Source organism: Acidiphilium iwatense, from assembly GCF_021556475.1.
Classification (GTDB): domain Bacteria; phylum Pseudomonadota; class Alphaproteobacteria; order Acetobacterales; family Acetobacteraceae; genus Acidiphilium; species Acidiphilium iwatense.
Genome location: NZ_JAKGBZ010000006.1, coordinates 1 through 114887, shown reverse-complemented (window position 1 = coordinate 114887; position 114887 = coordinate 1). Strand labels below are relative to the sequence as shown.

Genomic DNA, 114887 nt, shown 5'->3' with positions numbered 1-114887 from the left:
CGCGCGCCCTCGGAAAGTCTGCCGCTGACGATCTGTTCAAGAATCTGGCCGTAGAGCTGATCGCTGAGGCGCAGCCGCCGGGCAAGCACCAGCGGCGCCGACCTGCGCGCGACAACGTCATCGCCAGTGTCGTCGCGCCCCGATTGGCCGGTCGTTTTCACCATGTATCGAGACATAACGTGAAGCCGCCTTGCGGCAAGCCGATCTTTGCGTGCCGGACGGTGCCGCGCATCGCGAGACTCAGGCGGCCAGCGCCAGCGCGCGATCGGCCGCAAGTAGCTCCCGCGCCGCCGCCCCGATCGCCTGGTGATGTGCCGTCTCGATGTTGGACAGCATCGGCAGCAGCGGTCCGGTTTCGGCAATTCCGGCAAGGCGCACCGCCTCGTGCAAAACGCGGATCGGGTTGAGCGCGTTGCGCAATTCTTCCAGCGGGAGGAACAAGGCACGCAGCCGCGCGGCTTTGGTAAAATCGCCGCCCCGGCAGGCAGCAAGCGTGGCCATGGACAGGTTTGGCGCCACGCATACCGAGCCGGAGGTGAATGCCGTAAGCCCGGCATCGCGCAGATGGGCAAGCGCGGGCAGTTCGCCCATGCCGCTGACCATGGTGTCCGATCCCGCCGCCTCGCATAGCGCGGCGAGATACGCGTCGGGCAACGGATCGGGCCGTTCCACCGCATATTTCACCGCAGTCACCATACCGGCCTGAACCAACCGAGCGAGTGCTGCCGGCTCCAGATAATTCTCCGCCCGGAGATAGAGGATAACCGGCCGCCCGAACGCCTCGGCGATCCGCGCAAGCCCCGTTTCGACACCGGCAGGTGTCGCTTGCCCGTTCATCGGCAGTACCATGGCGGTCGGAAAATCCCGGCCGCGCAACCATCGCGCTTGATCCATCGCGAGGCCGAAGGACGGCCCGATCGAAGGGATCAACCAGGTGTCCGGTGCCGCCACCCCTTCCAGCATGTCGAGCAGGGACGCGTAATCGCCCGATCCTATATTATAAAAATTGGCATTTCCGCCATAGAGCAGCGTGGTCACTCCGCCGGCTTCGAGATGCCGCACGATCGCGCGATTTTGCACCGTGTCTGGCGAGAAATCGGCGCTCCGTGCCAAAGGCGGCACCGCCAACACCGAGCGGGTGAGGTCGTCTTTGGTTACAGGCGTGGTTTTCATGGTGGTGCCGCCCCGTTAGAATTTGTTATTATTTAATACATATTTGGCATAATCTGTCTATTCCTCTGTCCGCCTACCCGACGACCGGCGAACCAGACGCCGCACAGACACGGAGGTTTGGCTTGAAGTCCTGGGACCGCATGCCAACCGTAAACGGGCCAAGCTTCAAGCGGCATCCGGCTCGCAACCGAGTCATGGCGCGCCCGCGAGGGTTGCCGCGTCCGGCGCCGCACCTTAAGACCTGTTCAACGAGGAGAATCGCACATGGCCAGCAGCAGCGACCACGCCAGCAACGAAATTGCGCTGGAGCGCCAGAAGGCAATCCTGTCGCGCAAGCCGACCGAAGCCGGGCTGATGGCGAACGCAATCCGCGCGCTGGCCATCGACGGCGTGGAAAAGGCGAAATCCGGCCATCCCGGAATGCCGATGGGCATGGCGGATGTTGCGACCGCGCTCTGGACCAAATTCATGAAATACGACGCGGCCGATCCGCACTGGCCGGACCGCGACCGCTTCATCCTGTCGGCCGGCCATGGCTCGATGCTGCTCTACTCGCTGCTGCACCTCACTGGCTACGAGCACATGACCATCGAGGACCTCAAGCAGTTCCGCCAGCTTGGCTCGCATACCGCCGGCCATCCCGAACGCGGCGAGCATCCGGCGATCGAAATGACCACCGGCCCACTCGGCCAGGGCATATCCGCCGCCACCGGCTTCGCGCTCGCCGAACGAATGATGGCCGCGCGCTTCGGCAAATCCCTGGTCGATCACCGCACCTGGGTGATCGCCTCGGACGGCGACATGATGGAAGGCGTCAGCCACGAATCCTGCGCCATCGCCGGCCATCTGGCGCTGAACAAGCTCACCGTCCTGTACGACGACAACTCCATCTCGATCGACGGCAGCACCGCGCTCGCGATGACCGACGATGTGCTAAAACGCTACGCCGGCTATGGCTGGGCCACCAAACGGATCGACGGGCACGATCCTGCACAGATCGAGGCCGCAATTCAGTTCGCCATGCGCAGCCGCAAGCCGACCATCATCGCCTGCCGAACCATCATCGGCTTCGGCGCTCCGCACAAGGCCGGCACGTCCAGCACCCACGGCTCGCCGCTCGGCCCGGAAGAAGCAGCCGCCGCCAAGGCGATGCTTGGCTGGACCGCGCCGCCGTTCAGCGTGCCGCCCGAAATCCTGAAACCCTGGCGTGAAGCCGGTGCCCGCGGCGAAGGTGCGCGCCGCGCCTGGCTGAAACGCCACGCCTCGAACAAGCAGAAAGCCGAGTTCGACCGGGTTCTCAACGGCGACCTGCCGACCGGCTATGCCGAGGCGATGACCGCCCTGCGCGAAAAGATCGTCGCCGAGAAACCCAACCTCGCGACCCGTCAGGCCAGCCAGCTCGCGCTCGACGCGCTGGTGCCGGTGGTGCCGGAAATGGTCGGCGGTTCGGCCGATCTCACGCCCTCGAACAACACCTTCGTCAAATCGATGGGCACCTGCGTGCCGGGCGACTATTCCGGCCGCTATATCCATTTCGGCGTACGCGAACACGGCATGGCCGCCTGCCTTAATGGCCTCGCTCTGCATGGCGGCCTGATCCCTTACGGCGGCACGTTCTTCATTTTCAGCGATTATTGCCGCCCGGCGATCCGCCTCGCCGCGATCATGCGGGCGCGGCCGATCCTGGTGCTGACCCATGACAGCATCGGCCTCGGCGAGGACGGCCCGACCCATCAGCCGGTCGAGCATCTCGCCTCGTTCCGCGCCATGCCGAACGTCCTCGTGCTGCGCCCCGGCGACACGCTGGAGACCGCCGAATGCTGGGATATCGCGCTCCACCACAAGGACGGCCCGACCCTGATGATCCTGAGCCGGCAGGCGATGCCGGCCCTGCCGCGCCAGCACGGCTCGGAGAACTTGTCGGCGCGCGGCGGCTATGTCGTCGCCGACACCGAGGGGCCGCGCAAGGCGACGCTGATCGCCACCGGATCGGAAGTCGCGATCGCGGTCGCGGCGCGCGATGCGCTGGCCAAGGAGGGCATCGGCGTCGCGGTGGTCTCGGTCCCGAGCTTCGAGCTGTTCGGCCGCCAGGATGAAGTCTACCGCACCGACGTGCTCGGCCTCGCGCCGCGCATCGGCATCGAAGCCGCCGTCGGGTTCGGCTGGGAACGGCTGCTCGGCGAAACCGGCACCTTCATCGGGATGCACAGCTTCGGCGCCAGCGCCCCCTATCAGAAACTCTACGACCATTTCGGCATCACGCCCGCGGCCGTCGTCGCCGCGGTCAAGTCGAAGCTCTGACCATAATCTTCTTTCCGACAGGGAGTTCTCAATGGTTGTGAACGTCGCGATCAACGGTTTCGGCCGCATCGGGAGACTGCTGCTGCGCGCCATGATCGAAAGCGGGCGCACCGATATCGAGCCGGTGCTGATCAACGACCTCGGCAGCGTCGAGGACAACGCTCATCTGCTGCGCTACGATTCGGTGCATGGCCGGTTTCCCGGAACCGTCGATATCAAGGGCGACAGCATCGTCATCCACTATAACGGTCGCGCCTACGCGCCGATCCGCGTCTCCGCCGAGCGCGAGCCGTCGAAAGTGCCGCTCACCGGTGTCGATGTCGCGATGGAATGCACCGGCCTGTTCACCAACCGCGCGGCGGCGGCCCGGCTGATCGAAGCCGGCGCGCGCAAGGTGCTGGTTTCCGCTCCGGCCGACGGGGTCGACGCCACCATCGTCTACGGCGTGAACCACCACACATTGACCCGCGACATGACAATCATCTCGAACGCGTCCTGCACCACCAACTGCCTCGCGCCGATGGCGATGGTGCTGCACCAGGCGTTCGGCATCGAGCGCGGGTACATGGTCACCATCCATTCCTACACGGGCGATCAGAAAACCGTCGATACCCTACACAAGGACCGCCATCGCGCCCGCGCCGCCGCCCTGTCGATGATCCCGACCAGCACGGGCGCAGCGCGCGCCGTCGGCCTCGTTTTGCCCGAACTCAAGGGCAAGCTCGACGGCACCGCGATCCGGGTTCCCACCCCCAACGTCTCGCTGGTCTCGCTCGACGTGAACCTGAAACAGCAGCCCACCAGGGACGAGATCAACGCCGCAATGAAAACCGCGAGCGAAGGCGCGCTCGACGGCATCCTGCACTACTCGACCGACGCTCTGGTCAGCTCCGACTTCAACCACGTGCCCTATTCCTGCAGCTTCGACGCGCCGCAGACCACCGTGGTCGATGGCGCGCTGGCCCGCGTGATGGGCTGGTACGACAACGAATGGGGCTTCTCGAACCGGATGAGCGACACCGCCGCACTGTTCGGATCGCTGTAGGTGCCCATCCCCTACCGTACGCTCGACGGGCTGGACGTGCGTGGCCGGCGCGTGCTGCTACGCGCCGATCTCAACGTGCCGCTGCGCGACGGCCGGATCACCGACCTCACCCGGCTCGAACGCCTGTCGCCCACCATCGGCGAACTGGCCGGCAACGGGGCGCGGGTGATCGTGCTGTCTCATTTCGACCGGCCGAAGGGCCAACTGGTCGCAACCATGTCGCTCCGCCCGGTCGCCGAGGCGCTCGGCGCGGTGCTGCACCGCAAGGTGGCTTTCGTCGATGACTGCATCGGCCCCGAGGTCGCCCGCGCGATCGCGGCGCTGAACGACGGCGAGGTTCTGGTGCTGGAAAACACCCGCTTTTACCCCGGCGAGGAAGCCAACGACGCGGCGCACGCCGCCCGGCTCGCCGCTCATGGCGAAATCTACGTCAACGACGCGTTTTCCGCCGCCCATCGCGCCCATGCCAGCACCGAGGGCATCGCGCGCATTCTGCCTGCCTATGCCGGACGCCTGATGCAGGCGGAACTGGTGGCTCTCACCGCCGCCCTCGGCAATCCGGCACGCCCGGTCGGCGCGATCGTCGGGGGCGCAAAAGTGTCCACCAAGCTCGACCTGCTGACCAATCTGATCGCCAGGGTCGATCTCCTGGTGATCGGCGGCGCCATGGCGAACACGTTTCTCGCCGCACAGGGCGCCGAACTCGGCAAATCGCTCCAGGAGGCCGCGCTGCACGACACCGCCCGCGCCATCATGAATGCCGCCGCCGGTCATGGCTGCGACATCCTGCTCCCGGCCGATTTCGTGGTCAGCGAAACCTTCGCTCCCAACCCGTCGACGCGGATCGTTCCCGCCGACGCGGTGCCGGCGAATACCATGGCGCTCGATGTCGGTCCCGCCACGACCGATGCGATCATCACGGCTGTCAAGGGTCTGAAAACCCTGATCTGGAATGGCCCGCTCGGCGCGTTCGAAACCCCGCCCTTCGACACGGCGACACTGCGCGTCGCCAATGCGATTGCGGCGGCAACCAAATCCGGGTTGATTTCGGTCGCCGGCGGCGGCGATACCGTCGCGGCACTTCGCCAGGCCGGCATCACCGACCGGCTCAGCTATGTTTCGACCGCGGGAGGCGCGTTCCTCGAATGGATGGAAGGCAAGGTGCTGCCGGGAGTCGCGGTTCTGGCGACGGACTCGGCGTAGGTCTTCTCCTGCTCGCCTGCCTGTTCTGGGGCACCTCGCCGGTCGGGATGCGCCTTCTGGTCGGCGCGACCGAACAGGGATTGCCGGTGCTGCCGGTTCTCGCCCTCCGCTACGGCTCGGCGGCGATTCTGTTCCTGCCTTTTTTGCTCCGCCGGCGGGTGCCCTGGTCGGGCGCGGACTGGCGGCGCGCCGCCCTGGCAGGCCTGTGCGGCATCACCGGCTATAATGTGCTGGCAAGTTTTGGCCAGCGCACCGTGGGCGCCGGGCTGACCGGGCTGCTCGATGCCGCCGAACCCCTGCTGATCCTTCTGTTCGGGGCGATCGCCGCCAGGCGGATGCCCCGCCCGATCCTGATCGGCACTGCCATCGCGGGTGCATGCGGAGTGGCACTGATGTCGGTCAGCATCGGCCCCGCCGAAGGCAGTGCTGGCGGCATCATGCTAATCCTGGCCAGCGCCGCCGCCTGGGCGCTCTATTGCGTCATGGCCCCCGACCTGATCGTGCGTCGCGGCTCGCTGCCGGTCACCGCGGCGACCATGGCCTTCGGCGCCGCCCCCATGGTTCTGGCTGGGGCGCCGGACATGGCCACCGCACTGCCGGCGATGACCCGCACCGATCTGATCGTGCTGGCCGCGCTGACGCTGGGGTCATCGACCATTTCGATGCTGTTCTGGAACATCGGCAGTGCGCGTCTCGGTGCGCAGCGCGCCAGCGGATTTCTCTACATGATCCCGCTGGTCAGCGTGGCGGGCGGCGCGCTTCTGCTCGGCGAGACCATCACGCCGGGCGAAATCGCCGGAGGCGTCATCGTTCTCGTATCGGTCTTCGTGGCACAAAAACGATAACGCCGCAGACCGGCAGGCGCCTCAAAGCGAGGCTCGGTTCAAGCCCTTGACGGCGCCCGGTCCGTCCCTGGCAAATAGGGTGGTGAACCGGATTCGCCCCATTGCTCTGATTACCGCGCTTGGATTCTCGTCGGGCCTGCCGCTGGCGCTTTCGGGGTTCACGCTCCGCCTCTGGCTCGCCCGCGCGCATCTGCCGCTGGCCGCGATCGGCTTCACCGCCAATCTCGGCATCGCCTATTCGCTGAAATTCCTCTGGGCGCCGGCGCTCGACCAGATTCTGGCGCCGCCGCCGTTCCGGCGCCTCGGGCGGCGGCGCGGCTGGCTGCTGCTGATCCAGCTCGTGCTGGCCGCCGCGATCGGCGGACTGGCGCTGACTCGACCGGCGCACGCGCTGGCGGCGACGCTGGTTCTCGGCGCGCTGGTGGCGTTCCTTTCAGCGAGCCAGGACATCATGATCGACACCTGGCGCATCGAGTTCTTCCCCCAGCGACTGCAAGGCGCGGCGACGGCGGGTTATGTGTGGGGCTATCGCGCGGCGATGCTGATTTCGGGCTCCGGGGTGATCGCGCTTTCGACCGTCATCGGCTGGCACGAGGCGATTCTGCTAATGGTGCCGCTGCAACTGCTGGGTGCGGTCGCCACCCTGCTCTGCGCCGAGCCGGAACCGCCGCCGGACCACGGCAGGATATCCGTCGCGGTGCGGTTCCGTCAGGCGGTGATCGCCCCGCTGGCGGAGTTCTTCTCGCGCCGCGGGGCGGCGATCATTCTTTCGTTCGTGGTCCTGTTCTACCTCGGCGAGGCCCTCGCCGGGGTGATGCTGGCGCCCTATTACACCTATCTCGGCTTCAACCGGGCGATGATCGCCATCGCCACCGGGCCGGCCGCGCTGGTCGCCGTGCTGGCCGGCACAGCCCTCGGCGGGGTTGCCGTGGCGAAGCTGGGTGTCGGGCGCGCGCTGCTGTGCGCCGGCGTGTTCCAGACCGCCGCACTCATCCTGTATCCGCTGCTGGGGCTCTATCCCCATGCGCCGCATATATTGTTCGCTACCAGCGTGGTGGAATCCTTCGCCCAGGGCATCTCGGATGCCGCGTTCATCACCTATCTGTCGGGGCTCTGCACGAAAGACTACACCGCGACACAATACGCGCTGCTCTCCTCGGTGGCGGCGCTGGCGCTGCGCACGGTCGGCGGGATATCCGGCGTGCTGGCGAATGCGATGGGCTGGATTCCGTTCTACGAATTCACCGTGCTCTCGGCGCTGCCTTCGATGGCCGTGATGATCTTTATTCTTCGTCGTTACCCACCAGAACCCAGAGCAGCGTGAGGCTTAATCGTCGGCGGGAGCGAATTCCACGTCGCGGTGGACATGGATCGACATCAGCACGCCGAAGCCGAGCATCACGGCGGTGAGCGCGGAGCCACCATAGGACACCAGCGGCAGCGGCACGCCGCCCACCGGGATCAGGCCCATCACCATCGCGAGATTGACGAAACAGTAGAGGAACAGATTGGTCGCGATGCCCAGGGCGGCGAGCCGGCCGAACTGATGACGGCAGCGCAAGGCGGTATAGACCGCCATGGTGACCATCGCGAACAGCAGGCCGATCAGCACGATGCTCCCGGCGAAGCCGAACTCCTCGGCGATGATGGTGAACACAAAATCGGTCTGTTTCTCGGGCAGGAAATTGAGCTGGTTCTGGCTGCCGTGCAGGAATCCCTGCCCCCACATGCCGCCGGAACCCAGCGCGATTTTCGACTGGATGATGTTGTAGCCGGCCCCCAGTGGATCGCGGCCGGGATGCAGAAACGTGAGAATCCGTTCCTTCTGGTAGCCGTGCAGATGGGCATAAGCAAACGGCGCCACCACCGCGACGATCGCGATGACGATGGCGAATTTCCACCAGCGCACGCCCGCACCGAGCAGCACCACGGCACCGATGCTCATGGTGATCAGCGCGGTACCGAGATTAGGCTCCTTCAGGATGAGTGCCGCCGGCACCAGGATTGCGAGCGCCGGCGGGATCAGGAACAGCGGATTGCCCACCCGCTCGTGGCTCGCGCGCTGGAACCAGGAGGCCAGCGCCAGGGCGAGAAACAGCTTCATCAGTTCGGAGGGCTGCACATGCATCCCGCCGACATCGAGCCAGCGTTTCGCGCCAAGCCCGACATGGCCGAACTTCCACACCGCGAGCAGCAGCACGATCCCGATGGCATAGAGCGGCCATGCGAGTTTCGCGATGATGCGGATATCGATCATGGCGATCGCGATCATCATGATGAGGGCCGCGAAGAAACGCTCGATCTGCGGTGTCGCATAGGGATGGCCGTGGCCGCCCGCTGCCGAATAGAGCGCTGCATAGCCGATGCCCGCGAGCGCGCTGCAGGCCAGAACGAACAGCCAGTTCACCCGCAGCAGCTTGTTCGCGATGCCGAACGATCGCTGGTAATAGGGGCGGTATAATTTGGTGGTCAACGGAGCGTTCATGCGGGGGCGGCCTCGGGCAGAGCGGCTTGCGGCGCGCTTTGGATGATGCCCGGCGGGGCGGCGGTGAGATCGCGCGTGAGGGCGGCGGTGATCAGATCATGGGCGATGGGGGCCGAGACCGAGGCACCCTCGTTGCCGTGCTCGACCACCACGGCGACGGCGAAGCGTGGCGCGTGGACCGGCGCGAAGGCGATGAAAAACGCATTGGGCCGGAACTTCCAGGGCAACGAGGCGTCGTTGAAATTCGATTTTTCCTGCGCTGCCGTCTCGTCATGGACCTGTGCCGTGCCGGTCTTGCCCGCCATATGCACGCCCGGCAAAGTGAGGCGCGAGGCCCAGCCGGTGCCGAGCGGCGTGTTCACCACCTCGAACATGCCCTGGCGCACCGCCGCGAGATGGCGATCATCCAGCCCGAGAACCGGCCAATGCGCCGCCGTGCTCCCCGGTTGCGCCACCGTGCCGACAGCGCGCGCGATATGCGGTCCGATCGCGCGGCCGCTGGCGATGCGGGCGGTCATGGTGGCAAGGCCAAGCGGCGTGACCTGGGTGTAGCCCTGGCCGATGCCCTGGATCACCGTGTTGCCTCTGGTCCACACCAGATGCCGGCCTCGTGCCCAGGCGCGGGTCGGCAGGAAGCCTTCGGAAACTCCGGGCAGATCGAGCCCGACACGGCCGATCAGGCCGAGCCGGCGGCCCATCGCGGCGATCCGGTCGATCCCGGTAACCAGCGCGGTATGGTAGAAAAAAACGTCGCAGCTTTGTTGCAGGGCGCTGACCACATTGACGTTGCCGTGGCCGTAATGGTCCCAGCAATAGAAGGTATGGTTGCCCAGCTTGAGATAGCCGGGGCAGAAGAAGGTGGTCTCCGGCGTGATCGCGCCGCATTCCAGAGCGGCAAGCGCGACATTCGGCTTGAAGGTCGAACCGGGCGCGTAGAGGCCTGCCGTCGCACGATCGTTCAATGGCCGCTTGGGATCAGTGATCCAGGATTTCCAGACCGATTCCGGCACGCCGGAATCGAACAAGGTGGGATCGAAGCCAGGCTGGCTCGCCAGCGCCAGAACCTCGCCGTTGGTCGCATCCAGCATGACCGCTGCACCCGCCTGGCCGGCGAGCTTTTGCGCCGCCAGGCTTTGCAGCCCGGCATCCATGGTAAGTTGAACCGTCTGGCCCTGGGTGCCGTTGTCGCGATCGAGCACACGAACCACGGTGCCGTGGGCATTCACCTCGGTCTGCACCACGCCGGGCGAACCGCGCAGCACCGTGTCGCGCGCCTGCTCGACCCCGGCGCGGCCCACCCGCATTCCGGGCAGGGCCAGCACCGGGTTTGCCTGCGCCTGAACCTGTGTGGGGCGCGCGACATAGCCGATCGTGTGCGAGGTCGCATCCCCCAGCGGATAGACGCGCGAGGCACCGACATCGACGAACACGCCCGGCAATTCGATCGCATGAACCTCGATCCGTGCCATTTCCGACCAGTCGAGATAGTCCTTGAGCAAAACTGGAATATAGCGCGGCTTACCCGAGATATCCCGGCCGATCCGCCTCCGCTCGGCATCCGACAGCGAAATGAGAGCGGCAAACCGATCGATCACCGACGCCGGATCGGGCGTCTGGATCATCATGAACAGCGCCCGCCAGTGCTGCTTGTTGCCGGCCAGGATGGCGCCGTGCCGATCGGTGATCAGCCCGCGCAGGGGAGCGAGCAGCCGTTCGTTCACCGAATTCTGCTTGGCCAATGTCGCGTATTTGCCGTGCTGAAGCACCTGCATCCGGTAGAGCCGCGCGGCGAGCGCCCCGAATGCCGCGAATTCCGCCGCCCCAAGCAGCAAGGCGCGGCGAGTGAAGATCGGCCGCAAGGCACGCTCGCGTTTCATGCGGTCAGGCCTGCTCGGGTGCCGCCGCACTGCGATGGGCGCGGATCAGCGCGACCGCGAGCGGCGGATAAAGCAAAATCGCGATCAAACCCTGCGCCAGAATCGGCCCCGGCGGCAGCAGCGCAAGATCGAGAACCGCGCGGGCAAGCCATTCCAGTGCCGAAATGGCAACGGCAAAGCCTGTAAAGGCAAGCCAGACCATGAGAAAACTCTGGCGCACCAGAACCCGGCGCATCGGCGCGACCGCCGCCTGTTCCAGCAACAGCAGCACCGCCCAGAGCCCGAGCGGCGAGGCGCCGAGCAGGTCGAGCAGGACACCGAGCAAGGCAACCACCGGCGCCGGTAACGATGCCGGGCGATACAGGCTCCAGAAATAGACCGAAGCGATCACGAACGCCGTGCGGCAGGCGGGTTGCGCCGGGATCAGGCCCGGCATCGCCAGCAGAATGGTCACCGCTACAATGCTCGCCGCCGGCAGGGCGTGCCGCGCGGTCCGATCGAGTCCACGCCAGAATTCCGGCGCGTCCATCATCAATGCCGCGCGGACGCAACGGCCGAATCCGGATCATGGCCGTATTCGAAGAGCCGCAGGATGCGAAGCCGCGCCATGCCGGCGAAGGGCAGAACCACCGGATCGTTGCGTCCGCGATAGTGAACGATGCCGACCGGCAGGCCATAGGGGAACACGCCGCCATCCGCGCTGGTCAGCACGATGGCGCCCTCGCGCGGCGGATCGCCCGGCGCCCAGTAGATCAGGCGCGGCGTCGCGGTATTCTGTCCCGCCATAATCGCGCGTTCGCCGTGCTTGCCGATCGCCACCGGCACCCGGCTGTTCAGGTCGGTGATCAGCAGCACCCGCGCGCTGCGCGATCCTGCCTGCACTACGCGGCCAACCACGCCGCGCCCGTCCATGGCGATGGCGTTGACGATCCGCCACGCATTCCGCGGGATCGTGACCAGGACGGATCGTGCGTAAAGCCCGCCGAGATCGGCGATGACCCGTGCCGAGAAAAAATTCGGCGTCGGCGTGGGGACAAAATGAAGCTGCGATTTCAGCGCTTCGTTCTGCGCGGCAAGCGCCAGCGCCACCGCCCGCCAGCGCCGCAATTCACGGTTTTGCCGGGTCAGGCGCAGATTATCGGCGTGCAGGCGAAACCAAGCGCCGATCGCCCCGCGATCCTGCGCGACCGCCGAAGCCGGCGCCGCCGCGGCGCGATAGAGTGGAGCAAGCGCGTCGTCGAGCCCGGTGCGCAGAACCGCACCCAAATGTCGATCGGCTCGCCCGGCCAGGACCAGGCCAAGGGAAATCAGCAGCATGACCGGCAGGGTCAGCCGCGCGAGCGCTTGTCGAACCGGCGCCGAAGGCCGCAGCATGCGGCATTCTCCGTTGAAAAATCGAGACAGTCAGCAGAGCCGTGTCTTACGCCACTCGATCCCAAACGCCAATGCCGTGCATGCAACTATGACGATCAATTTGTTCTTATTCGCGCGTCTGGGCGCGCTTGGCGGCGGATCGTTTCTGCAGATGTTCGGTCATCGCGCCGAGGATCAAGGCCGCGATCACTGCTTTGGCGGGATCCTCGCGAATCAGCGTCTGCGCCATGGTCAGCAATTCGGTTGCCACGCCATAACGCGCACGGGCAAGCAGCGGGCGCGGCCGGCGCCGCCATTGCCGGTTCGCGATGGCAAACAACCCTAGCGCGAAAATAACGAAGATGCCCCCGCAGATCAGCGCAGCATAGAGATCGCCCACACCGAGCGCGGCCGCCTGATAGATGGCGGCGATCAGGAAACCCAGCCCGATCGATCCCATCACCAAGCCGATCAGGGTGAGGGCGGCGCGCCGTTTCAGGTAACGCAGGGTGATCCCGTCGAGCAGGTTGAAAAGCACGCGCATCATGCTTCAAGCCGCCCAGTGAGTGGAAGATAGGGCGCCGTTCACGACGAGCGGCGGCGACGCAATAGCTGCGCCGCGAAAAGGCCGACACCGAAGGCGATGGCGAGGCTGGCGAATGGCCGCTCCTGCACCCGCTTTTCGACCCGGCCTGCTGCCTCGCCGCCCTTGATGCGCAACTGCCTGCCGAGATCGCCGATCTCATCCTCGATCACCGTGAGTCGGCCTTCGATCACGTCCTTCAAGTCGGCGAATTTCTGCGGAGAATCGCTGAATTCCTTGACCGTATCACCAGCTAGCCGCACGAGCTTGGTGCGCAATTGGTCGAAATCGTCCTGGAACCGATCGAACTCGCTGGTCAAAGTACTGACCGCGTCCTTGCGCCTGCTGCTCCAGCGTCTCATGATCCGCACCCCCATCGCCTTGCTCTTATTCAGGAATGGGGCTTTTGCCGCCCGGCTTCAAGCCACGCTGCCACAACGAAAGCGGGCGTTCCCGGAACCCCGGGACGCCCGCATCTCCACTCGCCGGACTCAGGCGAGGTCGAACCGATCGAGGTTCATCACCTTGCTCCACGCCGCAACGAAGTCGCGCACGAATTTCTGTTGCGAGGCATCGCACCCATGGACTTCGGCAAGCGCGCGGAGCTGGGAGTTCGACCCGAAGACGAGGTCGACCCGGCTGCCGATCCATTTCAATTCCCCGGTCGCACGATCGCGGCCCTCGAACACATCCCCGGCTTCCGAGGCCGGCTTCCAGACCGTTCTCATGTCGAGCAGGTTCACGAAGAAGTCGGTGGTGAGAACCCCCGGCCGCCTGGTGAAGACGCCGTGCCGGGAATCGTCGGCATTCGCATCCAGCACGCGCATTCCGCCGACCAGAACCGTCATCTCAGGCGCGGTCAGCGTCAGGAGTTGCGCCCGGTCGACCAGAAGCTCCTCCGCCGACACCGCCAATCCGGGCTTCAGGTAGTTGCGGAACCCGTCCGCGGCCGGTTCGAGCACGGCGAAAGAGTCGACATCGGTCTGCTCTTGCGTCGCGTCGGTGCGGCCCGGCGTGAATGGAACCTCGATTTCCTGCCCGGCGTCCTTCGCGGCCTGTTCGACCGCGGCGCAACCGCCGAGGACGATCAGGTCGGCGAGCGACACTTTCTTGCCGCCCGGCTGAGCGGCGTCGAACGCCGTGCGGATACCGTCAAGGATGCCGAGCACCTTCGCCAGCCGGGTGGGCTGGTTGACGTCCCAGTCCTTCTGCGGCGCAAGCCGTATGCGTGCGCCGTTCGCCCCGCCACGCTTGTCGGAGCCGCGGAAGCTGGCCGCCGAGGCCCAGGCGGTCGCCACCAGTTCGGAGACCGACAGGCCCGATGCGAGAAGTTTGGTCTTGAGGCTGCGGATATCCTGCGCGTCGATCAGAGGATGATCGACCTTGGGGACGGGATCCTGCCAGATCAGATCTTCCGCCGGGACCAGCGGGCCGAGATAGCGCGAGCGCGGGCCCATGTCGCGATGCGTCAGCTTGAACCACGCCCGGGCGAAAGCATCGGCGAACTGGTCCGGGTTCTCGTAGAAGCGCCGTGAAATCTTTTCGTAGACCGGATCGACGCGCAAGGAGAGATCGGTGGTCAGCATGGTCGGCGCGCGGCGCTTCGACGGGTCGTACGGATCGGGCACCGTGCCGGCACCCGCGCCGTTCTTCGCCTGCCATTGATGGGCGCCGGCCGGGCTCCTGATCAGCTCCCATTCATAGCCGAACAGGGTCTCGAAAAAATTGTTGTCCCATGTCGTCGGCGTCCTGGTCCAGATGACTTCCAGGCCGCTGCCGATGGCGTCGCTCCCTTTGCCGGAGCCGAATCCGCTCTTCCATCCCAGGCCCTGCTCTTCGAGGCCGGCGGCCTCGGGAGCCGGTCCGACCAGTGTCGCGTCACCCGCGCCATGGGTCTTGCCGAAGGTATGGCCGCCAGCGATCAGCGCCACGGTCTCTTCGTCGTTCATCGCCATGCGCGCGAACGTCTCGCGGATGTCGCGCGCCGCCGCGAGCGGGTCCGGCGTGCCATTCGGGCCTTCGGGATTCACGTAGATCAGGCCCATCTGCACGGCGGCGAGCGGTTCTTCGAGGTTCCGGTCACCGCTGTAGCGCTTGTCGCCAAGCCAGGTGTCTTCCGCGCCCCAGTAGGTCTCGTCTCCCGGCTCCCAGACATCCGCGCGGCCACCCGCGAAACCGAAGGTCTTGAAGCCCATCGATTCCAGGGCGCAGTTGCCGGCCAGGATCATGAGGTCGGCCCAGGAAATTCGGTCGCCGTATTTCTGCTTGACCGGCCAGAGCAGCCGGCGCGCCTTGTCGAGATTGACGTTGTCGGGCCAACTGTTGATCGACGCGAAGCGCTGCATTCCGGAACCGGCGCCGCCACGGCCGTCGCCGATGCGATAGGTGCCCGCGCTATGCCATGCCATTCGGATCAGGAGCGGACCGTAATGCCCGAAATCGGCCGGCCACCAGTCCTGCGAATCCGTCATCAGCGCGAAAAGGTCCTGCTTCAGCGCCTCAAGGTCGAGTTTGCCGAACTCCCTGGCGTAGTCGAACTCCTTGTCCATGGGATTGGACAGGGAGGAATGCTGGTGAAGCATGGCGAGGTTCAGCTGGTTCGGCCACCAGTCCCGGTTCGACCGTCCCCGAAAACCGCTAAGGGTGGAAATCCCATGCACTACCGGGCACGTACCGGCGTTGGCGACATTATCTCCGTCCATCTGTCTCTCCGATCGGGGCTGGGTTGATTGCTCTGTTCGTGGAGCCGCAGTGGTTATAGTCCTCTGAAGTCATAGGGGAAGTCGATTTTCTATATTTCTCTGATTGGTAATATCGATTATAAAGCGCAATGGACAGTTTTTACCCCGCGTCGCCGCGCCTGCTCGCCGGCCTGTCGCTCCGCGATCTGGAATATGCCCAGGCGGTGGCCGAACTCCGTCATTTCGGCCGCGCGGCGGAGCGCTGCGGCGTGTCGCAGCCGGCGCTTTCGGAACAGATCCGCAAGCTCGAAGCGATTCTCGGCGTCACGCTGTTCGAGCGCACCAAACGCCGGGTCGCACCCACCGCAGCAGGCGCAGCACTTCTCGTCCAGGCCGAGCGCGTTCTCGCCGAGGCACGGCATCTGCTCGCCTTGTCGCACGGCCAGCCCACCGGGATGACCGGACAGGTCTCCCTGGGCGCGATCGAGACGCTCGGGCCGTATTATCTGCCGGGACTGCTGCGCCTGCTGCGCGCCGAGCGGCCCGAGTTGTCGCTCCGCCTCACCGAGGCACGCACCGCGCGGCTGATCGAGCGGCTGATCGAAGGCGCGCTCGATCTTTTGCTCCTCGCCATGCCGGTGTCGCGCGCCGGACTGACCGCCGCGCCGCTGTTTTTCGAGCCGTTCCTGCTGGCGACTCCGCCCGGCCACGCGCTGGCCGGGTTGCGGCGTCTCACCCTCGACGATCTGCCGGCGGATGATTTGCTGTTGCTGGAAGACGGGCATTGCCTGCGCGATCAGGCGCTGAGCCTGTGCAACGCCAAGCCGGTGACCCGTCATGCGACCAGCCTGGAGACGCTGTGGCAGATGATTGCTGCCGGGGAGGGTTATTCGCTGCTGCCCGCGCTTGCCGTGGCGGCCCGGCCGGAACTCAGCGATCTCGTGGTCTGTCAGGATCTCGGAGATGCCTCGGCCGGGCGCACCATCGCGCTGGTCTGGCGCGCATCCGACCCGCGCGATCCGCTGTTTCGCGCGCTCGCGGCGCTGCTCGCGGGGATGCGGCCCGCGCCGACCCTTGCGGCGGTCGGCGGATGACGCGCGCTTCGGCAGATGCTACCGCCGCACCGATGATCCGCGATACGCTCAAGGCGCCCCTCAAATCGGTCTGGGTCCAGCAACCCCTGGGCGATCTGGCCGGGCTCTATCTGCACGGCACCATGGCCACGACGCGCTGGACCATCGATGCGGACGCCCTGCTCGGCGCCCTGAAGGCCGGTACGCCGTGCATCATCGTGTTCTGGCACGAATGCCTGCCCTCAATGCCGATTCTGTGGCGCGAGGCGGAACGGATCGGCGCCGGACCGAAAGGGTATGTGCTGGCCAGCCGGCATCGCGACGGGCGGTTGATCGCCCGCGCGATGCGCCATTTCGGCATCGAGACCATTTCCGGCTCGACCTCGCGCGGCGGGGCCGCCGGCCTGCGCGAACTCGCGCGCCTGTTCGAAGCGGGCCATCCCGTGGGGCTGACGCCGGACGGACCGCGCGGGCCGCGCCGCCGCGCCGCTCCGGGCGTCGCACAACTCGCCGCCCTGACCGGTGCTCCGGTATTCTGCGCCGCCGCCGCGACGTCGCGTGCACTCACCCTCGAGAGCTGGGATGCGATGCGGATTCCCCTGCCCTTCGGGCGCGGCGCACTCATCGCAAGCGGCCCGATTCTGGTGCCGCGGCGGGACTGGGAGGCGTCGCTCGCAATGATCGAGGCCGGGATGACCGCCAATCTCGCGAGGGCGTCGGTCCTGTGCCGCTGAGTCTTTCGATTTATCGCGGAGTAACGGCACTTACCGCGCCGCTGCTGCCGTTCTGGCTTAGCCGCCGGGCAAAACGCGGCAAGGAAATCGCCGCCCGCCTGCCGGAACGCTACGGTATCGCAAGCATCACGCGACCGGGGGGACGGCTGATCTGGATCCATGCAGCGAGTATGGGCGAGACCATGTCCGCGCTCACACTGATCGACATACTGGCGAATCACGCGGCCGTGCTGCTCACCACCGGCACGATCACCTCGGCCGGGCTGGCTGCCCGGCGCGCCCGCGCCATCCATCAATTCGTGCCGCTCGATGCACCGCGCTATGCAGAGCGGTTTCTCGATCATTGGCGGCCGGACACGGCGGTGTTCGTCGAATCCGAGATCTGGCCAAATCTATTGCGCGGCCTGGATGCGCGGCACGTGCCGCGGTTTCTGGTCAACGCTCGGCTCTCCGCCCGAAGCGCTAAGCGCTGGGCGCGGTTTCCCGCCACCGCGCGCGCGCTGTTCGATGGTTTCGGGTTCATCGCCGCGCAATCCGAGGCGGACGCGGCGGCACTGCGCGGGCTTGGCATTGATCGCGTCGAAGCGCCAGGGAACCTGAAATTTGCGGCCCCGCTCCTGCCGGACGATTCGGCTGCGCGCACGGCTTTGGAAACCGCTTGTCCGGGACCGCGAATTCTGGCGGCAAGCACCCACGCGGGCGAGGATGCGCCGATGGTCGCAGCCCATCGCGCCTTACTCGCCGGTCATGCGAACCTCACCACAATCATCGTGCCGCGCCACCCCGAACGGGCCGAAGCGATCGCCGCGCTCACCGCCGGCCTGCCGACCGCGCGGCGCAGCCGAGGCGAGATGCCGGTACCCGGCGGCATCTACCTCGCCGACACGTTGGGCGAGCTGGGGCTGTTCTACGGATTTTGCCCGATCGCCTTCATCGGCGGCTCGCTGGTGCCGGTCGGCGGCCATAACATGATCGAGGCCGCACAGCTCGGCTGCGCCGCGATCGCCGGGCCGCACCTCGCCAATTTCGCCGAAGCCGCTGCGATCCTCCGCGCGGCTGGCGGGCTGATCGATATAACGGATGGCACGGAACTGACCCAGGCATTCGACTCGTTGCTCGCCGATCCCGCTCGCGCCGCCATGATCGGCGAAGCCGGGCGCCGCGCCTGTCAGGGCTTCGCCGATCTGCCCGCACGGCTTACGGCACAAATTCTGGACGCAATCGCATGATCCGCGCCCCCGCGTTCTGGCAGCATGACGGATTCGCCGCGTGCCTGCTCGCGCCGCTCGGTGCCGTGACCGAAGCAATGACCGCCCGGCGGCTGGCACGACCGCAATATAATTGTGGCGTGCCGGTCATTTGCGTCGGTAATGCCGGCGTCGGCGGCGCAGGGAAAACCGTCCTGACACGGCATATTCTGGCCCGTTATGACGCGCGCGGTGCTGCGCCGTTCGCACTGACCCGGGGCCACGGCGGAACATTGCGCGGCCCGGTTCTGGTCGATCCGGCCCTGCATAATGCGCACGCGGTCGGCGACGAAGCGCTGCTGCTCGCCGCATCGGCACCTACCGTGGTCGCGCGGAACCGCGCCGCCGGTGCGCTTCTCGCCGTAGCTTCCGGCGCCTTGGCGATCGTGATGGACGATGGATTGCAAAACCCTGACCTTGCTAAAACCATTTCTCTCCTAACGATCGACGGCGGCACCGGATTCGGCAATGGACGGTGTTTGCCGGCCGGGCCGCTGCGCGAACCAGTCGCATTCGCCGCCGCGCGCTGCGCGTGCGCCGTACTGATCGGGCCGGATCAGACGGGTGCGCGTGCCGCTCTGCCGGCAACGCTGCCGGTACTGACCGCCGCTCTGCAAGGCTCGTGTTCGATGCCCCTGAAGGACGTCCGGGTGATCGGCTTCGCCGGCATCGGACGACCTGCCAAATTCTTCAGCACCCTGCGCGAACTCGGCGCGAAACTTGTCGAAACCGTCGGATTCCCGGATCATCATCTCTATCGGCCCGGTGATTGCGCACGACTCGCAGCCCTCGCCGAACGGCATCGTGCCGTTCTCGCCACCACCGAAAAGGACGCGGTGAAACTGCCAGCCAAAATCCTGGAGCGGTGTGCCGTCGTCACCGTGGATCTCGTTTTCGACGATCCAGCAACCCTGGAGCGCCTTCTGCCATGACGTTTTTGCACCGGATCGAATACGCCATGGTCCGCGGCTTTCTCGCGGTGTTTCGGAGGCTCGATCCACGGCGCGCCAGCGATCTGGGCGGCGCGATCGGGCGGTCGATCGGCCCGCTGATTCCGACCACGCGCGTTGCCGATGCCAACCTGCGCCGGGTCATGCCGGAACTCGACGCCGCCGCACGCCGGAAAATCATCCGCGACGTATGGGAGAATCTCGCACGCAACGCCGCCGAGTTTCCGCATCTCGCCAATTTGCGCGAAACCGCGAGCGGGCCCGGCTACGAAGTGGTCGGGGCGGAGCACGTCCGGGCCTTTGCGGCACGCGGCGGACCGGGCATCATCCTGACCGGACATTTCGGCAACTGGGAAATCATCCCGCTGGCATTCTACCGGCTCGGCGTTACCCTCGCCTTCTTCTATCGCGCCGCCGCGAACAAGGCGGTGGACGAGACGATTCTTGGTCTGCGCAAGGCAGCGATGGGCCAGAAAGTCGCCATGTTTCCCAAGGGTGCTTCGGGTGCGCGCGCGTCTTATGCACACCTGACCCATGGCGGGGTGTTGTGCATGTTGGTCGATCAGAAGCTGAACGACGGAATCGAGGCGCCGTTCTTCGGCACCCCCGCGATGACAACGCCGGCGCTTGCGGTGTTCGCGCGGAAATTTCGCTGTCCCATCCTGCCGGTCCACGTCGAACGGCTGGGCCCGGCACGGTTGCGCATCGTCTGCGAGCCCCTGGAATTTGGACAAAAGACCGAGGACAAGACCGAAGACGTCAAAGCGACGACCATCTGGATGAACCGGACGATCGAGCGCTGGGTCCGCGCCCGGCCGGGCGAATGGCTATGGCTGCACCGGCGCTGGCCGAAAGAGTTGGTTATTAAATGATGCCCTCGGACGCCGGGCGGAGTTGCGCAAGGTTCCGGCGATCCGAAGGATCGATGGAAACACAACGGAGGGGCGCGCATCCGCGCGCTTGGCTTTCGCGCCACTAGGCGCGCGCCGCATTCGCGGCGTGCAGCGGAACGAGCCAAGGCTACGTTACGCTGGTATTACCCATTGCCATGGATTAGGCTTGCGAAACAAAACAACGAGGGGGCATTCATGACTGCAATCGTTCCGCACGGAAGGCTCAAGCGCGATGCGCTCGGCCTGCCGCAGATCGTCGCATCGACGCTCGCGAATATCGCGCCGGCGATGAGCTTCTTCTTCGGCTTTGGCCTGATCGTGACCGGTGCCGGGGTTGCCGCGCCACTGACCATATTGGTCGCGATGGTGGTGATCCTGTTTCTCACCAATACCCTCGCCGAGTTCTCGAAATACCGGCCATCCACCGGCTCGTTCGTGACGTTCATCGGCATGGCGTTCGGCCCGGTCGCCGGTGCCGCCGCCTCGGTGTTCGTGGTGTTCGGCTATCTGGTCGCGGCCTCCTCGGTCGTGGTGATTTCGGGCGGCTGGGCGCACGACACGCTGAAACTGTTCCTCGGCATCGACATCCCCTGGCAATTACTCAGCCTGATCGCGACCGGCATCGTCGGGTTTCTGGTCTCGCGCGGTGTCGCACTATCCACCACCTGGGCGGCGGTGTTCTTCTATTTCGAACTTGTCCTCCTGATCGTCGGCGCGATCATCATGCTGGTAGTCAATCGCGGCAGCATCACACTGGCACCCTTCGAATGGCATAATCTGTCGGGCGGGCTGAAAGGCATCGGGCTCGGCTTTCCCATCGCGATCTATCTGTTCATCGGCTGGGAGAACTCGGCGACCCTGGCCGAGGAAACCCGCGACGCGCGGCGCAACATCCCGCGCGCGCTGATCATCGGCACGCTGTCGATCGGCATTCTGTATATGTTTCTCGCCTATGCGACGGAAATCGCCTTTCACAACAACGCGACCGCCATCGGCAAATCCGATATCCCCTTCGTCGATGCGTTCAAGGCATCCGCCGCCGGCTTGCTGATCATCGCCTATCTCGCTGGACTGACCAGCATTTTCTCCTCGCTGCTCGGCTTGACCAACAGCCAGGCGCGAATTCTGTTCAATTCGGGGCGCGAAGGGCTGCTGCCGCGCTTCTTCGGCAAGATCCATCCGCAGCACCGCACACCCTTCGTCGCGATGTGGAGCTTCGTGCTGATCGCCTTCGCGATCGTCATCGTGTTCGGCTGGAACATCAAGCCGGTCGATCTGTTCGGCGAAACCGGGTCGCTGGGGACGATTCCCGTTATCGTGACCTATCTGATCACCAACCTCGCATTGCCAGTCTATATGCTCAAATATCATCGCGTGGAGTTCAATGCGTTCAAACACGCCGTCATTCCGGTGGTCGGCACCATCCTGATGCTGTTCCCGCTCTGGGGCCTGGTGCAACCCGGCCAGCCTGCGCCTTACAATTTGTTCCCGTGGATTGCGCTTGGCGTACTCGTGCTATCGATCATCTACGGCATCGTGCTGGAACGGCGCGACCCCGACCTCGTTCAAAAGATCGGGTCGTATGTCGCGGATGAGGAGTTTTGATGGGCAAAAAATACCACATCGCGGTCATCCCCGGCGACGGGATCGGCCGCGAGGTGATCCCGGCGGCGCTGTCGGTGCTCGACCGCGCCGCCACACTTTGCGGTTTCTCGCTGGACTATGTGCAGTTCGACTGGAGCTGCGAAACCTTCAAGGCGACAGGCCGCATGATGCCGGAAGACGGCATCGTGCAATTAGCCGATTTTGATGCGATTTTTCTCGGCGCCGTGGGTTATCCTGGCGTGCCCGATCATGTTTCGCTCTGGGGATTGCTGATCCCGATCAGGCGCGAGTTCGACCAGTATGTCAATCTCCGCCCGGTCCGCTTGCTGCCCGGTGTGCGCTGCCCGCTCGCGGGCAAGAAACCCGGCGATATCGATTTCTGGGTGGTGCGTGAAAACGTCGAGGGCGAGTATTCGCAGATCGGCGGACGGATGTTCGCCGGCACCGATCGGGAGTTCGTCGAGCAGACCAGCATTTTCACCCGCACCGGGACCGACCGGATTCTTCGCTATGCGTTCGAACTGGCGCGAAGGCTCGACCGGAATCATGTGACCTCGGCGACCAAATCCAACGGCATTTTCCATACGATGCCCTATTGGGACGAGCGGTTCGCCGCCGTTGCGGCGGATTATCCCGATGTCAGGATCGATCAGTATCACATCGACATTCTCGCCGCGCGGTTCGTGATGTCGCCCGAGCGGTTCGACGTGGTTGTGGGCTCCAACCTGTTCGGCGACATCCTGTCCGATCTCGGGCCGGGCGTGACTGGGACGATTGCCGTCGCCCCCTCGGCCAATCTCAACCCGGAGCGAAAATATCCCTCAATGTTCGAGCCGGTGCATGGCTCGGCCCCTGACATCGCGGGGCAGGGAATCGCCAACCCGATCGGAGCGATCTGGGCCGCCTCGATGATGCTGGAGCATCTGGGCGAAGCCGACGGTGCCGCTCTGGTGCTGCGTGCGGTAGAGGCGGCACTTGCCGATCCTTCGGCGCCGCGCACGCCCGATCTTGGCGGGACGGGAAAAATGGCGGATCTGACAGCGGCGATTGTCAGCGCTCTTAGGTAGAGTGTGATGATGAATTTAGAGTCTTCCCTGATTGTGGTTAGGTGTTTAATCCCGGTGACGTTCTCCGACTCGCGTCATCTCCATCCCGGATGCCCCGAAGCCATGGCCTCGGCCTGCCCCTGGCAATACGAATTCGGGATCCCCTCCGGCGTTATTCCAGCGGTTACCCCGTTGGAACCTTACCGCCTTCGCCCACGCCTTGCTCATTGGCGCCGCCTGATACGAACCAGACACCGCAAGCCGCCATCCCCTTCCGCCAACGCCGCATCACGCGGCGGGAGGTCCGCTTGTCCAGAATTCGGCATAACGACGCCCGCCACGATGATCCCAAAAATCCTGGAACCCAAATTCATCAAAGCCGGAACGAAAAAGTCCGCGTGAGAAATGCGGGCTAGCTGTTATCGGTCGGTGTCAGGGCGTCTTTTTTCAGGTTTTGGGTCCAGAGCTTGATCCTCAGTGTCGAGTCGGGATTGGGCGCGCGGCGCGGCAGCACCAGAACCGCGCGCAGACCCGGCCGGTTATCGTCGAGCCGCAAGATACCGCCATGAAGATTGGCGATCGCCGATACCAGGGCAAGGCCGAGACCCGAGCCGGGCGTCGAGCGCGCGCTTTCCGCCCGATAGAACCGCTCGGTCGCGCGCGGACGATCGGTCTCGGGAATACCCGCGCCCTGGTCGGCGATGTGAATTTCGATATGGGTGGCATCCATCCGGGCCGAGATCGATACCCGGCATCCGGCCGGTGAGAATTTCAGCGCATTTTCGAGCAGGTTGGCGATCGCCTGCTGGATCATGTCCCGGTCGCCCACCATCGGCAGCTCGCGCGGCCAGGCGATGTCCAGCCCGATACCGCGCTCCTCGGCCGCGGCTTCGAAAAACTCGGCGAGATCGTCGAGCACAGGTGCGAGATCGATATCCGCGAAAGCCGAGCGCCGGGAACCCGCCTCGATCTCGGCGATCCGCAGCAAGGCCTGGAACACCTTGACGACCCCGTCGAGATCGTCGGTTGCGCGGTCGACAGCGCCGCGCAATTCCTCGGTCGTGCGGGCATGCGCTGCGGCATCTTCCAGGCGCGCCCGCGCCCGCGTGATCGGGGTGCGCAGATCGTGCGCGATCGCGTTGGAAACCTGGCGGACCCCGTCCATCAGCCGGGAGATGCGATCGAGCATATCGTTGATCGTCTCGGCGAGTTCGTCGAACTCGTCGCCGCTGCCGGACCGCCGCACGCGCTGGGTCAGATCGCCACGCGCGATCGCCCGCGTGGTCGCGGAAATATCGGCAAGCGAGCGTTTGAACAGCCCGCGAATGACCAGTGCGCCGAGAACGCCGAGCAGCAGCATCGCGGCGAGTGCCCAGAGGAGCCCGTCGCGCAAAATGTGACGCAGTTGGGACCGCGTGCTGACATCCCTTCCGACCAGCAACTGAAATCCGCCGGGCAGTTCGTAGTAGCGCAGCAACGCGTGCGAACGCAGGCCCGCCCGCTCCACCGGCATCGTGTACCAGGCATGGGGCGCATCGATACCCTGGGGCCAACGGGTCAGATTGCCGGCGATTCTATTGCCCAGCGGATCAACCAGCAGATAGATCGCGTTGTCGTTCAGGTTTTCGTCGATCCGGTTGCGCAGGGTCAGCACAAGCGCGGGCAAGCCTCCTTCGGTAAAATGCGTGGCGAGGCCCCGCGCATCGACCCGGATCGCCTCATGGGTCTGCCGGTCGAGCAAACCGACGGTCGAATACCGCAAGGAGGCCGCGAGCACGATGGTCGAAATGCCGAACACCAGCGCGTAGAGCACGGCAAAGCGAACGCCGGCCGAGCGTAGGAATCGCCTGCGCTTGCGTATCCGCACCGGCGGCTTCGGATCGGCTTCGGGTACGGCCTCGCTCACCGCGCCGCCTTCCGGGTAAGATCCCGATAGCGGCGTGATCGACGAAATCTCATTGCACGTTACGGCTCCTCGACCCTGAGCATGTATCCGGCATTGCGGACCGTATGCAGCAGCGGCGCATCGAACGGCTTGTCGATCTTCTGACGCAATCGCGAGACATGAACGTCGATCACGTTGGTTTGCGGATCGAAATGGTAGTCCCACACGCCTTCGAGCAGCATGGTGCGCGTCACCACCTGGCCGGCATGGCGCATCAGATATTCAAGAAGGCGGAATTCACGCGGCTGCAAATCCACCTTCTGACCGCCCCGTTTCACGCCGCGCGACAGCAAATCCATCTCCAGATCGCCGACCGCGAGCCGCGTCGTCGGCCCCTCGCCTTTGCCGCGCCGCGCCATGGCTTCCACCCTGGCGAGCAGTTCGGCGAAGGCGAATGGCTTGGTCAGGTAGTCATCGCCGCCCGCTTTCAGCCCCTTGACCCGGTCATCCACCTGGCCGAGTGCCGAGAGAAACAGCACGGGCGTCGCATTATCCTGGGCGCGCAGGGTTTCCAGCAGGCGCAGCCCGTCGATCCCGCCCGGCAGCATGCGATCGAGGATAATCGCGTCGAAATTCTCGGATGCCGCCATGAACAGCCCGTCACGGCCGTTATCGGCATGTTCCACCGTGTGACCGGCCTCGCGCAGTCCCTTCACCACGAAACCGGCGACATCCTTGTCGTCTTCCACAACCAGTATTCGCATCAGTCGCTCCCTAACTCCGCCGGCCTGCGGCCGACAACTACGGAAAGGCCGAAGATCCGGCCATTCCTATTTATGCGTAAATGCTCGATGCTGCCCGGCGGCACCGAAGCAACCGCACGGATCAGTGCGCTGGCATCGTTCACCGGCAGGCGGTTGATCGCGAGGATGACATCGCCCGGCTCAAGACCGGCCCGCGCGGCAGGTCCATCGGATTCGATTCCGGTCAGTTCCACCCCGGCCGCGCCGGAAGGCAGATCCGCGACCGACACGCCGAGCCAGCCGCGTGGAATGCTGCCATGGGCGATCAGGGCCGCGATGATTCGCCGCGCCATATTGGAGGGAACCGCGAAGCCAATTCCGACCGATCCGCCCGAGGGGGAAACGATGGCGGTATTCACCCCGATCACGTGGCCGTTCATGTCGAATGACGGACCGCCGGAATTGCCCGGATTGATCGGCGCGTCGAGTTGCAGGAAATGATCGAACGGGCCATCGCCGATCTCGCGGCCGCGCGCGGAGATGATACCGGCGGTGAACGATGTGCCGAGATCGAACGGATTACCGGCCGCGAGAATCCAGTCGCCCACCGCCATATGCGCGGAATTGCCCCAGCGCACGAAGGGCAGGTTCCGGCCGGCATCGATCTTGACGACGGCAAGATCGGTCAGTTGGTCGGCGCCGATGATCCGCGCCGGCAGGCGCTGCCCGTCATCCAGGGTGACGATGATGCGCGCCGCATCGCCCACCACGTGATTATTGGTCACGATGATGCCGGATGCGGTGACGATGAAGCCGGAGCCGGCTGCCTTGTTGACCGCACCACCGCCGGTAAATTCCTGCGGCTGGGCATTCCGCCGCGGTAGATGCGGCGGGGACGGTTTTCGTGCCCCGGCGACCTGAGTCACCGAAATGCCGACGATCGCCGGAGCGACGCGGCGCACCAGCGGGGCGAAGCTGGACGGCATGGCGAAGCCGCGCTGCGGCCGCAGGATCGCGGGAGCGACGACAAGAGCAGTGATGATCGCGCGGCGCCGAGCCGGCATTCTGGATTCCTGATGTTTCGATTCGTCGATGACATGGCACCCGGCCGACGCCTGCGCAAGATTCCGCTACACGGCTTTGCCTGAGCGTTGCGGCGACGTTACGAACTTGGCATGTTTCAGAGAGTTACCTACAGTTGTGGAACGAAACGAAGAATTTAGATAAAAAAATTGATGTAACTTCCTATTAATTTACAAAACTTTTAAGAATTGGATGCATTCCTGTCATCCCCCCTTTTGTTTCCGCCTGAAACTTGCCACAATCGGGATACGATGCGCCTGCACGGTTCCTGCGCGACTCTCGGTGATGATGCGGTGTTGCTGCTCGGTCCGTCCGGGATCGGCAAGTCGGATTTGTTGCTGCGGCTCATCGACCGGGGCTTCGTCCTCGTCGGCGACGATCAACTGGAACTCGAAGCGGGCCGGATCAAGGGCGTCTCCCCCCTCATCGGCATGATCGAACTGCGCGGGATCGGCCTGTTCCGCGCCGATCACCGCGATTCGGCGCGACTGAGGCTGGTCGTCAGGCTCGGCGCGGCCAAGGATCGCTTGCCCGCACCCGGCAACGACGCGGAATTCGGCGTGCCGCTCATCGCACTCGATCCGTGCGCCGCCTCGGCGACGGTCCGCATCCATTGGGCGCTCGACGCCGCCTGCGGCCGGCGCATGCAGCATTGCGGCGCATTCGCGGCATGACAGCGCAACGGTCGAGATTGGTGATCGTCAGCGGCCTTTCGGGAGCCGGCAAGAACTCGGTGCTGCGCGCGCTCGAAGATCTTGGCTACGAGGCCGTGGACAATCCCCCGCTCAGGCTGGTCGATACGCTGATCGATTCGGATAAGCCTCTGGCTATCGGAATCGACGCGAGAACTCGCGATTTTTCGGCCGATGAGGTGATCGAAACCCTGCATCGCCTGCGTCGATCCGGGCGCGCCCAACCTGAACTGGTATTCGCCATCGCGTCACCGGAGGTGCTGCAGCGCCGGTTCACCGAAACCAGGCGGCGGCATCCGCTGGCGCTGCAGGGCACGATCGGCGAGGGAATCGAGACGGAGCAGGCGCTGACCCGGCCATTGCGCGATGCCGCCGATTGGGTCGTCGATACGTCCGAACTGCCGCTGGCATCGCTGCGCCAATTGATCGGACAGCGATTCGGCGATCATGGGCCAGGCCTGTCGGTCACCTTGGTCTCGTTCGCTTTCCCCGCGGGCGTTCCGCGCGAGGCGGATCTGGTGTTCGACGCGCGCTTTCTGCGTAACCCGCATTACATACCGGATCTGCGTTCGCAAACAGGGCTCGACGCGACGGTTCGTGCTTATATCGAAAGCGATCCCGACTACCCGGAGTTTCTCAGCCGGTTGAGCGGCCTGATAGCGTTCTTGCTGCCGCGCTTCGTTCGGGAAGGCAAGAAATACGTGACGATCGCGATCGGCTGCACCGGTGGACGGCACCGCTCGGTGACGATCGCCGAGGCGCTCGCCGCGCGGTTGAGACCCCGGCATGGGGCGGTTCAGGTCGAGCATCGTGCCATCGGCGTCAAACAGGTTGAAGCGCCGCAGCAGGCGGACCGGCAGCGGGCGGATCGTTCCGGCCCGCGATCGGCGATACCCGGACCATCCGGGGGAATACGGAGTTACATGATGACCGGAGCGTTGAAATGATCGGGCTCGTCCTGGTTAGCCACGGCAATCTCAGCGTCGCGCTGCGCGATGCGATGGAACACGTGGTCGGTCCGCAGCGCAACGTCGCCACGGTATCGGTCGAGGCCGATGCCGATATCGAAACCCAGAGGCGCGAGATCGCCGCGCGCGTCGCCGACGTGGATACCGGGGACGGCGTGGTGGTGCTGACTGACATGTTCGGAGGCACGCCGTGCAATCTTGCCATGTCGATGCTCAACCGCCCGGATGTCGAGGTGATCGCCGGGGTGAACCTGCCGATGCTGATAAAACTCGCCAAGATCAGGGGCAGCCAGGGTCTGGCCGAGGCCGTGCAATGCGCGGAAGCCGCCGGCCGGAAATACATCGCCTGCGGGTCCGAGGTCCTGCAAAGCGTGCCGCCGCGTCGCGCGTGCGGATGAGCGACGAGAACCGCACCTCATCGACCCGGCTGGTCCAGCAGGCGATTATTCGCAACAAGCGTGGCCTGCATGCGCGGGCGGCGGCGAAACTGGTCACGCTGGCGGAAAAATTCAGCGCTTCAGTGGAAGTGTCGCGGGACGGCCAGTCGGTCTCCGCGCAATCGATCATGGGGCTGATGATGCTCGGCGCAGGTCCAGGCTCGGAGATCGAGATTTCGGCCGACGGCTGGGATGCGAAGGAAGCGCTCGCCGCCGTGCTGGAACTGATCGAAGCGGGTTTTCATGAAACCGGCTGACCATGAGAAGCGGTGACGCGCCACCCCGGAAATCCCGCCGGCAGACAAGGCTGGGCGGCACGCCGATCATGCCGGGGATCGGTATCGGACCGATCACCTTCGCCGAGGAGCCGGCGCTGCCGAACCCGCGGCAGAAAATCGCGGCAAGCGACATCCAGGCGGAGTTGCGCCAGTTCGACGATGCCGCCAAGCAGGCACGCAAGCAACTCGGCAAGCTGAAGGCGCGTCTCACCACCCTGCCCGAAGAGGCTCAGACCGAAATCGCGCCGCTGATCGAAGCGCATCTGCACATGCTCGGCTCGTCGAGGCTGATGCGGGCGATCCAGTCGGCGATCGAGGACCGGCTGGTCTCCGCAGCAACTGCCGTGATCGAGGTCGCCGAAGATCAGGCCCGCACGCTCCTGGCGCTGCGACGGGGCGCCGATGACGGGGCCGCCGCCGCGCGCCAGGCCGAGGAGGTACGCGACATCGGCCGGAGGCTGCTGCGCAATCTGACCCATCTTCCATTCCGCAGCTTTTCAGGCCTGCCGCAAGGCGGTATTCTGGTCGCCGAGCAGTTGCGCCCGTCCGATGCAGCCTTGATCGATCCGGCCCATTTTGCCGGCATCGCGACCGAGGAAGGCTCGGCCGATAGCCATACCGCGGTCATGCTGCGGGCGATCGGTGTGCCCGCCGCCCTCGGCATTCCCGGTCTACTCGCGGCGGCACGGCCGGGCTCGACCGCGATTCTCGATGGCGAATCGGGCGCGATCATCCTCAATCCTGGGCAGCGCGGGCTGGCGGAGGCTGCACGCCTGCGCACCTCTTTCGCGCGGGCGCAGCGGGGGCTCGTCCGGCTCCGCCGGCTGGCTTCGGAAACGCTCGATCATGTGCCGATTGAGTTGCAGGCAAATCTGGAACTTCCCTTCGAACTGCCGATGGTCGCGCAATCGGGAGCCACGGGAATCGGGTTGATGCGGACCGAATTCCTGTTCATGAATCGAGAAACCGTACCCGACGAGGACACCCAGTACACCATCTATCGCGAAGCGATCGAGGCAATGGATGGCGACCCGGTGACGATTCGCCTGCTCGACTGGGGGTCCGACAAGGAAGCCGAGGCTCTGGTCGCCAGCGATGCCATTTCCGTGGCGCGGGAGGCGAACCCCGCACTTGGTCTGCGCGGCATTCGCCTGCTCCTGCAGAATCCGAAACTGCTGGAGACCCAGATCGCGGCGGTTTTGCGCGCCGCCGCTTTCGGCCCGGTCCGCATCCTGGTCCCCATGGTCAGCCGGATTTCCGAAATCGAAACGGTCCGGCACGAAGTGGACAGGGTCTGGCGCCGGTTGCGCACGCGACAAACCCGCCTGCCCGCCTTGGCACCGCCGATCGGCATCATGGTCGAAACCCCGGCCGCGGCGCTGAATGCAACCGCCTTCGCACGGCACGTCGCATTCTTCGCGATCGGCACCAACGATCTGACTATGTATGCCATGGCCGCTGACCGAGCATTGTCGGATCGGACCGGCCTTTACGACCCGCTCAATCCGGCAGTGCTTCGCCTGATCGCGATGACCGTCGCGGCCGGCGAGAATGCCGGCGTATCAGTCTCGATCTGCGGCGAGCTGGCGAGCCGCCCGGAAGCCGTTCCGCTGCTCATCGGCCTCGGATTGCGGCAGTTTTCCATGCATGGCGGGGCGGTGCTGCGGGTCAAGCGTGCGGTGCGCGCGACCGAAGTGACCTCCTGCATCGGTCTCGCCGAAGCGGCGCTCATGGCGTCGGGTGCGAAGGTGGTGCACGCCTTGATCGCTCAGACGGCGATCGGCTCATAACGCAAACCGGCCCCGATCGCGCGATCGGGGCCGGTCATCAGTCAGCAGCGCCGGTTCAACTGCGGCGGTTGCCCATGAACTGAAGCAGGAACATGAACAGGTTGATGAAGGTCAGATAGAGTTGCAGCGCGTCATAGACGCTGCGTTTGGATGCGATATCGGCACCGAAGCGGTAGCCGTACTGGAGATAATCCGCCTTGATCTGCTGGGTCTGGTAGGCGGCAAGGCCGGTGAAGATCAGCACGCCGATCGCGCTGATGGCGAACTGGAAGGCCGAGGATTGCAGGAAGATGTTAACCACCATCGCAATCAGCAAGCCGATTACGCCCATGATCAGAAAGCTGCCAAGCTTCGCGAGGTTGGCTTTCGTCGTGTAGCCGTACAGGCTCATCGCGCCGAACGTGGCGGCGGTCACGAAAAACGTGGTGAGGATCGAGCGCCCGGTATAGACTAGGAAAATATTGGTCAGGCTCGCGCCCATCGTGGCGCAGAACGCCCAGAACAAAGCTTGCGCCTGGGTGGTCGAAAGCTTGTTCACCCCGAAACTCATCACCAGCATGAAGCCGAGCGGCGCGAAGATGGTGATATAGGCGAGGATGCCGGGCTGGCGGACCACGGCGCCGCTGGCGGTGGTCACCAGCGGGTAGAACAGATCGATCGCCTCGGTGTGCGAGATCGCATAGGAAATGATGGCGGTCAGGAGCAGGCCCGATGCCATCCAGTTATAGACCCGCAGCATGTAAGCGCGCAGGCCTTCGTCCAGAACTCCAGCGCCGGCCGCGACGCTCGCGCCACGGTAGGATCGCATGTCAGGACCAATAGCCATGATTGATCGTCACTCCTTCAAAGCGGCGGGACTGCCGCTTTCGTCCCGCTATTTTGGCCATTCCGTGGCGCCGATCAAGCAGAATCGGCGCCACAAGGGTTAGATCGGCGTAACGATCGGGAGAACTGCCAAGCAGAGCCGATCAGCGACGCAGATTGAGCCGGCCGATCAGAGCCTCGTAGCGCTTCACATCCTGCTTCTTGACGTAGTCGAGCAGGCGGCGGCGACGGCCGACCAGCATGAGCAGACCCCGGCGCGAATGAAAATCCTTCGCATGGGTCTTGAGATGCTCGGTGAGGTTGTTGATTCGCTCTGAAAGCAGGGCAACCTGAACCTCAGGGCTGCCGGTATCGGTGGGGGTGTTGGCATACTCGCCGATCAGTGTCGTGCGGCGTTCCGCGGTAATCGACATCGCATTTACTCCTGCGTGATGAAGGTTAAAGCACGCGCTCCGGCCTGAGCATTCCGTCAACGAAACGGCCCAGAACAGCGAAGCGGCGACCCGCCAGCCCGCGCACCAACCCTCCATCGGGATTGGCGGCAGCCGGAATCCGGCCCATCAGGTCGACAAGGCTCAGCGCCATGCCGTTGCGAAGGGCGGCGGCCTCGGCTTCGGTCAGGGCCAGCGCCGGGATGTCGGCCAGCGCGGTCTCGACCGGACGCACGAGGTCCGGGTTCGTCGCGGCGCTATGGCCGGAATCGGCGAGCTTGTCCAGGGTGGTGGCCGCCTGCTCGGTGAACGGCCCCACGGCAAGCCTGCGCAGTGCCGCGATATGGCCAACCGTGCCGATTGCGCGCGCGAGATCGCGGGCCAGCGAGCGCATATAGACACCTTTGCCGGACGCGACCTCGAAAATTGCATGATCGGGATCGGGACGGCCGATCAGGTCGAACCGATCGATCTGTGCCGGGCGCGGCGGCAGATCGGGTGGCGCACCGGCACGGGCAAGATCGTAGGCCCGCTCGCCTTCCACCTTGATCGCCGAGAAAGCCGGCGGCACCTGCATGATGGCGCCCCGGAACGCTGTGAGCGCCGCCAGGATCGCCGCATCGTCGGGCCGCGCGTCGCTGGTGGCGATCACCGCTCCGTCGGCGTCATCGGTATCGCGCGCCTCGCCGAAGCGCAGGGTGAAGCGGTAGAGCTTGGTGCCGTCCATGATGTAGGGAACCATTTTGGTCGCCGCCCCCAGCGCGATCGGCAGAACCCCAGTCGCCAGAGGGTCGAGCGTGCCGCCATGGCCGACCTTCGCCGCATCGAGCAGGCGCTTGATCTTGGCGACCGCGTGGGCGCTGGTAATGCCCGGCGGCTTGTCGAGAACGATCCAACCGTCGATCTTTCGGCCGCGCTTCTGCCTTGTCTGAGGCCGTGTCATTCGATGTCCTGACGATTGGGAAAGATGAGGCGCGGGTGATAGCGAAGCTTGCGCGAAACGGGAAGCGCGTTACGCCCGAAACGCGCGGTGATCGCGGCGGAGCAGAAACAGCCCCTGCTCGCCGAACAGGTTGGCAAGCATCGGCGCACGCCGCCAGGGCGCATGGCGGCCGGCATCGTCGGCGGCGAGCCAGGTTTCGACCCGATAGCCCTCCTCGTCGCACAGGCTGAAGAAGTCGCGGATGGTGCAGGGATGGATGTTCGGGGTTTCGTACCACATCCGGCCCCAGGTTTTGGTCATCGGCATCCGCCCGGTGGTGAGCAATTGCCAGCGCAGGCTCCAATGGCCGAAATTGGGGAAGCTGACGATCGCCCTGGTGCCGATCCGCAGCATTTGGCGCAGCACCTCGCGGGGCCGTCCGACCGCCTGGAGTGTGCGGGATAATACCACATAATCAAAGGCATCGTCCGGGTAGTGCGTCAGATCGGTGTCGGCATCGCCCTGCATCACCGGCAGGCCGTGTGCGACGGCGCGGGTCACTTCGGCCATGTCGATCTCGATACCGCGCGCGTCGCATTCGCGGGTGCGGAACAGATGGTCGATCAGCGCGCCGTCGCCGCAGCCGATATCGAGTACACGGGAACCGGGTGCGATCATCCCTGCGATCAGCTCGAGATCGACCCGCATGTTCTTCGCGACGAAACGGACGGGCGCCGCGTCGTTCATGCCAGCCCCGCCGCTTCGGCCGCACCGCCGAGAAACCCGGCGATGGTGCGGTGGAAATCCGGCTCGTCGAGCAGGAACGCGTCGTGCCCCTTGTCGCTCACGATCTCGACGAAGCTGACATTGGCGGCGGCCTGATTGAGCGCCCGCGCGATCGTCCGGCTTTCGGCGGTGGGGAACAGCCAGTCCGAGCTGAACGATACCAGCAGGAACCGGGTTTTCGACCCGCGAAACGCGGCACCCAGCGAGCCGCCGTGATCCGCCGCGAGATCGAAGAAATCCATCGCCCTGGTTATGCACAGATAGGAATTGGCGTCGAACCTGCGCACGAAACTCGACCCCTGGTGCTCGAGATAGCTTTCCACCGCGAAGCGTTCGCCGAACAGGATCGGGCTGAGCACATCGCCGCCTTGCAGGCGCCTGCCGAATTTGCGGGTAAGCGCCGCCTCCGAGAGATAGGTGATATGCGCGGTCATCCGGGCGACCGCGAGGCCGCGCGCTGGGATCACACCATGCGCCCAGTAGCGCCCGCCATGAAAGTCCGGGTCGGCGAAGATCGCCTGCCGCCCGACCTCGTGAAAGGCGATGTTCTGCGCCGAATGATGGGCGGCGGTCGCGACCGGCACGGCGGCGAACACGCTTTCGGGAAACAGCGAGGCCCAGGCCAGTGCCTGCATGCCGCCCATCGAGCCGCCGATCACCGCGAACAGCCGGGAAATGCCGAGCCGGTCGATCAGCTTCTTCTGCGCGCGGACCATGTCCTGGATGGTGACCGGCGGAAATAAGGTGCCCCACGGCTCGCCCACGTTCTGATCGGACCGGCTGCGCGGGCCGGTCGAGCCCATGCAGCCGCCCAGCACATTGGAGCAGATCACGAAATACCGATCGGTATCGACCGGCTTTCCCGCCCCGACCATCGCGCCCCACCACGCCGGCTTGCCGGTCAAAGGGTGGGTTTCGGCGACATACTGGTCGCCGGTCAGCGCATGACAGACCAGAACCGCGTTGCTGCGATCGGCATTCAGCGTGCCGTAGGTGCGATAGGCGATATCGATTTGCGCCAGATGCGCGCCGCAATCGAGATCGAGGCCTTCGGTGAAGGTCTCGTGAAGATGCGCGATCTCGGGAAATGGCGACTGGTCCATGGCGGTCTCGATATGCGCGCAACAGGGGCGTCCGGCAAGAACCGGGACTTGCCGTGCGCCGCGCCTCCTGTATCAGGGAAGCTCCGTTCATCACACTGGTCTCTTATGTCCGACACATCGTCCCTGTCCCCTCCGCACGACACGGCTTCGGAAGCGCTCGCATCCCTGCGCGCCGAAATCGACGCGCTCGACGATCGGCTGCACGATCTTCTGATGGAACGCGCGCTCATCATCGAGCGCGTGGCGCGCGACGGCGGCAAGACCGGCGTGCCGATCCGCCCAGGGCGGGAAGCCGCCATGCTGCGCCGGCTGCTCGCGCGGCATCGTGGCGCCCTGCCGCCGCAGACCATTCTGCGCATCTGGCGGGAGCTGTTCTCCGGCGCGCTGATGATCGAAGGCGGGCTGACCATCGCCGTGGCCGATGGCGGGCAGGCCGAATTGCCGGCGGTCGCGCGCGAGCATTTCGGGCCGCTGACCGCGCTGCGCCGGCACCGCACGCCCTCGCAGGCGCTCGCCGATCTGACCAACGGCGCCGCCCATGCGGCCGTACTGCCCCTGCCGTCCGACGAAGACGATGACCAGGCCGCATGGTGGGTCGGGCTGATGCACGGCGGCGTGCCGCGTCTCGCGATCGTGGCGAAGCTGCCGTTCTGGGCGCGGCGCACCGAAGGCGTGCCGCAGGCTGGCGCCTATGTGGTGGCATCGCTGGCACCTGATCCCAGCGGTGCCGATCGCAGCCTGATCGGCATCGAGATCGCGCCCGATATGAGCACCGCGCGCATTGCCGGCCAGTTGACGTCTGCCGGATTCGACGTGGGTTCGATCCTGCCGCGCCGGGCGGCGAAACAGGAGGTCGGCTACGCTCTCGCCGATGTCGAGGGGCTGGTCGCGCGGGACGACCCGCGATTGAGCGCCATTGCAGGCTTTATGGCGACCCCGGTGATCCTTGGCTCCTACGCCGTCCCTTTCGGCGCGACTGGACCGACGCGATGACCGGACAGTTCAAACCCCACGGTCATCCGGGCCCGCATGCGCGGGACGCCGTGTTCTCGGTGCCGCCTTACGTGGGCGGAGAATCGACACTCAAGGGCGTCAACCGGGTGATCAAGCTCTCCTCCAACGAAGGCGCGTTCGGTCCGCCGCCCGGTGCCGTCGAGGCGATCCGGGCAGCGGCATGCTCGGCGCATCGCTATCCTGATGGCGGATCGGCCGCGCTGCGCGAGGCGATCGGTGTGCGCTTCGGGCTCGATCCGGCGCGGATCGTCTGTGGCAACGGATCGGATGAACTGATCACGTTGCTGATCCAGTCTTATGGCGGATCGGGCACCGAACTGGTGATGAGCGCGCACGGGTTCCTGATCTACGAAATCGCCGCCAAGCTGGCGGGAATGACCGTGCGCAAGGCCACCGAGCGCGACCTTGTCACTGATATCGACGCGATGCTTGCGCAGGTGACGCCGGCGACGCGGCTGGTATTCCTCGCCAACCCGAACAATCCGACGGGAACCCTGGTTCCACACGCCGAAATCGCGCGGCTGCGCGCGGGATTGCCCGAGGACGTTCTGCTGGTGCTCGACGCCGCCTATGCCGAGTATGTCGAACGCCCCGACTACGACGCGGGTGCGTTGCTGGTCGATGCCGGCGGCAACGTGGTGATGACCCGCACCTTCTCGAAAATGTTCGGGCTGGGCGGCGCACGGCTCGGCTGGGCCTATGCGCCCGCGCCGGTGATCGACGTGCTCAACCGCACGCGCATGCCGTTCAATGTCAGTTCGCTCGCCGCCGCCGCCGGAATCGCCTCGCTCGGGGAACCGGGCTGGATCGAGCGGTGTCGCGACCATAACAACCGGGCACGGGCGGCGCTGACCGCACGGCTGCGCGCATGCGGCATCACGGTTCATCCCAGCGAGACCAATTTCATCCTGGCCGATCTCGGCAGCACCACGCGCGCGGCTGCGGCCGATGCGCATCTGCGAACGCGGGGCATCCTTGTGCGCAACGTCGCCGCTTATGCCCTGCCGCAATGCCTGCGCATCACCATCGGGACCGACGAGGAATGCGACGCGGTGGCCGAGGCGCTCGCCGGTTTCGTCCGCGACCATGGCTGAACCGATCTTCGACCGCCTTGCCCTGATCGGCATCGGGCTGATCGGCTCATCGGTTGCGCGCATCGCCCGCGCGCAGGGCGATATCGCGCGGTTTGTGGTGGCGAATGCCCGCACCGAAGCCACGCTGGCCCGCGTGGCCGAACTCGGCATCGCCGATCTGTGCGAGATCGACCCGGCACGCGCCGTCGAGGGTGCGGATTGCGTCATGCTCTGCGCGCCGGTCGGCGCCTATGCAGCACTCGCGGCCGCGATCGGGCCACATCTGGCGCCGGGCGCGATCGTCACCGATGTAGGCTCGACCAAGCAGTCGGTGATCCGCGATGTCGGTCCGCATCTGCCGGAAGGCGTCCATTTTGTCCCCGGCCATCCGATGGCGGGAACCGAATTCTCCGGCCCCGACGCCGGTTTCGTCGAATTGTTCCAGGGCCGCTGGTGCCTGCTGACGCCGCCGCCGGGTACCGACACGGATGCGGTCGCGCGGGTACAATCGCTCTGGGAACGCTGCGGCGCGATGGTCGGCGTGATGGACCCGGCGCATCACGACCGGGTGGTGGCGATCGTCAGCCATCTGCCGCATCTGATCGCCTTCACCATCTGCGGCACCGCCGACGACCTCGCCGACGAGACGCGGCAGGAAGTGCTGCAATTCGCCGCCTCGGGGTTTCGCGATTTCACCCGCATCGCCGCGTCCGACCCGGTGATGTGGCGCGACGTGTTTCTCAACAACCGCGAGGCGCTGCTGGAAATGCTCGCCCGCTTCACCGAGGACGCGCAGGCGATGGCGCGCGCGGTGCGCTGGGGCGATGCCGCCTATATCGAGGACAAGGTTCTGCGCGGCCGCAAGATCAGGCAGGCGCTGATCGATCTCCATCAGGCTTGACCGCCCAGCCGAGCCAGTTTTTTGCTCCGCAGACGACCACTTGGATGACCGAATCGGCAAGATGACGCGCGATCGCGGCCCGCGTCTCTTCGACTGGTACTGAACTGGGTACGATCGGGTTGATGATGATGGCGGCGATCGGAATGGCACGGGCGCGCAAGGCTTCGACCGTGCAGAGCGTGTGGCTGATCGTGCCGAGATAGGCGCCGGCAACGACGATCGCCGGGATATCGAGTTCGGCGATCCAGTCGCGCACGGTATGCCGGTCGTCGAGCGGCACCATCGCGCCGCCTACCCCCTCGATGAGCAGAGGCGCCTTCGCCTGGGCGATTTCGCGGCGGCAGAAGGCGATCAACCCGGCGAAATCGATCGCCCTTGCCTCGCGCATGGCCGCCATGTCGGGCGAGAGCGGAGCCGCGAAGCGCCAGGGGCAGATGCGCGCGACCGCCGCGTTACTGACCGGCTCGCCCATCGCGGCAAGCAGAGCAGCGGCGTCGCTCTCGTCCGGTTTCGCCGGATCGTAACCGCTGGCAACAGGCTTTACCGCACGCGCGGCGATTCCCGAGGCGCGCCAGGCACGGATCATGCTTGCGGCGATATGGGTTTTGCCGATCTCGGTGCCGGTCGCGGTGACGAAAAACACGGTCATGCCGGAACCGCGACCATCGGCCGGACCAGGCCGGCGAGGCGCGAAATATCGGCCTCCTCATGGGCGGCGGTGAAGGTGAAGCGCAGGCGCGCCGTGCCCTCGGGCACGGTCGGCGGGCGGATCGCCGCGACCAGGAAACCATGCGCTTCCAGTTGCGCCTGGGCGGCTAGTGCGGCTTCGGCCGCGCCGAGAATCAGCGGCACGATCGGGCTTTGTGCCGCGGGCAGGCCAAGCGCCTCGGTAAACAGCCGCGCCTTGCGCAACGGTTGCGCGCAATAATCGGGCTCGCTGGCGATCAGGTCGAGCGAGGCGATCGAAGCCGCGACCACGCCGGGCGGCAGGCCGGTGGTGTAGACGAAGCTGCGCGCGCGATTGCGGATCAGGTCGCACACCACGCGCGACGCGCAGAGATAGCCGCCATAGGCGCCGACCGCCTTCGACAGCGTGCCCATCTGGAGCGGCACCGCCTCGCCATAAGCCGAGCCGTGCCCGGCATTGAGCACGCCGATGCCGTGGGCATCGTCGGTCATCAGCCAGGCGCCGTGCGCGTCGGCGAGTGCGGCGAGTCCGGCGATCGGGGCGAGATCGCCATCCATCGAAAACACCCCGTCGGTCACGATCAGCGCGTGGCGCGCCTGCCCCCGTGTGGCGGCGAGCAGGGACGCCAGGTGATCGAGATCGTTGTGGCGAAAGGTGAACAGCGCCGCACCCGCGAGCTTCGCGCCGGCCCAGATGCAGGCATGGGCCAGTTCATCGACGAAGATCGCATCCGTTTTGCCGGTCAGCGCCGGAATGATGCCGGTATTGGCGAGATAGCCCGAGCCGAACACCACAGCGTCTTCGGTGTCTTTCAACGCGGCAAGGCGGGATTCAAGCGCATCGTAGAGCGGATGGTCGCCGGTGACGAGGCGCGAGGCGCCGGCACCGGCGCCGTAGCGCTGCGTCGCCGCGACGGAAGCCGCGATGATCGTGGGATGGGTCGAAAGATTGAGATAATCGTTGCAGGAGAAGGAAACCAGCCGCCGCCCCGCGCGATCGAGAACCGCGCCCGGATGCCGGGCGGTGGGCGTCAGCCGCCGGCGCAGCGCGGCGCCATCGAGAGCGGCGAGTTTTGTCTCGGCGAATCGATCGAGCGAGTGAATTTTAGTGCTCCCTTCGTCCCTTCACGTGAACGTCGCGGAGGGTTATCAACGGGATCGGTCAACGGGGCAAATCGGAGGTTTCCATGTCGCTCACGCTCGATCCATCGCCCGCCGTTCCCCATGCCGCGACGCGGCAGTCTCCGACGCGAGCCGCGATTGCGGCGACCATGGCGCTGCCGTTGCCCGAACTGATTTTTCGCGCGCAGAGTGTGCATCGCGCGCATTTCAACCCGACCGAGGTGCAGATTTCCACCCTGCTGTCGATCAAGACCGGCGGCTGCCCGGAGGATTGCGGCTATTGCCCGCAGAGTGCCAGTTACGACGCAGGGATTCCGGCCTCGAAACTGATGGATCTCGAACCCGTGCTCGACGCGGCGCGCCGGGCGCGCGATGCCGGCGCCCAGCGCTTCTGCTTGGGTGCGGCGTGGCGTTCGCCGAAGGACCACGATCTCGACCGCGTGGCCGCGATGGTGGAAGGCGTGAAGGCGCTGGGGATGGAAACCTGCGTCACGCTGGGGATGCTGCGGCCCGATCAGGCCGCGCGGCTGAAATCGGCCGGGCTCGACTATTACAACCATAATCTCGACACCTCGCCCGAGTTCTACGGCCGGGTCATCACCACCCGCATTTATCAGGACCGGCTGGATACGCTGGCCGCCGTGCGCGACGCCGGGATTTCGGTGTGTTGCGGCGGGATTATCGGCATGGGCGAAGACCTTGATGACCGGGCCGGGCTGCTCGCCACCCTCGCGGACCTCGACCCGCAACCGGAAAGCGTGCCGATCAACGCGTTGGTCGCGGTGCGCGGCACCAGACTGGGTGACAGCGCGCCGATCGACCCGATCGAGTTCGTGCGCACCATCGCGGCGGCGCGGATCGCGATGCCGAAATCCACCGTGCGGCTTTCGGCGGGGCGGGAAGCCCTGTCGGACGAGGCGCAGGCTTTGTGTTTTCTCGCCGGCGCCAATTCGATTTTCTATGGCGACACGCTGCTGACCACGAGCAACCCGGCGGTCGCGCGCGATAACGCTCTGTTTGAAAAACTCGGGATGACCAGGCGCGCGTGACCGACCCGGACTGGCTCGCGACCGGCTGGAACCATGTCTGGCTGCCCTATGCCCAGATGCACACCGCGCCGATGCCCCTGCCGGTGGTGCGCACCGAGGGCAGCCGGATATTTCTGGCCGATGGACGGGTGCTGATCGACGGCATCGCGTCCTGGTGGACCGCCTGCCACGGCTACAACCATCCGCATATCCGCGCAGCCGTCGCCGAACAGCTTGAAGCGATGCCGCATGTGATGTTCGGCGGCCTGGGGCATGAGCCGGCCTATCGTCTCGCCACGCGGCTTGCCGGACTGATGCCGGATGGGCTGGAGCGGGTGTTTTTCACCGATTCCGGCTCGGTCGCCGTCGAGGTCGCGATGAAGATCGCGGTGCAGGCGCGGCTGAACCGGGGCGAACGGGGCCGGACGAAATTTCTCGCATTTCGCGGCGGCTATCACGGCGACACTTTGGGCACCATGGCCGTGTGTGATCCCGAGGAAGGGATGCACGCGTTGTTTGCCGGGCTGCTGCCCGAGCAGGTAATCGCTCCGCTGCCGCGCGACGATGCTTCCCGAGCGGAATTCGATGCCGTGCTGGAGCGCCATGCACCCGGCCTTGCCGGCATCATCGTCGAGCCCCTTGTGCAGGGCGCGGGCGGCATGGTGTTCCACGATGCCACCGTTTTGCGCCATCTGCGCGATGCCGCCGACCGTTACGGCCTGACCTTGATTTTCGACGAGATTTTTACCGGGTTCGGCCGCACCGGCGCGATGTTCGCGCATCGAACCGCCGGCGTCGCGCCCGATATCGTAACGCTGTCGAAGGCGCTGACCGGCGGCACGTCGCCGCTCGCCGCGACCATCGCGCACCGAGATTTGTTCGACGCCTTCCGGTCCGACGATCCGGCAAAAGCCCTGATGCACGGCCCGACCTTCATGGCCAATCCGCTCGGCTGCGCCGCGGCCAATGCGTCGCTCGACCTGTTCGAGACCGAGGATCGGCTGGGGCAGGCTGGCAGAATCGAGGCGCGGCTGCGCGCCGGGCTGGAACCGTGCCGCTCCATGCCGGGCGTGGTCGATGTGCGGGTGATGGGGGCGATCGGCGTCGTCCAGCTCGATGCGATCGAAAATCCCGCCGCCTTGCGCGCGCGATTGGTCGAGCGCGGCGTCTGGATCAGGCCGTTCCGCGACATCGTCTATCTGACCCCGGCCCTGACGATCGCCGACGATGAACTCGACGCGCTGATCGGCGCGATCGGCGCGGTGCTGGCACGCGCGGCCGCGTGATCCGCCATTCGGCGGTCACGGTGGGACGGCTCGGGTTATTCTGGCTGGCCTGGCGGCGCGCGGCTGCGCCGGTTCGGGGGCGGCATCCAGCGCGTGAGGGTGACTTTCGGGCCGGGCGGCGCGAGCCAGCCGGCGCTCGGGCGAAGGAAGCGCAACGAAGGGTTGGCGGGATTGGCTGGTGTGGGCGGGCGCGGCCTGGGCGGAGTTGCGCAAGGTTCCGGCGATCCGAAGGATCGCTGGAAGCGCAACGAAGGGTTGCGGGGTCTGGGTTTGCGGGGGCGCGCGGGCAGGCGGATGCCGGGCGGTGCGGCGATGCCGAGCATGTGGCAGAGCGGACGGAGGACGCGGCCGAAGCGGGGATCGGCGGCGATCAGGGTTGCGATATCCGGCTGGGAGAGAAAATGGGCGAGGCGGCTGGCGTGGCCGCGAATTTCGTAGCCGCCGGCGGCGGCGAAGCCGAACCGGCACGGCAGGATGGCACGGAGCGCGATTTTCGGGGCGGAACGGCGCTCGCGGGTGGGACGCGGCCCGGGTTTGCGGGGTGGTTCGAGGGCGCCCGCCTCGAATTTCGCGACCAGGGCGGCGAAGCGCGCGGCGAGGCGGCCGAGGCGGGCGTGGATGGCGTGGGCGAAGCCGTTTTTCGGCGGGCCGAACGCGCCGTGATGGCCGCAAGCGGCGACGGCCCCGCGAAGGGCGGTGATGATCCAGACGAATCCGGCGAGCGCCTCCATGAACATAGGTAGAACACGGCGGGCTGGGGGTGGGCAAGCGGGAAGTGTGGCCGATTAGGTGGCGAATGGAGTATGTTCGCAAATGTAGCTACATTCTCGAAGAAGATGCGGAAAAAAGAGCATATCGTGCGCATTACGGCTGACGAGGCCGGTAAGTTGTTGGCAGCGGGCGGCGACAAGACCGACTGGCAGCGGGTAAAAGCGCTGTCGCAGGAGGACGTGGAGCGACTGGCGGATGAGGATGATGGTCCTCTGCCTGAAGGCTGGGAGGATTCGATCAGTTTTGGGTCGCCGGAGCCGAAGAAAGATGTTCATATCCGGCTCGATGCTGCAGTCATATTTCAAGAAATTCGCACCGGTCTCATTCGGCTCCAATCAGTCATTTAGGCGATATACGATCGGAGGAAGGCAATATATTTTCTTTGGCCAATGGCCGGTCATAAATACCGGCCCGCCCCGCTATGACCTCTGCTTGTTGTGAGCTATTGCGCCTAATATTTGGATCCGCCTAAAAGCTCCGAGCCAATGCGTACGTTGAAAGTGGCCAGAGATAGAGCACATGCTCGCGTAGGCGGGCAAGGAGTAATGAATTGTTCAAAAGCGAAGTCAGGGACAGCACAATTAATGCTTTGTTAGAAAAGGCAGGCTCTCGAAACTACGGTCGTTACCTTTCCAAGATTGTCTTGAAGAGGGTCCGCGGCTTCAGTAATGAACCTGTTTCATTCGACTTCCCCGTGACAGCGATAATAGGCCCCAACGGCGGAGGAAAGACTACGGTTCTCGGCGCGGCTGCGTGCGCTTACAAAATTGTCTCTCCCCGACGATTCTTCGCAAAGAGCGGCAAGTATGATGAGAGCATGCAGGATTGGTCCATCGAATATGAGTTGGTAGACCGCTCCATAAATCAGAAGGACATTTTCCGCCGTACAGCGACCTTCAAAAACCATCGTTGGAATCGGGATGCGCCGGAGCGATCAGTTCTGATTTTTGGTGTTTCACGAACGGTGCCTGCGAACGAGCGAAGCGAGTTGCTCCGATGTGCCTCAGGCACGTTTTCTGTCCCAGACAACCAGATCGCTGAATTCCCCAATGTACTTCGAGACGCAGTATCTCGAATCCTTGGAAAGGATGTAACAGGATTCCGACAACTCAAACTACACGCGAATGGCGAGGTGACGCTGCTAACAGGCGTCACAAAGACTGGGACAGGATATTCTGAGTTTCATTTCGGGGCAGGAGAATCCAGTATCATCCGCATGGTGGCAGGCATAGAGGTCGCGGACGATCAAGCTCTGGTTCTGATTGAGGAGATCGAAAACGGCCTGCACCCTGTGGCGACAATTAGGCTCGTTGAATACCTAATCGACGTTGCCGAACGAAAGAAAATGCAAGTTCTATTCACTACCCATTCGAATGAGGCCCTGCAACCTCTTCCGTCGAAGGCAATATGGGTAGCGACCCAGGACCGCATTTTTCAGGGAAAACTTGATGTTCGCTCGCTTCGAGCGATCACTGGGCAAATTGAAACCAAGGCTGTCATTTTTGTCGAAGATCGGTTTACAAAAATCTGGGTTGAGGCCCTTCTTCGGCAGGGGGCCAATTTTCCTGTCGACCATGTGCAAATCCATGCAATGGAAGGTGATGGCACTGCTGTTGCCATGAACACTTACCACAACAAAAATCCGGTCATGGACACGCCCTCTATCTGCATTATCGACGGTGACTCCAAACAAGAGAGCAACGCCGAAAAACGGATCTTCAGATTGCCTGGCGAATCGCCGGAGGCGTATATTTTCGACGCGGTAGTGGAGTCCTGGGATACTATTGGAGGAAAGCTCTCGGTCGCTCTTCTACAACGGTTTGAAAACTCAGATCATGTTAAAAAAACCTGCATAAGTGTACGTCAGCAAACGATGGATCCGCACCTCCTGTTTGCTCACGTGGGGGAGCAGCTTGGCCTGATCCCGGAAACAACTGTAAGCGCAGCATTCGCGAACCTTTGGGCTCAGGCAAACCCTGAAATTGTCGAGAGCCTAATTTCGCCCTTGAGGGACATTCTTCCCGCTGACATTGCGGTCGCCAATATATGAAGCGGTGGAGTGCCTATAGACGAGCAAAAGATGGGTTATCGCGCTTACCTGCTACTCTTTATGCATAATTCACGAATTTCGTTCCAGCTCAACCCCGTAGGCGCGGAGCAAGCTTTTCGGGTGCATATCTCCGGTACGCCGTCTGGTCACGGGTGGTATCGCATTGCCATCGATTTCTTGACGCGAGAGCGAATTCAACAAACGTTTTTTGGCCGCTTTTTTTCAAAAAGCGGTGCTTGATACCAAGCGGCATGGGGATTGGGGCGCCCGGTGGATTGCTTCGATCGCTGCGCGACCTCGCAATGACGGGAAGTATGGATTGCTTCGCTGCGCTCGCGATGGCGGTCGGGGCGCGCGACGATGGATTGCCTCGCCGGCTGACGCCGGCTCGCAATGACGGTCTCCTGTCCGGTGCTGGGTTCAGAACGCGGATTCGGCGAAAATCCGGCCGACATCTCCATTCCACGCGCCATGATAGCGGCAAAGCCAATGCTCCGCCTGGGTCGGTGCGCCGTCGGCGATCGCCTGCAAGGGGGCGAGATAGATGCGCTCGTCCTCACCCGCCGCGTTCAGCATGGCGCGCGCGCGCAACCCTTCCGCCGCGATCGCCACGACATCGCGGCCGAAATCGCGCAGCGTGCCGGCGCCGAACTTGATGTCGAGCCCGCTTTTCGGCACCGCCTCGCGCAGCGCGATCAGATCGTCATAGGCGATGTCGCGAATCAGCGCGTAAGCGGCGTTCAGCGCCGCATCGTCATAAAACAACCCGGCCCAGAGCGCGGGCTGCGCCATCAGCATCGCCGGATTTCCGGAATCGGCCCCGCGCGTCTCGATGAAGCGCTTGAGCCGAACCTCGGGAAAGGCGGTGGTGGAATGGTCGGCGAAATCGCCGATCGTCGGTACCTGGCCTTCGAAACCGGCGAGCCGGCCGGCCATGAAATCGCGGAACGAGTGGCCCGACACATCGATATAGGCGCCGTCGCGATAGACGAAATACATCGGCACATCGAGCAGGTAATCGGCGTAGCGCTCGAAGCCGAAACCGTCCTCGAACACCATGCGCGGAATGCCGGCGCGGGCATTGTCGGTGTCGAGCCAGGTATAGGCGCGGTTCGATAACAGGCCGTCAGGGTGGCCCTCGCGGAACGGGCTGTTGGCGAACAGGGCCGTCGCCAGCGGCTGCAGCGCGTAGCCGACGCGCAGCTTGCGCACCATATCGGCTTCGGAGGAAAAATCGAGATTGGCCTGCACGGTGCAGGTACGCAGCATCATGTCGAACCCGCGCGTCCCCACGCGCGGCATGTGCGCGCGCATGATCGCGTAGCGGCCCTTGGGCATCCAGTCGAAATCCTCGCGCCGGGCGGTCGGGTGAAAGCCGAGCGGCGCGAAGCCGAGACCGAGGCGCGGGCCGACCCGGCGGACGCGGGCAAGATGCGTGTCGATCTCGGCCTTGGTGTCGTGCAGGCTGGCGAGTGCTGCCCCCGACAATTCGAACTGGCCGCCCGGCTCCAGCGAAATCGAGAAGCCTGGGCCGTTCAGGCCGATCGGCTGGCCGCGATCGAGAATCGGGGTCAGCCCTTCATCGGCCGCGATCATCTCCAGAAGGTCGCGGATGCCGCCGGGATTGGCTCGGGACGCCGCATAGGGCGGCGGCGCATGGTCGGTCAGACGGAAGCCGAAGCTTTCGTGCTCGGTGCCGACGCGAAACGCTTCATGCGGCTTGCAGCCGGCCTCGAACCATGCGGCGAGCTGGCGCGGCGACGTGATCGGCGTAGCGTCAGCCTCTCCTGGATTGGACAAGTGCTGCTCCTGAACTCAGTCTGTTTCGGGTGACGCAAGCATGCGCGCGAGCCCGGCAATGGCGGCGGTTTCGGCGCGCAGGACGCGCGGCCCGAGTGAAACAATCGTAACAAAGGCACGACGGGAGAGAACGTCAAGCTCCGCCGGCGCAAACCCGCCCTCGGGGCCAACCAGGAGAGCTACGGGTTGAAATGGAGGAACCATTACCAAGGAGGGGGCTTGCGCCCGCTCGGCCGCGACGAACAAACGCCGTTCGGGCGGCCATGTCTCGATCAGGCGGAACAGATCAACCGACGAACGGATGTCCGGTACCGATAGGCGCTCCGACTGCTCGGCCGCCTCGGTCGCGATCGCCGCGAACCGTTCGAGGTTCACCCGCGCCGTCTGGCTGCGGTCGGTGAAAACCGGGTGGATCGCCGAGACGCCGAGTTCGGTGGCTTTTTCGATGATCAGATCGCTCGCATCGCGCTTGACCGGAGCAAAGCAGAGCCAGCAATCCGGCTCTCTCTCTTGCGCACGGGCCTGGCGCGTGATGGCAAGCCGGGCGCTCCGCCGGCCGATCGATTCGATCGTGGCGTCGAACTCGCCATCGGCGCCGTTGAAGACGCGCAGCGCATCGCCCGCCCGGCGCCGCATCACATGGGCGAGGTAGTGCGCTTGCGCGGCGGTTGTGGCAATCACGCAATCCCGCGCGAGCGGCACCGGAACGTAGAGACGGATGATCGAGCCCATGGCGGATGGTCTATCAGCAGATCGGCGATTCACCGATATCAGGGCGGGCGGCTGGGTCGCCCGCCTGCCGCCGCGCGCCCGGCCCTTCGCGCTGCTGGCGCGGCTGGACCGGCCGATCGGCGCGTGGCTGCTGTTCCTGCCGGGGCTATGGAGCATATTGCTCGCGCGGCAGGGATTCTGGTTCAGCCTGTACCTGATCGCGCTGTTCGGCGTGGGCGCGGTGACGATGCGCTCGGCAGGCTGCGTGGTGAACGATCTGTGGGACCGCGAACTCGACCGGCGGGTCGCGCGCACCGCCGGCCGGCCGCTCGCTTCCGGCGCGATCTCGGTGCCGGGCGCACTGATATTCCTGGTGGTTTTGCTGGCGATCGGCCTCGGTATTCTGCTGCTGCTCGATCGCCCGGCCAAAATCCTGGGCATCGTTTCGCTGCTGCTGATCGCGCTGTACCCCGCCGCGAAACGGGTGACGTTCTGGCCACAGGTGATGCTCGGCGTGACCTTCGGCTGGGGCGCGCCGCTGGGCTACGCGGCGGCGCATGGCGGGCTCGGCTGGCCGGTTCTGCCGCTCTACGCCGCCACGATTCTGTGGATTCTCGGCTACGACACGATCTATGCGCATCAGGACCGCGAGGATGACGCGATGGTCGGGATCAAATCCACCGCGTTGCTGTTCGGCGGGCAGACACGGCGGTTTCTGATGGTCTGCTATGCGGGAACGATCGTGCTCCTTCTGATCGCGTTCGCGCTCGCCGGAATCGGCACTCTGGGGATGATCGCGCTGGCGCTACCCGGCGCCCTGCTCGCCTGGCAGATCGCGACCCTCGATATCGACGATCCGGCGCGATGCCTCGCCCTGTTCAAGCTCAACCGCGAAGTCGGACTACTGGTGGCGCTTGCGATCCTGTTCGGCCGATGAAGCCGCCGGACGACCCGCACGCCTTTATTCGTGCGGCAACCCTATTTGCCGCACCCGCGCTGGTGCCTGAAATCGGGCTGTATCTCGCCAGCGAAATAACCCCGATCTGGCAGGCAACCGAAACCTTCCTGACCGAAACCGGCATCGCCCCGCCTTATTGGGCTTTCGCATGGCCGGGGTCGATCGCGCTGGCACGGCATATGCTCGATCACCCGGAACTGGTGCGCGGCAAGCGCGTGGTCGATTTCGCGTCGGGTTCCGGTCTCGCCGCGATCGCCGCCGCGCTGGCGGGCGCCGTTCATGTCACGGCGATCGACATCGACCCGCTCGCGGGGGCGGCGATCGGGCTGAACGCCGCTGAAAACCATATGGCCGTCGAGGTCGCGATCGGCGATGCGGTCGGGACGGCGCTGACCGCCGATGTCATTCTGTGCGGGGATATCTGCTATGAGGCGCCGATGACCCGGCATATCTGGCCGTGGCTCCAAGGCTGCGCCGCGCATGCCGAGGTATGGATCGCCGATCCAGGTCGCGCCTACGTGCCGCGCGAGGGCTTGATCGAGTTCGCACGCTATGCGGTGCCGACCACGGCGGAGCTGGAAAGCCGCACCTCGCGCGATGCCGTGCTCTATAGGGTGACCCGCCTGCCCTTCAATTGACCCTGGCCAAACCGGGCAGTAAGCAGACGCAGCATTTCGATAGTCTTTCCAAACAGCGACAAAGAGGTGGTGAACATCATGCAGGATGTGCGTGAAGCCTTCATGCAAGGGCGCAACTCCACCGGGGCTATGGTCCAACGGCCGCTATCCCCGCATCTGCAGATCTATCGCCCGCAGATCTCTTCGACTCTCTCGATTTTTCACCGCATTGCCGGCATCGCTCTTTCGGGCGGCGCCGTGCTGCTCTCGCTCTGGCTGGCGGCGGCGGCGGCCTCGCCCAGCGCCTTCGCCGTCGCGCAATCGCTGGCCGATTCGATTCTCGGCATGATCGTCCTGTTTGGCTTCACCCTCGCTTTGTTCTATCATTTCTGCAACGGAATTCGGCATCTGCTGTGGGATGCGGGCTATGGATACGACCTGCCCACGATGCACCGCACCGGCTATGCCGTGCTGATCTGCAGCGTGGGGCTGACGGTGATTTTCTGGTTCATCGGTCTGGTGGTCGGGTGAGCGGCATGGGCAATGCAAAATCGATCAAAATCATGCGTTCCTCGCTGGGGCGGGCGCGCGGCCTGGGCTCGGCCAAATCCGGGGTCGGGCATTGGTGGGCGCAGCGCCTGACCGCGATCGCGCTGCTGCCGCTTTCGCTCTATTTCGTTTTGTCGGTTCTGCTGCTCGACGGCGCCAACCAGGCGGCGATGCAGCGCTACATGGCCGAACCCTGGAACGGGGTTTTGTTCCTCGCCCTGATTTTCGCGCTGTTCCATCATCTGCGGCTGGGGTTGCAGGTGGTCATCGAGGACTACATCCATACCGAAGCCAAGCGGCTCGCAGCCCTGCTGGCGATGCGGGCCGCCGTGGTCTTTTTCGGCATTCTCGCCGCGCTCTCGGTCCTGAAACTGACGTTCTGACAGCAATTCCCGACAGGATATATTCGCGATGAACGTAATGTCGAAGCCGTCCCTTGGCGCCTATACCATCATCGATCATACCTACGACGTCGTTGTCGTCGGTGCCGGCGGATCGGGGTTGCGCGCGACCCTCGGCATGGGTCAGGCCGGGCTGAAAACCGCCTGCATCAGCAAGGTTTTCCCGACCCGCAGCCATACCGTCGCCGCCCAGGGCGGCATCGGCGCGGCACTCGGCAACATGGAGCCGGACGACTGGCGCTGGCACATGTACGATACGGTGAAAGGGTCGGACTGGCTCGGCGACCAGGACGCGATCGAATATATGTGCCGGGAAGCGATTCCGGCGATCTACGAGCTTGAACATTTCGGCGTGCCGTTCAGCCGCACCGAGGATGGCCGGATTTATCAGCGGCCGTTCGGCGGCCATATGAAAGACTATGGCAAGGAGCCGGTGCGCCGCGCCTGCGCCGCCGCCGACCGCACGGGGCACGCGATCCTGCACACGCTGTATCAGCAGAGCCTGAAACAGGATGTGGAGTTCTTCGTCGAATATTTCGCGACCGACCTCATCATGGACGACGAAGGCGCCTGCCGCGGCGTGATGGCGTGGTGCCTGGAGGACGGCACGATCCACCGCTTCCGCGCGCAGATGGTGGTGCTGGCGACCGGCGGTTACGGCCGCGCCTATCTCTCCTGCACCTCGGCGCATACCTGCACCGGCGATGGCGGCGGCATGGCGCTGCGGGCGGGACTGCCAATGCAGGACATGGAGTTCGTGCAGTTCCACCCGACCGGCATTTTCCCGGCGGGCTGCCTGATCACCGAAGGCGCGCGCGGCGAAGGCGGCTATCTGACCAATTCGGAAGGCGAACGCTTCATGGAGCGCTACGCACCGACCGCGAAAGACCTCGCCTCGCGCGACGTGGTGTCCCGCTCGATGACCATCGAGATCATGGAGGGTCGCGGCTGCGGCCCGAACAAGGACCATATCCTGCTGCATCTGGAGGGGCTGAAGCCCGAGCAGTTGCACGAGCGTCTGCCCGGCATTTCGGAAACGGCACGGGTGTTCGCCGGCGTGGATGTGACCAGGGCGCCGATCCCGGTGCTGCCGACCGTGCATTACAACATGGGCGGGATTCCGACGAACTACCGCGCCGAGGTGCTGCGCCCGACCAGGGACGACCCGGAAGCGATCGTCCCCGGCCTGATGGCGGTAGGCGAAGCGGCCTGCGTTTCGGTGCACGGCGCCAACCGGCTGGGCACCAATTCGCTGCTCGACCTTGTGGTCTTCGGCCGGGCGGCGGCGCATCAGGCGGCGAAAATCGTCACCTCCGGCGCATCGCAGGCCGATCTTCCGGCGCGCGCGGGGGAAGCCTCGCTCGACCGGCTGGATGCCACGCGCCATGCCAAGGGCGACACGACGGTCGCTTCCCTGCGCGACACCATGCAGCGTACCATGCAGAACCATGCGGCGGTGTTCCGCAATTCCAGGACGCTGAAGGAAGGTGCCGACAAGATGTCCGCGCTTTGGCACGGGCTAGGGGATGTCAGCGTCGCCGATCGCGGGTTGATCTGGAATTCCGACCTGATGGAGGCGCTGGAATTGCAGAATCTGATGGGCAATGCGCTGGTCACCATGGTCTCGGCCGAGGCGCGCCACGAAAGCCGGGGTGCCCATGCGCATGACGACTATCCCGAGCGCGACGATCATGAATGGATGAAGCACACGCTGGCCCATTGCACGACGGAAGGGGCGGTGTCGCTCGATTACCGCCCGGTGCGGATGCAGACCCTCACCAACGACGTTTCCGTTTTCCCGCCCAAGAAGCGCGTGTACTGACAAGAGGTTCCGAACCATGGCCGAACTGACCCTCCCGAAGAACAGCCGCGTCGGAAAAGGCAAGACCCACAAGGCGCCTGCCGGCGCCAAACGGGTCAAGGCGTTTCAGGTCTATCGCTGGAACCCGGACGATGGCGGCAATCCGCACACCGATACCTACGAGATCGATCTCGATGCGTGCGGCCCGATGGTTCTGGACGCGCTGATCAAGATCAAGAACGAGATCGATCCGACTCTCACCTTCCGCCGCTCCTGCCGCGAGGGCATCTGCGGTTCGTGCTCGATGAACATCGACGGCACCAACACCCTCGCCTGCCTCAAACCGATCGAGGAGGTGAAGGCGGACGTGAAGATCAACCCGCTGCCGCACATGCCGGTGGTGAAGGATTTGGTGCCGGACCTTACCCTGGCCTACGCGCAGTATCGCTCGATCGAGCCGTGGCTACAGGCGGAGACCGCGCCGCCCCCGGATGTCGAGCGGCGGCAGAGCGTCGAGGAACGCGCCGAGTTGGACGGCATGTGGGAGTGCATCCTGTGCTTCTGCTGCACCACCTCCTGCCCGTCCTACTGGTGGAACGGCGACCGCTATCTGGGGCCGGCCGTGCTGCTCGCCGCCTACCGCTGGATCGCCGACAGCCGCGACGAAGCCACCGGCAAGCGGCTGGATGCGCTGGAGGACCCGTTCAAGCTATACCGGTGCCACACGATCATGAACTGCACGCAGACTTGTCCGAAGGGGCTGAACCCGGCGAAGGCGATCGGGAAGATCAAGGAGTTGATGGTCGAAAGGCAGGGGTAACTGCGTTGCCCTGAGCCACTTCACCCGCGCGGCGATGGATTGCTTCGGTCGCTGCGCGACCTCGCAATGACGGGTGGGGGAGTTGTTGGCCTATCCGCGAGGCAGGCGGATCACGAATCGGGCGGCGATGGATTGCTTCGGTCGCTGCGCGACCTCGCAATGACGGGTGGGGGAGTTGTTGGCCTATCCGCGAGGCAGGCGGATCACGAATCGGGCGCCGATGATCGCGCCCGTCGCGTTGCGGCGGTTTTCGGCCATGATCCGGCCCTGATGCGCCTCGACGATCTGGCGCGAGATTGACAATCCCAGCCCGGAATGGCTGCCGAAACTCTCCGATTGCGGGCGTTCCGAATAGAACCGATCGAAGATGTGGTCGAGCTTGGCGTCGGGAATGCCCGGCCCTTCATCCTCGATCGCGAGTTCGATGGTGCTGCCGGTCTCGCGGCCACGCAGCCAGATTTTGCCTTGGGCCGGGCTGAACGAGACGGCGTTGCCGATCAGGTTGCGCAGCACCTGAACCAGCCGCCCCTCCGCGCCGCGCACCACCAAGCCGGCTTTCGGCGCATCGAGCACCATCACCGGATCGTCCGGCTTGCGCGTGGCGTCGTGGATTTCGGCGAGCGTCGCCAGGATCGGCGCGAGATCGACCGGCGCCAGGGCAGTGCGCGACATTTCCGAATCGAGGCGCGAGGCGTCGCTGATGTCGGAGATCAGCCGGTCGAGGCGCTGCACGTCCTGGGCGATGATGTCGAACATCCGCGCCGCGCGGACCGGATCGTCCATCCGCCGGATGGTTTCGATCGCCGAGCGGATCGAGGAGAGCGGATTCTTGATTTCGTGGGCGACATCGGCGGCGAACCGTTCGATCGCGTCCATCCGCGCCCATAAAGCGCGCGCCGAGGCTTCCAGCGCGCGGGCCAGCGCGCCGATTTCATCCTCGCGCGCGGCGATCGGCGCCGGCACCGGCTCGGCCAGCGCCGTCCTGCCCTCGCGCAGCCGCCCCGCCGAATCCGCGAGCCGGAGCAGCGGGGTCGCGATGGTCCGTGCCAGATAGGCCGACAGCAGAACGGTCAGCGCCAGCGCCAGAACGAACAGGCCGAGGATCGAAACCCGGATCGCGAATACCGCGCGATCGACCCCGCTCGCCTCGCGGGTCAGCAACACCACCCCGACGGAATGCTTCGAACGGACAATCGGCTCTGCCACCGTGATCAGCAGTCGCCCGTCCGGCGCGCGGCGAATATAGGGCGGTGCCTGATGCTTGTGCGGAATGCTGGTCAGGCGCAGCGCCTCGCGCACGCTGGGCTGCCAGCCAAGCCCGGCGGCGGCACCGCCCGAACCGGCGGGTACCCCGTCCGGGTTGGGCAGGAAGGCGAGAAACTGGTCGTAGACGAAACTGACCACGCGCGCGAAATCCCCGCGCGGCTGAACCGCCGGCAAGGGCTCGGTAATGATCGCGCCGCCCGGTCCCTGGCGGATGCGCGAATTCGCGATCACCTGCCCGTCCGACCCGTAGATCAGCGCCTGGGCGTTCGGCGTCGGTTCGATCAGCCGATAGAGCAGCGGCCGCGCAAGGTCCGGGTTGAGCGCGGGCTGGTTGGCCGCATTCGGCTGCACCGCCGATTCGGCCAGCGCGCCCGCATAAATGCGCGCCTGCTCGCGCAGCGCGGTGACCTCGGCGGTGAGCAATCCATGCTGGTACTGGTCGAGATAGAGCAGCGCCGCGACGATCAGGGCCAGCGGGAGGGCATTGACCAGCAGAATCCGGCGCAGCAGCGGCGACAGCCGCGCCCGCCGCCGCCGTGCCGGGGAAGTCGCTTCGCTCATGACTCCTTGTAACGATAGCCGATGCCGTAGAGCGTCTCGATCTGGTCGAATTCCTCGTCCGTCGCTCTGAACTTCCGCCGCAGGCGCTTGATGTGGCTGTCGATGGTACGGTCATCGACATAGACGTTCTCGCCATAGGCCGCATCGATGAGCTGGTCGCGGGATTTGACCATGCCCGGCCGCGCCGCCAGCGCCTTGACCAGCAGGAATTCGGTGACGGTGAGCTGGATATCCTGACTTTTCCAGAGGCATTGATGCTTCGTCTCATCCAGGGTGAGATGGCCGCGCGCGATCACCCCGGTCGGTACGACGCCCGATCCTTCGGCGCGGCTCGTTTCGTTGCGGCGCAGCAGGGTGCGAATCCGCTCCAGCAGAAGACGCTGGCTGAACGGCTTGGTGATGTAGTCGTCCGCGCCGAGACGCAGCCCCATCAGTTCGTCGAGTTCGTCGTCCTTGCTGGTCAGGAAAATCACCGGCATCGCCGAGCGGGCACGGAGGCGCTGGAGCAGTTCCATGCCGTCCATGCGGGGCATCTTGATGTCGAGCACCGCGAGATCGACCGGCCGCGCCATCAGCCCCTGCAGGGCGGATTCGCCGTCGGTATAGGTGCGGACCAGGAATCCTTCCTGCTCCAGCGTCATCTGCACGCTTTCCAGGATATTGCGGTCGTCGTCGACCAGGGCGATGGTATGTTTCATGGTTTTTGCTTCGCAGAGGCTTAATCGCAACTTTCTCGCCGTGACGTGACCGGAATATGAGGACAATGCAAGACCTCGCCGAACCGCCCGACGATATCCACCGCGAGGCGCGGCTGATTCTGCGCGCCGCGCGCGCCGGCAGTCTCGCGGTGATCGAGGATGGCGCGCCGATGATCGCGCTGGTCACCCCGGCGATCGCGCTCGACGGCACACCGCTGATCCTGCTCTCGCGGCTCTCGGCGCATACCAGGGCGCTTGATGCCGATGGCCGCTGCGCGCTGATGGTCGCGGGTGCCGCCACGGAGCGCAATCCGCAGACCAGCCCGCGCCTGTCCCTGACCTGCCGAGCCGCGCGCAGCGACGCGGCCGCGGATCGGGCACGCTATCTCGCGATCCACCCCTATGCCGCATTCTATGCCGGTTTCACCGATTTCGGGATATTCCGGCTGGAAATCCTTACCGCCCGCTATGTCGGCGGCTTCGCCCGCGCGGCGGCGCTCGACCCGGCCAGGCTTGCGCCGGGTGCCGAGGCTTTGCGCGACGGCGAGGCCAATGCGGCCGCGATCGCGTCGTTGAATCGGGATCGGGCACAGGCGCTCGATGCGATCGCCCGGCGCCATGGCGGCAGCGGAGCCGGCTGGCGGGTTGTCGCCCTCGATCCAGACGGCTTCGATCTCGCGCGGGACGATATCGTGTTCCGGGTGCCGTTTCGCCGGACATTGCGCCAATATGCCGATTCTCAACACGAAATTGCTGGATTCGGTGCCTGATAGCATAATTGAGTTTCCGGTGGCGTCATTGTGTTTTCGTTTTCCGGTTTGGAAAAACCCGAAACCCCGTCCATATAGGGAAACTTCGACACCCGAGATGCTAGTGTGGTGGTTCTGAAGTTCCTACGCATATGCGGCGGCGATTTTAGGAACTTCAGAACCAAAAACCACACTAGAATCAAATGTTTGCTAGTGTCCCGATTCGGAAGTTCGTAAGGTGCTGGTTTGAACGACAACGAACTTCCGAATCGGGACACTAGACGCCCAAGAGACACCAAAGGAAAGAGATGTTCGACGTGAACGCGAATGGCCTCGACTCCCTGAAACACGATCATGCGGCGCATCAGACAACGATCCTGACCGGAACCGGCGTACGCCGGGTCGCCGAACTTCACGCCAATCTGACACCGCCGAGCCTGGTTGCCCATGCCTTGCGCCGTGGCGAAGCCAGACTCTCGGCCGATGGCGCGCTCCTGGTGCAGACCGGCGTGCATACCGGGCGCTCGGTCGCCGACAAATTCGTGGTCGATGAGCCGGGCGTGACCCGCGATATCTGGTGGGGCAAGGTCAACCAGAAACTCTCGGCCGGGCACTTCGCCACGCTCAAGGGTCGGGTGCAGGCCTATCTGCAGAACCGGGAGGTGTTCACCCAGGATCTGTTCGCCGGAGCCGATCCGAAAAACCGGGTTCGGGTGCGTCTGATCACCACCAATGCCTGGCAGGCACTGTTCGCCCGCAACATGTTCATCCGCCCGAAAACCGAGGAACTGGCCGGATTCGAACCCGATTACGTCATTCTGCACGCGCCGGAGTTCGAGGCCGATCCCGAGATCGACGGGGTTCGATCCAGCACCGCCATCGCGCTGTCCTTCGCGGAGCGGTTGATCGTGATCGCCGGCACCAAGTATGCCGGCGAGATCAAGAAATCGATTTTTACCGTGATGAACTGGCTGCTGCCGGAGCGCGGCGTTCTGCCGATGCATTGCAGCGCCAATATCGGCAGGAACGAGGATGTGGCTCTGTTTTTCGGCCTGTCGGGCACCGGCAAGACCACGCTCTCCTCAGATCCCGAGCGACGGCTGATCGGCGATGACGAACATGGCTGGGGACCGAACGGCGTGTTCAATTTCGAGGGCGGCTGCTACGCCAAGGTGATCGACCTTTCGGCCGAGGCCGAACCCGAGATTTTCGCCGCCAGCCACCGCTTCGGCACGGTGCTGGAAAACGTGGTGGCCGATCCTTGCGGCGTGGTCGATCTTGCCGATCGCACGCTCACCGAGAATACCCGTTCCTGCTACCCGATCGAGTACATCCCGAATGTCGAACTGTCCGGGCGCGGCGGCCAGCCGAAACACGTGGTCATGCTGACCGCCGATGCATTCGGCGTGCTGCCGCCGATCGCGAAACTCACCGCCTCGCAGGCAATGTATCATTTTCTCTCCGGCTACACGGCGAAAGTCGCGGGCACCGAAAAAGGGCTCGGCAAGGAACCGCAAGCCACGTTCTCGACCTGTTTCGGCGCGCCATTCCTGCCGCGCCACCCCAAGGTATATGGCGAATTACTCGCGAAACTCATCGCCGAGCACAACGTGTCGTGCTGGCTGGTCAATACCGGCTGGACCGGCGGCGCCTATGGCACTGGCAAGCGCATGGCGATCAGGCACACAAGAGCGCTGCTCAACGCGGCCCTGTCCGGCGCGCTGGAGGGGGCAAAATTCCGGCCCGATTCGGCATTCGGGCTGATGATTCCCGAAGCGGTTGAGGGCGTGCCGGCGAGCGTGCTCGATCCGCGCACGGCCTGGACCGACAAGGCAGCCTATGACCGGCAGGCGGCCGAGCTGGTCGGGCGGTTCGAGACGAATTTCGCCAATTTCGCCGATCTGGTGGACGACGACATCCGCAACGCGGCGATCCGGTCGGCGGCATAATTCAGGCGCGCGGCCTGTCATCGAAACTTCATCGCGGCGATCTTCCGTGAGACGATCGGTTCGGTCATGGAAGATACAGATCGACAGGAGAATTCGATGACGGCTCGCCGCTTTGTCCTACCCTTGTTGCTTTCGACGGCCCTGCTGGCACCCGCGACAGTACTGGCGAACCCCGCCATCGAGGCGCCGGCGCCAAAAGCGGCATTGCCCTATTCGCTCAAGCCGTCGCGGGAACCGCGACTTTCCACCGCGCAGATAGCGAGCCTGATCCGGCATCGCATCAAATACGTGTTCGTCCTGTATCAGGAAAATCGATCCTTCGATTCCTATTTCGGCACCTATCCGGGCGCGGACGGGCTCTATTCGCAGCCGGCTTCCGATACGCCGGGCTTTACCCAGAAAATCATCGGCGTGTCCGGCAAGGTCGAGACGATCCGGCCTTTCGGGATCGGGCCGAAGCAATTCGCCGCCGATACCGACGATATCGACCATTCCCACCCGATCATGTTCGCGAAAATGCATATCGTGAACGGCCATGCGGAGATGAATCGCTTCGCGCTGATCGAGGAGAAGAAATACTGGACATCCGGCGCGACACCCTCGCTCAAGGCCAAGCAGATGGGCGAACTCGCCATGGCGCACGAGGATTGCGACACGATCCCGATCCTCTGGCGCTATGCCGATCGGTTCGTGCTGATGGATCACATGTTCCAGGACATGGTCGGCCCGTCCACCCCCGGCAATCTGTCGATCTTCGCGGCGCAGACCGGCCTGACCCAATGGGCGCTGCACCCGCACGAAGCCTGGACGAGCGTGAACCAGCCGGGCGAGCCGGTCGATGCCGATATCGACCCGCTCTGGGGCTCGCGCGAAGACCCGTTCCACCACAGGCTCGTGCCCTATAACCCGCGCGACTACGCGCATGACGGGCCGGGCAAGGTCCAGCTCAACCAGACCTATGCGACGCTGGCGCTGACCACCGCCGGCGGAGCGGTCAAGGCAAAAACCAGCCACGATCTTAACCCGAAGACCGATCTCGCCGATGTCGGCAAGGACGTGGCGTTCATCCAGCATCTCGACCGGCACAAGATCGCCTGGCGCTGGTTCGAGGAAGGCTATTCGTCGAAGCCGGTTCCCGGCGATCTCGGCCCGAAGGACGCGGAAGGGGTTCACGCCTCCTACATCACCCACCATAACGGCCCGCAATATTTCGGCTACATCGCCAACAACCCGAAAATGGCGGCGGATATGGGCGGGCTGCGCGATTTCTTCGCGGCGGTGAAGGACGGCACGCTGCCGGCGGAAGGCGGCGTATTCTATGTGAAAGGCGGCTACATCAATGGATTCGGGATGAAGCCGGCCGATCCCGATCCGGCGGTGCAGCGCAAGTTCCTCGGCGACGACGATCATCCGGGCTATTCGGATGCCGAGATCAGCGAGGCGATGCTGGCCCGCGCGATCAACGCCATCGCACGGAGCCGATACTGGGCTCATGCCGCGATCATCATCACCTGGGACGATTCCGAGGGCGATTACGATCACGTGCCGCCGCCGGAACTCGCCAAGGCGCCGGACGGTACCGTGCTCAGCGACGGGCCGCGGGTGCCGTTCCTGGTGATCTCGCCCTATGCGCGGGTACATACCGTGTCGCACGCGATCGGCAGCCAGGCCTCGGTGGTGAAATTCGTCGATGCGGTATTCCACCTGCCGCCGCTGGCCACTCTGCCGGACGAACAGAAGGGCCGGGAAATCGGCGAGAAAAGGTTTGGACAGAAATACATGGGCCCGTTCGACGCCGAAACGCCGGACGTGACCAATCTGTTTTCCGCCTTCGACCCGGCAAGGCTGGACGGCAAGGCGAAACCCCTGCCCGCTTCCTATGCGATGGTGCCGGCTGCCTGGACCACCGAATTGCCGGCGCAAACCGGCGCCGATTGCAAGATGATCGGGATCGTGCCGACCAACGTGCAGTTGCGCATTCCGAATCCGATCCCGGCCGATTTCAACCCGCGCCCGAAAACCGATCCGACCAGGAGTTGATCGCCAAAAGAGAGTTCAACCTTGACGTGCATATGGCGATCGTAGCACTCTTCGTTACCGTTCCAGCACGGATCGGCATTGCGGAGCAAAAACATGAAACTGGCCGTTGCGGGACTTGTCGCCATCGGGATGTCGCTCGCCGCCGCCCAAGGGATGGCGGCGAACGCCAAGCCAAAAAAACACGATCATGCCGATCCGGCAAAATTACGGGGCAAGGAATTCAAGACCCTTGCCGCCGCGAAATCATCTTGCGGATCGAGCCCGGTGGTCTGGGTCAACACCCACGGCGTGGTGTTTCATACCCAGAAATCGCGCTGGTTCGGCCATACCAGGTTCGGTGCCTATAGCTGCATGGACGCCGCCAAGGCCGCCGGATTTTGGCAATCCAAATATTAAAGCATGGCTTTAAGCGGAATCGCGAAGCGACCCGTAAAGCCATGAAATTGCTCGCTCAAACAAAGACCAGAGCGCGATCGACTGAAAGTCATCACGCTCTGCGTCGAATCGAATTCAACCCTTGTGCGGCGTGACCTTGTGCGGCGCCGCGGCCATGTGGGCACTCTGGCCCGGCACCTTGAACTGCGTGCCGTAAGACTGGTTGATTTCCTGAACCAGCTTGGCGTGCGGCGTGAAGAACGGCGCCGCGCTGGCGATCATTGGCGCAGCTACGCCAAGACCGGCAAGAAGAACGATTACCCGAGTGGTTTTGGTCATCGGAACGATTCCTTAGATTTACGCGATATCGCAGGGGGATTTCCTGCTCGCCCCGAGACATGGACGCTTCAGACCGGAGACAGAAGCCGCGATCGCGGCCTAAGACTTATGTTTAGCACGCATGAAATCGGCAACAAATTACGGCCTTCTACCTAAAGATTGAATACATGGCAGTCCGCGCGGAATCCAATATGGTAGCCTCATGAACATCGACCCGTTGCTGCACGAATGGACCCCGGAGCTGACCGCCTGGCGGCGCGATTTCCATGCCCATCCCGAACTCGGCTACCAAGAGCATCGCACCGCCGCACGGGTTGCCGAACATCTTGCCGAATTCGGTCTCGAGGTCGCCACCGGGATCGGCGGCACCGGCGTGGTCGGTACGCTGCGCTGCGGATCGGGCAATCGCGCGATCGCACTCCGCGCCGATATGGATGCGTTGCCAATGGACGAAGCCAATGGGTTCGACCATCGCTCGCAAGCGCCAGGCCGGATGCATGGCTGCGGGCATGACGGCCATACCACCATGCTGCTCGCCGCGGCACGCTATCTCGCCACGACGCGCCGGTTTTCCGGCACGGTGCATTTCATCTTCCAGCCCGCCGAGGAAGGCGGCGGCGGTGCTGCGCGGATGATCGAGGACAGGCTGCTCGACCGTTTTCCGTTCGACGCGATATTCGGCGCCCATAACGACCCGAACCTGCCGGTAGGCACGGTCTCGGCCTCACCGGGAACGGTGAACGCGGCCTCCGACACGCTGACGATCCGGCTGACCGGCAAGGGCGGCCACGCGGCGCGGCCGCACCAGGCGATCGACCCGATCGTCGCCGGGGCGCAGATCGTGCTCGGGCTGCAAACCATCGTCGCGCGGCGGGTCGCGCCGACCGATTCGGCGGTGATCTCGATTTGCACCTTCAACGCTGGCAGTGCCCATAACGTCATTCCCGAAACGGCAATTCTGGGCGGAACGGTGCGAACCCTGCGACCCGACATCCAGGACCAGCTCGCGCGCGAAATCCCCGATCTGGTGCGCGGCCTCGCGGCGGCGTCGGACACCGAAGCTGAGGTGAGCTATGCACGCGGCTATCCGCCGGTGGTCAACGACCAGACAATGGCGGAGGCAATGGCGATAGCCGCGGCCTCGGTGGTCGGGGCCGACAGGGTGCGGACGACCCTGCCCGCCTCCATGGGCGGCGAGGATTTCGCCTATTACGCCCTGGCCCGGCCCGCCTGTTTTTTTCGGATCGGCCAGAGCGAGCCTGAGAAAGGCAATATCCCGCTGCATCATCCGCGCTACGACTTCAACGATGCGATTCTGCCGATCGGCGGCGCCCTGTTCGCGGCGATCGCCGAACAGGAACTGCCTGCGTGAGCGTGTTCGGCGCGGCATCGGCCGCGTTTCTGCTCGCGTTTCCCGCTCTGCTCTCGATCGTCAATCCACTGGGTGGCGCGATCATCTTCAACGAAGTCACCGGCGCGCGCAGCCACGCCGACCGGCTCGTCCTGGCGCGGCGGGTGGGATTGAACAGCGCGCTGGTGATGCTGGTTTCCCTCTGGTTCGGCAGCTACATCCTGAATTTTTTCGGGATTTCCCTGAACGCGCTCCGGCTCGCCGGCGGGCTCGTGGTCGCCGCGCGCGCCTATCAGATGCTGTCGGCGCCCGAAGCGCAGGAGGAGCGCAAACAGGCGCAGGCCGCGCCCGCCGAGGAAACCGGCGAAGACATTTCCGCCATCGCGTTCTTTCCGCTCACTTTACCCTTCACGACTGGACCGGGAACGATCGCGGTGGCCATCGCTCTCGGAACCCAACGCCCGGCGGACTATGGCGCGCCGCTCGCACTGTTTTTCGCCGGCGTGTCCCTCGCCGCGATCGCCCTCGCGCTGATCATCTGGCTGGCTTATGCCACGGCCGACCGGCTGGGCGCCATACTCGGCCCCACCGGCCGCCGCGTTGTCGCCCGGCTCGCGGCGTTTCTGCTGCTCGGCATCGGCGCCCAGATCATGCTGTCCGGCGCGATCCCGGTGCTTCATCAAGCATTGCACGGGTAGCTCCGCCACGGCGGGGCCACCCTGCCGAAAACGCAGCACTGAGGCAGTAGCGCTTACTCGTATCGCACCTTATTATCTCTCCCGCGATGGATACCCCTCCCAACGAACCCGATCTGCTGCTTCTGCTGCATGATGTCGCGCGCGCGATGCGTCTCGAACTCGACCGGCGCGCGCGCCTGCACGGCATGAACCGCGCGCAATGGGCGATGCTGCTCAAACTGGCCCGCCATCCGGGCTTGTCCCAGAAGGATCTCGCCGAATTGCTCGAGGTCGAGCCGATGACCGTGGCACGTCTGACCGACAGGCTCGAAGCACGCGGCCTTGTCGAGCGGCGGGCCGATCCGAACGACCGGCGCATCTGGCGCTTGCATCTGAAGCCCGCCGCCGAACCGGTCCTGCACGAGGTGGACGCCCAGCGCGCCGCCGTGGCGGCCGTGGTCACGCACGATCTTCCCGCAGAAACGATCCGCACGATGATCAGGGGATTGATCCTCATGAAGGCAGCACTGATCTCCCCCGAATGCAGCGTGAAAATTCAGGCGGCGACCAAAGCCCAACAGGAGATGGTTTGATGTCCCAGACGAGTTCCGCCTCCAGCGCGGTTGCGCGGGAAGCCGATGAACGCGAGACTAGAGCACGCGCCGACGCTCGGGCCGGCAGGCGTTCCAAGCTTCTGCGCCCTGTCCTCATGGTGGGCGGCGTTCTGGTCATCCTGCTCGCGGTATTGCTCTATTGGCTGTTCACCGGCGGATCGGTGTCGGTCACCGATACTTACGTCAAGGCGGCGCGGGTTCAGCTTTCCACCGATGTGCCCGGCTTGGTACGAACAGTCGAGGTTCACGATCATGAAACGGTAAAGCCCGGACAGGTTCTGTTCCGGCTCGACCCGTCGCGGTTTCTCGTCGCGATCGATCAGGCCAAAGCCCGCGTCGCCCAGGTCCGGCAGCAGATCAACGGCGCGCGCAAAAGCTATGCGGCGCAGCTCGCCAAGATCGATGTCCAGAAATCGATCGTCGAAAACGACCGGATCAATTTCCGGCGCTACGCCTCGCTGGTGCATGGCGGCGGCGTAACCCAGGCCGATTACGACAATGCGAAATACAAACTGAAAGGCGCCGAAGCGACGCTCGATGCCGAAGAGGCGCAAGCCGGCGTGGATCTCGCGAAACTGTCGGGCAATGCGAAAATCCATGCCAGCGACACCCCCCAGTACAAGGCGGCGGCGGCGGCGCTGGCGACCGCCGAGCTGAATTATCGCCATTCGGTGGTGCGCGCTCCTTTCGCCGGTGTGGTGACCGAAACCGAGAAGCTGCAGCCCGGCATGTTTCTTCCCGCCGGAACCGCCGCGTTCGGCCTCGTGTCGTCGAGCGATGTCTGGGTCCGCTCGCAGCCCAAGGAAACCCAGCTCACCTGGGTCAAGCCGGGCGACAAGGTGCGCATCCATGTCGATGCCTATCCGGGCAAGCTCTGGCACGGCGTGGTCGCGAGCATTTCACCGGCAAGCGGATCGAGTTTCTCGATCCTGCCGGCGCAGAACTCGTCGGGGAACTGGGTGAAGGTGGTGCAGCGGATTCCGCTGCGGGTGAACGTGGTGAGCGGGCCGAAGGATCTCGCGCTGCGCAACGGCATGAGTGCCGAAGTCACCATCATCACCGGACATCAGCACAAACTCTCCAACCTGTTCTGATCGCGGCGCGGGATCATGGCCGGCCAGGACGCCCCAAAAGAAGAGGTCATGCGGATCGGCGGCATGCCGCGCGTGATCGTCACGGTCGGGTGCATGATCGGCACGCTGATGCAGGCGTTGGATGCGACCATCGCCAACGTGTCGCTGCCCTATATGCAGGGCTCGCTGTCGGCGTCCTATGACGAGATCACCTGGGTCCTGACCTCATACGTGATCGCGGCCGCGATCATGACGGCACCCGTCGGCTGGCTCGCCACGCGGTTCGGCCGGAAGAACATCTTCCTGATTTCCCTGATTGGTTTCACGATCACGTCGATGATGTGCGGGGTGGCGACCTCGCTCGGGGAAATGGTGGCCGACCGGCTGCTCCAGGGCGTGTTCGGCGCGGCCCTGGTGCCGCTCAGCCAGTCGACCATGCTGGATATCTACCCGGTTGAACAGCGCGGCTCGGCGATGGCGATCTGGGGCATCGGCGTGATGATCGGGCCGATCCTCGGCCCCACGCTGGGCGGCTACCTGACCTATTTCTACAACTGGCGCTACGTTTTCTTCGTCAACCTGCCGTTCGGCATCGCCGCGACCCTGGCGCTCGTCTTCTTCATGCCGAAACGCGCGAAACGGCCGGCATCCGGTCATTTCGACTGGATCGGCTTCGGTGTGCTGTCGCTGTTCCTCGCCTCGCTGCAGATCATGCTCGATCGCGGCCAGGAAAAAGACTGGTTCGGCTCGACCGAAATCATCACTTTCGCGGTGCTCGCGGTCATCGGGCTTTATCTGTTCGTCGTTCACATGTTCACGGCCGAAAACCCGTTCATTCCGCGCGGCGTGTTCCGCGACCGCAATTTGAATGCCGGGCTGATCACGATGTTCGCGGTGGGCTCGGTCTTGCTGTCATCCTCGACCCTTATGCCGCCGTTTCTGGAAAAACTCGGCAACTATCCGGTCGAGGCGGCGGGTCTGGTCATGGCGCCGCGCGGGTTCGGCACCATGGCGGCGATGATGATCGCCGGGCGGCTGTCGAACAAGATCGATCCGCGTTACATGATGTTTCTCGGCTTCATGCTGCTTCTGGTCTCGTTCTGGATGATGATGCAGTGGCTGCCGAGTTCGCCGCAATCCTATCTGCTGGAAACGATCATCGTTCAGGGCGCCGGACTCGGCTTCGTGTTCACCCCGTTGCAGGTTGTCGCCTTCTATACGCTCGATCCCGGACTGCGCACCCAGGGCACGTCACTGCTCAGCCTGACCCGCAATGTAGGCATGGCGGTCGGTATTTCGATCACCGAAGCCGTCCAGGTGCAGATGGCGCAGGTTTCCCACGCCTCGATCTCCCAGAGCATCTCTCCGTTCGACCGGATGCTTCAGGTCGGCGGTTCGGTGGGAAAAATGCTCGACCCGGCGACGAAACAGGGGGCCGCTTTGCTGAACGCGATGATCGATACCCAATCGCAAATCATTTCCTTTCTCGATGCGTTCAAATTCATGCTGATCATCAGCATTCCGGCGGTGTTCTGCCTGCTGCTGATGCGCAAACCGCCCCCGGCCGCAACGCCGGCTGCCGACAAGCACGAGATGGCCGTGATGGAATGATCGCGGACGATACCCTCCCGGTCCGGTATTTCGAGGATTTCGCGCCGGGCCAGATCGCCACGACCGGCGAGGTCGCCGTGACCGAGGCCGACATGATCCGTTTCGCGACGGAATTCGACCCGCAGCCGATGCACACCGATCCCGAAGCGGCTCAGGCGATCACCGGCGGGTTGATCGCCAGCGGCTGGCACACCGCCTCGCTCACCATGCGCCTGCTGATCACCGGACGCGGATACCGCCCGGCTCCCGGCACGCTCGGGCTTGGTTTCGAGGAGCTGCGCTGGCACCGCCCGGTTCGCCCTGGCGACCGGCTGCGGCTTCAGGTCGAACTGCTCGCCACCCGGGCCAGCGCGACCCGCCCCGACCAGGGCATCATCACCTCGCGTTTCACCACGCTCAATCAGCGCGACGAGATCGTACAGACCATGACCAGCAGCGCGATGGTACCGCGCCGGCCGGTCACGGATCAGGCGGATTTGGACACGGCGCGGAGCGTTTCGTAGCGCGGGTTCTTCCGCCCTATTTCGTGCCGAACAGCCGGTCGCCGGCATCGCCGAGACCGGGGCGGATATAGGCGTTCTCGTCAAGCGCGCGATCGATCGCCGCGGTGAAGATCGGCACATCGGGATGGGCTTCGCGCAGTACCGCGACACCTTCGGGAGCGGCAATCAGGCAGACATATTTCACCCCCCTCGCCCCGGCGCGCTTCAGCCTGGTGATCGCCGCGACCGCCGAATGGCCGGTCGCGAGCATCGGGTCGACCACGATTGTCAAGCGCTCGGCGACGTCGTCCGGCACCTTGAAATAATATTCGATCGGCAAGTGGCTGGCCGGATCGCGATAGACGCCGACATGGCCGATCCGCGCCGAGGGAACCAGGTCGATCATGCCGTCGAGAATCCCGTTGCCGGCACGCAGGATCGAGATGAAGCAGAGTTTCTTGCCGGAGACCTGACGCGCGGTCATCGGCTCCAGCGGCGTCTGGATATCGACGGGCTGCAATGGCAGGTCGCGCAGCACCTCGTAGCCCATCAGCAGGCTGATTTCCCGCGTCAGCCGCCGGAACTCGCCAGTGGGGGTGGTGGCCATGCGCAGCAGGGTCAGCTTGTGCTCGATCAAAGGGTGATCGATCACCGTGACGGATGAGGTCGTATCGGCCCCGCCGCTCATCGCACACGCACGGGCTGGGCGCTGCGCGGACGCGGCACGGTCTTTGCCACCGTCTTCGCCTTGTCCGCCTTCGGCGTCGTCCGCCGCTTGACCGGAGCGGCGGCGGCATCGCCGTTCCGTGCGGCGTGGCCAGCGGCGCGGCGCGGCGCAACCTGATCCGCGGCCACGCGTTTTCCGGTGATGCGCTCGATCTCGGCGCGGAACGCGAGAAGGTACTTCTTGAGGTCGAGTTCGCGCGCGGCATAGTCCCGCGCCCCCGCGGAAAGCCGGGCCGCGAGGGCACGATCGTCGAGCAGGCCAAGCGTGGTGCGCGCAAGCGCCGCCGGATCGAGCGTCGGGCTCACCAGCCCGGTTCTGCCATGGTCGACGAATTCGGTGACCGTTTCGGTGTCGGAGCCGATCACCGGCGCGCCGATCGCCAGCGCTTCACGCAGGCTCCAGGACGCAACGAACGGATACGAATAGTAAATATGGGCATCGGAACGCTGCAGCAGTCTGATATGATCCTCGTACGGGATGCGGCCGAGAAAATGCACCCGTGCGAGGTCGATCCGGCCGCCGACCTCCTTCATCATGATCGATCGCCAGGTTCCGCTCTCCGGCGCGGCGCCGTAGCTGACCTCGTCGCCGCCGACGATCGACACGACGGCATCCTTTCGCTTGGCCAGGATGGCCGGCAGGGCGCGCATCAAAACGTGGAATCCACGATACGGCTCGAGATTGCGCGCCACATAGGTGATCAGCTTCTGTTTCGGCGTCACGGTCAGCTTCCCGACCGACAGCGTGCGGCGCCTGATCGCCGGGTCCGGCTTGCAGATGTCGAGATCGACACCTTCGCGAATGATGGAAATGCGCGAGCGCGCCCATTCGGGATAGGTTTTCCATTGCCAGGCAGTCGGCGTCTGGCCGAACTGCTCCAGGGCGGTCGCGAGGTGATTGACGCCGTTCTTGGCCCGGACCGCGCCGAACCGCTCGGGCGACATCGGAAATTCCGGGTCGAAATTCACATCGGTGCCGTCCAGCCGGTAGTAGAACTCGAAATAGCCGAGGATCGGCACGCCCGGAAAAATATCGACGAGATTGAGCAGCTCGCCCCAGCCATGATGACCGATGATCACGTCCGGCTCGAAACCCAGCGCCTTGATCTGCTTGGCGCCGGCATAGCCGGCCTCGGCGCGCCGCATCGCGACATCGAATTCACGGGCGCTGGGATGCACGGCGGCATGAGTCGCCGGCGGCCGCGCATAGGTGACTTTTCGGACCCCGGCGATCTGGTTGCGGTTCGGCTCGGTCATGAACACGATCTCATGGCCGCCCTGGGCCAGGAGATCGCGAACGATATGCAGATACTGGCCCGGAAAATTCTGATGAACGAAAAGGAACTTCACGTGCTTGCGGGAGGTATCAGCGGCGGCCGCGCGCGGCAGCCTTGACCCGGCCGCGCGGCACCAGGCCGATCCGAACCGCCTCGAGCGCCGCGAGACTGTCGGCTTCGCAAGTTTCGTCGTTGCCGACCGGACCTGCCTTCGACCCGTCGACAAAGCTGGCCTCGCAGGCGATATCGAAGCGTTCCGCCGCCTCGCCCTGCAGGCGAACCCGCAGACCAAGCAGCGGCAGGGCCATGCCCCGGCTGCCACAATACTGGCCGGCTTCGACCCAAGGCGAGAGCCAGCCGCGGCCGAGCACCGCCTGATACGAGAAATCGACCGGCGCGATCCCTTCGGGTGCCGCGATCGCGATCCCTTCGATCCACGTTCCGGTTCCGGGCTCGCCGAGCCAGTCGCCGAATTTCGCGCCGACATCGCCCCTGGTCTGGATATGCGCGAGCACATCCATGACCTCGGGAGGCTGGGCGGGTGCCGTCGGCGCCGGAGCCGCGCCGTTGGCAAGGCGCATGACCTGAAGCCGGGGCGCGGCATCGGCCAGCCCGGCAATCTGATAGACGGTGACGAGGATCTGCGCCGGACCTTCGGAAACCCGCACCAAAGCCGCATCGCCATGGCCGGAAAGCCAGCCATCGGCGCGGAATCCGGTGATTTCGATCCCTGTCGCGCCGATCGGCGGCGGCGAGATCCGCACTCCAGGCAGCCCCTGTTCGCCGGTCGCCGCCGCGCTGGCTTCGTTGACGATGCAGAAAAGGCCGGAATCCAGGGTCATCAAATGACCGGTGACTTTCAATTCCTGTATGGAACCGGCCTGCAGGGCCGGCTTCGGCGCTTGTTCCGGTTCGGTCTTCTGGACGGCGGCTCTGGACATCAAGGCGTCTCCGTTAGGGCACTGGTCAATATTGAGCGATGGCGCGTAGGTTCGGCATCGGCGAACGATTATTGAGATCGCCCAAATCCGGCCGCCACGCAAGGAGCGCATCGTTGATCCGCTGCACGGGCATTCCGAGCGGCAAAACCAGGCCGCGACCGGTCGCCCTGATCCGCTCGGCCTGAGCGCCAAGATCGAACGTAACCGCATACAGGCCGCCGCGCCATGCCTCGCTGAGGGCGAAGCACCAGGTTTCCGGCCAGATCGACGGCAGAAAGGCGAGATGCGCCCCGGAACGCCGGATCAGATCCCCCGCCTCGCCCTCCTGATAGGGGCCGGTGATGATGATTCGGTCCGTTTCGATCAAGGGTGCGTCATCCTCGCTGGCGCCAATCACCACAAAGGACAAAGCCAGGTCGCGGGCGGCGGCATCCCGTGCGCAGTCGAGCAGGACATCGTAGCCCTTGGCCGGACCGATCCCGCCGACGACCGCGATCAGGCGGTGGCCTACCCCCACGGGTGGAGGCTTCAGCGCCACGGATACCAGATCGTCCTCCCAGCCCGTCACCGCTACCGCGATTCCGGGGAAATGCCGGCGCAGCCGCCGTGCCGCATCCTGTGACGGCGCGACCACGCGGCGCGCGGCGTGCAACTCGGCACCGGACCGGGCGACGAGATCGGCCGGGGCGATCGGGTCGGTCAATTCGCTGCCGGCCTCCTCGATACAGGCAACGCAGCCATCGACATCCGGCTCGCCGCAATACCGGCGGCGCGGTCCGATCAGATTCACTCGCTTGCAGAAAACCGAATAGTCGTGAATCACGTGTTCGGCCGGAACGGCGAGCCGCTCGGGCAGCGAGCGGATCAGCGGATGATGACCGAGCGTGTGGTGAAATTCGACGTGTTTGACGCGCTCGGCCTTCAACAATGCGACCAACCTGTCGATCTCGCGCGGCAGGCGATATGTCAGGTTGGGAAATTCATTGGAATGACCATCGGTAACGCGCGCCGCGCCGATGCCGGATTCGCGCTCCTCCGTGGTGGAAAAATCGGGCTGCACCAGGATCGGGCGCAAACCCTCCGCCCGCAATTCGGCCATCCGGGCCTCGACGACACGGGCGATACCGCCGCCATGATCGTGCGAGACCAGAGCGACGGCGCCGTTGCGGACCCGCCCGATCCGAAACCGGGCATGGTCGAGGCGGCGGCGCGAATCCCGGAGCGGGTCTGACTGATGGTGAGCTTCGATCAGGGCGTGATAGCCCGGATGCAGCCGCTCCAGCAGGGCGAGATTGCGGGCGCATAGCGCGGCACCGGCCGGCCCGAACGAGGCGCCGCCGCGATGGGCCACGAAAACCCCCGGTACGCCGACATGGCGGAAACCGAGGCCGGCTGCCCGCCTGCACCAGTCATTTTCCTCGCCATAACCCTGGGCGAAGATGTCTTCCCTGAACAGGCCGGTCGCGGCGAGAGAATCATGGCGAATCGCCATGCAGAACCCGATCGCTGTCGGGATATCGATCGCGGCATCGCGGTTCGCGCGCCACGCCAATCGATCGATCGTCGCGACCTCGGCCGGATCGGGTGCGGGATTGCCGCCGCCGCGCGATGGATAGCTCAGGATCGTCGCCTCGTTCGACAGCGGCGTGGCGCTGGCAATGTCCGGCCCCGCATAGAGCGCGGCGTGAAGCCGCGCCGGCGCGCCTGCGGGCAGCAGGATGTCGGCGTTCAGCAGCAGAATATCGCACGCGCCGAACCGGCGCCGCGCGGCACGCATCCCGGCATTCGCGGCACAAGGAAACCCGCGATTGACCCGATGACGAACCAGAATGATCCTGCCGAGACGGCGTTCCTCATCGAGGAACCGCTTGAGACCGGGCTCCGGCGAGGCATCGTCCACCACGATGACCGGGACCGGCTCATCCAATGAAGCGTGGAGCGAGTTCAGAGCCGCCTCGGTCGTCCCGGTATCGCGATAGACCGGCATGACCACGCACAGACGCGCGCGTGGCGGCAAGCTTCGCCGGACCGGCCGCGTCGCGACCGGTTCAAGCCCGGCAACCAATTGCGGATCGATCGGCGAGCCATATAGCGGGGTGCCGTGCGCCGTTTGGACCCGGAACGGCGGAGTGAGGCCCCGCAACGTCCTGGCGCCGATCCGAAACCCGTGACGGGGCAGGAACGGCGCCTGAACCGCCGGTTCGAGCATCCGGCGAGGCCGGATATTCCGCCACCGCCCAGCCGAATCGACCAGAACCAAAACGGGCGACCGGCTCGGCGCGGCCCAATTGATCGCCCAGCCGGACATGCCTGCTCCATCCGCCTCGACGATACCGTCGATCCGACGCAATGAAGCGAGATCAATCGGGCTGCCGAGCAGGCGACTGCCATCGGAAGTGACATCCAGCCGCGACGCCTCTTCGTGTACCACTGAACGAGGCGCTTCGATCCGCAACCGCTCCCCAGCGGCGATACCGCACCAGCCCTGCATCCCATTGCTCCGCGCGATTTCTCCGGCAAGGCGCCCGAACGTCGCATCCGGCGGGATCTCATAGCGTCCCAGCATGGCATCGAGAGCCCGCGCCGCCCTCGCGCGATCGCCGTCGCGCTGGCTTACCCGCGCCAGCGCGATCCATGCGGCGGAGCAGTCGTAGCCAGCGGCGATCGCCTCCAGTTCGTCGCCAGCCTTGGAATCGCCCAAGGCGGCAAGCACCAGTGCCAGATCGAAACGCGGCCTGGGGTCATCCGGTGCGATCCGGCAGGCGCGCTCCAGCCAGAAGCGCGCGCGCGGAAAATCGCCGGCATCGAGTGCAATTCTGCCGCGCGACCACGCATCGGCGGCCTCGCGATCGCGCCTTTGCCGGACCGGGTCGGCAGTCATCCCATTCAATCGCTGGCGGCACGGCTGGGAAGCGGGTCTTCCTGGGATGCCAGTTCGGCGAGATCCAGCCTGGCCTCGTCGATGCCCTGGGCCAAAGCGCGCTTGAGCCATTGGGCCGCCAGGACCGGATCGGCCGGTCCGGCAAGCCCTTTCCGCAGATAGCGCCCCAGCATCAACTGCGCGACCGGATGGTTCAGTTCGGCGGCCCTGGCGAACCAGATTTGCGCCTGCACCCGCTCGGTCGGAATGTCGTGCCCGCCGCCATAAAGCGCACCCAGGGCGAACATCGCACCGGCATGGCCGGCATCGGCCGCACGGCGGAACATGTCGCTTGCGGCGGCATGATCCTGCGCGCAGCCGCGCCCGTTGACCATCAATTCCGCAACGGTGACCATTGCCTCGACCATGCCCGAATCGGCTGCGCGGCGGATCCAGCGATAGGCTTCGGTCGGGTTTGCCGAAACCCCCTTGCCGTCGAGCAGCATCCGGCCATACCAATATTGCGCGTTGACGACGCCCTCCGCCGCCCGGCGCAACCAGGTCACGGCCCGCCCCTCATCGCGCTTCATGCCGATGCCTTCGGCGAGGCAGACGCCATAATTGAACGCACCGATCAAATCGCCCGATTCGGCGGCCCGTTCGAACCATTCATGGATCGGCAAGCCGTCCAGCGACGACTGCCGCGCCTCGCCCTTGAGCATCAGATTGCCGAGATCCGCCTGAGCCGCGGAATCGCCCTGCTCGGCGGCGCGGGCGAGCCAGCGCGCCGCTTCGTCGGGGTCGCGCGCCACGCCCGCGCCGGTCAGATAGAGCATGCCGCCCGCACGCGCGGCGGTCCGGTGCCCCGCTTCGGCGGCAACCCGGAACCAGATCGCTGCTTCGGCATAATTGGGCGGCAATTCTCCGCCGCGCGCATAGAGGTCGCCGACCAGGGCGGCCGCCTCGGGATCGCCCGCCAATGCCGCGCGACGGAGCCAGGATTCGCCCTCGATCGGATCCGGCGCGCAGCCCTGCCCGGTCAGCAGCATGGCGCCGAGCTTCGCCTGGGCATTCCGCACGCCGTGGATCGCCGCCTTGCGGTAATGGTTCAGCGCGCGCGCCGGATCGGGCAGCACGCCGACCGCCTGCTCATGGATAACGCCAAGCAGGTAATGCGCGGTCGGCAGATCGGCCTCGGCGGCTTTTTCGATCTCGCGCATCGCCGCGACGGTTTTCTCGCCGTCATCAGCGCGGCGCATCAGGATCATGCCGATTCCAAGATGTCCCTGCGGCCAGCCTTGATCGGCGGATTTGCGATACCATGATTCGGCCTGCTCCGGGTCGCGCAGATCCTCGGGACCGTTTGCCAGGATGTAACCGAGCAGCGCCTGGCCATCCGCCGCGCCGGCTTCGGCGGCACGCCGCGCCCAGACCAAGGCCGCCGGATAATCGGCATCCCTGTTTTGTGATTCCCCGATCGTGTCGCCGAACAGGGTTGCCGTTTGCCCGACCTGATGGCTCTGGAGCCCATGAAGAAACAGCCCGGCGATCCGGCACTGGCTCTCGATATGCCCGCTCTCGGCCGCACGCATGAACCATCGCGCGGCTTCGCGCGGGTTATGCCCGAGGCCGTTTCCCTCAAGATAGGCCTCGCCCACGCGAAATTGCGCTTCGACAATCCCCGCCTCGGCCGCGACGCTGAACAGCCTGGCCGCCCGGTCCCATTGTTTCTGGCCGGCAAGCTCCTCGGCGCGCTTCAATGCCCGGCGTGGCGATAATGCGGCAAAACGATCAAGAGGGTTCATGATGGCCGGTATCGTATCGGTTCACGGCTCCCGCATGCTGTCATAGGCGACAGGCATGATCTTGGTGACGAAATAGGACAGGATGGTCCGGCGCCCGACCTTGATGTTCGCCTGCAAGGGCATGCCGGGCACCAGACGGAAACCCGACGGCGTGTTATGCAGCATCAACTCGTCCAGCGATATCCGAGCCTTGTAATAAAGCGTGTGCGGACGGTTCGGCAGCGCGGAACCGCCTTCGCCCGGCTGCATCTCGGGGCTGAAACTGTCGGCGCTGACCGATTTCAGCGTGCCCTTGGCGGATCCGTAACGGAGAAAATCGAACGTGTCGAAATTGACCGTGACCGGATCGCCGACATGCACATAGCCCGATTCCGTGCCGCTGATATCCGCCTCGATCGACAAGGGCGCATCGATCGGCACCAGCGAAATGAATTTCTGGCCGGACTGCAACACCGATCCGACCGAAACATGAGCGATCGTCAGAACGATGGCATCGCGCGGCGCGCGCAGAACGACGAGTTGGCTCTGCAACCTCGCCTTTGCCAGATCCTGCTCGGCGGTAATCAATTTGCTCGTGGTTTTCGCGAGATCTTCGGAAACGCCGGCGGCCCATTTCTTTTGATAGGCATCCCGTTCGGCGCGCTGTGCCGCGAGATCGCGCTCGCCTGCCGCGGCGGTCGCGATCGCGCTCGACAGGGAACTGGACACCGTGAGCCTGTCGTTGAGCGCGATGAGCGAGTTCAGCTTGCTTCCCACCTGCAATTTCTGCAACTGGTTGCGCATGTTCTCGACATCCTGCGCCACATTGACGCGCTTCTTGTAGAACGAAGCCTCGTGCTCGCTTTTCGCCACGATCATCTGCAGCTCGGCGATTTTCTGGTTATAATTTTCGATCGTATAGGTTCTCTCGGCTCCCCGGCTCTGAAAAATCGCGGCCTGCAGCGCCTCGGCCGTATTCGGGTGCCGAGGTGCGTAAACCGTACCGTTCGCTTCGGCCTCAAGCCGCGTCTGCTCCGCCGACAGCGCGACGACCTGCGCCTTGAGCGCCTTGAGATTGGCATGAGCGAAGGTCGGGTTGAGCTGGGCGAGCAATTGACCCTTGCGGACGATCTCTCCCTCGTGAACCTTGATCGACTGCACGATCGACGTGTCGAACGGCTGCATCATGATCGTTGGCGCTGACGAGACAAGCTTGCCCTGCGCGGTGACGACCTTGCTGACCCGAACGGTCGCCGCGATCGCCAGGAGCGCGAACACCATCGCGGTGACGATCAGCGCGGTATAACGCGAGACGGCCGATACCGGCGTCGCGATCACCGCGGCGGTGGGCGACTGGAATTCGAGCAGCGCCATCGGCGTATCGCCAAGCTGGGCCGGAGTCGCCAGACTCATGCCCGAGGCGTCCTGAATGCCGGGATTGTTGTCGCCCTTCCGCCCAAGGGCCGGGAGGTTAATCTCCTTGAGCAAGCGTCGGAGTCGGCGCATGACGGCCTCCCTCGGGATTCATGTGGCGGTTCTGCTGGAGCCAGAGATGGCGGTAGATCGCGCATCGCTCGACGAGTTCGCCGTGCTTGCCGAGATCGATCACCTGCCCCGCATCCATCACCAGGATCTGGTCGCATTCGACCAGCGAGGCAAGCCGGTGCGAGATGATGACCATCGTTCGCCCGCGCGCGATTCGCAGAAGATTCGCGTTGATCAGCGCCTCGCTCTCGGGATCGAGCGCGCTGGTGGCTTCATCGAGGATCAGCAGGCGCGGATCGGCGATCAGAGCGCGCGCGATGGCGAGCCGCTGCTTCTGCCCGCCCGAAAGATTGGGCGAGCCTTCCTGCACGAAGGTTTCATAGCCTTGCGGCAGGCGTTCGATGAATTCCTCGGCGCCGGCAAGCCGGGCGGCACGGATCGCGTCCTCGAAGCTCAGCCCAGGTCTTCCGGCGACGATGTTATCGCGCACCGAGCCCCGGAACAGGAAATTATCCTGCAGCACGACCCCGAAGCTCTTGCGCAGGTGCCGCAGATTGATCTCGCGCAACTCGGTGTTATCGATCTTGACCGCGCCGGTATATTCGCGATTGATCCCTTGCAGCAGGCGGGTAATCGTCGATTTGCCCGAGCCCGACCGGCCGACGATGCCGAGCATGGTGCCTTCGGGGACCGCGAAATTCACCTTGTTCAAGGCAGGCGTCTTGGTGCCTTCATAGGTGAATGTGACGTTTTCGAATTCGACCGATCCCTCGAAGCGCGGGCGCAAACCGGTCGTCAGCGCGCGGCGCTCGGTCGGGCGGTTCAGCACCTGTCCGACGATGCCGACCGCCGCCCTCGCCTCCTGCGCATCCTGGATCAGCCGCGCGAAGGACACCAGAGGTCCGGCAACCCTGCCGCCGAGCAGCATGAAGCCGACAAGCCCGCCAAGCGCCAGCGGGTTTTGCGACGTCACCGCGAGGTAGCCGCCAAGAAGCAGCACACCGCCCTGGGCATAACGCTCGAACGGCAGCGACAGCGCGACAGGCCAGTTGGTCAATCTGCCCATCTGGATATTGAGCCGGCTGGTTTCGGCGACGCGCTCATCCCACTCGTCGGCGCGCACTTTTTCCAGCGCCAGCGCTTTGACCGTGCGAATCCCGTAGATGCTTTCCACCATCACCGCGCCCTTGAGGCTTTCGGCGGCGATGATCTTGCCGGTCAGGCGCGCGATCGCGGGCAGGAAGGAGGTGATGATAACGGCAATGATCGCGGCCGCGATCAGGATCGTCCATGCCAGGAATGCATCGAGATAGAACAGGATGGGCAGAATCAGCGCCACCATGAACATGTCGATGAAGGTCGAGAGCAGGCGTCCGGTGATGAAGTCGCGAACGCGATAGATCTGCGCGGCCTTATACGACAATTCGCCCGCCTGGTTCTTTTCGAAGAAATCGATCGGCAGCGTCATCAGACGGTCGAAAATCATCAGGTTCAATCGCGCATCGAGCCTGGTCGAGAGAATGACCAGCATCATTCGCCTTCCCCAGGTCAGGATCGCTTCCCAGATGATGGCGACGATGAACACCAGCGTCACCAGGATCAGGGTATTCATGCTGCGATAGATGATCACGGTGTTCAGCACGACCATGATCATCAGAATCGGCAGAACCTGCAGGATGGTCAGCGTGACCGAACTGATCGCGACATCCCGCAGAATGCGCTTTTCGACCCAGACCATCTTCCACAGCAGCGCGAAGTTGAATGCCGGCTCAACCTCCTGCCCGCCCCGCTCGCCCCTGATCAGCAGGACGGCACCGTCCCACACCTGGCGCAACTGGAGTTCGTCGACCGCCACGGGCGCCGAGCCCAGAGGTGCTCGGGGATCGCGCACGAAAATGATCCCGCGGTCCCGGTCATGCGCGACCATGATCGCGGCACCGCCATCCTGCAACAGCAGAACGACCGGCGTGGTGGTCTCGACCTTGAGCAATTGCCGGAAATTGAGGCGAATCCCGCGCGCCCACAGCCCGGATTCCCGCAGCCACTCCACGAGGTGCGGAGACATGGGCGCTGTTTCCGCCGGATCGGACCGGAGGGTTTCGATGTCGAGGTCGACCCCGTGAAAGCGGGCGACTGCCTTTACGGCCAGGATGCGGACATGGAGAGTTTCTGGCTGCTCGTGTCCGGTCGTATCGGAAGCGTCATTCATCGGGCGTATCGTCCTTCCGTCTGCCCAGGCGGGAATCGTCCGGCACAGAGCCATGGCGTTCGATGGCTTCGGCACGGCAGGCGGGCTCGCGCGCCGCCCGTCTTCTTGGATGTTTCTTTTGAATTCAATCGGTTAACTAAAGATATCGCCATCAAGCTCGTCAATAGCATAAGGGGCATCGGCGTTTCTATAGCATCGAATTCCGATAATCCGATTAATTTTCCACAAGCCATCTCTCGATTGGCACAAATCCGCCCCTTGATCGCGCTCTTGCATCATCCCGCTTCAGTGCGGCATCCCTGTTCGAAACAGGAATGGAGTCCGCCGCATCATGGAAATCCGCCCGGCAACCCCTGACGATCTGGCCGAATGCCAGGCGATCTACGCCCACCATGTCCTGGAAGGCACTGGAACCTTCGAGGAAACGCCTCCCTCGCTCGAGACGATGACCCGGCGCTACCATGGTATCGTGGATGCCGGGCGATCCTGGCTGGTCACAACCGACGATACCGGCGTGCTCGGTTTCGCCTATTTCGATCAATATCGCCCCCGATCGGCCTATCGGTTCGCCGCCGAAGACAGTGTCTATGTCCGCGAGGATGTGCGGGGCCAGGGAGTCGGCAAAGCGCTCGTGCGCCGCCTGCTCGCCGATGCGAGCGAGGCCGGATTTCGCCAGATGCTGGCGGTCATCGGAGATTCGCAAAATATCGGATCGATCGGGGTTCATGCCAGCCTGGGCTTCCAGCGGGTCGGCATTCTTCGCGATGTCGGGTTCAAGTTCGGCCGGTGGCTGGACGTCGTCATCATGCAGCGAAGCCTCGCCGGCGATTATCAGGCTTAGATTTCGAGGGCTTTGCGGTTCAGGCGTGTCCCGCCTCTCCCGAAAGCGCCGCCGGATCGATCCCGATCCGGGCAAGGGAGCGGCGCCATTTCGTCTCTGGCGACCGATCGAACAGAATCGCATCGTCGGCCGAACCGGCGAGCCAGAAATTCGCGCTGATTTCGCTCTCGATCTGCCCGGCACCCCAACCCGTATAGCCCAGGGCAAGGACGCAGCGGCGCGGGCCGTGTCCCTCGACGATCGCACGCAGAACGTCGAGGCTCGCGGTCATGGCATGGCCATCATCGACCTCCAGCGTCTCCCCGGTGCGCCAATCCGCGGAATGCAGCACGAAGCCGCGCCCCTGATCGACCGGGCCGCCGGAACATACCGGGATGTCCTGCGTAGGCGGGGTGTCCGCGAGATTCAGATTTTGCACCAGCTCGCCGAATTGCGGCCGGGCGAGCGGACGATTGAGGATCAGCCCCATCGCACCCTCATGCGAATGGGCGCAGACATAAATGACCGTCCGCGCGAAATCGCGCCCCACCAGCCCTGGCATGGCGATCAGCAAACGGCCGGTCAAAACGATCTCGTCCATCGGCATCAAATAGATATTAGGGCGGATATCGGCTTCGTCATCCCGCCCCTATCCTCTGCGCGCAACCGCGGCGCAAGGGTCGCTGCCTTCCGGCCGCTTCACGCGCGTGCCGGGTTCGGCTACCACACGGGCCGGCAAACCAGAGGCCAGGAGAAGACACGATGATCAAGGTGGGCGACAAATTGCCGACGATGAAGCTGATGAAGCCGACTCCGGACGGACCGCAGGAGGTCGATACCGGCGCCCTGTTCGCCGGCAAGACCGCGGTTCTGTTCGCGGTTCCCGGCGCTTTCACGCCCACTTGCAGCGCCCGTCATCTGCCCGGCTTCCTCGAGCACTACGATGCCTTGCGCGCCAGAGGCGTCGACGAGGTGGCCTGCCTCGCGGTCAACGATGTCTTCGTGATGGGTGCCTGGGCCGCGAGCCAGAGCGGCGGAGACAAAATCACCTTCCTTGCCGACGGCTCCGGCCTGTTCACCCGCGCTCTCGGGCTGGAACTCGACCTGACCGCGCGCGGCCTCGGGGTTCGCAGCCAGCGTTTCGCGCTGATCGCAAAGGATGGCGTGGTCGCTCATCTCGCCGTGGAACAGGCGGGCGGATTCGATGTGAGTCGCGCCGAAGCGATCCTCGAGGCGCTGCCACCTTCGTGACCGGATCGTCCGGGCCGACGCTTAGCGTCGTCGTCCCGTGCTTCAACGAAAGACCGAACGTCGCCCCGATGGTGAGGGCGCTCGCCGCGAGCCTTGAAGGACTCGATTGGGAAGTCATTTTCGTCGATGACGACAGCCCGGACGGCACCGCCGAGGAAGCCCGCCGTCTGGCGCGCGAGGATAACCGGGTTCGCTGCCTGAGACGCATCGGGCGGCGCGGTTTGTCCTCCGCGGTGATCGAGGGCGGTCTCGCCAGTTCGGCCGACATCATCGCGGTGATCGACGGCGACCTCCAGCACGACGAAACCAAGCTGCCGGCCATGCTCTCGGCGTTGCATGCAGGTGCCGATCTGGTTGTCGGCAGCCGCCATGTGGGCGATGGCGACGCCGCCGGTCTCGCCTCGCCGATGCGGGCCAGGCTGTCGAACGCCGGGATCAAGCTCGCGCAATCCCTGGCGCGCGTGCCGATCACCGATCCGATGAGCGGATTTTTCATGCTGCGGCGCGACCTGTTCGAAAGCCTCACGCATCGGCTGACCGGCCAGGGGTTCAAGATCCTGCTCGATCTTCTCCTTGCGGCACAGCATCCGCTGAAAATCGTCGAAATCCCCTACCGTTTCCGCCGGCGCACCGCCGGCGAGAGCAAGCTCGACATCCTGGTGCTCGTCCAGTTCGCCGGCCTGCTGATCGACAAGGCGCTCGGCGGCACGATTCCCCTGCGATTCATCGCCTTCGCCCTGGTTGGCGGCTTTGGTCTGATCGTCAATCTCGCCGTCATGGAACTGGGCCGGCATGCCGGCCTCGATTTCGGCACCGCTCAGGCGCTGGGCACGATCGTTGCGATGATCGCCAATTTCGAGATGAATAATCGCCTGACCTATCGAAGCTCCCGGCTGAGGGGCCCACGCTACTGGCGTGGTCTGATCCTGTTCATGCTGGTCTGCGGATTGGGGGCGATCGCCAATATCGGCATCGCACGCGCCCTCTATCGGGAAAGCGCGACGAGCCTGGCGGCCAGCGCCGCCGGCTCGGCGATCGGGGTGGTGTGGAACTACGCGGTTTCGGCGACGCTGGTGTGGCGCCAGCGATGACGCGGCGATATTTCCTGCTCTTTATCGCCGGCATCACCATCGTCCGATTGATCGTCGCTTCCCTGGTGCCGCTTGCCCCGGACGAGGCCTATTACTGGCTGTGGTCGCGGCATTTGCGGCCCGGCTATTACGACGACGCGCCGCTGATCGCCCTGTGGATCAAGGCCGGAACCGGCCTGATCGGCCAGTCCCCGCTCGGCATCCGGCTGCTCTCGCCGATCGGTGCGGCGATCGGGTCCCTCCTGCTCTGGCGGGCGGGGGACGATCTGTTCCCCGGCCGGAATGCCGGCATCGTCGCGGCGATCCTGCTCAATGCGACCCTGATGCTCAACGCCGGAGCGATCATCACCACGCCGGATACGCCGCTGCTGCTGTTCTGGACGGCGACGATCGCCGCCGTCGCGCGCTGGCACGCCACCGGCGACGATCGCTGGTGGATCGCGGCCGGGATAGCGGAGGGGCTTGCTTTCGAGTCCAAATATACCGGGGTTCTGCTATTCCCGATCGTCGGGCTCTGGCTGCTGATGTCACCCGCTGGCCGGGCTGCGTTGCGCCGGCCGCTGCCCTGGATCGGACTCGGCTTCGGCCTCCTGCTGTTCGCGCCGGTGATCTTCTGGAATGCCGGGCATGGCTGGGTCAGCTTCGCCAAGCAGGGCGGCCGTTCCGCGCATCTCGATCTTTCCGATACGCTCAAACACCTTGCGGGCCTGATCGGCGGCCAGCTCGGTCTGGCGACCCCGATTGTCGCCGCGCTGATGGCGGCCGGCGTCTGGCGGGCGATCCGCGACCGGAGCATCGCAAATAAACTTGTCTGGCTTTCGGTGGTGATTCCGGGCGCGATCTTTGTCGAACACACTTTGTCCGGCGCCGTGCAGGCTAATTGGCCTTCCATCCTATACCCCGGCGCCGCCTTGGCCGCTTCCGGCGCGGCCAGCGACATGACGCGAAAATGGCTGCCCGCCGCGGTCACGCTGGGCGCCGTCATCACGGCAATCGTCTATGCTCAGGCGATCGCCGCACCGATCCCCCTGCCCGTCCGGCACGACCCGACCGCCCTCGAACTCGCCGGCTGGCCGCAGTTTGCCGCAGGCGTCGCTCGTTTCGCTCAGGTCAGGCACTCGGCCTTCATCGCGGGAACCGATTACGCAACCGTCGCCGAACTGGCTTATCGCCGGCCAAAATCGATAGCGGTGATCGGCGTCGGCCCGCGCTGGCGCTATTTCGATCTGCCCAGCCTTGCGCCGAACGCCCGCCAATCCGGCCTTCTGGTCGAACCGCGATACCTGAAACCACAAACCGATGGCCGGTTTCACGATGCCACGCTGATCGGTGCGCTCGATCGGCGTCGCGACCATAAGACGATCGAGGTTTACGACCTCTATCGGGTCGAATTAGGTTCCGCCGTGCCCGATGCAATCGTGAGAGACGCGCGATGATGCAGCCCCCTACCCAAGACGACATCGTCCGCGCCCATCGGATGATCGCGCCTTTTATCGTCCGTACGCCGGCCTTGCGATCGCCGATCCTCGACGAGGAAACCGGGGCCACGGTGTTCATCAAGGCGGAACCGTTGCAACGAACCGGAAGCTTCAAGCTGCGCGGAGCCACCCACGCGCTGCTGCGCCTGCCGGAAGCAGCCCGTGCGCGGGGCGTGGTGACATATTCGTCGGGAAATCACGGTCAGGCCATCGCCTGCGCTGCCGCAACTCTCGGTATGCGCGCGACCGTGGTCATGCCGTCCGACGCCCCGGCGATCAAGCGGGACTCGACCGCGCGCTGGGGTGCGGAGATCATCACCTATGACCGGCGCAAGGAGGATCGCGCCGCGATTGGCCGGGTGATTGCCGAACGCACCGGGGCCGCGCTGATTCCACCCTACGACCATGCCGACGTGATTGCCGGTCAGGGAACGCTTGCCGTTGAACTGGTCGAGGACGCGAGGGCAGCGGGATGCGAACTCGATATGGTTCTCGTCTGCACCGGCGGCGGCGGCCTGACCGCCGGCTGCGCGCTTGCCCTGCAGCTTTTATCCCCGGAAACAAGGCTGATCGCCGTCGAGCCCGAAGGCTGGAACGATACCGGCCGCTCGCTCCACGCGGGCCGCCGCGTGGCGAATGACGGCACCGGATCGCCTCTGTGCGACGCTCTCCTTGCCATGGAGCCCGGCGAGCTGACCTTTGCGATCAACCGGCCGAGGCTGGCCGGCGCCGTCGCGGTGTCCGATCAGGCGGTCCTGGCGGCGATCGGCTTCGCCGTAAGGACATTGAAGATCGTCGTCGAGCCAGGCGGTGCGGTCGCCCTCGCCGCCTTGCATGCCGGCTTGCTTCCGGTCGCCGGCCTGACCGTCGGGATCGTCCTGTCCGGCGGCAATGTCGATCCTGCGGTCCTGGCCCGCGCGCTCGATTGCTGAACTCACCGAACCGATTCAGCTTCTGTTAATCCTGCCTCGCGATACTCCGCCGCAAAGGCGGTGGATGAACGATGGCGGTACGGAAAAATCGAGGCAGGATGGCCGGCAATCAGCCGGTCAACCTGATCATTCGCAAGGAGGAAATCGTCGAAGGCGTGCCCCATGGCGGAGCATGGAAAGTCGCTTATGCCGACTTCGTGACGGCGATGATGGCGTTCTTCCTGCTGATGTGGCTGATTAACGCGACGACGGAGGCGCAACGGATCGGCCTGGCCGATTATTTCAGCCAGGCCAATATTCTCAATCGCGGCGCATCGGGCGAAGGCAAACCGTTCGGCGGCCATACCCCGTTCGATCATGGCGCCCTGTCATCCGATCGGGGCGCCGTTCGGGTGACGATCGGCAATAACCCGGTGCCGCGAACGGTCGCCCGCACGCCCCCTGGAGCGCATCACCATCCGGTTCCGCGATCGGGAATCCATACCGCCAGATCGGGCAAAACCATCGGAGATATTCAGCCCGGAAATATCGGTCATCGCCGGTTCGCCGCCGCGACCAGGGCGATCAGACAAGCGATCGAGGCGGACCCGTCCCTGCGCAGCCTGGCGCGCCAGGTCAGCATCCACGAAACGCCGGCGGGTCTCAAAGTTCAGATCATGGATACGCACAAGCGGCCGATGTTCGCACTGGGCTCGGCGCAGCCCAACCCGATGACGCGCGCCCTGATCAGAAAAATCACGCCGATCCTTGCCCGACTTGGCAATCCGATCCGCATCTCCGGCGACACCGATGCACGGCCCTATCGGGTTCCAGGCCATAGCAACTGGGATCTCTCGGTCGATCGGGCGAATGCGACGCGTCAGCTGATGGAACATTCCGGCTTGCCGAAAAATCGGATCGTCGCCGTTTCCGGTTACGCCGACCGGCGCTTGCTCCTACCCGAACATCCGCGCGCCGCCGCCAATCGCCGCATCGCGATCCTGGTGTTGCGCCCCGCGCCTGCCACCGGCCCGAACCTGCCAAATCCCCGATGACGCCGTGACCCGCCGCAGCCGATATTTCCGCGTGATGCTTCATCTATGCTGACCCTCGGAGGTTTGGCATTCCTTCTGGTGTGCGTGTTCGGCGTGTTCGTCGCGAGCGGCGGGGCGATCGGCCCGCTCATGAAGGCATTGCCCCTGGAATTCATCACCATCGGCGGGGCTGCCTTCGGCACGCTCGTCGCCGGCAATTCCATCCATCACATCAAGCATACGCTCGGCGATTTCAAGAAAGTCCTCAAAGGCGGCTTATTTCAAAAAGCCGACTACACGAACCTGCTCTGTCTGTTGTTCTATCTGGTGCGTCTGGCGACCACCAAGGGAGCGATGGCGCTCGAAGCGCATATCGAACGACCGGAAGAAAGCCCGGTATTTCAGCATTTTCCGGCGATCCTGAAAAACCGCCACGCCACGGCGATCATTTGCGACTATCTGCGCATGGTCGGCATGAACGCCGACGATCCGCACCAGATCGAGGATGTGATGGCGCGCGAATTGCGAAAAACCCTGACCGAAGAACTGCACGGCGCGCATAATCTTCAGGTCATGGCCGATGGACTGCCCGCTCTCGGCATCGTTGCCGCCGTGCTCGGCGTCATCAAAACCATGGCTCATATCAGTCAACCTCCCGCCATTCTCGGCGAAATGATCGGCGAAGCGCTGACCGGCACTTTTCTCGGCGTGCTGCTGGCCTATGGCATCGTCGGACCTTGTGCCGTGCGGTTGCGTGGCGTGGTCGAGGAGGATTCCAAATATTTCGAGGTCATCCGGGCCGTCCTGGTCGCCCATCTCCACGGCAACGCCCCGCAGGTCAGCGTCGAAATCGGCCGAAAAATGGTGCCGAACATGCACATGCCCAGTTTTCAGGAACTGGAAGATTCGGTCAAAAGCCTGAAAATTGGCGCCTGATACCCCCGCTTCGATCTTGATAAACATCTTGAACGAACCGGGGTCGACGCTCAAAATAAGGTGCAACACACCGGATAGGACATGACAACGACTATTCCCGGCCCATATTTTTTCGAACCCGCCACGCAGTCAAGGACGCATCGCGCATGAGCGGCCTCATCGTGGAAGGCGCCGGCCAACTGACGACGTTTTCCAATGCGGTGGATGCGGTGGCCGAAATTCGCTCGATCTACGATCGCAGCCTGGCGACGATCACGCGGCAGTTCGAGCGGCGGATCAATGAACCCAGCCGTAACGGCAAGGTCGAGGCGCCGTATCCCTATGTCGCCTTCGCGGTCACCCCAGACCAGTTGAACGTGGATGCGCGCCTCTCCCACGGCGTGTTTCTCGAACCGGGTGTTTACGGCACGACCGTCACCCGTCCCGATCTGTTCGGCGCCTATTACGAAGAGCAGATCGGCCATCTGATGCGTCACCATGGCTGTGACGTTCATGTCGGCCCGAGTACCACGGCAATCCCGTTCGCCTTCGCCGTCCAGGATGCATCGGGTGCCTCGGCGGATTTCGATTTCGAGTCGCTGCTCGACCGCGTGACCGTTCCCGATCTCTGGACGATCAACGACGCGATCGCCAACAGCGCGGTTCGCCCTCTGGCCGGAACGCCCAATCCGCTCGCGCTGTTCACCGCTGAACGGGTGGATTTCTCGGTCGCACGCCTGCACCATTACACGGGCACGGCCGCGGAACATTTTCAGTCCTTCGTTCTGTTCACCAATTATCAGCGCTATGCCGACGCTTTCATTGACTACGGGTTGCGCGAACTGGCCGCTGGCGACAGGTTTACCCAACTGGTCGGGCCCGGCGATATCGCGGTCGAGCCGGGAATGGATGATGACGCGGCATCCCTGTTCGGCCGGAACCTGCCGCAAATGCCGGCCTATCACCTGAAACGGCCGGATGGCACCGGCATTTCGTTAGTGAATATCGGCATCGGCCCAAGCAACGCGAAAACGATCACCGATCACGTCGCGGTACTCCGGCCGCATTGCTGGCTCATGGTGGGGCATTGCGCCGGGCTTCGGCGCGGCCAGGTTCTGGGCGATTACGTGCTCGCCCATGGGTATGTCCGCGCCGATCACGTCCTCGACGATGAATTGCCGCTCTGGGTTCCGGTCCCCGCGATCGCGGAAGTCCAGGTCGCCCTCGCGGATGCAACCACGCGGATCACCGGCCTGCGCGATCACGAACTGAAAACCAGGCTCAGAACCGGCACGGTCGCGACCACCGACAACCGGAACTGGGAAATCCAGCTCGGCGACTATTTCAGTGCGTTCAACAAGAGCCGCGCAATCGCGGTCGACATGGAATCGGCCACGGTCGCCGCGAACGGGTTTCGCTTCCGCGTGCCCTACGGCACCCTGCTCTGCGTGTCGGACCGGCCGCTGCACGGCCAACTCAAGCTGCGCGGCATGGCGAATACGTTCTACCGCACCAGCATCGATCAGCATATCATGATCGGAATCGAGACAATGAACATCCTGCGCGAGCAGGGCGTCGAGCGCCTGCACTCGCGCAAGCTGCGCGGCTTCGTCGAACCCGGCTTTCGGTAGCCCCGCTTTCCGGTAGCTATGGAATCGCCTGCGCAACGGGTGTTTGACAACGCCCATCCATGACCCGATCATGGATCATGCGACGCTTTCTCGAAAACTGCATCGATCAGGCCCTCGGGCGGATGCCGGCCGACCTCGTGATCGGCAATGTGCGCCTGTTCAACCTGGTCACCGGCACATTGAAGCCGGTCGATATCGCCATTTGTGGCGACCGGATCGTCGGCATCGGCAGCGATTATCAGGCAGCAAACAGGGTCGATGGCGAGGGGCGCATTGCGGTTCCCGGCTTCATCGATACCCATGTCCATTGCGAATCCTCCCTGGTCACGCCGCTGGAATTCGAGGCGTGCGTGCTGCCGCGCGGCACCACAACCGCGATTTCCGATCCGCACGAAATCTGTAATGTCCTCGGCACCGCCGGCCTCGACTATATGCTCGCCTGTGCCGGGCGGATGGTCATGGATCTGCGCGTGCAGCTCTCCTCCTGCGTGCCGGCGACCCATCTCGAGACCGCCGGCGCCCGAATGGATGCCGCATCCCTTGCCCCATACCGGTCGGCACGGCAGGTCGTCGGGCTTGCCGAAATGATGAACTTTCCCGGCCTGCTCGCCAAAGACCCGGTGGTCATCGACAAGCTCGCCCTGTTCCAGGATGGTCATATCGACGGTCACGCCCCGATGCTTGGCGGACGCGCGCTCGACGCCTATCTCGCCTGCCGGGTTCGCAACTGTCACGAAACCACGAGCCTGAACGAAGCTCGTGAAAAACTCGAAAAGGGCATGCATCTGCTGATCCGCGAAGGTACCGTCTGCAAAGACCTCGCGGCACTCGCTCCGGCCCTGACGACGGAAACCTCGATTCTGTGCAGCTTCTGTACCGATGACCGCAATCCGCTCGACATTGCCGAGGAAGGCCATATCGACCACCTGATCCGCCGCGCGATCGCCCTGGGCGTGGCGCCGCTGCACGCCTACCGCGCCGCGTCGTTCTCAGCGGCGCGCGGATTCGGCCTGACCGATCGCGGCTTGCTGGCGCCGGGTCAGCGCGCGGACATCATCCTGCTTGACGATCTTCACGACTGCGCCGTCGCGCGGGTCATCGCGCGCGGTATGCCGGTCGAGCCCAATCTGTTCAAAAATCGCACCGCGCCGTCGCCGATCGGGCTGGACAGCGTGCGCCGCGCCCCGATCCGCCCGGAGGATTTGCGTGCCCCAGCCGGCGGGCCGACCGGGCCGGTGATCGGCATCCTCCAAGGCAAGATCGTGACTGAATTTCTAACGATGGATCTGCCCTGGAAGGACGGGTTGCGCCACCCCGACCCGGCGCGTGACGTTTTGAAAGTCGCGGTACTCGAGCGGCACGGCGTCAACGGCAATATCGGGCGCGGCTTCGTCAAGGGATTCGGCATCGCCGATGGAGCGCTCGCCGCCTCGGTCGGGCACGACAGCCACAATATCTGCGTCGTGGGCTCGAACGATTCCGACATGGCACTTGCCGTCAATCATCTGATCGCCCTCGACGGCGGTTTCGTCGCGGTGCAAAGCGGCGCCATTCTCGGATCGCTCGCGCTGCCGATGGCAGGACTGATCAGTCTCGAACCGTTTTCAACCGTTCGCGCCCAGCTCCTCGTCTTGCAGCGGATCGTCCGCGACATGGGCTCGCGCTTGCCCGAACCGTTCCTGCAACTGGCCTTTCTGCCTTTGCCGGTGATTCCGCACCTGAAAATCACCGATCGCGGGCTGGTCGATGTCGATCGGTTCGAACTTATTCCCGGTTAGTGCTGCGCGGCCGCGGCTTCGATCCGCACCATCACCGCTCCCCGCTTACGACTTCCAGCGATTTTCGGGTGGCATTGATCGTGAATGGCAGGATCATGGCCGTGACCAGGCCCGTCAATGCCATGAACAGAAACACCGCCAGGAAACCCACCGAACTGCCGCCCCACGAATAGATGGCAATCGCCATGATCGGGCCGATCGCACCGCCCAGATGTCCGGCTCCATCGGTCAGCGAAACGCCGGTCGCCCGTGCTCGTGTCGGAAAACTCTCCGCCGTCAGCGCATACATCAATGGCACGAAGAAGCCATTCGACACAGATAGCAGGAACACCGAGACATAAATGACCGTCGAACTGCCGGTGACGCCGATCACCACGAAACCGGCGGTCCAGACCAGCATACCAATGAGAATGCTATATTTGCGCTCGAAGGCATCACCCAGGGCGGTGGCAAGAAGCGACCCCAGCGGATAGCCGATGGAACTGGTCAGCATGAATGCGATGCTGTGGGCGAGCGTATAGCCGCGGGCGACGAAAAATGTCGGCCCCAGCCCCAGCCACGCATAAGTGCCGAGGTACCAGATGAACCAGAGCAGAAACAGCAATACCACGCGACCGACGAACGGCGCGCGGAACAGTGCCGTGGTCGGGAAGCCCAGCATATGCACTTCGGCCGCCACTTCGATGGGCGGAGGCAATTGATCGCCGATGCGCGCCTTGGCCCTGGCTTCGGCCGCATCGATGATTGCCGCGGCTTCCGCCAGCCGGCGCTTGCTCAGCAACCAGCGCGGCGATTCGGGAATCCAGGGAAACGCGAAGAGCGTGAGGCCGCCAAGCGCGCCGAGCAAGAACATGGCTCGCCAGCCCCACGGAAAATTCGGCACCAGCATCAGGGCAATCACGGGAACGATCCCCAGGCCGATCATCGCGAACATGCTCGCAAGACCCGTGTATCGGCCCCGCACCGATGCCGGAGCCATTTCACCGATGTAAGCGGAAATAACGGCGATTTCGGCGCCGATACCCATGCCGGTGATGAACCGCCCCACGACCATCGAAACGATACCGACCGCGAAAGCCGTTCCGATGCACCCGACGGTGAACAGCAGCGTCGCCGTCATGATTCCGCCTTTCCGGCCGATCATGTCGGCGAAATTGCTGTTCAGCCAGGAACCGGCAATGTAACCGATAAGACTCGCTGTGATCGGAATAGCCTGCTGTCCGGCGGTGAAGTGCAGAACCTTGCTGAACACCGGCAAGCCGAACGCGACGTTGGTTATGTCGAAAAACGCGATAAGGTAACCTATTCCAACAACCCAGAGAACCAGCTTGGAATGGGGCCATAAAGGCAGCCGGTCGAGACGGGCGATCAGCTCCCGCTCAGCATCCGCATCATAGCTATTCGATTTCATGGAGTTCCTCGTCATTATCTGACATTGCCGTTTCGGTCTGACCGGTATCGTGGCAGCATCCGTCAATAGGATTTCGGCAGGCCCAGCACCTTTTCGGCGATGAAGCAGAGAATCAGCTGCGGGCTGACCGGCGCGATCCGGGGGATCATCGCCTCGCGGAGATAGCGCTCCACGTGGTACTCCTTGGCATAACCAAAGCCGCCATGGGTCATGACCGCCTGCTGGCACGCCTTGAATCCGGCCTCCGCCGCCAGATATTTTGCCGCGTTGGCCTGCGCCCCGCAGGACAGGCCTTTGTCGTAACGCCACGCCGCGTTGAAAATCATCAGCCGGGCGGCTTCGAGCTCCATCCAGCATTCGGCGAGCGGATGCTGAATCGCCTGATTCCTGCCGATCGCCCGGCCGAACACCACGCGCTCTTTCGCGTATTGCGACGCGCGTTCCAGCGCGACGAAACCCAGCCCCACCGCCTCGGCCGCGATCAGAATGCGCTCCGGGTTGAGGCCGTGCAGGATATACTCGAAACCCTTGCCCTCTTCGCCGATCCGGTCCTCGACCGGGACTTCCAATCCGTCGAAAAACACCTCGTTGGAATCGACCGCCTTGCGGCCCATTTTCTCGATCTCGCGCACCGTGACCCGTTTGCGATCGAGCGTGGTGTAGAACAGGCTCAAGCCGTCGGTCCGGCGGCGCACCTCCTCCAGCGGCGTGGTCCGCGCCAGGATCAGCGCCTTTTCGGCGACCTGTGCTGTGGAAATCCAAACTTTCTGGCCATTGACGACATAGCGGTCGCCCCGGCGATCGGCACGTGTCTTGAGCTGCGTCGTATCGAGGCCGGTATTCGGCTCGGTCACGGCAAAGCAGGCGCGCTCCCTGCCGGCGATGAGCGGCGGCAGCATCCGGCGCTTCTGCTCTTCGGTGCCGAACACCACAACGGGATTGAGCCCGAAGATATTCATGTGCACCGAAGACGCGGCGGTCATGCCCCCGCCGGATTGGGAGATCGCTTGCATCATGATGGCGGCCTCGGTGATCCCGAGCCCGGCGCCGCCATGCGCCACCGGCATGCAGATGCCGAGCCAGCCATCCTGGGCGAGTGCTCCGTGCAGTTCGGCGGGAAACCGGCCATCGCGGTCGCGCTCCAGCCAGTAATCGTCACTGAATCGAGCGCAGATGCGCGCAACGGCGTCGCGGACCGCCTCCTGTTCCGGTGTCAGGGCAAAATCCATGATCTATGTCTCCGGGCCTGAAGGAAGCGTCATCGCTCCATCGGCGCCGAACACCGCATCCAGCGCATCGCGGGCAGCACACAGATGAAGCGCATGGCGCACGATCGACGCTTCGATCCGATTGAGCGGCCCGACGACCGAAACGGCGAACCACTCTCCGCCGACCCGGACGGGTGAGGCGATAGCCCCGAGATCGGCGATGCTTTCGCCCAAATTCGCGTACCAGCCGCGCTCGCGCGAGGCGTCGAGATCGGCCTCCAGCGCCGCCAGATCTTTCGCGGTACGCGATGTGAAGCGCTGCCAATCGATTTTCGACAGCAGTGCAAGCCGGTCCGCCCGGTCCATTGCGCCCAGAATCGCCTTGCCGAGCGAATTGGCGTGCGGCGGACGCATGTCGCCGGCCTCCGCGATATAGCGCACGCTCTGCGGCGAGGGCACGTAGTCCAGATAAAGAATCCGCGTTTCCTTCATTTTGCCGAACACGACGGATTCGGCGGTGGCGTCGCGCAGTGCTTCGAGCGTCGGGCGCACCCGTTCGAGCAGCGGGTCATGCGCGGCGATGATGCTCGCGCGGGCATAAAGGCGTCCGGTTGGATAGAAACCATTGCGCCGCTGGATTTCGTACAAATACCCTCGGCCCGCGAGGGTGCGCACCAGTCCGAGGCAGCTGGAGGCCGGAATCGCCAATGCCCTGGCAAGCTCCGTCAACGTCAGCGGGCGGCGATGCTCGGCAAATGCCTCGAAAAGGTCGATCGTTCTGGCTGCTGTTTTTACATCCATGAATTTATTTTCAATATTTAGAATTTTCTGTCAAGCAGGCTCGGAAAATTCTTGACAGGAGACGGCGACGATCGCGATGATCGGCGCGAAGGACTCGGGAGTGGCATTATCCATCCAACGCTTGACCGGCCAGATTTCTCGGCACATCCACGGACAAACTCTCTGCCCGGATGAATGCGAATGACCGAAACCTCCCCGATCGCGACTGCCCAGATCCTCCGCACGCTGCACATCGTCACCTGGGGCTGTCAGATGAACGTCTATGATAGCGCGCGCATGGCGGACGTGCTGCGTCCGCTGGGTTATCGCGCGGTCGATACGCCGGACGCCGACATGGTGATCCTGAACACCTGCCATATCCGCGAGCGCGCCTCGGAAAAGCTGTTTTCCGAACTCGGCCGGCTGCGCGCGGTCAAGGACGCGCGCGGCGGAGCGATGACGATCGCGGTCGCCGGCTGCGTCGCCCAGGCCGAAGGCGCGGAAATCCTCGCCCGCGCCCCCTACGTCGATGTCGTGGTCGGTTCGCAGGCCTATCATCGCCTGCCCGCACTGATCGCCGAGGTCGAGGCGAAGCGCCGCGCCGTGGTCGATACCGATTTTCCAGCGGAACAGAAATTCGACCATCTGCCGGCGCAACAGGCCTCGCAGGGCCCGATCGCTTTTCTCGCCATCCAGGAAGGCTGCGACAAATTCTGCACCTTCTGCGTGGTGCCCTATACACGCGGTGCCGAGCAAAGCCGTCCGGCCGCCGCCATCCTCGCCGAAGCAAAACGCCTTGTCGCCGGCGGGGCACGCGAAATCGCCCTGCTCGGCCAGAACGTCAATGCCTGGCACGGCGACGGCCTCGACGGGCGCACATGGCCGCTAGCGCGCCTGCTCGCCGAACTCGCCGACATCCCCGGCCTCGCCCGGCTGCGCTACACCACGTCCCACCCGCGCGATATGGATGCCGCCTTGATCGCCGCGCATCATGACAATCCGAAACTCATGCCGTTCCTGCATCTGCCGGTGCAGTCGGGCTCCGACGCCATCCTCCAGGCAATGAACCGGCGACACGGCGTGGATCTATTCCGCCGCATCGTGGCCGATCTGCGCGCGGCGCGGCCGGATATTGCGCTGTCGAGCGATTTCATCGTGGGCTTCCCCGGCGAAACCGACGCCGATTTCGCCGCCACCATGCACCTGGTGCGCGAGACGGGTTTCGCCCTCGCCTATAGCTTCAAATACTCGCCGCGTCCCGGCACGCCCGCCGCCGAATCGCCCGATCAGGTGTCAAAATCTTTGAAAAACAGCCGCTTGCAGGAACTTCAAGCGGTGTTGCGCGAACAGCAGCACGATTTCAATCGGGCGCAGATCGGCCGGCGCTTCGATGTTCTGTTCACCGGCCCTGGCCGCCATCCCGGCCAGATGGCCGGGCGCTCACCCTATCTGCAGCCGGTGATCGTCAACACCGCCAGTCTTGTTCCCGGAACGATCCACCCCGTGACAATCGCCTCCGCCAACCCCAATTCTCTGATGGCCACCCTCAACCAGGAGCAAATCGCCGCTTGAGCCAGATCGCCGGACCGCAAGCCTCGCTTTCCCGCACTCTTACCTTCAACGACAACAGCTTGTTGTCGGTTCTTCTAGGCGATCACGATCGCAATCTCGCCCGAATCGAGCAACGGCTTGGCGTTCGCCTCGCCTGCCGGGGCAATCGCGTGTCGATTTCCGGCGAGCCGAGTCGAGTCGAGGCGGCGGAAATCGCGCTGTCGTCACTCTACCAGCGCCTGTCGCAGGGCGAGGCGATCAGCGTCGCGGAAGTCGATGCGGCGGCACGGCTGGTCGATCCCACGATCGACCCCCGCCTGCCGCTGTCCGACCTGCCGGCAATCCGCACCCGCAAGGGCGCAGTCGGCCCGCGCAGCCCAGGGCAGGCCAGCTATATCGACCTGCTCTCCCGCTTCGAGATGGTGTTCGCGATCGGACCGGCCGGCACCGGCAAGACCTATCTCGCGGTCGCCCAGGCGGTTGCCATGCTCATCTCCGGCCGGGTCGACCGCATCGTGCTGTCGCGCCCGGCGGTCGAGGCCGGCGAGCGGCTCGGCTTCCTGCCCGGCGACATGAAGGAAAAGGTCGATCCCTATCTCCGCCCGCTTTACGACGCGCTGCAGGACCTGTTGCCCGGCGACCAGATGACGCGACGCATGGCCTCGGGCGAAATCGAAATCGCCCCGCTCGCCTTCATGCGCGGCCGCACGCTTGCCCATGCCTTCGTCATCCTGGACGAGGCGCAGAACACCACACCGGTACAGATGAAAATGTTCCTCACCCGCATGGGCGAAGGTACCCGCATGGTCATCACCGGCGATCTCTCGCAGATCGACCTGCCGACCGGCAACCGCTCCGGCCTCACCGACGCACTCGACACGCTGGAAGGGGTTTCGGGCATTGGCGTCGCCCGCTTCACCGTGAACGACGTGGTGCGTCACCCGCTGGTGGCCCGCATCGTCGAGGCCTATGATCGGCGAACGACGGCGCAGCAGGAGCGCGAACGCGAAAACTGATGGAGCCTCCACAAGAATCCTGTAGTTCGCAGGAACCCTATAGTAGGCTCCCCTTCGACGCCGCGGCGTCGCGGGGGGAGATCATCGTTGCCGAGCCGCTTTGGCGGCGCTACGTCTCGGCACCCGAACGGCTGGTCGCTCGCGCCCTGATCGCGGCGGGATGCGCGCCGTCGGTGGTTCTCACCAACGATGCGACGGTGAAGCGCCTCAACGCGCGCGACCGTGGCCGCAACAAGCCGACCAACGTGCTCACCTACGAGGCGCCGCCCGAAATCATCGTCGCCCTCGGCACCGTGCTGCGCGAGGCGCGAGCGGCGGGCAGACGCCCCGCCCATCATCTCGCGCATCTGATCGTCCATGGCGCTCTGCATCTGGCCGGCGAGGATCATCACCACGCGGGCGACGCCCGGCGTATGGAGCGACTGGAAGCCCGGCTTCTCGCTCGTCTTGGCGTGCCGAACCCGTGGAAACACCAGTCATGAGCGGGAGCTGGTTCACCAAGCTGCTGCACAAAATGCGCGAACAGCCCGATCTGCGCCAGCAGATCGGCGAGCTGATGGAAGAGACCGAAGCCGAGCTCGACACCGAAGACGGCGGCACCGGGCTCGACCGGCAGGAACGCGCGCTGATCGCCAACGTGCTGCGGCTGCGCGGCATTACCGCCGACGACGTGATGGTGCCGCGCGCCGACATCGTCGCGATGCGCGCCGACGTCACGCTCGATCAGGCGATCGACCAGATCCGCCGCGAGGGCCATTCGCGGATGCCGGTGTTCGGCGAACATCTCGACGATGTGCTCGGCATGGTCCACATCAAGGACGTGATGGGCTATATCGGCCCGTCCGATCGGTTTTCGCTGCGCGCCATTCTGCGCAAGCCACTGATGGTCGCCCCGCAAATCCCGGTGCTCGATCTTCTGCTGCAAATGCGCCAGCGGCGCACCCACCTCGCCCTGGTGATCGACGAATATGGCGGCGTCGATGGCCTCGTCACCATCGAAGACCTCGTCGAAACCATCGTCGGCGATATCGACGACGAACACGACGAAATCGAAGGCCCGATGCTGATCGAACGGGACGACGGCAGCGTCGATCTCAACGCGCGCCTGCCGATCGAGGAGTTTGAAGAGAAATTCGGTTCGGTCCTGACCGAGGAAGAACGCGAGGCCGATCTCGATACGGTCGGCGGCTTGGTATTCACCCTCGCCGGTCGTGTTCCCACCCGCGGCGAAATCATCGCCCATTCCGCCGGCATCGAATTTCTGATCCTCGACGCCGACGCGCGCCGCATCCGCCGCCTTCGGGCACGAAAACTGGGAAAGTCGGAAATTTAGAATCGTCAATGCGACGCCGAGCGCCCCACAATACGATCCCTTCGATCAAATCAGCCCCCCATTACACGAGCAATCCATTCCTTCAATGGCCGGTGTCGCGAAAAATGGATTACCTGCGCGTCGTTTCGGCGCTCCACCGCGCTGCTGACACCAATAATCATCGGGCTGAAAGGTCATTGTCAGGGGCGATTTGTAGCACCGCCGCGATCCCGCTACTCTCTCACGGATGCGTCCCGGCATGGTCATATTTCCGGCGCTTATTGTCCTCGCGCCGGTCGCGGCGCGTGCGGTTCCCTGGTTTCGCGGTCTCTGTTCGGTCACGGAGCATGGTTTCGGCCGCGTCTTTCCGGTTTTGGCGGTGCTCCGGGCGGACCGATTCTACGGTCCCGCCGGATGCTCGGCGATCCTGGCGGGAATCGTCTTTGGCCTTTATCTGCTGATCCATTGCGGGCGGATCGTGCCAAAGAACATGAAATCGCTCAACTATTCCCTGGTGCGAATGACCCTTGCGTCAAACCCGGCGCTGAGACGAAACCCGAGCACGGCATCGATCCGCCGGCATATCGCCGTGGCGTTGACCGGCGTGATTTTATTTACGATCATGTATCTTTGTTTGTTGCTCAACGATATCGACGGCTATATCCGGTGGTCAGCCGCACCAGATCCGCACTGGTATGCGATCCGGCCGAATCCCTTCCTTTTCGGCTCGATCGTTTCAGGCCAGGGCATCGTCGAAAGCCTCATCTATCGTCCCCTCGGTTCCCCCCATCGACTGTTCGATGCGGTCACGAGCGGATTCAGGGTCGCGATATTTTTGGGCTGTTTGGGTATGATCGCGAGCTTTCTGCTCGTTTTTCTGTTCAATGCCCGTACTGTCTGGCGAAATACCCGATCCGACCTCAGGCGGCTTGCGCTGGATCATTCCGCTGCGCACCATGCTCCGCGTTAGAACCAAATGGAATTGCGGGACTGATCCGCCCCTCCGAAACAACGCGGCCTACCCCCCCGTCACGCTCATGTGCCGCGCCAGGGCCGGCCGGTTGTGCTCGCGGTCGATCACGAAATCATGCCCTTTCGGCTTGCGAGCGATCGCGGCGACGATTGCGTCCCGCAGCACCGCATCGTCGTCGCTGCTGCGCAGCACCGCGCGCAGATCGGCCGCGTCATTCTGGCCGAGGCACATATAGAGCGTGCCGGTGCAGGTCAGCCGCACCCGGTTGCAGCCCTCGCAGAAATTATGGGTCAGCGGCGTGATGAAGCCGAGCCGCGTGCCGGTCTCCGCCACGTCGAAATACCGCGCCGGGCCGCCGGTCGCATAATCGGTCGGCCTCAGGGTCCAATTCCGCGCCAGCCGGGTCCGCACCACCGACAGCGGCAGATACTGCTCCAACCGGTCGCCGTCGATCTCGCCGAGCGGCATGGTCTCGATCAGGCACAGATCGAACCCGTGCTGTCCGCACCATGCGAGCATCGCATCGAATTCGCCCTCGTTCACGTCCTTGAGTGCAACGGTGTTGATCTTGACCTTGAGCCCCGCCGCCTTGGCCGCCATCACGCCGTCGAGCACCTGCGGCAGGCGTCCCCAGCGGGTGATCGCGGCGAATTTATCGGCGTCCAGCGTATCGACGCTCACGTTGATCCGCCGCACCCCGGCCGCCACCAGTTCTTCCGCGAACCGCCCCAACTGGCTGCCATTGGTGGTCAGGGTGAGCTCGTCGAGCCCGTGGCCCAGCCGCAATCCCAACCGGTTGATCAGCGCCATCACCCCGCGCCGCACCAGCGGCTCGCCCCCGGTCAGGCGCAATTTGCGCACCCCGAGCCCGACAAACACCCCCGCAAGCCGCTCCAGCTCCTCCAGCGAGAGCAGGTCGCTCTTCGGCAGGAACGTCATATCCTCCGCCATGCAATAGACGCAGCGGAAGTCGCATCGGTCGGTCACCGAAACCCGCAGATAGGTGATGGAACGCCCGAACGGATCGATCATGAGGGTAATGTTTACCTCTATGGCCATTAGCGCAAGAGGCGCGCGCGGGGGCGCCCTGCAATGATAGCGGCGCGGAATAGCTTGACCGCGACGACAACTCTGCACCATATCGGGAGGAATATATATTGTTTTCGGCTGCGCCGAGGCTTGGCCTTGGCCGTTTGCCGCTGTTCCTGAGGTATGACGATGACTTTGCCCCTGATGCCGAAAGCCACCGCCGTGTGGCTGATCGAAAAGACCGCTTTGACCTTCGAACAGATCGCCGATTTCTGCGGCATGCACCCGCTCGAGATCCAGGCGATCGCGGATGGCGAGGTGGCGCAGGGAATCGTCGGCTACGATCCGGTCGCCAACAAGCAGACGACCGCCGAGGACATCAAGCGTTGCGAGGCCGATCCCTCGGCACGGCTGAAGGTGCTGGAAACCGCCCTGCCCGGCCCGAAGCGCGGCAAGGGCTCCCGCTATACCCCCGTCGCCAAGCGGATCGACCGGCCGGACGCCATCGCCTTCATGCTGCGCAACTATCCGCTGGTTCAGGACGCTCAGATCGTCAAACTGCTGGGCACCACGAAGGAAACCATCCAGAAGGTGCGCGAGCGCAGCCACTGGAACAGCGCCAATATCAAGCCGCGCGACCCGGTGATCCTCGGCCTCTGCAAGCAATCCGATCTGAACGACGCGGTAAGCGCCGCGAATGCCCGCGCCGAGCGCGAAGGCCACCCGGTACCGCCGCCGCACCATCATCATTCCGAGGACGAAGCGGCCTGATCACTCCCCTGGGCCGGTTCGCCGGCCCAGGCATGGCATGTCGTCCGGCCTCTATGCGTTCGTTTTGAGTCGCTCCAACTCTTCCTTCAAGCGGAGTTTTTCCAATTTGAGCCGGGCAAGCTGGTCGTCATCGGGGCGGGGACGGCTATCTTCCTCGGAAATGCGGGCTTCCAGCCCGGCATGGCGAACCTTCAACGACTCGATCCTAGCTTGCAGACTCATTATCGATTCCTTTCCGATCATGGGAACCTTCGATCGAAGCATTCCGGCACCGTTCGGACGGCGCCATTGCCGAGTCTAGACCTCGCCGATGCGGGATGTCATCAAACTTTTATGCAAGCCATCCGCAACGCGGAACATGGATTGGCCGAACCGGCAAAGCAGCGCGGGACGCGCGGGCCGGAAATGTGGTAGAGAGCCGGGCATGCTGACCGACAAGGATAATCTGCTGCGGCAATTGCATGGGCTGCGCAGCGAACATCGCGATCTCGATACCGTCATCGCACGGCTCGGCGACCAGGCCGCGATCGACCAGTTACAGGTGCAACGGCTCAAGAAGCGCAAGCTGATGTTGCGCGATCAGATCCTGCGGCTGGAAAGCCGGCTGATCCCAGACAACATCGCATGAAGGCCGATACCGCGCCGTTGATCGGCGTTATCATGGGCAGCCGCTCGGACTGGCCCACGATGCGCCATGCCGCCGACATCCTCCAAACCCTCGACATTCCGTTCGAGGCCCGTGTGGTCTCCGCGCATCGCACGCCGGAGCGCATGGTGGCCTATGCGAAATCGGCGCGCGAGCACGGCCTGCGCGCGATCATCGCCGGCGCCGGCGGAGCAGCCCATCTGCCCGGCATGGTCGCCTCGCTCACCACCCTGCCCGTCCTCGGCGTGCCGGTGGAAAGTGCTGCCCTGCGCGGCGTGGACAGCCTCCATTCCATCGTCCAGATGCCCGGCGGCGTGCCGGTCGCCACTTTCGCCATCGGCAAGTCGGGAGCGATCAACGCGGCTTTGTTCGCGGCCGCCATGCTCGCCCTTACCGACCCGGCGCTCGCGGCACGGCTCGAATCCTGGCGCGCCGCGCAGACCGCGAGCGTGCCGGACGCACCCGAGGACCCGCACGAAGGCTCATGAAATTCCCGCTCCACCCCAACGCGACCATCGGCATCGTCGGCGGCGGTCAGCTCGGCCGCATGTCGGCGATGGCCGCCGCCAGCCTCGGCTATCGCTGCCATATCCTTACCCCCGAACCCGATGCGCCGGCGTCCCAGGTCGCCGCCACGACTACCCTCGCCGATTATGAAGACCGAGCCGCGCTGATCCGCTTCGCCGACGCCGTGGACGTCATCACCTTCGAGTTCGAAAACGTCTCCGCCGAAGGGCTCGACCTTCTCGCCGAACGCAAGCCGGTGCGCCCCGGTCCAGACATTTTGCGCATCAGCCAGGACCGGATCGCCGAAAAATCCTTCCTGAATCAGGCCGGCGTGCGCACCGCGCCCTGGGCCTCGGTCGAAACCCTCGCCGAACTGCGCGCCGCCATCACCCGCATCGGCCTGCCCGCCGTGCTGAAAACCACCCGCCTCGGCTATGACGGCAAGGGCCAGGCGCTGATCCAATCCGCCGCCGAAGCCGAACTCGCTTTTGCGCTGCTCGACCCCAAGCCGCTGATCCTCGAAGGCTTCATCGATTTCGCCGCCGAATGCTCGGTCATCGTCGCGCGCGGCGCGGACGGCACGATCACCGCCTTCGACACGGTGGAAAACCGCCACCGCGACCATATTCTCGACCTTACCGTCGCGCCCGCCCCGTTCGATCCCGAAATCCGCGCCGACGCCCAGGCCATGGCGCTGCGCATCGCCGGGCATATCGGCCTGGTCGGGCTGATGGCCGTCGAATTCTTCATCGGCCGCGACGGCGCCGTTCTCGCCAACGAAATCGCGCCCCGGCCGCATAATTCCGGCCACTGGACGATCGACGCCTGCCCTGCCTCTCAGTTCGATCTGCATATCCGCGCGGTCGCCGGGCTGCCTTTGCCGCAGGCGATCCGCCATTCCGACGCGGTGATGAAAAACCTGATCGGCCCGAAGGATATCGCCCTCTGGCCGAAAATCGTCGCGACCCGCGAACTGATTCCCCACCATTACGGCAAAACCACCGCCCGGGCTGGCCGCAAGCTCGGCCACGTCACCACCCTGTTCCCGCACGGCGCTCTGCCCGGCGAATTCGGCATCGCCGCCGCGCTGGGGCCGCTTGGCACATCGGTGGAGGAGTAAGGTCGGGGGTATTACCTCCTTACCTTTGCTTTTCCGCCGTTTCCCCTACCAGTCGCACCGCGGTCGCCAGCGTATCCGCCTCCGCCGCCGGTTTGTCGGGGCGCAGCCGCAAAATCCGTGGAAAACGAAGGGCAATTCCCGATTTGTGCCGGCTGGATCGCTGCGCGGAATCGAACCCCACCTCGAACACAATTTTTTGCTCCACCTCTCGCACCGGCCCATAGGTCGCAACCGTATGCGCCCGTATCCACCGGTCCAGCACTAACAGCTCCGCATCCGTATATCCTGAATATGCCTTGCCGATCGGCACCAGCGTTCCTTCCTCGGTCCAGACTCCGAACGTGTAATCCGAATAGAAGGACGAACGCTTGCCGTGGCCGCGCTGTGCATACATCAGCACGCAATCGAGGCTGAGCGGATCGCGCTTCCACTTCCACCACGGCCCCTTCGGCCGGCCCGCGAGATACGGCGAATCGCCGCGCTTGAGCATCAGCCCCTCGATGCCCGAATCCCGCGCCCCGGCGCGGAGCGCCATCAGTTCCGCCTCACCCGCGAACGCAATCTGCGGCGACAGATCCATTCGTGCCGGCCTTACTCGCGCGAACCAATCCTCCAGCCGCGCGCGCCGCGCATCGAACGGCAGCGCCCGCAAATCCTCGGGGCCGTCGAACAGAATATCGTAAAGCCGCACCGCGACCGGATAATCCGCGCGCAATTTCGCGGCCACCGACTTCCGGTTCAGCCGCTGCTGCAAATCGGCGAACGGCGCCACCACCCCGTCGCGGATCACCAGCAACTCGCCGTCGAGCACGGCATGAAAATCCGTCGCCGCGAGGATTTCAGGAAAAGCCGCCGAAATATCGTCGGCTCCGCGCGAATAGAGCCGCTTTCCGGCCGGTGTGGCGACCAGTTGCACCCTTATGCCGTCCCATTTCCACTCAGCCCGATACGCGCCCCAATCCAGCGAAGCCCGATCCGCATCCTCGATCGGGTGCGCGAGCATCGGCGGGCGGAACACCGGCTTCCGCCCCGGCTCAGGCCGTGATGCGCGACCCTCCAGCCAGTCGAATAACGGCCCATAGGGCGGCTCAAGCCCGTGCCACACCTCCTCGATCGCACCGACCTCCACACCGAACCGCTCCGCCAGCGCCAGCTTGGCAAGCCGCAGCGACGCCCCGACCCGCAATCCGCCGGTCATCAGCTTGATCAGCGCGATCCGGGTCGAAACATCGCTGGCATCCAGCCACCCGGCTATGATTCCTGGAATCTCCCCTTTCGGCACCCCGCGCAGCACCGCGACCACCTCCGGCAATTCAGGCGGTGCCAAAACCTGTGCGCGCGGCCAGATCAGCGCGATCGTTTCCGCCAGATCCCCGACATAATCATAGGACATCACGAACAATTCTGGATCGGATCGCGCCTCCGCCAATCCGCGCAGCACCGCCGGCTTGGCTCCCGGAAAATCGAGCTTGCCGGCGATCGCCGCAAGCGCGAAACCGCGCTCGGGGTCAGGCCGATGCGCGAAATAATCGGCCAGGAGCAGAATCTTCGCGTTGCGCCCCTGGGTATAGATCAGCCGCTCCAGCAAATCGGCGAACGGCTTCAAGATTCTTCCTCATCGTCGTAACCGATCAGGCTGAGCGCCCGGCCGCGCCGCCCCATCAGGCCAAGCTGGCGGATCAGCGCGCTCTCCGCGCCATGCGTCACCCAGATTTCCGGCGCCTGCACATCCTCGACCGTCGCCAGCAACTCGTCCCAATCCGCATGGTCGGAAATGATCAGCGGCAATTCCACCCCGCTCGCCTTGGCGCGCTGGCGCACCCGCATCCAACCCGAGGCGAACGCCACCACCGGGTCATCCAGCCGCCGCGCCCAGCGATCCGCCACTGCGGAGGGCGGCGCCAGCACGATCGCTCCCGTCAGCGCATCCTTGTCCGCCATCGTCGCCGGCTGCAAATCTCCAAGCCGCACGCCGAGCGCCTCATAAAGCTCGCAAAGTTTTACCAATGCCCCGTGCAGATAAATCGGCGCGCCATACCCAGCCTCCCGCAGCAGCGCGATCAGCCGCTGGCACTTGCCCAGCCCGTAGCAGCCGACCAGATGTGGCCGGTCCGGGAAAATCTCCTTCGAATGCAGCAACTTGCTGATCTCTTTCGAGGTTTCGGGATGACGGAACACCGGCAGTCCGAACGTTGCCTCGGTCACGAACACATCGCAAATCACCGGCACGAACGGCGCACAGGTCGGGTCCGCCCGGCGCTTGTAGTCGCCCGAAACCACTGCGCGGCTGCCCCGATACTCCATCACCACCTGGCAGGACCCCAGCACATGCCCCGCCGGCACCAGCTTCACGCCGACCTCGCCGATCCGCAAAACCTCCCCGATCGCCGCCGCTTGCTGGGTCGCCCCCGCTCTGTCATCGCCCATCCGGGCGCGCATGATCGCGAGCGTTTCGGCACTGGCCAGCACATGGGCGTGCCCCGGCCTCGCGTGATCCGAATGGCCATGGGTGATCACCGCTCGCTCGACGGCACGCACCGGGTCGATGAAAAAATCGCCCGGAATGCAATAGAGCCCTTCGGGGCGCGGCTGCAGCCAGGTTTCAGGGTGCGGCGTCATCGCCGAAACATGGCTTCCGATTGCGCAAACCGCCAGCCCCCCTCATTCTGCCCGCGTGCCCGACAGCTCGAACGCCCTGCCTCCAGCCTTCGCCGCCTGGTTCGGTGCGAAGAACTGGTCGCCCCGCGCCCACCAGCTTGCCGTCCTGAATGCCGTCCGCGCCGGCGACGACGTTCTGCTGATCGCCCCCACCGGCGGCGGCAAGACGCTGGCCGGATTTCTGCCCAGCCTGATCGCCCTGGGCAACGACCCCACGCCCCGGCTGCACACGCTCTATGTCAGCCCACTGAAGGCACTGGCGACCGATATCGCGCGCAACTTGACCGCCCCGATCACCGAGATGGGCCTGCCGGTCCGCGTCGAGACCCGCACCGGCGACACCCCGGCCAATCGCCGCGCCCGGCAACGCATCGACCCGCCGCATCTGCTGCTCACCACGCCCGAAAGTCTCGCGTTGCTTCTCTCCCTGCCGGACGCGAAGAAAAATTTTGCCGAGCTTCGGATGATCGTTCTCGACGAAATCCACGCCCTCGCCGGTACCAAACGGGGTGACCAACTCGCCCTCGGCCTCGCGCGCCTCACCAGACTCGCCCCTGACGCCCGCCGCATCGGCCTGTCCGCCACGATCGCCCATCCCGAAGCGATGCGCGCGTGGCTCTCACCCGGCGGCCATGATCGCGCGACCCGCATGATCACCGGCGAACCCGGCACCGCTCCCGAGGTGGCCATGCTGATCGCCCCCGGCGATCTACCCTGGTCCGGCCATATGGGGCTGATGGCGGCGGAAGCGATCCTGCGCCGCATCGCCAGTGCCGGCATGACCATCGTTTTCGTCAACACCCGCGCCCAGGCCGAGTTGATGTTCGAGGCGCTGTGGCGGCACAACGCCGAAACCCTACCGATTGCCCTGCATCACGGCAGCCTCGACATCGCGCAGCGCCGCAAGGTCGAGGCCGCGATGGCGTCCGGCCGGCTGCGCGCCGTGGTCGCGACCTCCTCGCTCGATCTCGGCATCGACTGGGCCGGGGTCGATCAGGTGATCCAGGTCGGTGCGCCGAAAGGCATTTCCCGCCTGATGCAGCGGCTCGGCCGCGCCAATCACCGGATGGACGAAGCCTCGCGCGCTTTGCTGGTTCCCGCCAACCGCTTCGAGGTGCTGGAATGCGAAGCCGCGATCGAGGGCGTCGCCGCCGGCGCGCTGGACGGCGATCCACCCCGTCCCGGCGCGCTCGACGTTCTGGCCCAGCACATTCTCGGCTGCGCCTGCGCCGCCCCGTTCAAACCCGATGATCTGTTCGCCGAAATCCGCGCCGCGGCACCCTACGCCGATCTCCCCCGCAAGGATTTCGACGACGTGCTGCGCTTTGTCGAGGACGGCGGCTACGCGCTTTCGGTGTATGAGCGCTACCGCAAACTGTTCCGCGACGCCGACGGCAACATCCATGTCCGCAACGCCCGCATCCAGCGGCAATTCCGCATGAATATCGGCACCATCGTCGAGGCGCCGACGCTGAAGGTCCGCCTCGGCGGCCGGCGCGGCTTCGGCGGCATCACGCTCGGCGAGATCGAGGAATATTTCGTCTCGATGCTCTCCCCAGGCGACACCTTCCTGTTCGCCGGGCGACGCCTGCGCTTCCTCGGCATCCGCGAAACCACCGTCATGGCGGCCGACGGCGGCGAGGGCGACCCGAAAATCCCCGCCTATGAAGGTGGGCGGATGCCGTTGACGACCAACCTCGCCGATCGCGTCCGCGCGATCCTGCACAGCCCCGAAACCTGGCATCGCTTCCCCGAGCCGGTGCGCGAATGGCTCGAACTCCAGGCCACACGCTCCAGCCTGCCCGCGCCCGACGACCTCCTGGTCGAAACCTTCCCGCGCGGCGGGCGGTGGTATCTGGTCGCCTATTGCTTCGAGGGGCGGCAGGCGCATCAGGCGCTCGGCATGTTGCTCACCCGCCGGCTGGAGCGGTTCGGCGACCAGCCACTCGGCTTCGTCGCCACCGATTACGTGCTCGGCTGTTGGTGCGCCCGTGAGCCCCGGAACATCCCCCGCCTGTTCGAGGAGGACATGCTTGGCGACGACCTGGAAGCCTGGATGGCCGAGAGTTCCATGCTCAAGCGCAGTTTTCGGAATGTCGCGGTGATCGCCGGGCTGATCGAACGGATGCATCCGGGCGGCGAGCGCAGCCGTAGACAGGTCACGGTCAACACCGATCTGATCTACGATGTCCTGCGCAAACACGAACCCGACCATATTCTGCTGCGAGCGACCCGCGCCGACGCCGCGCATGGCCTGGTCGATCTCGCGCGCATCGCCGGAATGCTCGCCCGCGCGCGGGGGCGCATCCACCATCGCAGGCTTGGCCGCGTCTCGCCACTGGCCGTTCCCGTCCTGCTGGAGGTCGGCCGCGAGCAGGTGCACGGCGGCGGCGGCGAAGACGCGTTGCTGGAAGAAGCCGAAGCCCTCATCGCCGAGGCCATGGGCGATGCCGGCGCCATGGCGTGAACCCGCCCGATATGGAATTGACGGCTGCATGATCGCCGCCCCAATCCATCGCGCAAGCGAGCGCTTCCTGCTCGATCCTTCCGGCGCCGTGGTCTGGCCGGCAAGCCGAACCATCATCGTCGCCGACCTGCATCTTGAAAAAGCCTCGTCCCTCGCCACGCGCGGATCGTTGCTGCCGCCCTATGACAGCCGGACGACGCTCGACCGGCTTACCCTTCTGCTGAGCCGCTACGCACCCGAACGGGTGATTGCGCTCGGGGATTCATTTCACGACCCGCTCGGCCTGGCGCGCATGGCCCCGGACGACGCCGGCCGCCTCGCGCGCCTTGAATCGGAACAAAAATTCATCTGGATCGCGGGCAATCACGACCCTGCCGAGTCCGCCATGATCGAGCTGCGCGAGAAAAATTTCACCTTCCGCCACGAAGCATCGCGACTCGCACCCGGCGAAATCGAATTTTCAGGACATTTCCACCCGAAGGCACGAATCGCGACGCGGGGTGCCGCAATTGCGCGGCCCTGTTTCGTGGCGGATGCGCATCGCATCCTGCTGCCTGCCTTCGGCGCCTATGCCGGCGGGCTCGATGTGACCTCGCCTCCTATCCGCGCACTGTTTCCGCGTGGCGGCCAAGTCTTCCTGCTAAGCCGGGACCGGATCTACACCTTTCCGCTCGCCCATGCGGCGAAGGCGAGCTGATGGCGAAGGCGCTGCTCTGGCTTCGGAACGATCTCCGCCTCGCCGACAATCCCGCCCTCGCGGCCGCGCTCGACGAAGGGGAGGTGGTGCCGCTTTACGTACTCGATCCGGTGGCGAAATTGGGCGGCGCCTCGCTCTGGTGGCTGCATCATTCGCTGGCGTCGCTGCGGGACGATATCGCCGGGCGTGGCGGCCATCTAGTAGTGCGGCGGGGCGATGCGACGAAGATCGTCCCAGCGCTGGCACGGAAGATCGGGGCGGTTTCGGTGCATGCCGGCCAGGCGCATGAGCCCTGGCTGCGCGAAAGCGACCGCGCGGCAGCGGAAGCGCTGGCGCGCCTCGATATCCCGTTTCACCGTCAGCGTTCGGCCCTGTTGCTGTCGCCGGAGCATATCGCGAGCCGGTCCGGCGACCCGTACCGTGTCTATACCCCGTTCTCCCGCGCCGCCTTCGATGCCGTCCATCCGCGCTCGCCGATCGCCCCGCCGGATCGCCTGGCGGGGGGTGGGCGCGTCGAGAGCGAGCGGCTGGAGGATTGGGGGCTGCTGCCAACCCAGCCCGACTGGGCCGACGGCTTGCGCGGGGCCTGGACACCCGGCGAAGCCGGCGCTTGGGCGCGGCTGGGTGATTTCCTGGAGGACGATCTCGCCGCCTATGCGCGCGAGCGCGACCGGCCGGACCGCTCCGGCACCTCGCGCCTATCACCGCATCTGCATTGGGGTGAGATTTCGATCGACGCGGTCTGGCGCGAGGCGTCGGCGGCGAAACCCGATGGCAGCGGCAAACAGACTTATCTGAAGGAACTGCTCTGGCGGGAATTCGCCGGCTACCTGCTCTGGCACAACCCGAAGCTGGCGGTCGAGCCGCTGCGGGCGGAATACGCTTCATTCCCCTGGCGCCGCGCGCCGGCGGAATTGCGCGCCTGGCAGCACGGGCGAACCGGCATCCCGATCGTCGATGCCGGAATGCGCCAGCTCTGGCAGACCGGCTGGATGCACAACCGGATGCGGATGGTCACCGCCTCCTTCCTGGTCAAGCACCTGCTGATCCCCTGGCAGGAGGGCGCTGCCTGGTTCTGGGATTGCCTGGTCGATGCCGATGCCGCCAACAACGCCGCCTCCTGGCAATGGGTGGCCGGATGCGGCACCGACGCGGCACCGTATTTCCGTGTGTTCAACCCGGTGCTGCAAGGCTGGAAATTCGACCCGGACGGCGCCTATGTCCGCGAATTCATGCCCGAACTCGCGCAACTGCCGGACAAGTTCATCCAGAACCCCTGGGAAGCGCCGGAAGACGTTCTGCGCGAGGCCGGGGTGACGCTCGGCAAGACCTATCCGCGCCCGATCGTCGACCTTAAGAGCGGCCGCAACCGCGCGCTGGCTGCATTCAAGGAAATCGGGGGCAAGGGATGATCCCGCACGGCGTTCCGCTCCGCATCGTCGGCGACGTTCATGGCGATTCGCACGGTTTTGCCGCCGCCGTCGCAACCGACCGATTCATCGTCCAGCTCGGCGATCTGGTCGATGACGGGATGGACACGCCGGGCGTTTTGCACATCATGTTTCGTCTGATCGATGAAGGCCGCGGGATTTTTCTCCTCGGCAATCACGATTTCAAGCTGGCGCGCGCGTTGCGAGGCGATGCGGTGCAGCGCGGACCGGCGCTCGCGACAACCTTGACGTCACTTGATACGGCAACGGCAAGCCGCGCCCTTCACGAAATTACCCGCGCCCCGGCCTGGATCGCGACGGCGAAAGCGATGTTCGTCCATGGCGGCTTCCATCCGGCGATGCTGACGAGCCAGCCGCCGCCCTTCCCCGCCGGGCGGCCCGGCAAACTGCTCGCCCGCGCGCTCTACGGCCAGACGACCGGACGCACGACCGGCGCCGGCAAACCCGAGCGTCTGCTCGCTTGGATCGAGACCATCCCTTCAGGAATGACCGTCTATTGCGGCCACGACCAGCGCAGCACCAACGGCAGGCCGTTCACCCTCAACAATCCAGCAGGCGGGAGCGCGATCTTTCTCGACACCGGCGCCGGCAAGGGTGGTCATCTGTCGTGGATCGATATCAGTCTTCGGTCGCCGGTCGTTAGTCTTCGGGACGCAAGATCAGATTCTTCCGACGACTAACGATTAGATATGAATCGCGCGGCCCTCCACCGCGAGCGCCGCTTCCTTCACCGCCTCGTTCAGGCTCGGATGCGCGTGGCTGGTGCGCGCCACATCCTCGGCCGAAGCGCCGAATTCGATCGCCAATACCAGTTCGGCGATGATCGTGCCGGCATCCGGCCCGATGATATGGGCGCCAAGCAGTTTGTCAGTCTTCTTGTCCGAGAGCAGTTTCACGAATCCGTCGGTGTCGCCCATCGCACGGGCGCGGCCGTTGGCGGTGAACGGGAATTTGCCAACCTTGTATTCCACGCGTTCGGCTTTCAAATCTTCCTCGGTCTTGCCGACCGACGCGACCTCGGGCCACGTATAGACCACGCCGGGGATCGCGCCGTAATTCACATGACCCGCCTGCCCGGCAAGGATTTCGGCGAGAGCGACGCCTTCTTCCTCGGCCTTGTGCGCAAGCATCGGCCCGTCGATCACGTCGCCGATCGCGTAGATGCCTTTGACGTTGGTTGAGAAATGACCATCGGTCTTGACCCTGCCGCGCTCATCCATCGCCACACCGACCACGTCGAGACCAAGCCCTTCGGTAAGGGCGCGTCGCCCGATCGCGACCAGCACGGCATCGGCTTCCAGCGTTTCCGCCGCACCACCCTTGGCCGGTTCCAGCGTCAGCGAAACGCCGGACTTGGTCTTCTTCGCTTCGGTCACCTTGGTGCCGAGTTTGAACTTCATGCCCAGCTTGGCAAGAATCCTCTGGAACGCCGTTGCGATCTCGCCATCCATCGTCGGCACAAGCCGGTCGAGGAACTCCACCACCGTCACCTCGGCACCGAGCCGCCGCCAGACACTGCCAAGTTCGAGGCCGATATAACCCCCGCCGATCACCACCAGATGCTTCGGCACCGATTCCAGCGCAATCGCGCCGGTCGATGTCACGATCGTCTTCTCGTCGATCTCGACGCCGGGAAGCGGCATACTTTCGCTTCCCGTCGCGATAACGATGTGTTTTGCCTGATACTCCTTGCCATCGACCGTGACGGTATCGGCAGATTTGAAGGAAGCCGAACCCTTGATCCAGGTGACTTTGTTCTTGCGGAACAAGAATTCGACGCCCTTCACATTCGCGGTCACCACATCGGTTTTGTGACCCATCATACGCGCCAGATCGAACGACGCTTCCTTCGCCATCACCCCGTGCTGCGCGAAGCCATGCAGCAGCGCGTGATAGTTTTCCGAGGATTGCAGCAGCGCCTTCGATGGAATGCACCCGACATTGAGGCAGGTGCCACCGAGCGTCGCGCGCTTTTCCACGCAGGCGACCTTCATGCCGAGTTGCGCCGCACGGATCGCGCAGACATAGCCGCCCGGACCGCCGCCGATGACGATGACGTCGAATTGTTCGCTCATGGACGGCTCCTCAGATCTCGAGCATCAGGCGACGCGGATCTTCGATGTTCTCCTTCACGCGCACCAGGAACGAGACCGCTTCGCGCCCGTCGATGATCCGATGATCGTAGGAGACCGCAAGATACATCATCGGCCGAATCTCGATCTTGCCGGCGATCGCCATCGGCCGGTCCTGGATCTTGTGCATCCCGAGGATCGCCGATTGCGGCGGGTTGAGGATCGGCGTGGACATCAGCGAACCGAATACGCCTCCATTGGTGATCGAGAACGTGCCGCCGGAAAGTTCGTCCAGCTTCAACGCGCCGTCGCGCGCCCGCTTGCCGAAATCGCCGATCGCCGCTTCGATCTCTGGAAAGCTCATCCGGTCGGCGTCGCGCAGCACGGGAACCACCAGCCCGTTCGGGCTGCTGACCGCGATGCCCATATTGACAAAATTCCGATAGACGATGTCGTCGCCATCGATCTCCGCGTTGACTGCCGGGAATTCGCGCAGGGCGGCGACGCAGGCCTTCACGAAGAAGCTCATGAAGCCGAGACGCACGCCCTTATGCTTCTTCTCGAACGCGTCCTTGTATTCGCTGCGCAGTGTCATCACCGCACTCATATCCACCTCGTTGAAGGTGGTGAGCATCGCCGCGTTATTCTGCGCTTCCTTGAGGCGCGTGGCGATGGTGCGGCGCAGCCGGGTCATCTTCACCCGCTCCTCGCGAGGATCCTCGGCGCGCGGTGCCTTCGCCGCGGCTGGCGCGGGCTTCTCGGCCGGCTTTTCGAGAAACGCGATCACGTCGCCCTTGGTGATGCGGCCATCCTTGCCCGATCCATCGCCCACCTGCCCGGCGGCAATTTTTTGTTCGGTCATCATCTTCTGTGCCGCCGGCAGCGGCGCGTGATCGCCGCGCGAGACCGGACCGGACGGCGGCGGTGGAGGGTTCACCCCGCTCGGCGGGTTGGCGCCTGGCTTCGCGGCGTCGGTCTTCGCATCAGCCTTTGCGTCCTGTCTCGGCTCCGCTTTTGTCTCGGTTTTCGCCGGCGCCCCGGCTTTGCCATTGCCCGCACCGATGGTTCCGAGCAGCGCGCCGACTTCGACCTCGGCCCCCTCATCGGCCGCGATCGCTTCGATCGTGCCGGATTCAGGGGCATTGACCTCTACCGTGACTTTGTCGGTCTCCAACTCGACGACCGGCTCGTCGCGCTCGACCCGCTCTCCTGCCTTCTTCATCCAGCGCGCGACGGTCGCCGTCGTCACGCTTTCGCCCAGAGTCGGAACCTTGATTTCGGTGGACATCGTGTCGCCTTTCCTGTCAGCCTATCAAACGCCGAGCGCTTCCTTGACCAGTGCCGCCTGCTCGGCGGCATGGGTTTTGGCGAGTCCGGTCGCCGGGCTCGCCGCTGGCTTGCGGCCGACATAAACGGGCCGGGAGGCCGTCATCGCCGAACCCATGCAACCCAGAACGTGCTCGATCCGGCGATCGACGAACTGCCAGCCGCCCATATTCTCCGGCTCTTCCTGGCACCACACGATCTCGGCCTTGCTATACATCTCGATCGCGGATTTGAGGGCCTTTTTCGGGAACGGAAAGAACTGTTCGAGCCGCACGATGGCAACGTCGGTCATCGCGCGATCGCGCCGCTCGGCGAGCAGATCGTAATAGACCTTGCCCGAGCAGATCACCACGCGCCTGACCTGCTCGCTCGGGCCGATCGGGTCGATTTCGGGGATCACCGTGCGGAACGTGGAACCGTTGCTCATCTCGTCGAGCGTAGAGACCGCGAGCTTGTGCCGGAGCAGCGATTTCGGCGTCATGATGACCAGCGGTTTGCGGAAATTCCGCTTGAGCTGGCGGCGCAGCGCATGAAAATAATTGGCGGGCGTGGTGATGTTGCACACCGTCATGTTGTTCTCGGCACAGAGCTGCAGATACCGCTCGAGCCGCGCCGAGGAATGCTCCGGTCCCTGTCCCTCATAACCATGCGGCAGAAGCAGCGTGAGGCCCGACATGCGCAGCCACTTGCTCTCGCCGGCGGCGATGAACTGATCGATGATTACCTGCGCGCCATTGGCGAAATCGCCGAACTGGCCTTCCCACAAAACCAGCGTGCGCGGATCGGCGACCGAGTAGCCGTATTCGAAGCCGAGCACGCCGGCTTCCGACAGCAGCGAGTTGAAAATCTCGATCTTCGCCTGATTGTCGCGAATATTGTTGAGCGGTACATATTCGTGCTGGTTAGTCTGATCGACCAGCACGGCATGCCGCTGACTGAACGTGCCGCGCTGACAATCCTCGCCGGACAGCCGGACCCGGTGGCCTTCGAGAAGCAGCGAGCCGAAGGCCAGGGCCTCGCCGGTTGCCCAGTCGATCCCCTCGCCGCTCTCGATCATCTCGCGTTTGGCGTCGAGCTGGCGGGCGATTTTCGGATTGATATCGAAATCATCCGGCGAACGCGACAAGGCGGCACCGATCTCGCGCAGTTCGTCGAGCCCGATCGCGGTCGGTTCCTCGGTTTCACCATCCTCATCGCGCGACGAATTCAGTCCCGCCCAATGGCCTTCCAGCCAATCCGCCTTGTTCGGCTTATAACCGCCCGCCGCCTTGTAGGCGTCTTCGAGGGTCGCGACGAAATCCTGATACATCGCGTCGGATTCGGCATTCGTCAGCGCACCCTCGGCGACGAGGCGCTCGGCATAGAGCGTGCGGGTCGTCTTGCGCGCCCGGATCGCCTGATACATCAGCGGCTGGGTGAAGGCCGGCTCGTCGGTCTCGTTATGGCCGTGCCGGCGATAGCAAACCAGATCGATCACCACATCGACGGCGAATTGCATACGGAACTCGGTGGCGAGCCGCGCCACGAACACGACGGCTTCGGGATCGTCGGCATTGACATGCAGAATCGGCGACTGCACCGATTTCGCGACATCGGTGCAATAGAGCCCCGAATAGGCATGGGCCGGCACCGTGGTAAACCCGATCTGGTTGTTCACCACGATATGGATCGTTCCGCCGGTGCGATAGCCGATGAGCTGGCTCATCGCGAGCGTCTCGTAAACCAGGCCCTGGCCGGCAAACGCCGCGTCGCCATGCATCAGGATGGCCATGACGGAGCGGCGGCTGCGCGTGTCGCTCGCCATATCCTGGCGCGCGCGCACCTTGCCGACCACCACCGGATCGACCGCTTCGAGATGCGACGGGTTGGGCTGCAGCGACAGGTGCACCTGATTCCCGTCGATCGACAGATCGGTCGAGGTGCCGAGGTGATACTTCACGTCACCCGAACCCTGAACCGCATCCGGCTTGAAGCTCTCGCCACCAAATTCGGAAAACAGCGCGGTGAACGGTTTCTTGACGATATTCGCCAAGGTGTTCAGCCGGCCGCGATGCGGCATCCCGATCGCGATTTCCCCCACCCCGTCGCGCGCCGCCGTCTCGATGATTTCATGCAGCGCCGGGATGGTGCTTTCGCCGCCTTCCAGGCCGAACCGCTTGGTACCGACATAGCGGCGCTGGCAGAACACCTCGAACCCTTCGGCTTCGGTCAGGTGCTGAAGCACCTCGCGTTTCTGCTCCTTCGAAAACGAGTCGCGCCAGGGCGCACCCTCGATGCGGCGCTGCATCCAGGCTTTCTGCTCGGGGTCCTGGATATGCATGAACTCGACGCCGATCTTGCCGCAGTAGCTCTCGCGCAAAATCGCGATGATCTCGCGCAGTGTCGCCGTCTCGCGGCCGAGCACCTTGTCGATGAAGATCGGCCGGTTCAGATCGGCATCGGTGAAGCCATAGGTTTTCGGGTCGAGTTCCGGGTGATGACCGACCCGTTTGAGACCAAGCGGATCGAGATCGGCTTCGAGATGGCCGCGCACGCGATAAGCGCGGATCAGCATCAGCGCACGGATCGAATCGATCGTCGCCTTGCGGCTGTCGGCGGAGTCGATCGGCGCCGGTTGCGGCACACCAATCTCCGCCGGGGCGAATGCGGTTGGGCGCGGTGCCCAGGAAGCGCCCAGCGCATCGGTCAGCACCGCCTTCGTCTCGTCGCCCAGCGTCGCGAACAGGGATGCGAAATCGGGGTCAACGCTGTCGGGCGCGGTCACCCATTTCGCATACAGATTGGCGATGAAAGCGGCGTTGCCGCCATTCATCGCCGTCGCCAGAATATCCACACCAGCCATGTCAGAAATCCTCCGGCCGCACGAGGCCACCTGATCGTCTGCCCGGAAGTGCCCGGTCGAGTGTTAAAATCGATGCGAGAGACATAGTGCAATCACCTAAGCAATTGCACCGTATCGGCACCGGGCTGGAATGCTCATCTTGCATGAACATCCATCCCGTCAGTGCCCGGCCCGATACGACCACTGTTTCAACTCGCTGCGCTAGAGCAATATGGCTTTAAGCGGAATCGCGAAGCGATCCGCAAAGCCATGAAATTGCTCGCTCAAACAAAAACTAGAGCGTGATCGACTGTAAGTCATCACGCTCTAGGCGCGCAGCGCCTTCACCATGGTTGATCCGAGGGATGCTGGGCTGTCGGCGACATGGATTCCGGCGGATTTCATCGCCTCGATTTTCGCCTGGGCGGTGTCGCGCCCGCCGGAAATCACCGCCCCGGCATGGCCCATC

The 114887-nt window shown here is 64.5% G+C and carries 107 protein-coding genes and 1 pseudogene (1 of these 108 running past the window's edge); 64 read left to right on the top strand and 44 right to left on the bottom strand.

Annotation, left to right across the window (positions count from 1 at the left end):
* Together L2A60_RS05000 and L2A60_RS04995 are read right to left on the bottom strand one after the other, a co-directional pair.
* Positions 1–164, bottom strand: the start of a protein-coding gene (locus L2A60_RS05000) for a FadR/GntR family transcriptional regulator (protein ID WP_235703267.1). The gene continues 610 nt to the left of window position 1, outside the view; 164 of the gene's 774 nt are visible here — the first part of the coding sequence; its start codon is at positions 162–164; its stop codon lies beyond the left edge, outside the window.
* Positions 165–240: 76 nt separating this feature from the next.
* Positions 241–1173: a dihydrodipicolinate synthase family protein gene (locus L2A60_RS04995; RefSeq protein WP_235703266.1), complete on the bottom strand. Its 933-nt coding sequence runs from the start codon at positions 1171–1173 to the stop codon at positions 241–243.
* 264 nt (positions 1174–1437) lie between these two features.
* Between L2A60_RS04995 and tkt the strand changes: the two genes are divergently transcribed.
* From tkt to L2A60_RS04970, 5 genes are all read left to right on the top strand, one after another.
* Complete coding sequence (gene tkt / locus L2A60_RS04990; RefSeq protein WP_235703265.1) at positions 1438–3474, top strand: transketolase; 2037 nt, start codon at positions 1438–1440, stop codon at positions 3472–3474.
* Between the two features lie 31 nt (positions 3475–3505).
* A complete protein-coding gene (gene gap, locus L2A60_RS04985; protein WP_235703264.1) occupies positions 3506–4519 on the top strand; it encodes a type I glyceraldehyde-3-phosphate dehydrogenase in 1014 nt (337 codons plus the stop codon).
* Positions 4520–4525: 6 nt separating this feature from the next.
* A complete protein-coding gene (locus tag L2A60_RS04980) occupies positions 4526–5722 on the top strand; it encodes a phosphoglycerate kinase (protein ID WP_235703299.1) in 1197 nt (398 codons plus the stop codon).
* Positions 5665–6567, top strand: coding sequence for a DMT family transporter (locus tag L2A60_RS04975; protein ID WP_235703263.1), 903 nt, complete (start codon positions 5665–5667; stop codon positions 6565–6567). The genes L2A60_RS04980 and L2A60_RS04975 overlap by 58 nt, the downstream gene beginning before the upstream one ends.
* Before the next feature lie 82 nt (positions 6568–6649).
* Complete coding sequence (locus L2A60_RS04970) at positions 6650–7891, top strand: AmpG family muropeptide MFS transporter (protein WP_235703262.1); 1242 nt, start codon at positions 6650–6652, stop codon at positions 7889–7891.
* Positions 7892–7894: 3 nt separating this feature from the next.
* On the opposite strand, the gene rodA is transcribed toward L2A60_RS04970, so the two are convergent.
* From rodA to katG, 7 genes are all read right to left on the bottom strand, one after another.
* Complete coding sequence (gene rodA, locus L2A60_RS04965) at positions 7895–9052, bottom strand: rod shape-determining protein RodA (RefSeq protein WP_235703261.1); 1158 nt, start codon at positions 9050–9052, stop codon at positions 7895–7897.
* Complete coding sequence (mrdA, locus tag L2A60_RS04960) at positions 9049–10929, bottom strand: penicillin-binding protein 2 (protein ID WP_235703260.1); 1881 nt, start codon at positions 10927–10929, stop codon at positions 9049–9051. Before mrdA ends, rodA begins: the two co-directional genes overlap by 4 nt.
* 4 nt (positions 10930–10933) lie before the next feature.
* Positions 10934–11461 carry a rod shape-determining protein MreD gene (gene mreD, locus L2A60_RS04955; protein WP_235703259.1) on the bottom strand — a complete coding sequence of 176 codons (528 nt, stop codon included), beginning with the start codon at positions 11459–11461 and terminating at the stop codon, positions 10934–10936.
* Positions 11461–12303, bottom strand: coding sequence for a rod shape-determining protein MreC (mreC, locus tag L2A60_RS04950; RefSeq protein ID WP_235703258.1), 843 nt, complete (start codon positions 12301–12303; stop codon positions 11461–11463). The genes mreD and mreC overlap by 1 nt, the downstream gene beginning before the upstream one ends.
* A 106-nt stretch (positions 12304–12409) precedes the next feature.
* Complete coding sequence (locus L2A60_RS04945; RefSeq protein ID WP_235703257.1) at positions 12410–12829, bottom strand: hypothetical protein; 420 nt, start codon at positions 12827–12829, stop codon at positions 12410–12412.
* Positions 12830–12867: 38 nt separating this feature from the next.
* Complete coding sequence (locus L2A60_RS04940; RefSeq protein WP_407932518.1) at positions 12868–13236, bottom strand: DUF883 family protein; 369 nt, start codon at positions 13234–13236, stop codon at positions 12868–12870.
* Positions 13237–13356: 120 nt separating this feature from the next.
* The gene (gene katG / locus L2A60_RS04935; RefSeq protein WP_235703256.1) at positions 13357–15567 is read right to left on the bottom strand and encodes a catalase/peroxidase HPI; all 2211 of its coding nucleotides are present in this window, start codon (positions 15565–15567) and stop codon (positions 13357–13359) included.
* A 128-nt stretch (positions 15568–15695) separates the two neighbouring features.
* Here katG and L2A60_RS04930 point away from each other — a divergent pair, with 128 nt between their 5' ends.
* From L2A60_RS04930 to L2A60_RS04900, 7 genes are all read left to right on the top strand, one after another.
* Positions 15696–16640 carry a LysR substrate-binding domain-containing protein gene (locus L2A60_RS04930; protein WP_235703255.1) on the top strand — a complete coding sequence of 315 codons (945 nt, stop codon included), beginning with the start codon at positions 15696–15698 and terminating at the stop codon, positions 16638–16640.
* Positions 16637–17353, top strand: coding sequence for a lysophospholipid acyltransferase family protein (locus L2A60_RS04925; protein WP_235703254.1), 717 nt, complete (start codon positions 16637–16639; stop codon positions 17351–17353). Before L2A60_RS04930 ends, L2A60_RS04925 begins: the two co-directional genes overlap by 4 nt.
* Positions 17344–18582, top strand: a complete 1239-nt coding sequence (locus L2A60_RS04920) for a 3-deoxy-D-manno-octulosonic acid transferase (protein ID WP_235703253.1) — start codon at positions 17344–17346, stop codon at positions 18580–18582. The genes L2A60_RS04925 and L2A60_RS04920 overlap by 10 nt, the downstream gene beginning before the upstream one ends.
* The gene (lpxK, locus tag L2A60_RS04915; RefSeq protein ID WP_235703297.1) at positions 18582–19532 is read left to right on the top strand and encodes a tetraacyldisaccharide 4'-kinase; all 951 of its coding nucleotides are present in this window, start codon (positions 18582–18584) and stop codon (positions 19530–19532) included. Before L2A60_RS04920 ends, lpxK begins: the two co-directional genes overlap by 1 nt.
* Positions 19529–20422 carry a lysophospholipid acyltransferase family protein gene (locus L2A60_RS04910; protein ID WP_235703252.1) on the top strand — a complete coding sequence of 298 codons (894 nt, stop codon included), beginning with the start codon at positions 19529–19531 and terminating at the stop codon, positions 20420–20422. The genes lpxK and L2A60_RS04910 overlap by 4 nt, the downstream gene beginning before the upstream one ends.
* Positions 20423–20638: 216 nt before the next feature.
* On the top strand, positions 20639–22048 hold the full coding sequence (locus L2A60_RS04905) for an APC family permease (protein WP_235703251.1): 1410 nt from the start codon (positions 20639–20641) through the stop codon (positions 22046–22048).
* Complete coding sequence (locus L2A60_RS04900) at positions 22048–23115, top strand: tartrate dehydrogenase (protein ID WP_235703250.1); 1068 nt, start codon at positions 22048–22050, stop codon at positions 23113–23115. Before L2A60_RS04905 ends, L2A60_RS04900 begins: the two co-directional genes overlap by 1 nt.
* 391 nt (positions 23116–23506) lie before the next feature.
* On the opposite strand, the gene L2A60_RS04895 is transcribed toward L2A60_RS04900, so the two are convergent.
* Genes L2A60_RS04895 through L2A60_RS04885 form a run of 3 tightly spaced genes read right to left on the bottom strand, consistent with a single transcriptional unit; the run spans position 23507 to position 26786 of the window.
* Positions 23507–25000: a HAMP domain-containing sensor histidine kinase gene (locus tag L2A60_RS04895; RefSeq protein WP_235703249.1), complete on the bottom strand. Its 1494-nt coding sequence runs from the start codon at positions 24998–25000 to the stop codon at positions 23507–23509.
* A gap of 59 nt (positions 25001–25059) precedes the next feature.
* Positions 25060–25743, bottom strand: a complete 684-nt coding sequence (locus L2A60_RS04890) for a response regulator transcription factor (protein ID WP_235703248.1) — start codon at positions 25741–25743, stop codon at positions 25060–25062.
* Positions 25743–26786, bottom strand: coding sequence for a S1C family serine protease (locus L2A60_RS04885; RefSeq protein WP_235703247.1), 1044 nt, complete (start codon positions 26784–26786; stop codon positions 25743–25745). The genes L2A60_RS04890 and L2A60_RS04885 overlap by 1 nt, the downstream gene beginning before the upstream one ends.
* A 270-nt stretch (positions 26787–27056) precedes the next feature.
* Here L2A60_RS04885 and L2A60_RS04880 point away from each other — a divergent pair, with 270 nt between their 5' ends.
* From L2A60_RS04880 to ptsP, 5 genes are read left to right on the top strand one after another with little or no spacing between them, the layout of a single operon-like run.
* The gene (locus L2A60_RS04880; protein ID WP_235703246.1) at positions 27057–27479 is read left to right on the top strand and encodes an HPr kinase/phosphorylase; all 423 of its coding nucleotides are present in this window, start codon (positions 27057–27059) and stop codon (positions 27477–27479) included.
* Positions 27476–28444 carry an RNase adapter RapZ gene (rapZ, locus tag L2A60_RS04875; RefSeq protein ID WP_235703245.1) on the top strand — a complete coding sequence of 323 codons (969 nt, stop codon included), beginning with the start codon at positions 27476–27478 and terminating at the stop codon, positions 28442–28444. The genes L2A60_RS04880 and rapZ overlap by 4 nt, the downstream gene beginning before the upstream one ends.
* On the top strand, positions 28441–28863 hold the full coding sequence (locus L2A60_RS04870; RefSeq protein ID WP_235703244.1) for a PTS sugar transporter subunit IIA: 423 nt from the start codon (positions 28441–28443) through the stop codon (positions 28861–28863). Before rapZ ends, L2A60_RS04870 begins: the two co-directional genes overlap by 4 nt.
* Entirely contained in the window at positions 28860–29159 is a 300-nt protein-coding gene (locus L2A60_RS04865; RefSeq protein WP_235703243.1) for an HPr family phosphocarrier protein, read from the top strand. The genes L2A60_RS04870 and L2A60_RS04865 overlap by 4 nt, the downstream gene beginning before the upstream one ends.
* A 2-nt stretch (positions 29160–29161) precedes the next feature.
* Positions 29162–30970 (top strand): phosphoenolpyruvate--protein phosphotransferase, encoded by a 1809-nt coding sequence (ptsP, locus tag L2A60_RS04860; RefSeq protein ID WP_235703242.1) that lies wholly within the window; start codon positions 29162–29164, stop codon positions 30968–30970.
* Between the two features lie 55 nt (positions 30971–31025).
* On the opposite strand, the gene L2A60_RS04855 is transcribed toward ptsP, so the two are convergent.
* The 5 genes from L2A60_RS04855 to metX all read right to left on the bottom strand — a co-directional run bounded on the left by L2A60_RS04855 (position 31026) and on the right by metX (position 35037).
* Positions 31026–31796 carry a Bax inhibitor-1/YccA family protein gene (locus L2A60_RS04855; protein ID WP_235703241.1) on the bottom strand — a complete coding sequence of 257 codons (771 nt, stop codon included), beginning with the start codon at positions 31794–31796 and terminating at the stop codon, positions 31026–31028.
* 142 nt (positions 31797–31938) lie between these two features.
* Positions 31939–32208, bottom strand: a complete 270-nt coding sequence (gene rpsO / locus L2A60_RS04850) for a 30S ribosomal protein S15 (RefSeq protein WP_235703240.1) — start codon at positions 32206–32208, stop codon at positions 31939–31941.
* 25 nt (positions 32209–32233) lie between these two features.
* A complete protein-coding gene (gene truB, locus L2A60_RS04845; RefSeq protein ID WP_235703239.1) occupies positions 32234–33169 on the bottom strand; it encodes a tRNA pseudouridine(55) synthase TruB in 936 nt (311 codons plus the stop codon).
* A 69-nt stretch (positions 33170–33238) separates the two neighbouring features.
* Positions 33239–33856, bottom strand: a complete 618-nt coding sequence (gene metW / locus L2A60_RS04840) for a methionine biosynthesis protein MetW (protein WP_235703296.1) — start codon at positions 33854–33856, stop codon at positions 33239–33241.
* A 35-nt stretch (positions 33857–33891) separates the two neighbouring features.
* On the bottom strand, positions 33892–35037 hold the full coding sequence (metX, locus tag L2A60_RS04835) for a homoserine O-acetyltransferase MetX (protein ID WP_235703238.1): 1146 nt from the start codon (positions 35035–35037) through the stop codon (positions 33892–33894).
* A gap of 105 nt (positions 35038–35142) precedes the next feature.
* Here metX and L2A60_RS04830 point away from each other — a divergent pair, with 105 nt between their 5' ends.
* Genes L2A60_RS04830 through L2A60_RS04820 form a run of 3 tightly spaced genes read left to right on the top strand, consistent with a single transcriptional unit; the run spans position 35143 to position 38025 of the window.
* Complete coding sequence (locus L2A60_RS04830; RefSeq protein WP_235703237.1) at positions 35143–36030, top strand: chorismate mutase; 888 nt, start codon at positions 35143–35145, stop codon at positions 36028–36030.
* A complete protein-coding gene (hisC, locus tag L2A60_RS04825; RefSeq protein ID WP_235703236.1) occupies positions 36027–37145 on the top strand; it encodes a histidinol-phosphate transaminase in 1119 nt (372 codons plus the stop codon). The genes L2A60_RS04830 and hisC overlap by 4 nt, the downstream gene beginning before the upstream one ends.
* Complete coding sequence (locus tag L2A60_RS04820) at positions 37138–38025, top strand: prephenate/arogenate dehydrogenase family protein (RefSeq protein ID WP_235703235.1); 888 nt, start codon at positions 37138–37140, stop codon at positions 38023–38025. Before hisC ends, L2A60_RS04820 begins: the two co-directional genes overlap by 8 nt.
* On the opposite strand, the gene bioD is transcribed toward L2A60_RS04820, so the two are convergent.
* Together bioD and L2A60_RS04810 are read right to left on the bottom strand one after the other, a co-directional pair.
* The gene (gene bioD / locus L2A60_RS04815) at positions 37991–38674 is read right to left on the bottom strand and encodes a dethiobiotin synthase (protein WP_316044762.1); all 684 of its coding nucleotides are present in this window, start codon (positions 38672–38674) and stop codon (positions 37991–37993) included. The two genes, L2A60_RS04820 and bioD, sit on opposite strands and share 35 nt — an antisense overlap.
* Complete coding sequence (locus L2A60_RS04810) at positions 38671–39816, bottom strand: aminotransferase class I/II-fold pyridoxal phosphate-dependent enzyme (RefSeq protein WP_235703295.1); 1146 nt, start codon at positions 39814–39816, stop codon at positions 38671–38673. Before L2A60_RS04810 ends, bioD begins: the two co-directional genes overlap by 4 nt.
* Before the next feature lie 83 nt (positions 39817–39899).
* Here L2A60_RS04810 and bioB point away from each other — a divergent pair, with 83 nt between their 5' ends.
* Positions 39900–40883 (top strand): biotin synthase BioB, encoded by a 984-nt coding sequence (gene bioB, locus L2A60_RS04805; protein ID WP_235703234.1) that lies wholly within the window; start codon positions 39900–39902, stop codon positions 40881–40883.
* On the top strand, positions 40880–42148 hold the full coding sequence (locus L2A60_RS04800) for an adenosylmethionine--8-amino-7-oxononanoate transaminase (RefSeq protein ID WP_262312102.1): 1269 nt from the start codon (positions 40880–40882) through the stop codon (positions 42146–42148). Before bioB ends, L2A60_RS04800 begins: the two co-directional genes overlap by 4 nt.
* Before the next feature lie 35 nt (positions 42149–42183).
* On the opposite strand, the gene L2A60_RS04795 is transcribed toward L2A60_RS04800, so the two are convergent.
* Positions 42184–42879, bottom strand: a complete 696-nt coding sequence (locus L2A60_RS04795; RefSeq protein ID WP_235703233.1) for a hypothetical protein — start codon at positions 42877–42879, stop codon at positions 42184–42186.
* A gap of 105 nt (positions 42880–42984) precedes the next feature.
* Here L2A60_RS04795 and L2A60_RS04790 point away from each other — a divergent pair, with 105 nt between their 5' ends.
* The 3 genes from L2A60_RS04790 (at position 42985) to L2A60_RS04780 (ending at position 45209) form a co-directional block, all read left to right on the top strand.
* Positions 42985–43266, top strand: coding sequence for a hypothetical protein (locus tag L2A60_RS04790; RefSeq protein ID WP_235703232.1), 282 nt, complete (start codon positions 42985–42987; stop codon positions 43264–43266).
* Positions 43267–43469: 203 nt separating this feature from the next.
* On the top strand, positions 43470–44969 hold the full coding sequence (locus L2A60_RS04785) for an ATP-dependent nuclease (RefSeq protein ID WP_235703231.1): 1500 nt from the start codon (positions 43470–43472) through the stop codon (positions 44967–44969).
* 9 nt (positions 44970–44978) lie between these two features.
* Positions 44979–45209, top strand: coding sequence for a hypothetical protein (locus L2A60_RS04780; RefSeq protein WP_235703230.1), 231 nt, complete (start codon positions 44979–44981; stop codon positions 45207–45209).
* A gap of 180 nt (positions 45210–45389) precedes the next feature.
* Here the strand turns inward: L2A60_RS04780 and L2A60_RS04775 are convergent, their stop codons facing one another.
* Both L2A60_RS04775 and L2A60_RS04770 read right to left on the bottom strand, forming a co-directional pair.
* Positions 45390–46769: a glutamate--cysteine ligase gene (locus tag L2A60_RS04775; RefSeq protein ID WP_235703229.1), complete on the bottom strand. Its 1380-nt coding sequence runs from the start codon at positions 46767–46769 to the stop codon at positions 45390–45392.
* A gap of 15 nt (positions 46770–46784) precedes the next feature.
* A complete protein-coding gene (locus tag L2A60_RS04770; protein WP_235703228.1) occupies positions 46785–47501 on the bottom strand; it encodes a 16S rRNA (uracil(1498)-N(3))-methyltransferase in 717 nt (238 codons plus the stop codon).
* On the opposite strand from L2A60_RS04770, the gene ubiA reads away from it, so the two are divergent.
* The 6 genes from ubiA (at position 47488) to L2A60_RS04740 (ending at position 52626) form a co-directional block, all read left to right on the top strand.
* Complete coding sequence (gene ubiA, locus L2A60_RS04765) at positions 47488–48417, top strand: 4-hydroxybenzoate octaprenyltransferase (protein ID WP_235703227.1); 930 nt, start codon at positions 47488–47490, stop codon at positions 48415–48417. The two genes, L2A60_RS04770 and ubiA, sit on opposite strands and share 14 nt — an antisense overlap.
* Positions 48414–49076 (top strand): class I SAM-dependent methyltransferase, encoded by a 663-nt coding sequence (locus tag L2A60_RS04760; RefSeq protein ID WP_235703226.1) that lies wholly within the window; start codon positions 48414–48416, stop codon positions 49074–49076. The genes ubiA and L2A60_RS04760 overlap by 4 nt, the downstream gene beginning before the upstream one ends.
* A 78-nt stretch (positions 49077–49154) precedes the next feature.
* Positions 49155–49586, top strand: coding sequence for a succinate dehydrogenase, cytochrome b556 subunit (sdhC, locus tag L2A60_RS04755; RefSeq protein ID WP_235703293.1), 432 nt, complete (start codon positions 49155–49157; stop codon positions 49584–49586).
* 32 nt (positions 49587–49618) lie between these two features.
* Positions 49619–49987: a succinate dehydrogenase, hydrophobic membrane anchor protein gene (gene sdhD / locus L2A60_RS04750; protein WP_235703225.1), complete on the top strand. Its 369-nt coding sequence runs from the start codon at positions 49619–49621 to the stop codon at positions 49985–49987.
* A gap of 28 nt (positions 49988–50015) precedes the next feature.
* Positions 50016–51827, top strand: coding sequence for a succinate dehydrogenase flavoprotein subunit (gene sdhA, locus L2A60_RS04745; RefSeq protein WP_235703224.1), 1812 nt, complete (start codon positions 50016–50018; stop codon positions 51825–51827).
* A 16-nt stretch (positions 51828–51843) separates the two neighbouring features.
* Positions 51844–52626 (top strand): succinate dehydrogenase iron-sulfur subunit, encoded by a 783-nt coding sequence (locus L2A60_RS04740; protein WP_235703223.1) that lies wholly within the window; start codon positions 51844–51846, stop codon positions 52624–52626.
* Positions 52627–52809: 183 nt separating this feature from the next.
* Here the strand turns inward: L2A60_RS04740 and L2A60_RS04735 are convergent, their stop codons facing one another.
* Both L2A60_RS04735 and L2A60_RS04730 read right to left on the bottom strand, forming a co-directional pair.
* Positions 52810–54453, bottom strand: a complete 1644-nt coding sequence (locus L2A60_RS04735; RefSeq protein WP_235703222.1) for a sensor histidine kinase — start codon at positions 54451–54453, stop codon at positions 52810–52812.
* Positions 54450–55151, bottom strand: coding sequence for a response regulator transcription factor (locus L2A60_RS04730; protein ID WP_235703221.1), 702 nt, complete (start codon positions 55149–55151; stop codon positions 54450–54452). Before L2A60_RS04730 ends, L2A60_RS04735 begins: the two co-directional genes overlap by 4 nt.
* Positions 55152–55216: 65 nt before the next feature.
* On the opposite strand from L2A60_RS04730, the gene L2A60_RS04725 reads away from it, so the two are divergent.
* The 4 genes from L2A60_RS04725 to L2A60_RS04710 all read left to right on the top strand — a co-directional run bounded on the left by L2A60_RS04725 (position 55217) and on the right by L2A60_RS04710 (position 60285).
* Entirely contained in the window at positions 55217–55921 is a 705-nt protein-coding gene (locus L2A60_RS04725; RefSeq protein WP_235703220.1) for a HugZ family pyridoxamine 5'-phosphate oxidase, read from the top strand.
* A 287-nt stretch (positions 55922–56208) separates the two neighbouring features.
* Entirely contained in the window at positions 56209–57849 is a 1641-nt protein-coding gene (locus L2A60_RS04720) for a phosphoenolpyruvate carboxykinase (protein WP_235703219.1), read from the top strand.
* Between the two features lie 96 nt (positions 57850–57945).
* A complete protein-coding gene (locus L2A60_RS04715) occupies positions 57946–59889 on the top strand; it encodes a phospholipase C (RefSeq protein ID WP_235703218.1) in 1944 nt (647 codons plus the stop codon).
* Between the two features lie 93 nt (positions 59890–59982).
* Positions 59983–60285, top strand: a complete 303-nt coding sequence (locus tag L2A60_RS04710) for a hypothetical protein (RefSeq protein ID WP_235703217.1) — start codon at positions 59983–59985, stop codon at positions 60283–60285.
* 114 nt (positions 60286–60399) lie between these two features.
* Here L2A60_RS04710 and L2A60_RS04705 read toward each other — a convergent pair whose 3' ends face one another.
* Positions 60400–60603, bottom strand: a complete 204-nt coding sequence (locus L2A60_RS04705; protein ID WP_235703216.1) for a hypothetical protein — start codon at positions 60601–60603, stop codon at positions 60400–60402.
* Between the two features lie 202 nt (positions 60604–60805).
* Here L2A60_RS04705 and L2A60_RS04700 point away from each other — a divergent pair, with 202 nt between their 5' ends.
* From L2A60_RS04700 to L2A60_RS04675, 6 genes are all read left to right on the top strand, one after another.
* Entirely contained in the window at positions 60806–61975 is a 1170-nt protein-coding gene (locus L2A60_RS04700) for a M20 aminoacylase family protein (RefSeq protein WP_235703215.1), read from the top strand.
* Positions 61972–62652 carry a MarC family protein gene (locus L2A60_RS04695; protein ID WP_235703214.1) on the top strand — a complete coding sequence of 227 codons (681 nt, stop codon included), beginning with the start codon at positions 61972–61974 and terminating at the stop codon, positions 62650–62652. The genes L2A60_RS04700 and L2A60_RS04695 overlap by 4 nt, the downstream gene beginning before the upstream one ends.
* Before the next feature lie 86 nt (positions 62653–62738).
* Positions 62739–63224 (top strand): MarR family winged helix-turn-helix transcriptional regulator, encoded by a 486-nt coding sequence (locus L2A60_RS04690; protein WP_235703213.1) that lies wholly within the window; start codon positions 62739–62741, stop codon positions 63222–63224.
* The gene (locus L2A60_RS04685) at positions 63224–64339 is read left to right on the top strand and encodes an HlyD family secretion protein (RefSeq protein WP_235703212.1); all 1116 of its coding nucleotides are present in this window, start codon (positions 63224–63226) and stop codon (positions 64337–64339) included. The genes L2A60_RS04690 and L2A60_RS04685 overlap by 1 nt, the downstream gene beginning before the upstream one ends.
* A gap of 15 nt (positions 64340–64354) precedes the next feature.
* Positions 64355–65929 (top strand): DHA2 family efflux MFS transporter permease subunit, encoded by a 1575-nt coding sequence (locus tag L2A60_RS04680; RefSeq protein ID WP_235703211.1) that lies wholly within the window; start codon positions 64355–64357, stop codon positions 65927–65929.
* Positions 65926–66432: a MaoC family dehydratase gene (locus L2A60_RS04675; protein WP_235703210.1), complete on the top strand. Its 507-nt coding sequence runs from the start codon at positions 65926–65928 to the stop codon at positions 66430–66432. The genes L2A60_RS04680 and L2A60_RS04675 overlap by 4 nt, the downstream gene beginning before the upstream one ends.
* Positions 66433–66448: 16 nt before the next feature.
* Here the strand turns inward: L2A60_RS04675 and upp are convergent, their stop codons facing one another.
* From upp to L2A60_RS04640, 7 genes are read right to left on the bottom strand one after another with little or no spacing between them, the layout of a single operon-like run.
* Positions 66449–67099: a uracil phosphoribosyltransferase gene (gene upp / locus L2A60_RS04670; RefSeq protein ID WP_235703209.1), complete on the bottom strand. Its 651-nt coding sequence runs from the start codon at positions 67097–67099 to the stop codon at positions 66449–66451.
* Positions 67096–68487 (bottom strand): glycosyltransferase, encoded by a 1392-nt coding sequence (locus L2A60_RS04665; RefSeq protein WP_235703208.1) that lies wholly within the window; start codon positions 68485–68487, stop codon positions 67096–67098. Before L2A60_RS04665 ends, upp begins: the two co-directional genes overlap by 4 nt.
* Positions 68488–68503: 16 nt before the next feature.
* A complete protein-coding gene (locus L2A60_RS04660; protein ID WP_235703207.1) occupies positions 68504–69355 on the bottom strand; it encodes a hypothetical protein in 852 nt (283 codons plus the stop codon).
* A gap of 25 nt (positions 69356–69380) precedes the next feature.
* Positions 69381–72236, bottom strand: a complete 2856-nt coding sequence (locus L2A60_RS04655) for a glycosyltransferase (protein ID WP_235703206.1) — start codon at positions 72234–72236, stop codon at positions 69381–69383.
* A 5-nt stretch (positions 72237–72241) separates the two neighbouring features.
* Positions 72242–74020, bottom strand: a complete 1779-nt coding sequence (locus L2A60_RS04650; RefSeq protein WP_235703205.1) for a tetratricopeptide repeat protein — start codon at positions 74018–74020, stop codon at positions 72242–72244.
* Positions 74021–74041: 21 nt separating this feature from the next.
* A complete protein-coding gene (locus tag L2A60_RS04645; RefSeq protein WP_235703204.1) occupies positions 74042–75505 on the bottom strand; it encodes an HlyD family type I secretion periplasmic adaptor subunit in 1464 nt (487 codons plus the stop codon).
* Positions 75471–77693: a peptidase domain-containing ABC transporter gene (locus L2A60_RS04640; protein ID WP_407932516.1), complete on the bottom strand. Its 2223-nt coding sequence runs from the start codon at positions 77691–77693 to the stop codon at positions 75471–75473. Before L2A60_RS04640 ends, L2A60_RS04645 begins: the two co-directional genes overlap by 35 nt.
* On the opposite strand from L2A60_RS04640, the gene L2A60_RS04635 reads away from it, so the two are divergent.
* Both L2A60_RS04635 and L2A60_RS04630 read left to right on the top strand, forming a co-directional pair.
* On the top strand, positions 77643–78050 hold the full coding sequence (locus L2A60_RS04635) for a hypothetical protein (RefSeq protein ID WP_235703202.1): 408 nt from the start codon (positions 77643–77645) through the stop codon (positions 78048–78050). The genes L2A60_RS04640 and L2A60_RS04635 overlap by 51 nt on opposite strands.
* Complete coding sequence (locus L2A60_RS04630) at positions 78025–78534, top strand: GNAT family N-acetyltransferase (RefSeq protein ID WP_235703201.1); 510 nt, start codon at positions 78025–78027, stop codon at positions 78532–78534. Before L2A60_RS04635 ends, L2A60_RS04630 begins: the two co-directional genes overlap by 26 nt.
* Positions 78535–78553: 19 nt before the next feature.
* Here the strand turns inward: L2A60_RS04630 and L2A60_RS04625 are convergent, their stop codons facing one another.
* Positions 78554–79114 carry a YqgE/AlgH family protein gene (locus L2A60_RS04625; RefSeq protein WP_235703200.1) on the bottom strand — a complete coding sequence of 187 codons (561 nt, stop codon included), beginning with the start codon at positions 79112–79114 and terminating at the stop codon, positions 78554–78556.
* A gap of 161 nt (positions 79115–79275) precedes the next feature.
* Here L2A60_RS04625 and L2A60_RS04620 point away from each other — a divergent pair, with 161 nt between their 5' ends.
* From L2A60_RS04620 to ade, 8 genes are all read left to right on the top strand, one after another.
* On the top strand, positions 79276–79764 hold the full coding sequence (locus tag L2A60_RS04620) for a peroxiredoxin (RefSeq protein WP_235703199.1): 489 nt from the start codon (positions 79276–79278) through the stop codon (positions 79762–79764).
* Positions 79761–80855, top strand: coding sequence for a glycosyltransferase (locus L2A60_RS04615; RefSeq protein WP_262312121.1), 1095 nt, complete (start codon positions 79761–79763; stop codon positions 80853–80855). The genes L2A60_RS04620 and L2A60_RS04615 overlap by 4 nt, the downstream gene beginning before the upstream one ends.
* Positions 80852–82291, top strand: coding sequence for an ArnT family glycosyltransferase (locus L2A60_RS04610; RefSeq protein WP_235703198.1), 1440 nt, complete (start codon positions 80852–80854; stop codon positions 82289–82291). Before L2A60_RS04615 ends, L2A60_RS04610 begins: the two co-directional genes overlap by 4 nt.
* On the top strand, positions 82288–83265 hold the full coding sequence (locus tag L2A60_RS04605; RefSeq protein ID WP_235703197.1) for a threonine ammonia-lyase: 978 nt from the start codon (positions 82288–82290) through the stop codon (positions 83263–83265). The genes L2A60_RS04610 and L2A60_RS04605 overlap by 4 nt, the downstream gene beginning before the upstream one ends.
* 98 nt (positions 83266–83363) lie before the next feature.
* Complete coding sequence (locus L2A60_RS04600; RefSeq protein ID WP_235703196.1) at positions 83364–84299, top strand: flagellar motor protein MotB; 936 nt, start codon at positions 83364–83366, stop codon at positions 84297–84299.
* A 45-nt stretch (positions 84300–84344) separates the two neighbouring features.
* Positions 84345–85214 carry a flagellar motor stator protein MotA gene (gene motA / locus L2A60_RS04595; RefSeq protein WP_235703195.1) on the top strand — a complete coding sequence of 290 codons (870 nt, stop codon included), beginning with the start codon at positions 84345–84347 and terminating at the stop codon, positions 85212–85214.
* A gap of 146 nt (positions 85215–85360) precedes the next feature.
* Entirely contained in the window at positions 85361–86824 is a 1464-nt protein-coding gene (locus tag L2A60_RS04590; protein ID WP_235703194.1) for an AMP nucleosidase, read from the top strand.
* 77 nt (positions 86825–86901) lie between these two features.
* Positions 86902–88602 (top strand): adenine deaminase, encoded by a 1701-nt coding sequence (ade, locus tag L2A60_RS04585; protein WP_329603555.1) that lies wholly within the window; start codon positions 86902–86904, stop codon positions 88600–88602.
* A gap of 31 nt (positions 88603–88633) precedes the next feature.
* Here ade and L2A60_RS04580 read toward each other — a convergent pair whose 3' ends face one another.
* The 3 genes from L2A60_RS04580 to L2A60_RS04570 form a co-directional block, all read right to left on the bottom strand.
* Positions 88634–90013, bottom strand: coding sequence for an MFS transporter (locus L2A60_RS04580; RefSeq protein WP_235703291.1), 1380 nt, complete (start codon positions 90011–90013; stop codon positions 88634–88636).
* A gap of 62 nt (positions 90014–90075) precedes the next feature.
* Entirely contained in the window at positions 90076–91242 is a 1167-nt protein-coding gene (locus tag L2A60_RS04575) for an acyl-CoA dehydrogenase family protein (RefSeq protein WP_235703192.1), read from the bottom strand.
* 3 nt (positions 91243–91245) lie between these two features.
* Positions 91246–92022, bottom strand: a complete 777-nt coding sequence (locus L2A60_RS04570; protein WP_235703191.1) for an IclR family transcriptional regulator — start codon at positions 92020–92022, stop codon at positions 91246–91248.
* A 180-nt stretch (positions 92023–92202) separates the two neighbouring features.
* Here L2A60_RS04570 and miaB point away from each other — a divergent pair, with 180 nt between their 5' ends.
* From miaB to L2A60_RS04545, 5 genes are all read left to right on the top strand, one after another.
* Positions 92203–93573, top strand: a complete 1371-nt coding sequence (gene miaB / locus L2A60_RS04565; protein WP_235703190.1) for a tRNA (N6-isopentenyl adenosine(37)-C2)-methylthiotransferase MiaB — start codon at positions 92203–92205, stop codon at positions 93571–93573.
* 5 nt (positions 93574–93578) lie between these two features.
* Complete coding sequence (locus L2A60_RS04560) at positions 93579–94568, top strand: PhoH family protein (RefSeq protein WP_407932519.1); 990 nt, start codon at positions 93579–93581, stop codon at positions 94566–94568.
* Positions 94568–95050 (top strand): rRNA maturation RNase YbeY, encoded by a 483-nt coding sequence (gene ybeY, locus L2A60_RS04555; RefSeq protein WP_235703188.1) that lies wholly within the window; start codon positions 94568–94570, stop codon positions 95048–95050. The genes L2A60_RS04560 and ybeY overlap by 1 nt, the downstream gene beginning before the upstream one ends.
* Positions 95047–95901, top strand: coding sequence for a hemolysin family protein (locus L2A60_RS04550; protein ID WP_235703187.1), 855 nt, complete (start codon positions 95047–95049; stop codon positions 95899–95901). Before ybeY ends, L2A60_RS04550 begins: the two co-directional genes overlap by 4 nt.
* Before the next feature lie 352 nt (positions 95902–96253).
* On the top strand, positions 96254–96850 hold the full coding sequence (locus L2A60_RS04545; protein WP_235703186.1) for a hypothetical protein: 597 nt from the start codon (positions 96254–96256) through the stop codon (positions 96848–96850).
* Between the two features lie 48 nt (positions 96851–96898).
* Here the strand turns inward: L2A60_RS04545 and moaA are convergent, their stop codons facing one another.
* Positions 96899–97885, bottom strand: coding sequence for a GTP 3',8-cyclase MoaA (gene moaA / locus L2A60_RS04540; RefSeq protein ID WP_235703185.1), 987 nt, complete (start codon positions 97883–97885; stop codon positions 96899–96901).
* Between the two features lie 186 nt (positions 97886–98071).
* On the opposite strand from moaA, the gene L2A60_RS04535 reads away from it, so the two are divergent.
* Positions 98072–98653: a DUF1013 domain-containing protein gene (locus L2A60_RS04535; protein WP_407932515.1), complete on the top strand. Its 582-nt coding sequence runs from the start codon at positions 98072–98074 to the stop codon at positions 98651–98653.
* Between the two features lie 51 nt (positions 98654–98704).
* Here the strand turns inward: L2A60_RS04535 and L2A60_RS04530 are convergent, their stop codons facing one another.
* Positions 98705–98875 (bottom strand): YdcH family protein, encoded by a 171-nt coding sequence (locus L2A60_RS04530; RefSeq protein ID WP_235703183.1) that lies wholly within the window; start codon positions 98873–98875, stop codon positions 98705–98707.
* A gap of 202 nt (positions 98876–99077) precedes the next feature.
* On the opposite strand from L2A60_RS04530, the gene L2A60_RS04525 reads away from it, so the two are divergent.
* From L2A60_RS04525 to L2A60_RS04515, 3 genes are read left to right on the top strand one after another with little or no spacing between them, the layout of a single operon-like run.
* A complete protein-coding gene (locus L2A60_RS04525) occupies positions 99078–99281 on the top strand; it encodes a YdcH family protein (protein WP_235703182.1) in 204 nt (67 codons plus the stop codon).
* Positions 99278–99787 (top strand): 5-(carboxyamino)imidazole ribonucleotide mutase, encoded by a 510-nt coding sequence (gene purE, locus L2A60_RS04520; RefSeq protein ID WP_235703181.1) that lies wholly within the window; start codon positions 99278–99280, stop codon positions 99785–99787. The genes L2A60_RS04525 and purE overlap by 4 nt, the downstream gene beginning before the upstream one ends.
* Complete coding sequence (locus tag L2A60_RS04515; protein ID WP_235703180.1) at positions 99784–100926, top strand: 5-(carboxyamino)imidazole ribonucleotide synthase; 1143 nt, start codon at positions 99784–99786, stop codon at positions 100924–100926. The genes purE and L2A60_RS04515 overlap by 4 nt, the downstream gene beginning before the upstream one ends.
* Positions 100927–100945: 19 nt before the next feature.
* Here the strand turns inward: L2A60_RS04515 and L2A60_RS04510 are convergent, their stop codons facing one another.
* Both L2A60_RS04510 and L2A60_RS04505 read right to left on the bottom strand, forming a co-directional pair.
* On the bottom strand, positions 100946–102532 hold the full coding sequence (locus L2A60_RS04510) for a cisplatin damage response ATP-dependent DNA ligase (RefSeq protein WP_235703179.1): 1587 nt from the start codon (positions 102530–102532) through the stop codon (positions 100946–100948).
* Complete coding sequence (locus L2A60_RS04505) at positions 102529–103545, bottom strand: ligase-associated DNA damage response exonuclease (protein WP_235703178.1); 1017 nt, start codon at positions 103543–103545, stop codon at positions 102529–102531. The genes L2A60_RS04510 and L2A60_RS04505 overlap by 4 nt, the downstream gene beginning before the upstream one ends.
* A gap of 55 nt (positions 103546–103600) precedes the next feature.
* On the opposite strand from L2A60_RS04505, the gene L2A60_RS04500 reads away from it, so the two are divergent.
* From L2A60_RS04500 to L2A60_RS04485, 4 genes are read left to right on the top strand one after another with little or no spacing between them, the layout of a single operon-like run.
* Positions 103601–106051 (top strand): ligase-associated DNA damage response DEXH box helicase, encoded by a 2451-nt coding sequence (locus L2A60_RS04500; protein ID WP_235703177.1) that lies wholly within the window; start codon positions 103601–103603, stop codon positions 106049–106051.
* A 28-nt stretch (positions 106052–106079) separates the two neighbouring features.
* Entirely contained in the window at positions 106080–106748 is a 669-nt protein-coding gene (gene pdeM / locus L2A60_RS04495; protein WP_235703176.1) for a ligase-associated DNA damage response endonuclease PdeM, read from the top strand.
* Positions 106748–108160 carry a cryptochrome/photolyase family protein gene (locus tag L2A60_RS04490; RefSeq protein ID WP_235703175.1) on the top strand — a complete coding sequence of 471 codons (1413 nt, stop codon included), beginning with the start codon at positions 106748–106750 and terminating at the stop codon, positions 108158–108160. Before pdeM ends, L2A60_RS04490 begins: the two co-directional genes overlap by 1 nt.
* Positions 108157–108879 (top strand): metallophosphoesterase, encoded by a 723-nt coding sequence (locus L2A60_RS04485; RefSeq protein ID WP_235703174.1) that lies wholly within the window; start codon positions 108157–108159, stop codon positions 108877–108879. The genes L2A60_RS04490 and L2A60_RS04485 overlap by 4 nt, the downstream gene beginning before the upstream one ends.
* A 3-nt stretch (positions 108880–108882) precedes the next feature.
* Here L2A60_RS04485 and lpdA read toward each other — a convergent pair whose 3' ends face one another.
* The 4 genes and pseudogenes from lpdA to L2A60_RS04465 all read right to left on the bottom strand — a co-directional run.
* The gene (gene lpdA, locus L2A60_RS04480) at positions 108883–110274 is read right to left on the bottom strand and encodes a dihydrolipoyl dehydrogenase (protein ID WP_235703173.1); all 1392 of its coding nucleotides are present in this window, start codon (positions 110272–110274) and stop codon (positions 108883–108885) included.
* A gap of 10 nt (positions 110275–110284) precedes the next feature.
* Complete coding sequence (gene odhB, locus L2A60_RS04475; RefSeq protein ID WP_235703172.1) at positions 110285–111559, bottom strand: 2-oxoglutarate dehydrogenase complex dihydrolipoyllysine-residue succinyltransferase; 1275 nt, start codon at positions 111557–111559, stop codon at positions 110285–110287.
* Positions 111560–111583: 24 nt separating this feature from the next.
* Positions 111584–114439: a 2-oxoglutarate dehydrogenase E1 component gene (locus L2A60_RS04470; RefSeq protein ID WP_235703171.1), complete on the bottom strand. Its 2856-nt coding sequence runs from the start codon at positions 114437–114439 to the stop codon at positions 111584–111586.
* 306 nt (positions 114440–114745) lie between these two features.
* Positions 114746–114887 (bottom strand): annotated as a pseudogene (locus L2A60_RS04465) (succinate--CoA ligase subunit alpha); the annotation flags it as partial.

Coding starts and splice junctions, on each gene's coding strand:
- gap (WP_235703264.1), top strand. CDS start 3,506: ATGGTTGTGAACGTCGCGATCAACGGTTTCGGCCGCATCGGGAGACTG.
- L2A60_RS04505 (WP_235703178.1), bottom strand. CDS start 103,545: ATGACGCCGCACCCTGAAACCTGGCTGCAGCCGCGCCCCGAAGGGCTC.
- moaA (WP_235703185.1), bottom strand. CDS start 97,885: ATGATCGATCCGTTCGGGCGTTCCATCACCTATCTGCGGGTTTCGGTG.
- L2A60_RS04640 (WP_407932516.1), bottom strand. CDS start 77,693: ATGAATGACGCTTCCGATACGACCGGACACGAGCAGCCAGAAACTCTC.
- odhB (WP_235703172.1), bottom strand. CDS start 111,559: ATGTCCACCGAAATCAAGGTTCCGACTCTGGGCGAAAGCGTGACGACG.
- L2A60_RS04705 (WP_235703216.1), bottom strand. CDS start 60,603: ATGACCAAAACCACTCGGGTAATCGTTCTTCTTGCCGGTCTTGGCGTA.
- L2A60_RS04535 (WP_407932515.1), top strand. CDS start 98,072: ATGACTTTGCCCCTGATGCCGAAAGCCACCGCCGTGTGGCTGATCGAA.
- L2A60_RS04490 (WP_235703175.1), top strand. CDS start 106,748: ATGGCGAAGGCGCTGCTCTGGCTTCGGAACGATCTCCGCCTCGCCGAC.
- L2A60_RS04700 (WP_235703215.1), top strand. CDS start 60,806: ATGAACATCGACCCGTTGCTGCACGAATGGACCCCGGAGCTGACCGCC.
- L2A60_RS04880 (WP_235703246.1), top strand. CDS start 27,057: ATGCGCCTGCACGGTTCCTGCGCGACTCTCGGTGATGATGCGGTGTTG.
- L2A60_RS04470 (WP_235703171.1), bottom strand. CDS start 114,439: ATGGCTGGTGTGGATATTCTGGCGACGGCGATGAATGGCGGCAACGCC.
- L2A60_RS04600 (WP_235703196.1), top strand. CDS start 83,364: ATGGCCGGCAATCAGCCGGTCAACCTGATCATTCGCAAGGAGGAAATC.
- L2A60_RS04900 (WP_235703250.1), top strand. CDS start 22,048: ATGGGCAAAAAATACCACATCGCGGTCATCCCCGGCGACGGGATCGGC.
- L2A60_RS04690 (WP_235703213.1), top strand. CDS start 62,739: ATGGATACCCCTCCCAACGAACCCGATCTGCTGCTTCTGCTGCATGAT.
- L2A60_RS04650 (WP_235703205.1), bottom strand. CDS start 74,020: ATGAACCCTCTTGATCGTTTTGCCGCATTATCGCCACGCCGGGCATTG.
- L2A60_RS04515 (WP_235703180.1), top strand. CDS start 99,784: ATGAAATTCCCGCTCCACCCCAACGCGACCATCGGCATCGTCGGCGGC.
- ybeY (WP_235703188.1), top strand. CDS start 94,568: ATGGAGCCTCCACAAGAATCCTGTAGTTCGCAGGAACCCTATAGTAGG.
- L2A60_RS04605 (WP_235703197.1), top strand. CDS start 82,288: ATGATGCAGCCCCCTACCCAAGACGACATCGTCCGCGCCCATCGGATG.
- sdhA (WP_235703224.1), top strand. CDS start 50,016: ATGAACGTAATGTCGAAGCCGTCCCTTGGCGCCTATACCATCATCGAT.
- truB (WP_235703239.1), bottom strand. CDS start 33,169: ATGACACGGCCTCAGACAAGGCAGAAGCGCGGCCGAAAGATCGACGGT.
- L2A60_RS04795 (WP_235703233.1), bottom strand. CDS start 42,879: ATGGAGGCGCTCGCCGGATTCGTCTGGATCATCACCGCCCTTCGCGGG.
- pdeM (WP_235703176.1), top strand. CDS start 106,080: ATGATCGCCGCCCCAATCCATCGCGCAAGCGAGCGCTTCCTGCTCGAT.
- rpsO (WP_235703240.1), bottom strand. CDS start 32,208: ATGTCGATTACCGCGGAACGCCGCACGACACTGATCGGCGAGTATGCC.
- L2A60_RS04575 (WP_235703192.1), bottom strand. CDS start 91,242: ATGGATTTTGCCCTGACACCGGAACAGGAGGCGGTCCGCGACGCCGTT.
- L2A60_RS04590 (WP_235703194.1), top strand. CDS start 85,361: ATGAGCGGCCTCATCGTGGAAGGCGCCGGCCAACTGACGACGTTTTCC.
- L2A60_RS04635 (WP_235703202.1), top strand. CDS start 77,643: ATGGAGAGTTTCTGGCTGCTCGTGTCCGGTCGTATCGGAAGCGTCATT.
- ptsP (WP_235703242.1), top strand. CDS start 29,162: ATGAGAAGCGGTGACGCGCCACCCCGGAAATCCCGCCGGCAGACAAGG.
- L2A60_RS04930 (WP_235703255.1), top strand. CDS start 15,696: ATGGACAGTTTTTACCCCGCGTCGCCGCGCCTGCTCGCCGGCCTGTCG.
- L2A60_RS04855 (WP_235703241.1), bottom strand. CDS start 31,796: ATGGCTATTGGTCCTGACATGCGATCCTACCGTGGCGCGAGCGTCGCG.
- L2A60_RS04620 (WP_235703199.1), top strand. CDS start 79,276: ATGATCAAGGTGGGCGACAAATTGCCGACGATGAAGCTGATGAAGCCG.
- rapZ (WP_235703245.1), top strand. CDS start 27,476: ATGACAGCGCAACGGTCGAGATTGGTGATCGTCAGCGGCCTTTCGGGA.
- L2A60_RS04580 (WP_235703291.1), bottom strand. CDS start 90,013: ATGAAATCGAATAGCTATGATGCGGATGCTGAGCGGGAGCTGATCGCC.
- L2A60_RS04525 (WP_235703182.1), top strand. CDS start 99,078: ATGCTGACCGACAAGGATAATCTGCTGCGGCAATTGCATGGGCTGCGC.
- L2A60_RS04570 (WP_235703191.1), bottom strand. CDS start 92,022: ATGGATGTAAAAACAGCAGCCAGAACGATCGACCTTTTCGAGGCATTT.
- L2A60_RS04760 (WP_235703226.1), top strand. CDS start 48,414: ATGAAGCCGCCGGACGACCCGCACGCCTTTATTCGTGCGGCAACCCTA.
- L2A60_RS04905 (WP_235703251.1), top strand. CDS start 20,639: ATGACTGCAATCGTTCCGCACGGAAGGCTCAAGCGCGATGCGCTCGGC.
- L2A60_RS04740 (WP_235703223.1), top strand. CDS start 51,844: ATGGCCGAACTGACCCTCCCGAAGAACAGCCGCGTCGGAAAAGGCAAG.
- L2A60_RS04485 (WP_235703174.1), top strand. CDS start 108,157: ATGATCCCGCACGGCGTTCCGCTCCGCATCGTCGGCGACGTTCATGGC.
- mrdA (WP_235703260.1), bottom strand. CDS start 10,929: ATGAAACGCGAGCGTGCCTTGCGGCCGATCTTCACTCGCCGCGCCTTG.
- L2A60_RS04710 (WP_235703217.1), top strand. CDS start 59,983: ATGAAACTGGCCGTTGCGGGACTTGTCGCCATCGGGATGTCGCTCGCC.
- upp (WP_235703209.1), bottom strand. CDS start 67,099: ATGAGCGGCGGGGCCGATACGACCTCATCCGTCACGGTGATCGATCAC.
- L2A60_RS04610 (WP_235703198.1), top strand. CDS start 80,852: ATGACGCGGCGATATTTCCTGCTCTTTATCGCCGGCATCACCATCGTC.
- L2A60_RS04645 (WP_235703204.1), bottom strand. CDS start 75,505: ATGCGCCGACTCCGACGCTTGCTCAAGGAGATTAACCTCCCGGCCCTT.
- metW (WP_235703296.1), bottom strand. CDS start 33,856: ATGCGGGTCGATCTCGAGCTGATCGCAGGGATGATCGCACCCGGTTCC.
- L2A60_RS04630 (WP_235703201.1), top strand. CDS start 78,025: ATGGAAATCCGCCCGGCAACCCCTGACGATCTGGCCGAATGCCAGGCG.
- L2A60_RS04735 (WP_235703222.1), bottom strand. CDS start 54,453: ATGAGCGAAGCGACTTCCCCGGCACGGCGGCGGCGGGCGCGGCTGTCG.
- bioD (WP_316044762.1), bottom strand. CDS start 38,674: ATGACCGTGTTTTTCGTCACCGCGACCGGCACCGAGATCGGCAAAACC.
- lpdA (WP_235703173.1), bottom strand. CDS start 110,274: ATGAGCGAACAATTCGACGTCATCGTCATCGGCGGCGGTCCGGGCGGC.
- sdhD (WP_235703225.1), top strand. CDS start 49,619: ATGCGTTCCTCGCTGGGGCGGGCGCGCGGCCTGGGCTCGGCCAAATCC.
- L2A60_RS04730 (WP_235703221.1), bottom strand. CDS start 55,151: ATGAAACATACCATCGCCCTGGTCGACGACGACCGCAATATCCTGGAA.
- L2A60_RS04655 (WP_235703206.1), bottom strand. CDS start 72,236: ATGACTGCCGACCCGGTCCGGCAAAGGCGCGATCGCGAGGCCGCCGAT.
- L2A60_RS04790 (WP_235703232.1), top strand. CDS start 42,985: ATGCGGAAAAAAGAGCATATCGTGCGCATTACGGCTGACGAGGCCGGT.
- hisC (WP_235703236.1), top strand. CDS start 36,027: ATGACCGGACAGTTCAAACCCCACGGTCATCCGGGCCCGCATGCGCGG.
- L2A60_RS04830 (WP_235703237.1), top strand. CDS start 35,143: ATGTCCGACACATCGTCCCTGTCCCCTCCGCACGACACGGCTTCGGAA.
- L2A60_RS04715 (WP_235703218.1), top strand. CDS start 57,946: ATGACGGCTCGCCGCTTTGTCCTACCCTTGTTGCTTTCGACGGCCCTG.
- L2A60_RS04530 (WP_235703183.1), bottom strand. CDS start 98,875: ATGAGTCTGCAAGCTAGGATCGAGTCGTTGAAGGTTCGCCATGCCGGG.
- ubiA (WP_235703227.1), top strand. CDS start 47,488: ATGATCGAGCCCATGGCGGATGGTCTATCAGCAGATCGGCGATTCACC.
- motA (WP_235703195.1), top strand. CDS start 84,345: ATGCTGACCCTCGGAGGTTTGGCATTCCTTCTGGTGTGCGTGTTCGGC.
- L2A60_RS04865 (WP_235703243.1), top strand. CDS start 28,860: ATGAGCGACGAGAACCGCACCTCATCGACCCGGCTGGTCCAGCAGGCG.
- mreC (WP_235703258.1), bottom strand. CDS start 12,303: ATGCTGCGGCCTTCGGCGCCGGTTCGACAAGCGCTCGCGCGGCTGACC.
- bioB (WP_235703234.1), top strand. CDS start 39,900: ATGTCGCTCACGCTCGATCCATCGCCCGCCGTTCCCCATGCCGCGACG.
- L2A60_RS04680 (WP_235703211.1), top strand. CDS start 64,355: ATGGCCGGCCAGGACGCCCCAAAAGAAGAGGTCATGCGGATCGGCGGC.
- katG (WP_235703256.1), bottom strand. CDS start 15,567: ATGGACGGAGATAATGTCGCCAACGCCGGTACGTGCCCGGTAGTGCAT.
- L2A60_RS04910 (WP_235703252.1), top strand. CDS start 19,529: ATGACGTTTTTGCACCGGATCGAATACGCCATGGTCCGCGGCTTTCTC.
- L2A60_RS04660 (WP_235703207.1), bottom strand. CDS start 69,355: ATGTCCAGAGCCGCCGTCCAGAAGACCGAACCGGAACAAGCGCCGAAG.
- L2A60_RS04870 (WP_235703244.1), top strand. CDS start 28,441: ATGATCGGGCTCGTCCTGGTTAGCCACGGCAATCTCAGCGTCGCGCTG.
- L2A60_RS04720 (WP_235703219.1), top strand. CDS start 56,209: ATGTTCGACGTGAACGCGAATGGCCTCGACTCCCTGAAACACGATCAT.
- L2A60_RS04550 (WP_235703187.1), top strand. CDS start 95,047: ATGAGCGGGAGCTGGTTCACCAAGCTGCTGCACAAAATGCGCGAACAG.
- sdhC (WP_235703293.1), top strand. CDS start 49,155: ATGCAGGATGTGCGTGAAGCCTTCATGCAAGGGCGCAACTCCACCGGG.
- L2A60_RS04625 (WP_235703200.1), bottom strand. CDS start 79,114: ATGGACGAGATCGTTTTGACCGGCCGTTTGCTGATCGCCATGCCAGGG.
- L2A60_RS04925 (WP_235703254.1), top strand. CDS start 16,637: ATGACGCGCGCTTCGGCAGATGCTACCGCCGCACCGATGATCCGCGAT.
- mreD (WP_235703259.1), bottom strand. CDS start 11,461: ATGATGGACGCGCCGGAATTCTGGCGTGGACTCGATCGGACCGCGCGG.
- tkt (WP_235703265.1), top strand. CDS start 1,438: ATGGCCAGCAGCAGCGACCACGCCAGCAACGAAATTGCGCTGGAGCGC.
- purE (WP_235703181.1), top strand. CDS start 99,278: ATGAAGGCCGATACCGCGCCGTTGATCGGCGTTATCATGGGCAGCCGC.
- miaB (WP_235703190.1), top strand. CDS start 92,203: ATGACCGAAACCTCCCCGATCGCGACTGCCCAGATCCTCCGCACGCTG.
- L2A60_RS04685 (WP_235703212.1), top strand. CDS start 63,224: ATGTCCCAGACGAGTTCCGCCTCCAGCGCGGTTGCGCGGGAAGCCGAT.
- L2A60_RS04770 (WP_235703228.1), bottom strand. CDS start 47,501: ATGGGCTCGATCATCCGTCTCTACGTTCCGGTGCCGCTCGCGCGGGAT.
- L2A60_RS04675 (WP_235703210.1), top strand. CDS start 65,926: ATGATCGCGGACGATACCCTCCCGGTCCGGTATTTCGAGGATTTCGCG.
- ade (WP_329603555.1), top strand. CDS start 86,902: ATGCGACGCTTTCTCGAAAACTGCATCGATCAGGCCCTCGGGCGGATG.
- L2A60_RS04945 (WP_235703257.1), bottom strand. CDS start 12,829: ATGATGCGCGTGCTTTTCAACCTGCTCGACGGGATCACCCTGCGTTAC.
- L2A60_RS04885 (WP_235703247.1), bottom strand. CDS start 26,786: ATGCCGGCTCGGCGCCGCGCGATCATCACTGCTCTTGTCGTCGCTCCC.
- metX (WP_235703238.1), bottom strand. CDS start 35,037: ATGGACCAGTCGCCATTTCCCGAGATCGCGCATCTTCACGAGACCTTC.
- rodA (WP_235703261.1), bottom strand. CDS start 9,052: ATGAACGCTCCGTTGACCACCAAATTATACCGCCCCTATTACCAGCGA.
- L2A60_RS04820 (WP_235703235.1), top strand. CDS start 37,138: ATGGCTGAACCGATCTTCGACCGCCTTGCCCTGATCGGCATCGGGCTG.
- L2A60_RS04890 (WP_235703248.1), bottom strand. CDS start 25,743: ATGCGAATACTGGTTGTGGAAGACGACAAGGATGTCGCCGGTTTCGTG.
- L2A60_RS04975 (WP_235703263.1), top strand. CDS start 5,665: ATGGATGGAAGGCAAGGTGCTGCCGGGAGTCGCGGTTCTGGCGACGGA.
- L2A60_RS04995 (WP_235703266.1), bottom strand. CDS start 1,173: ATGAAAACCACGCCTGTAACCAAAGACGACCTCACCCGCTCGGTGTTG.
- L2A60_RS04725 (WP_235703220.1), top strand. CDS start 55,217: ATGCAAGACCTCGCCGAACCGCCCGACGATATCCACCGCGAGGCGCGG.